Origin of the sequence: Pedobacter sp. ASV1-7 (assembly GCF_040203335.1) — a bacterium.
GTDB lineage: Bacteria > Bacteroidota > Bacteroidia > Sphingobacteriales > Sphingobacteriaceae > Pedobacter.
Genome location: NZ_JBEHBV010000008.1, coordinates 115,343 through 230,685 on the forward strand (window position 1 = coordinate 115,343; position 115,343 = coordinate 230,685).

Sequence of the window (115,343 nt, forward strand, 5' to 3'; positions counted from 1 at the left end):
AAATTGTGTTTATGAACTTTCAGCAATATCAAGATCACTTTCAAAATATCCTTTCCAATCCAAACCCACCTGTGCCTTACGACAATGCAGACTATATGGATTATGCAAAATTAAACTGGTCACGACAAGAACGCTGGTTAAAGACAGGTGTGATAGATCCTGTTTTAGCTCAAATTATTGCTAATATCAAAGCACCACAAAAGTGGATTATTATTACTGAACCATGGTGTGGGGATGCTGCTCATATTGTCCCTTTTATTCATAAAATTGCAGAGCTGAATCCCCTAATTAATGCAACATATCAGTTAAGAGATACCGAACCTTTTTTAATTAATCAATATCTTACAAATGGAGGCAAGGCTATTCCCAAACTCATTATTAGAGATGAATCTGAGAAAGATCTGTTAAACTGGGGACCAAGACCAGCTGAGTGTCAGGTTATATATGCTGAATTAACTGCAGCAAAAGCCGACTTCCAAACTGTCAAGATTGAGCTCCAAAAATGGTATAATCAGGATAAAGGGAAAAGTCTTCAACAGGAATTGAATGAGAGATTGAAGTAATTGCTTTCTCTTGTTTAGTTTTTCTTGGTACTACTTGTATTTTTTTCTGTCATTTATTTAGATTTGTTGTACAGTCATTTTAAACATAAGAATGGCGATTGTTAACAAGTACCTATAGACGTCATAGTATGAAAAGCAATAAAAAGGAATTATTACCAGAGCAACGTGAAGAGTTACTCAAAACGTTGAAAGAGCGTTTTCAAAAAAATATGAACCGTCATGAAGGGATTGATTGGGCAAATGTACAGACGAAATTAGAGGCTAACACAGAAAAACTATGGTCGCTCGATGATATGGAAGTAACTGGGGGCGAACCTGATGTTGTTGGTTATGATGAAAAATCTGACGAGTATATATTTTACGATTGTTCTGCAGAAAGTCCTAAAGGGCGCAGGAGCTATTGTTATGATCGTGCAGCATTAGATTCCAGGAAAGAACATAAACCTGCGAATAGTGCAATGGATGCAGCTGCTGCAATGGGAGTAGAGCTTTTAACGGAAGAGGAATATAGAGAACTGCAAAAACTTGGTAAGTTTGATACGAAAACCTCTAGTTGGGTAAAAACACCAGATAATATTAGAAAACTTGGAGGGGCGATCTTTTGTGACTACCGTTATGGTACAGTTTTCAAGTATCATAATGGAGCCGAATCTTATTATGCTTCAAGAGCATTTAGAGGCTCGTTAAGAGTATGATTTAATCACTTCATCCAGCAAAATAGCCTACGATAGTTTTCTCTTCAAATGCAGAATCATTTTCAGCATCTTATCACAACATGCTATTTTACCTATAAAAGGAATATTTTATAACTTTTTCGAAAAGACAGTTCAGATGGTTACTCGAATTTCGTAGTTTGGTAAATTATTTTAATTACTATACGATCCATTTTATAAAAAAATCAAAACCAATGAGATACTGCTCTTTTCTTTTTTTTCTAGTTATCCATATTGTATGCCGCGCTCAAGATAAAAGGAAAGAAGTAGTCTCTTTCAAAGATGCTTATAAACGTACCTATAATGTAACAAAACTTCATGGAGTAAAACCACGGATGGATGGTAAACTGGATGAAGATATATGGCAGAATAAAGGTGAGTGGTCTGAAAAATTTTCGCAAGTTATTCCCTTTGAACGTGTACATACAGGATCATGGACACGAATGAAGATTTTTTATGACGATGACAATATTTATGTAGGCGTATACTGCAAAGATGATCATCCTGAGAACATGAATGCTTTTATTGGGAACAGGGACGATAATAGTAATGGTGATCTCATAAGTATTGCATTTGATACTTACCATGATTACCGTGTTGCACTTGAATTTAATATCAATTTAGGAGGAAATAAAACAGATCTTACCGTTACTGATAAACTTTCAGTAAATCTTAGTTGGAACGCTGTATGGGAGGGGCGGACACATATTAACCTGCCAGATTCTTCCTGGACAGCAGAACTTCGCATTCCTTTCAGTCAGTTGAGATATAACCAGAAAAATACAGATGGAATCTGGGGCTTACATGTAAGGCGTATTATTCGTAAAAATAACGAAGTGCAGAATTGGAGCCTGATTCCTATAAAGAATAATGGTCATGTTTTTTCTTTTGGAGAGATGCATGGAATGAACGATTTGCCGAAGCCTAAAGGAATAGAGTTCTTACCTCATGTGAAGAGCAAATATATTAATGAGCCTAAAATACCTAATAGCGCTTTTCAGAAAGGTACTAGTTGGACAGGCGGTGCCGGATTAGATGTAAAAGCAGCATTAAGCGACTTTACATTGGATTTAACAGTTAACCCCGATTATGGCCAGGTGGAACTGGATCCATCTGTAATGAACTTATCCGCATATGAAATATTTTACGATGAGAAAAGGCCTTTTTTCCTTGAGGGAAAGCATATTTTAGAGTTTAATAATAATGAGGATGGCATGATGTTCTATTCCCGGCGGATAGGGGCTATGCCGTCTTATAAACCTAAGAATATAGACAATGTTGAAAATTTTGCTAGTTCTCCGGGTTTCATACCCATCATTGGGGCTTTAAAGTTGACAGGTACAAATAGAAAGGGAGTAACAATTGGCCTTTTGGAGAGTGTAACTGCTCAAACATCATCGAGGGTGAGCCGTAATGGGGTATTTGATAGAGAGGTAACCGAGCCTTTAACTAATTATACCGTAGCACGCGTTCAGAAAAATTGGGAAGGAAATACATTGTTAGGAGCTATGGTTACCTCTGTAAATCGAAGTTTAGGAAAAGACCATTTGAGGGAGTCAATGATTGATAATGCATTTACAACAGGGATAGACTTTACGCAGTATTTTGCAAATCGTTTGTACTATATAGATGCCAAAACCATGTTTAGTACCCTGCATGGTTCTCCACAGGCAGTATTAGATAAAAAGATGAATGCGACACACTATTTTCATAGAGAATCGGGTGCTGATTATCTGAATCTTGATCCTGGTAAAAATTCGTTGCAAGGTACAGGGGGATATGTAAAGGTGGGTAAGAAGGGAAATGCCCAATGGAACTTTTCGCAGACTTTAAGTTGGTCATCACCCGGATTCGACTTAAATGATGTAGGATACCTTAGGGAATCTGATTTTAAGTCGAACGAAACCGAGGTGGTACTTAGAAAAACAGATCCTTGGGGACCTTTCAGATTTGCCGGGATTAATTTGACTCAGAAAAATGTTTGGAACTTTGGAGGAAAACCAATAAATAATGGCGTTGCTCTTCGTTTCCGCAGTTTGACCATTAAACGTCGTTTTGAAATGGATGTTAAAGAAACATACAATTGGAATACCGTGGATAGTCGCAGGCTAAGGGGTGGGCCAGATATGAGATATAATTCAAATTTTCAAACAAATGTGGCCTTTAGTACTGATAGGGCTAAAAAAGTGGTTTTCAAATTGAATTATGATGGCCGACATTTTTTAGATCAGGAAACAAGCTACAATGAAATACGTCCTAGTATGATTTTCCGATTAGGGAATCATTTTCTAGTGACAGGGCAACTTAACTATGCCTGGAATAAAGACGATCTCCAATATGTAAATACTATTACCCCATCAGGTACCGGGGCAGAGAAGGCATATATTATGGGGCGAATGAAGCAAGAAACTTATGGACTGACTTTGAATTTGCAGATGAATATTACACCGGATTTTTCAATCCAGTACTATGGTTCTCCTTTCACCTCTATTGCTAAATACGACAAGTTTAAATTATCGGCAGATACGCGATCGCATAATTTTACAGAACGCTTTTCGGAATTTAAAAATAATGAGATCAGTTATAATGCTGGTAATTATACTGTTGACAGAGATGGTAATACAATGTCTTTCAAAGACCCTGATTTTAGCTTTAATGAATTCCGTTCTAATCTGGTTGCACGCTGGGAATTTCTACCAGGTTCTACAATGCACTTAGTCTGGGAGAATAGACGATCTAATCGAGATGATGTATATTATTCGGGTTGGGGAAGTAATTTAGATAGAATATTTGGCTTGTCCGCCACAAATACTTTTATGATGAAAATCAATTATTGGTTTAGCTTGTAAGGCTTTTTTCTATTTTATCATAGCCATTTTTTTGAGTTGACCAAGAAATTGTCGGCCTATTGGTATTTCGATTTTATCGATTTCAACATCATGATTGGTAAAAGCTGTAATTCTGTTAATAGAAATGATGAAAGATCTATGGATTCTGATAAACTGATGCTGAGGAAGTATTGATTCGAATGAACTAAGCGATTGTTTAACTAAAAGGGGGGTATCCAGGTGTCTGTATATTTTAACGTATGTTCTGACACTTTCAACATATAGGATGTTTTCCAGGCAGATTTTTACCATTTTTCCATTGCTCCTCAAAAACAATTGACCTCTCCGGTTTTGGTGATTCAACCTTTCGGCATCTTGCGGGTAAGTGTTAATCGCTTTATTAACGGCCATTAAAAACCTTTCCAGTGTCACTGGTTTTAGTAAGTAATCTACAGCACCCAATTTAAAGGCTTCGACAGCAAATTCCTGATGCGAAGTGATGAAGATAACTTTAGGAAGATGATTTAAAGTTCTGATAAAACTAGTACCTAAAAGCTCTGGCATCTCTATATCTAGAAAGATAAGATCAATTCTTTCAGTCTTAATATACTCCATAGCTTTAAAAGCACTATTGCATGTGGCTACAACTTCAAGCTGTTCAACCATTTTACTATACTTTTCAATAGTTTTTAAGGAAAGTTGTTCGTCATCCACAATTAGGCATTTCCATATCATATTACTTGCAATTGATATCTCATTTTCTGATGATGTATTAAAGCAGTACAGTTTAATCTGAATTGCGACAAATTAAACAACAAGGGATGATTGTTTATAACATAAATATACACGTTATTGTTTATTTTTTTAATTCATGGTTATGAATCGCATATTCTTGTATACCAACGACTTCTTTTTAATCACAAAGCAGTTTGTAAACATATCAGTGTTGTATGAAGTCAATGCTTTGTTATGTGTATACTGTTGATTTTCAGGATTAAAAACTTATTTATATTTAACTGGTAATTAATTCATCATGCAATGAAAAGGCAAATATTAATGTTATTATTCAGTGGATTGGTATCCCTGCTGGGGATGAATAACATATCTGCGCAAATTAGTCTTCGTGAAGTGACAATTAGTGGTAATTTAAGTAAGGCAGTAGTCAATGAACAGGTTACTTCATCTTTTAGTCGTTTATTTAAAGATGCTGAGGCGCCTCAATGGTTTGAAGTAAATAAAAGGTATGTGGTGAATTTTATTTACAATGATCAAAGAAATAGAGCGGTATTTACAAAAGGTGGTCAAATGGTGTATCACCTGGTATATTCAAATGAAAATGAAATGCCTAATGATATTAGGTCAATTGTGAAAAGTAAATATTACGATTACGCAATAATTTCAACAATTATGGTGAATCAGGATGGCAGGAATATCTGGGTTATCAATGTAGAGGATAAGACTAAGATCCTAGTGCTGAGAGTTGAAGGAGCTGAAATGAGTATAATTGATACTATTAAGAAAACATAGCGGAATCATTTTGGATTTAGAAGAGCCTTAAAAAAGCTGGTGTAAGAAATAAAAGTGACGTTAAAATCTTAGACTTAGGTACTGATAGTTAAATAGTATATATTAGTTTGTATGCCTGGTTTTAATGGCTTTAACAAAAAGCTTCGAAATGATTTCATAACCCTTATCTGAAGGGTGCAGCCCATCATAAGTGAGATTCATTGCATCAAGAGGGTAAGGGTGTTTATCTTTTTCCGGATCAAAAGGAACATCAATAAATGTAGGATACCTGAAATTTTTATAGGTTCCTGTTTCCGGATCTTTTAATCGCTTATAATTTACCAGGTGTTTTAATCCTAATTGCTTGTCGTTAAACAAGTCTACAATTTTAAATTTTTCATATCTGCCAATTTCATTTACGGCATCAGCAAATTGAGACAATGACTGACCATTTTTTTGTTTGTATGAACCCCAGGCATTGTTTTTCATATTGGTGAGGTATACAAAATCTACACGTTGCATTGGTGTAACCAGTATTATTTTAGCTTGAGGATTTAGTGCCCGTAGTTTATTAACAATGATGCGATAAGACCCATAAAATGTACCGTTGCCCTTGTTTTTATGATAATCGTCTATTGTACCCAAAGGTCGGCTGCTCCACCAGTCGTTGGTACCTAAAAACACAGAATAAATATCTGATTTTTGTAAATCAAGGGTCTCTATTCTTTCGGCCATTCTAGCGGCCGTCCAGCCATTGTGGCCCTGGTTAATGTATTTTATGTAGGGAAGCTTTGCTGTTACCATGCTCATATATCCTTTGCTGATTCTGTTGCCTGCTTCCTCTGGATGTTCGTTCATAAAGGTAATGGAATCACCTATGGCAGTCCATACCAGTTCTTTGCTACTAAAAGAAGTAACCAGTAAAAATAAGGGGAGAAGGAATAACAGTCTTTTCATCTTATGGCATTTTTTAATCAGCTTTATAGGTTGAAATTAGCATTTTTTAAACAATAAAAAATTTGAAGGCTTTTTATATTTCAAAAATTAGCTGTAATCTTACCGTTCAGATCATCAATCAATATTTGAGATAATATGTCTACGGCGGTCCTTGATTTTAAACAGTTGTATCTTGATTATTATGCTGCCCTTTGCTACTTCGCATTTAAGATTGTCGGAGATCAGGAGGAAGCAAAAGATCTTGTGGAAGATGTTTTCTTAAAGGTACTTCACAATAAGTCGACGTTGACGGACGTAGAAAACATACGAGCCTATCTTTATACGGCCGTCAAAAACTCCTGCTTAAGCCATCTAAAAGTATCAACAAGAGTTAAAGAACGCCAATGGCATTACAATTCCAATTTACCTATGGAAGAACAGGACTGCGTGAATGAACTGATTCAAGCGGAGGTGTTACGTGATGTAATGAAAGTGATAGATAAATTACCCGGACATGCAGGGAAGATTATTAAAATGAGCTATTTTGAGTCTCTGAAAAACGATGAGATTGCGGCACATCTTGGAATTTCTGTGCAAACAGTGAAAAATTTAAAATCTAAAGGGCTGGATACTTTAAGACATTTGCTTAGGCCTGATGTTTTTGCAATGTTCTTATTCATTTATGGTCTAAAGAATGGCCAGGGATAAAATCACATTTTTATCGGTACTTTTTTAGATTGTTGTAGTTTAGTTATTAAATCAACAAACCACAATGAAAATTAAGATAAGATCATTAAAAGCGATTGCCCTGCTGCTCATTTGTTATAGTGCTACTGCTCAACAGGTATTGCCGTTATATCCAGATAGCATCCCGAACTGTAAGGTTAGTTTGAAGGATGCCGAAAAACCAATGCTTACTGTTTATTTGCCTCATGCCGACAAAGCTACGGGTACAGCGGTGATCATTTTTCCTGGCGGAGGCTATGGCACCATTGTTGCGCATACCGAAGGTACGCCAATAGCTCAGGCTTTTATTAAGGAAGGAATCGCTGCAATAGTAGTAAAATACCGTTTGCCCGATGCAGGGAAAATGAGGGATAAAAGTATGGGGCCTTTAATGGATGCACAACAGGCGATGAAAGTGGTAAGGTCGAAGGCATCAACCTGGAATATTAATGCTGAAAAGATTGGGATTATAGGTTTCAGTGCAGGTGGGCATCTGGCAAGTAGTTTAGGCACACATTTTAAAACAAGTTACATCGCCAATAAAGAAGGGATTAACCTTCGTCCGGATTATATGGTTCTTGTTTACCCTGTAATCAGTATGAAAGCAGATCTTACACATTCTGGATCAAGGACAAATTTGCTTGGAAAAGAACCCACACCAGAAAAAGTACAGCTATTTTCTAACGAGGAACAGGTAACCAAATACACTCCGCCTACTTATTTAACTCATTCTGGCGATGATAGCGTAGTAAAGGTCGATAATAGTATCGCTTTTTATAAAGCATTGCTAAAAAATGGTGTGGATGCAGAACTGCATTTGTTTCCAAAAGGCAACCATGGTTTCGTCTTGCACCTTCCGCTAGATGAATGGATGCAGCCTATATTTCGTTTTATTAAAAGTCAGGGTTATTAATGTTTTATATAGCAATAAAAAATATTTTATATTTTATCGGTACTTTTTCAACGCCATGTAGTTTAAGTATTAAAATCAGATATACAGAACTGGAATGAAACAGGATTACGATAAGATCATTACACTAATTGGTCATTACAATTCGGGGAAAATTGATGAAGCTGACAGGAAAGAACTGGAAGCCTGGATTGCCCTTGATCAGAATAATCAATTGGTTTTTGACCGACTTACATCTGATGATCAGCTTAGGACTGAACTGGAAATTATGCATGAGTTCAATGCGGAAGATAACTTTTCTGAGTTTGAACGTACGCATATGGCACCTGTAAAAAGGCTTTGGCTTAGGATTGCTGTTGCTGCTTCTATTATTCTCGTTTGTACTGTGGGTGGGTATTACTATTTGTTGTCAGAAAAAATCAATACGCAAACTGATTTTGCAGTGAATAATGATATTGTTCCAGGTAAAAATGCGGCCACTTTAACTTTAGCAAATGGTAAAAAGATAGCATTGGCAGATGCCCATAACGGAGAACTCGCTAAAGAGGCAGGAGTAGTAATCACAAAGACCAGCGATGGCCAGCTTATTTATGAAATTAAAGACCAGGGCGATTTAGCAGGAGTTAAAAATAATACACTGTCAACCGCCCGGGGAGAAACTTATCGCGTTCGTTTACCTGATGGAAGTCTGGTGTGGATAAATGCCGCAACAACTTTAAGCTATCCAGCATCTTTTGCTAGCTTGAAAAAACGAACAGTGGAATTGGATGGAGAAGCTTACTTTGAGGTTTCTAGAGATAAGACACGTCCTTTTATTGTGAAAACAGCTAAACAGCAACTGGTTGTACTTGGTACACATTTTAATATCAATAGTTACACCGATGAAGAGCATACTGTAACGACATTGCTGGAAGGTTCGGTAAAAATAAATGACGCTACTTTACTGAAACCTGGTGAACAAGCACAGTTATCAGCCAATGGAAGTATGAATGTCCGCACTGCCAATATAGAGGAGGCATTAGGCTGGAAAAATGGCTTTTTCCTGTTTGATAAGGATGATTTACCAGCTGTAATGCGACAAATCTCGAGATGGTATAACATCAATGTGAAATATGAAGGCGAAATTCCTAAAGCCAGTTTTGATGGTAAAGTTTACAGAAATCTTAATCTCTCAAAGGCTCTTGAAGTATTGAAGTATGCCAATGTCAAATTCAGAATTGAAGGAAAAACCATTATCATCATGCCTTAAAGGCATTTGTAATCATTAAATTAAACAAAACTATAAATAACCAAATAGACCAGAATATGAAGAAAAGCTTACGAAGAAGGGCTTAGCACCCTATTGGTGACCGGTGAAAAACCGCAGAAGTGTTAGCGCACTTCTACGGAAATAGCTTGGGTCAACCCTTCCCGGAAAACCGGGATAAAATCTATATGAACCGATTTACGAATTAGCCCAAACCAATCAAAAGTATGAAATTAAATGCTTTTAACCTAGGCGTGCCTAAACTATGGCTGCCGCCCAAATTATTATTGATTATGAAGTTGACTGTTTTCATTATGATCATATCATTGGCACATGTATTTGCCAGTTCATTTGGTCAGAATGTAAATCTGGAACAAAAAAATGTATCACTTAAATCAGTGTTGAATTCAATAGAGGCACAAACCGGATATGTTTTTTTGAGTCGTGATTATGATCTGAACAAACCCAAAATAAGTGTCAAGCTTAAAAATGCAAATATTGAAGAGGCAGTTAAGACAGTATTTAAAGGACTGCCAGTTAATTACAAAATTGTAGACAATAATATTATTCTGTCTAGAAAAATACCTACGCTGTTGGATAAAGTAACTGCTTACCTGGCAACCATAGAGATTACCGGAAAAGTTGTAGATGAGCAGGGGCTACCCCTTCCTGGTGCGACTGTAAGTGTAAAGGGAAGTAGTACTACTGCAACTACTGATAAAAATGGTCGTTACAGCATTAAATTGCCAGAAGGAAATGTAGTGTTGGTTTATTCTTATATTGGATTTGTAAGTCAGGAGATTACAATCGGATCAGAGGATAAGGTACTGAATGTCACACTTAAGGAAAGTGATCAGTCATTAGACGAGCTGGTTATTCTTGGTTTCGGACAAACGCAGAAAAAGATCGCTCAAACGGGTTCTTCGGTTTCCATCGGTTTAAAAGAATTGAAACAAAGTCCCACTGCAAATATCACCAATGCATTAGCTGGAAGATTACCTGGGCTTACTGCTATACAGATTAGCGGAGAACCAGGTAATGACAAATCGCAATTGCTAATTAGGGGGCGGGCTACAATGAACGGTCAGGAACCATTGATAACCATTGATGGGGTAAAGAAAGACTACAGGGCTATCGCTTTACTTGATGTGAATGAAATTGACAACATCACCATACTTAAAGATGCATCAGCCACCGCATTATATGGTGTAAAAGGTGCAAACGGTGTAATCATTGTAACCACCCGAAGAGGTAAGGAAGGTAAACCGTCAGTTTCGGCAAGCGTTCAGCGTGCAGTGCAAACATCTATCCGACTGCCGGAGTATGTGGATTCCTATAATTACGCTGTTTTAGCCAATGAAGCTTATCTCAATGACCATCCTGGAGGAACGGTTCCTTATAATTCAGAGGCGCTGGAGGCTTATCGTATCGGATCCGATCCTTACAAATATCCTAATGTAGACTGGTTTGATGAAATGATGAAGCCTGCTATGCAGACACAAGCCAATTTTAACATTGGTGGTGGAGGACAACAGTCACGTTACTTTGTGAACGTTGGTTACACGGATCAGGGAGGTATATATAAAACGGAAAAAGATCCTAAGTATGATCCGACTTCCAGTTTTAAACGCTATAATTTCCGCTCCAATGTCGATATCGATTTTGATGATAATTTTTCAATGTCCCTAAATTTATTTGGTGCGATAGAAAACAAAAGAGATCCTAATATTTCTGTTGCTGATCTTTTTTGGACTTTAAATCAGATCCCCCCAAATGCTTTTCCTGTAAAATTTCCTACTGGTAGCTACGGAGAAAAATCGTTCATAAATCCAGCACGATTTTTAAACCAATCTGGTTTTCGTGAATCATTCAATTCATCTCTATCTGGAATGTTATCCTTAACGAGGAAATTAAATTTCATTACTCCTGGATTGACACTTAAAGGTAATTATTCTTTTGACGGTTATTTTCAAAATGATTTTAGACGGTCCAAATCAGTGATGACAGCTGATTATAAGGGAACAGGAGATTATAATGATCCTGCCAGCTATACCTATAAAGGCGTTGATGCACCACTTTCCGCACCTACTTCAGCTTTCAACCAAAAAAGAGACGTGTGGATGGATGTATCATTAAATTATACGAAACAGTATAAGGATCATGGTTTTACAGGTTTGTTGCTTGTGAATCGTGCGCAAGAAGTGATTGGTAATCAAGTTCCTTATGTATCACAGGGTATAGTGACGAGGTTAACCTACAACTATAAAACTAAATATTTTGCTGAGTTTAACGCTGGGTATAACGGAACAGATAACTTCTCTGAAGAGAGGAGATATGGGTTTTTTCCAGCAGTTTCAGCCGGCTGGGTGCTTTCTGAAGAATCCTTCTTAAAAGGAAATTCAGTTATAGATTTTTTAAAACTAAGAGGATCTTATGGGATAACAGGAAATGACCAGTTACCTGGAAGAAGATGGCTGTTTAGTTCTGAATACATCCGAAGTGCTGGTAATGGTTATTTGTATGGTGATCAGCTTGTTGGGGTAGAGGGTATTTACGAGGGAGCAATGGCAAACCCGGCAGTAACCTGGGAAACAGCACGTAAAGGAAATATTGGGTTTGAAATCAAATTACTAAAAGATCTGTTCTCTGTAACCGCAGATTTCTTTACGGAAAAACGGAATAATATTTTGATTACACGTAAATCTCTTCCAACAATGTTAGGGATGAGTGAAAATAATCTGCCTCCTGCAAATATGGGGAAAGTTAATAATAAAGGATTCGAAATAGAAATTGCTCACCGAAACAGCTTCAATAATGGAGGATACTTTTTGAGTGGCAATTTTGCCCTTGCTAAAAACAAGATCATATTTATGGATGAGGAAAATAGACAGTATGATTATCAATATCAAACAGGACATCCGTTAGGACAGATTTTTCTATTAGAAGCGGAAAGGTTTTTTAGAGATGAAATAGATATCCGCCTTAGTCCTGCGCAGTACGGTCGCTTAATACCTGGGGATGTAAAGTATAAAGATTTGAATGGAGATGGGATTATTACTGATGACGATATGGGCCCAATGGGAAGAAGTAATATCCCTGAAATTACTTTTGGTTTATCAGGAGGTATAAATTGGAAGAATTTTGACATTAGTTTTCTTTTCCAAGGTGCTGCTAACAGTAGCAGAACTCTTGTGGGCGGGATGTCATGGGAATTTTATGAAGGAGGGAAAGCCAGAACCCAACATCTGGAAAGATGGACTCCTGAAACTGCAAATACAGCGAAATGGCCTGCACTACACTATGGAGGGAATAGTAACAACCACCGTATGTCATCACTTTACCTCGAGGATAATAGTTATATCCGTTTAAAAAATTTAGAGATAGGTTATACCTTTAAAAATATCAGGTTAACAAAAAAGGCCAATTTATCTAGTTTTCGTCTTTACGGAAATGGGATGAATTTATATACCTGGACGAAAGCTCAGCCTATGTTTGATCCGGAATACTGGCAGCCAAATACCATTGGTAATGTGTACCCTGCACAGCGGATAATTAATTTTGGTGCTTCCCTTAGTTTCTAACCTTCTAACTTATTTTTACATGAAATTTAAATTAATAATGATTTGCATTTTGGGGATATTAGCATTTTCCGGATGTAAAAAATTTGATGAATACCTGGATAAAGCTGAAACTGGGGGCTTGTCGGAACAAGAAGTTTTTGGAGACTACGTTCAGACGGAAAGATATCTAGCCAATGTATACAGTCATCTGCCTAATGAATGGATGCCTGTAAACAGTTTTACCTATGCGGCTGCTTCAGATGAAGCGAAATGTCCTGTTGTTTATTTTAATGGTCCTCAGGTGTTTACCAGAGGATTGATCAGTCCGAATCACAACCCTATTGATGTGTGGGCATCACTTTATGCTGCTATTCGTAAAGTTAATCGTTTTATCGAGAGAATAGATGCTGTCCCAGCTAAGAATGCTACGCAGATTGCTGGAAAAAGTCGTATGAAAGGTGAAGCTTACTTTTTAAGAGCCTTCTTTTATGCGGAGTTGCATAAACGTTATGGCAGAGTACCTGTGATAGACCGGGTTTTGCAAGTCAATGATGACCTGAATATTCCAAGAAATTCTGAAGAAGAGCTAGTACGTTTTATTGTAGACGATTGCAATGAAGCTACTGCGAATTTACTTCCCGTAAATACTGCCGCAAATATTGGCAGAGCAACTAAGGGGGCTGCTTTAATGTTAAAATCCCGGGTTCTACTATATGCTGCCAGTTTATTGCACAATCCGAGTTCGGATGTTCAGAAATGGCAACGGGCTGCCGATGCGGCTGAAGATGTGATGAAACTTAATTTGTATCAGGTAGACGGCGATTATAAACACTTGTTTCATAAAAGAACAGCTTCGAACATCATATTCCAATCTACATTTAACAATACAGGCTGGGTTCAACAAATGTTTGTACCTAGTCAGGGTGGTTTGGGCTGGATTCAACCCTTGCAGAATTTGGTTGATGATTATGAAATGACCAATGGTTTAAAACCTAATGAAACAGGTTCGGGTTATGATGCTAGTCATCCTTATGCCAATCGCGATCCCAGACTTGCTGCTTCGATCATTCACAACGGTAGTATTTGGAGAGAGAATGCGATTGAAACTTTTGTAGATGGGGTGGATGGACTGACTTCGGCAGAAGGTGCAAAAACTCAAACAGGTTATTACTTGCGTAAGCTATTGGATGAAAATGGAAGCATGACTCCTGATAACAGACCGGGGGATCACTTTTGGGTTTTTATGCGGTATGAGGAAACATTATTGAATTTTGCTGAAGCTAAGAATGAAGCTTTGTCGAGTCCAGATAACAGTGTTTATGAAGCTGTGAATGCTGTGCGTACCCGGGCTGGCATTAATATGCCTGCATTGCCGGCAGGTCTTAACAAAGCGCAAATGAGAGAAAGAATCAGAAGAGAGAAAAGAATTGAACTTGCTTTTGAAGGCTTCCGTTTTTGGGATATCAGGAGATGGCGTATTGGTAAAAGTGTAATGCGTGAAGCAAGAGGTATGCGTGTGGTAAATCAAGGAGCAGGGAGTTTTTCCTATACACCATTTCTTGTAGAGTCGAGGATTTATGAGGATGCTTTTGACTTGTTTCCTATCCCGCAGTCGGAGCGCAATAGAAATACCGCACTTGATCAAAATGATGGTTATAACTAATGCTAAAGATATTTAAGATGAAAAGACATAAAATGATGACCGCCATTTTTTATGGCGTTGTGCTACTCCTCCAATTGGGATTAGCCTCATGTAAAGAAGAGTTTTTCCAGCAAAAACCAGAAGAACTATATATTCACAATAGTGATGCCTCCTTTGTGATTAGTAAATTTTCACCTATGGAGGGTAGTGAATCGACTGAGATTACGATTTATGGAGATAATTATAGTAGTAACTCATCCGATATCAGCGTCAAAATTAACGGTAAACCTTTAGAAGTTTTAGGTGCAAATAGAAAGCGTATGATTGTGAAAGTACCCCCCGGTTTGGGTACTGGAATTATCGAAATTACCATCTCAGGAAAGACGGTGAGGAGTACAGAACCATTTGTATATACTTTAAAAAGAACAGTGAGTACATTGGCCGGGGCTGGTGTTTCCGGTTTTGCCGATGGAGCTGCTGGTGTTGCTAAGTTCGATTTCAAGAGTAATGCCGGGATGGATATGGATTCTAAAGGAAATTTGTATGTGGCTGATATTTTTAACAATTGCATCCGCAAAATTACTCCTGACGGAACAGTAAGTACTTTTGTAGGGAAACCGGGTGTTGAAGGATATGTAAATGGAAATAAGGATGTCGCGTTGTTTAACCACCCTATGGATGTAGCAGTTGATAAAGATGATAATCTTTATGTTGCTGATGCGTGGAATTGGGCCGTACGCAAGGTTACTCCCGATGGTGTGGTAAGTTCTATCCGCGGGCAGGCATTTGCCTTCCCACAAGGACTTGCGATTAATAAGAATACAGGGGTAATTTATATTAGCAGTGCATTAGGAGCAAATTATCATGGAGGAAAAATTTATGAATTCTCTGCTTCGGGGGTGTTAAATGAGCGCGGAGTAGACGTGCCAATTTTCTCGGGAGGAATGACAGTTGACAGCAAAGGGAATCTGATTATTGCCGATAATGTGAGTTCGGTGATATATAGCGTAAATACTGCAACATGGACACGTACGCCAATTGCAGGCGTTGCAGGACAAACAGGCTCGGCTGATGGAGTAGGTGCCGATGCACGTTTTGATCATCCCTGGGGTATTGCTGTAGATTCTGGAGATAATATTTATGTTGCTGGTTGCGGACATAGGTTTGAAGGACCGGAGATTTCGGCTTCAGCATCTAATATCAGAATGATCGAAGTTGGAACAAATAAAGTTTCAACTATAGCTGGAGGTGATACGCAGGGCTTTACGAATGGTTTAGGCGGAGTGGCCAGATTTGCAGTGCCGACCGGCATAGCTATCGGTTCGGATGGTGTCATCTATGTATTAGATAAGGGAAATCACCGCATCAGAAAAATTGTATCGGAATAAGGAGTTCATTTAATTCAACTGGTTATGAATGCTGGATTTATTATCAGTAAGGGGCGCTTTGCGCTCCTTATACTGAGTTTTATTGCTTTTATTTTTACAGGTTGTCAGAAATTTATCACAGAGATACCAGGGAAAGACATTGGCCGGGCTGATCAACCTATGCTACTTAATGGTGTTGAAGAGGGGATGCCAATAGGCATTTACATTGCTCCTCCATTTGAGTTTACAACAAATCTACAATATGGAGCAATTAGTGAAGCAAATATTGATGTGATCCAAGATATTGCTGGCTGGATTTCACCAGTTGATAAGCTAACTATGCTAAATATGGCGGATAGCCATGGTTTAAAAATGGTCGTTGCCGACAATAGGGTAAATGGCACTAATGCAGATATTACGGCTATGGTGAATACTTATGTCAACCATCCTGCTTTGGTCGGTTATTATGTTAAGGATGAACCAACAGTTAGCCAGCTTCAAGACGCTGCCAACCGTTATCAAAAGTTGTTGACGCTCGACAATAACCATGATCCTCATGTGAACCTGTTCCCCAGTTACGCTACGGGTGCTTTAGGCAGTATAAACTATGAGCTGGATTATGTTGAAAACTGGATTCAAAAAGTAGTGGCTGCCAACCTGAGATATCTGGCAATGGACAACTATCCTTTTCTATTAAATGGGACGTTTAGGGATGTTCCATATTTTCATGATCTGGATGTCATCAGGCGTGTTGGTTTAAAGTATAATATCAAAACTTCTGGCTACCTCCAATCTATAGGTAACTCAACAGATCTGAGAAGACCAAATGCCAATGAATTGAGATACAGTGCTTATTCACACCTGGCTTATGGAATAAAAAAGCCGGTTTGGTTTAGCTACTGGACACCAACAGGTGGAACAGAAACTTTTACCAATGGAATTATAGATGCTGCGGGGAATAAGACCGACCTGTACGTTCCTTTTAAAGCTATAAACCTTGAAATGAAGCAGCTGGGGAAAACACTGGTTAAACTGAATGCCAATGCTGTTTACCATACCGGAACAACAATTCCGACGGGTACAGTCAGGCCTGCAGCAAATTTTATTTGGCAAGCTCAAAATGCTGCTCAGACTATGATCATCACACAATTTATAGATCCGGTTGCTGGCAAAGAATACATTATGGTGGTTAATAAATCATTTACAGCAAGTAATACCTTTAGCTTTATAACAGGAAATCAGGTTGCGAATGTTAAGGTTATTTCTAAAGTTACGGGCTTGGAAGAAGCAACGAATTTTAACCTGAGCACTCATTCTTTATCAGATACTTTTTTGCCTGGTGAAGGTAAATTGTATGCCTTAGAAAAAGTTGCTTATACAGCTACTGTAAGTACTTTTGCTGGTTCTGGAGTCTCCGGTTTTATTAACGGTCAGGGAACTGCGGCCCAGTTTAATTTCGTAACCAATGCAGGGATTGCTACCGATAACAATGGTAATGTATATGTAGCTGATATCAACAACCATTGCATCAGAAAGATTACTCCAACTGGTTTGGTAAGTACATTCGCAGGTAACCCCGGGGTTGCCGGCAATACCAATGGGGTAGGTACAGCTGCCTTATTTGATCATCCTTCAGCTATAGTTGCAGATGCGAATAACAATATTTATGTAGCCGATACGTGGAACTGGGCACTTCGTAAAATAACACCTACCGGTACAGTTACAACTATACTGGGTTGGGTTATTCCGTTTCCACAGGGCATTACAATGGATCGAAATACCGGTAAGTTTTATCTGGTAAGTGCTTTGCCAAGTGCCAGCAACAATAAACTGTATGAGGTTAGTCCTGGAGGAGTAATGACTACCAGAACACTGAGCGTGCCAGTCATATCTGGAGGGATTGCAATGGATAGTCAGGGAAATCTTGTTATTGCAGATAATGGCAGTTCAAATGTCTATAAGGTAAATACAAGTAATTGGGCAGTTACACAAATCGCTGGTCTGGCAGGCACAACCGGGCAGACGGATGGAATTGGCCAGAATGCCAGGTTTGAGCATCCCTGGGGCATTGCTGTCGATGCCAGTGACAATATTTATGTTGCAGGCTGTGGTCATTTATTTGATGCTCCAACTATTGCCCCTGCTGCTTCAAATATCAGAAGGATTGAGGCTGGAACAAACCAAGTAACCACCATTGCTGGTGGTGCCGTACAAGGTTATTTAGACGGATCTGGAACGGTTGCAAAATTTACTGTTCCTACGGGAATTGCTATTGCTCCTGGTGGTACCATGTATGTTGTGGATAAAGCAAACCACCGCATCAGAAAAATGGTATCACCTTAAAATTAGAAGTTGTATTATAAAAAAAAATCAAACATCACACAAATGAACAGATCAATTAAAACACTTTTAATGTGTATTGGAATGCTTGTACTTACAGGTATTTATAGCTGCAGCAAGGCTCAGACGGAAAATAAAGTAAAACCCGAACCGGTTAAACTGCCGGTGACTGAAATAAAAGAAGATATGATGATCGGGATTTATGTATCTCCGGGAATCGGATACATTGCTGATCATCATTTTAAGAACATCAGGGAAGCAAATGTTGACCTTATACAGGATATCTCTTTAAGCTACTCACAAGCGAATAAGCTTGCGATGCTAAACATGGCTGCGGCAAACCAATTGAAAATGTTTGTTGCAGATCAACGTGTTGACGGAACGGATGCAGAAATGGCAGCGATGGTGAATGCATATAAAAACCATGCTGCAACAGCGGGATACTACATTAAAGATGAACCAAGGGTTCCTGATTTGCAGGACGCTGCCACCAGGTATAAAAAACTGATTAACCTGGATCCTGAAAAAGTACCACACGTTAATCTCTTTCCAAGCTATGCTACTGGTGCACTGGCAAATGTGGAGTATGAAACGGAATATGTAGAGAAGTGGATAGAGTTGGTAGGTGCTGTTAATCTGAAATACCTTTCATTTGACAATTATCCTTTCATGAAAGATGGAACTTTAAGGGAAGCTCCTTATTATAAAGACCTTGAAATCATTAGAAGGATTGGGTTAAAATACAAGATCAGGACTTCAGCTTACTTGCAGTCGATAGGTAGCGACATAGGTTTGAGGAGACCAAATGCCGATGAACTTAGATATAGTGCTTTTACTAACCTTGCTTATGGTATTAAATTACCTGTATGGTTTACTTACTGGACCCCAATAGGTTCAACAGAACAATTTACCGAAGCAATAGTGGATGCGCAGGGCAACAAAACAGATCTGTATGCACCATTTACCGTGATTAACGGTGAAATGAAACAAATTGGGAAAACGCTGATGAAACTGGATGCTATAGCTGTTTACCATGCAGGTGTTAGCATTCCTTCTGGTACCAAAAGAACACCTTCAGGTTTTATATGGAAGGCAGAAAATGAAAATGACCCAATGCTGATTACTCATTTTGTTAATCCCGCAGATAGCAGGATTTATATCATGGTGGTGAACAAATCTTTAACGGAAAATAAGGTATTTACATTTCATACAGATACTGCTGTTAAGAATGTCAAAGAAATTTCTAAATCTGACGGATTAGAAAAGACTGTGGATTACAAAACTGCTGAACATAAATTAACAGATAGCTTTTTGCCTGGTGAGGGTAAACTGTATGCACTATATAAATAACCATTCTGCTTTCAACACAATCTGTTCAACTTATGAATACACTTAAGATATTATTATTCGCAGCTGTTTTTATTTTTATAAGCAGTACGACAAAAGCGCAGTTAAAATCGCAACAATTTTCAATTATTCCGGAGCCGGAATTGGTAAAGGTAATGCCTGGAAGCTTCAAGCTCAATAGTACTACCATTATCTTGTATGACGATCGGAATGCACAGCTGAAGTTTATTGGGGATCAGCTTTCCGAAAAATTAAAAGCATATACAGGCAATAACTTGCCGGTTAAAAAGTTAGCTGCTGTCGTTGGTAAAAATCAAATTCTATTTAAGCTTTCAGATAAGCTACCGGGACTTGGTGTTGAAGGCTATACGATGACCATTAATTCTGGAAGTATTGTTATTACAGCAAAGCAGCCGCAGGGATGCTTCTATGGTATGCAAACTTTATTGCAGCTGTTACCTTTAGATCCAAAAGTGGGTGCAAGTATTCCGGCTCTTCAGATTCAGGATCAGCCGCGTTTTAGCTGGAGAGGATCTATGCTGGATGTCTCAAGGCATTTTTACAGCGTGGAACAGGTTAAGCAGTACATTGATTTTTTAGCCAGCTATAAACTCAATACATTCCATTGGCATCTAACAGATAACCAGGGCTGGCGGATTGAGATTAAAAAATATCCGTTGCTGACATCAGTGGGCGCATGGCGGAAAAGATCGCTGATCGGGCATTTTGAGGAACAGCCGGAACGTTTTGATGCGGTGCCTCATGGTGGATTTTATACGCAGGAAGAGATCAAGGATATTGTTGCTTATGCCCAAAGAAAGTATGTTACAGTTGTTCCCGAAATAGATCTTCCAGGGCATTGTACTTCTGCACTTGCAGGCTATCCGGAATTGGGTTGTGGTGAAAGCCCAGGTCCTTTTGAGGTAAAAGACAAGTGGGGTGTATTCGATGACGTGTACTGTGCCGGAAAAGAAAATACATTTAAATTTCTGGAAGATGTGTTTACGGAAGTGGCTACGCTTTTCCCTGGAAGGGTGATCCATATTGGTGGCGATGAATGTCGCAAGACGAATTGGAAAAGTTGTACGTATTGCCAAGCACGTATGAAAAAGGAGGGACTGAAAGATGAGCATGAACTACAGGGATATTTCATCAATCGTATAGCTCAGGTACTTAAAGCTAAAAATAAAAGGGTAATTGGCTGGGATGAGATTCTGGAAGGGGATCACCTTATTGCGGATGCACTTGTCATGTCATGGAGAGGTACAACAGGTGGAGTTACAGCCGCTAAAAAACATCACGATGTGGTGATGACTCCGACTACTTATCTCTATCTGGATTATTACCAGGGGGCACCTTACCTGGAACCGCTTACTATTGATGGTTTTAATACATTGGAGCGTGTTTATAATTATGAGCCTATACCTTCAGCGCTAAATGCGGACGAGGTAAAATATATTAAAGGTGTGCAGGGTAACATCTGGACAGAGTTTATCCCGAATTTTAACCATCTGCAATATATGGCATTCCCACGTTTGTCGGCCTTGGCCGAGGTAGCCTGGTCTACACCGGAAAAAAAGAATTGGGAGAGGTTTAAATTCAAAATGGAAACTGAGTACAATCGCTATGAGAGCCTTGGTATCAACTATTCGAAAAGTGCCTATCAGGTGGGTTTTGAATTGGTCAGGGGTGCCAGGACACAGAAAACTCAGATGGTGTTAAAAACACAAAGTTATAATCCTGATATTTATTATACACTGGACGGAACAGAACCTAGCCATAAATCCAATAAATATGTCGGCCCGTTTAACGTGAATCCTAATGTGACAATTAAAGCTGCAACTTTTAAAAATGGTGTGCAGATGGCTAAGACCACTTACTACGAGGTGAAATAAACATCATCTTTAAAATTAAAAAGAGATTTGAGGCATGACAGGTAAGGATGCACATTAAAAATAATATGAATACTTTTAAATCATCACAGCTAGCAATAGCAGGTGTTAACCACAAATGAAACCAAATATATCAAATGACAATCTACAAATACTTAGTCGTAGCTGTTTTTTTATTATTCACAGTAAATGTATATGCGATTACTGAACCTATAAATTTAAGTTGCAACCAGAAAAATAGTCCGCTTGGTATAGAAACAACCAAGCCCGAGTTCAGTTGGAACATCAGTTCTGACCAACAATCATTTGAACAAAGTGCCTGGCAGGTGCAGGTTTTTAGTAGCCTTGATTACGCGAAGCTGGGTAAGGCGGATTTTTGGGATTCGCAAAAAATGAATGCTGCCCCTGCAATGTCAACAGCTTACAGAGGAAAGGCGCTTTCATCGGGCAAACGTTACTATTGGCGGGTTAGAGTTTGGTCTTCAAAAGGAAAAGTTTCTGAATGGAGTAAACCAGCAGCATTTTCTACGGGCATTTTACAAGCTAAAGAATGGGATAAAAGTAGGTGGATAGCTTATCAGGTGTTGGAAGACTCCATGAAAGTTATTCCCGGATTACATGGTGATGGCAGCTCATTGGGAAAAAAAGCTGTAGAACGTGCTGTTGTCCCTTATTTTAGAAAAACTTTTGAGATCACAAAGCCGATAGCCGAGGCTTATGTATTTGTTTCGGGGTTGGGGCATTATGAGTTGCAGTTGAATGGTAAGAAAGTAGGGGATGATTTTTTAGCACCGGGATGGACCAATTATTCAAAAACAAATCTTTATAGTACCTATGATGTAACTGCTTCGTTAGTTACTGGTAAAAATGCATTGGGGGCAATTGTTGGTCCGGGTTTTATGTATGTAAACCGCGAACGCTACCGAAAAATGGCAAGAGCCGAAGCCTTTCCTATGCTGAGGTTGAAACTGATGATCCGTTATAAAGATGGTAGTACTACTGAGGTGGTAACGGATGGCAGCTGGAAAACAAGTCCTTCAGCAATTGTGTACAGTAGCATCTATGGCGGTGAGGATTATGATGCCCGAAAGGAACAAACAGGTTGGGACAAAGCTGGATTTAATGACCAGCGTTGGAAAAAAGCTATTTTACTTGACGGACCTGGAGGTAAAATGAAAGCAGAGTCCAGTTATCCTCTAAAGGTAATGCAGACTTTTGAGCAGCAAACCATCAGAAAAATAACGGATAGTAGTTATTTATATGATTTTGGTCAGAATGCATCTGGAATTGTTCGTTTAAAAGTTAAAGGGAAGAAAGGAGATCGGATACGTATTATTCCAGCTGAAATTTTAGATGATCAGGGAATGGTAGATCAAAAAGCATCGGGAAGTCCTTATTATTTTGATTATACGCTTAAAGGTGACCATGAAGAAATCTGGGAACCGCTTTTTAGCTATTACGGATTTAGATATGCTTTAGTAGAAGGCGGTGTTCCAGCTGGACAACCTGCAATGTCAGGAAGACCAGTAGTAGAAAGACTTCAATTGCTGCACACCCGCAACAGTGTGCCAGAGATCGGAACATTCAGTTGTTCGAATACCTTGTTTAATCAAACCTTTAAGCTAATTGATTGGGCGATGAAGAGTAACATGAGCCATGTTAGTACTGACTGTCCACATAGAGAGAAATTGGGTTGGCTGGAGCAAACACATCTTGTCGGAGGATCGTTGAAATATAATTACGATATCCAGCTCTTCTACAATAAAATTATAGACGACATGATGGAATCGCAGCTTTCTTCAGGTTTGGTGCCCGATATTGTTCCTGAGTATGTTGTATTTGACGATGGTTTCAGGGATTCTCCGGAATGGGGAAGTGCTGCTGTGATTATACCCTGGTATTTATATCAATGGTATGGAGACAAAAAGGCAATTGAAAAGGCTTATCCTATGATGAAGCGTTATATCAGCTACCTGGAAAGTAAAGCAGATGCACATATTCTGTCGCATGGTTTGGGTGACTGGTTTGATCTTGGTCCGAAAAGTCCGGGTGAATCACAACTTACCCCAAAGGCTTTAACTGCTACCGCTACTTTTTACTACGACGCAGTTCTACTGGGGAAGGCTGCTGGAATTCTTGGAAAAACAGAAGAAGCAAGCGCTTATCAAAAACTGGCTCAGCAGATTAAAGCAGCATTCAATAAAAAGTTTTTCCAACCTGAATCAGGGATTTATTCGACAGGAAGTCAGACAGCTTACGCTATGGCGATTTACATGGGATTGGTAGATGAACCATTTAAAGAAAAGGTATTTGAGAACCTGAAAGCCTCTATAGAGGCTAGTGGATATGCCCTTACCGCGGGAGACATTGGTTATAGATACCTTATCCGGGTATTGGAAGACGGAGGCGCATCGCAATTGTTATATCAAATGAATAACAGAGATGATGTACCAGGCTATGGTTATCAGATTCGCAACGGGGCAACTGCATTAACAGAATCCTGGCCAGCCTTAAAAAATGTTTCCAATAACCACATGATGCTGGGACACCTGATGGAGTGGTTTTACAGTGGTCTGGCTGGAATAAAACAGCAGACAGGTGATGTTGGTTTTAGTAAGATTTTAATAGAACCTCAATTTGTGGAGGGGATTGATTGGGTTAAAGCAAGTTATAAAGCCATTACGGGTGATATTATAGTCGACTGGAAAAAGGAGCAAGGCAAATCGGCTTTGCGCGTTGCCATTCCTGCAAATACAGAAGCGTTGGTTGTTTTGCCAGTTATTGATGCAAATCTGCTAAGTTTAGATCAAAAGCCTTTAAGTCAGCATAAAGCTTTTAAAAAACAATATATGGAAAACGGCAAACTGAAAATTGTACTGGGTTCTGGATCTTATATGTTGAATTGGGTGAATAAATAAATAATGATGATGAAGAAAAATCTGGTTATACTGTTGGTATGGTTTGTTGCTGGTGTTCAATTTGCTTCCGCCGCTGCCTGGGGAAGTAGTCTGCAGCCTGAAAATTTACGTTGTGAGTATTTGGAAAATCCAATTGGATTAGATGAACTGAGTCCACGTTTTAACTGGACCCATAAAGCTACAAACGCGACGGCATTCGGACAAAAACAAACGGCTTATCGGATTATAGTAGCTTCTGACATACAGATTCTTCATCAAAACAGAGGGGATGAATGGGACTCTGGTTGGGTGAACTCTAACCAGATGCAGCAAATTGAGTATAAAGGTAAGGCGCTTCGGTCCGATCGTTATTACTATTGGAAAGTAGTGGTGAAAGATGAAAAGGGAGTGGCTTCAGCTTGGAGTAAAACAGCATTTTGGGCAACGGGTTTACTTCAGCAGAAGGATTGGAAAGCCAAATGGATTGGTACAAATGAGTTGTTTGACCCTTCACAAAAGGATTGTAATATCTCTGATCCCTGGTTGCGGAAAACTTTTAGCTTACAACAAAAGCCAGGAAAGGCCATGTTGTTTCTTGCTTCGGTAGGTTACCACGAACTATATGTGAATGGAAAAAAGATTGGTGACGATGTATTGTCGCCTGCCGTAACCGATCATACCAAACGTGCACGTTATGTGGCTTATGACATCGCGACTGCGCTGAAGCCCGGGAAAAATGTAATCGCCATTTGGTTGGGGACTTCCTGGTCAATTTTTGGCCCTTACATAACAACAGGTAGGCCTAACACGCCGATTGCAATTGCGCAAACCACTATTTATAATACGAAAACACCCGTTTCAGGTACAAAACCCGCACTTGTTGTACAGACTGATGAAAGCTGGAAAACCCATGCAAGTCCGAATAAGTTATTGGGAACATGGGATTTTGCAAAAATGGGAGGTGAGTTGTGGGACGCCAATAAGGAAATTGCGGATTGGAATACCATTAGTTGCGATGAAACAAAATGGAGTAAAGCAATCGTTTACCAACCCCAACTGATTTTATCAGCACATACTGTTGAACCAAATCGACTATTTGACGAAATTAAGGCCATTGGTATTGAGGCGAGACCAGATGGTTCGTACCGTGTGGATATGGGCGTTAATTTTGCAGGATGGACGGAGGTTGATCTGCGGGGGAGTAAAGGCGATAAAATAGCGTTTGAATATTCGGAAAGGGAACAGATGGACCAGACTTTTAACCTGCATAGTGCCTATATCATTGGAGCGGCCGGTAAAGGAACTTTTCGCAACCGGTTTAACTATAGTTCAGGTAGGTGGATTACCATCAGGGGATTAAAGTATAAGCCGCAACTAAGTGATATCAGGGGCTGGATGGTGAGAACGAATTTTCAGGCGGCAACTAACTTTGAATGTTCTGATACTTTGCAAAACTGGATATACGATAAGGTAAAATGGACTTTTGAAAACCTGTCTATCGGTGGTTTTGTAGTAGATTGTCCACAACGCGAAAGACTGGGATATGGAGGTGATGCACATGCAACCTGTGAGACAGGAATGTATAACTATAAGCTGGGCGCGTTTTATACCAAATGGATGCAGGATTGGCGGGATGTACAGGGAACGGAGTCTATTGTAGGTAATATGTATGATCCTAAATTTGCCCGCAAAGAAGTGATGAGCGGCAGGTTATTCAACAACGGCACTTTGCCACATACAGCGCCTACCTATTCTGGTGGGGGTGGTCCTGCATGGGGAGGTATAGTGGTGTCGTTACCCTGGTTTGTTTATCAGCATGAGGGAGATAAACGTATGCTGGAAAAGAACTTTGAGCTGATTAAAGGCTGGCTTTCCTTCCTTGATTCGCATACCAAGGATGATATCTTACAGCGTTTTGGTGGTGATTGGGATTTTCTGGGTGATTGGCTATGGCCTAATGCAACAGCGCAGGGTATGAACAACAATAAGGAGGAAACTTTATGTTTAAACAACAGTTATAGGGTATTTAATTTACGTACGGCAGCAAAAATAGCCAGAGCAATTGGAAAAGATACAGAAGCTGAAGGTTGGGAACAGCAAGCGGAACGCTGCAGGGCTGCAATTCATGCAAGGTTTTATCGTGCCAGCGATCATAGCTATGCAGATAGTTCCATGGCTAACCTTGCGGCAGCATTGCTGGCAGAGATACCTCCTGCAGATTTAAGGGCAGAGATAATGAAACGATTGGAAAAAGATATTCTGGTTTTACATAAAGGACACATCAATGTAGGAATTACCGGAGGTGCAATGTTGTTCAAGTTGCTGCGACAAGAAGGAAGAGACGATTTGATTTACTCCATGACTTCGCAAAAGGAATACCCTGGATGGGGTTATATGAAAGCGAATGGTGCGACTACGATCTGGGAAATGTGGGAAAAAGATCTTCCGGGACACTCTTTGCTGCATAGTTCATACCTTTATCCAGGGGCATGGTATGTAGAAGGGGTAGCTGGTCTACAACGTGATCCTGAAGCGCCAGGCTTTCAGAAATTTATAGTTCGTTTACCAGCATTGAAATCAAATTCGTTGTCCTGGGCTAAAGCTTCTTTTGATGCACCTGCAGGTTTAATTAAAACTCAGTGGGAACGAAAAGGTGACAATTTAAGGTTAGAAGTAACCGTTCCGCCAAATTGTTCTGCGACTATAAAAGTTGCTGAAGCAAATTTTAAAAATAACATCAAAGAAAATGATCACCTGAAAATTAAAGGTTTTAAAAATGGTTATGTTTTGCTGGAAGTGAACAGCGGCACACATATTCTAAATCTTAATGTAATTGATAAATATATGCCATAAATTCTTGGGTATCTACGTTGTAACTAAATCTAAACTGACAAAGAAATTGGTTCCTTTATTCAATTCACTTTCAACCCAGATTTTTCCATTCTGTAACTCAACGTAGGTTTTCGTTAGTTTTAATCCTAAGCCAACACCTTTTTCTTTATTTGTTCCATAAGTAGCATTACTCTTTAAAGAAAATATGAATGGAAGCTGATCTTCTGAGATGCCAATGCCATCATCCTTTATGGATAAGATGCATCTGCCTTTCAGGCTAGATGTGCTGAGTATTACTGTTCCGCCCGGTAAAGAAAATTTTATGGCGTTGTTTAGTAGATTCCTGACAATGAGCTGTAGCATATCAGGATCTGCAATTACCTTAAGGTCTTTCTCTACAAGGAAAATTAGATTGATTTCTTTCTCCTGTGCTATGCTTTTATGCAAGCTGACAGTATGTTTCAGAGTTTCATAAATAGAGATTGAACTGAGATTTACCTTAACTTCGTCCATTTGATCTTTGGCCCATGATAATATATTCTGGAGCATTTCAGAGGTTTGCCTGGTAGAGGATAGCAGTTGCTTTTCGATTTCAATTTTCTCTTCATTACTGATATCAATTTCATTCAGCAGAGATAGATGGCTCTCTATAGATGAAAGTGGTGAATTAAGATCATGGGCAACAATTGAAAATAATCTATTTTTGGTTTGGTTGCTGTTTTCTAAAGCAACAAGATGTTTTTTTGCCAGTTCTTTCTCCCGATTGTAATTCTTTTTTATATAAATGGTAATGATGCATATTAGAATGACTACTTCAAAAAATGTTTGTGCGGTATCTATAAGCTTATGTTGCTTATCAACATAAATTGTTTTTACCATTTCAGGATGTAAATATTCTATAGTTAAAAGTATGGCGAGGAAAATGATATTTAATGGTATCCATATCCAGAATTGTTTCTTTGGGGTGACTACACTGAGGATAAAAATGATGATGATAAATGTAAATAGGTTGACTCCATTGGATCCATCTGCTGCAAAATAAGTTCCTCCACACAATAGGTTAAACGTGATGGCAAATATTCCAATGGCGATGTTTAATTTATCCTTATATCGCGACAAATAATAACCAAAGATCAAAACGGCAATTAAAGGGAACATTAGATAACCATATAAATCTAAGCCAAGTGCAAAATTTATGATGGCATTTATGGATGCAACAATAGTTGCAAAAATACTTACAGAGTTAAAAATGCGTGATTCCATGGAATAACGCAATTCATCTCCAATTAATGCAGACCAATATTTTATTATCTGGTTTGGGAACTTCAATTTAAATCGAGCTGAATTCAAATATAGAAATAATTTGACTTTGGGGAATGTATGCAAGCAAAATGGATGTAGAAGTATTGTAATCTTTGCGAATAGAAAAAAGAGAAAGTCAAGAATTAAAACCGATAAAAAGAAAGCGGGAATGATCTCCGACCATTCCCGCTTCATCTAAATTAACGCTCTCACATATTAAGACGTTAATTGAGTAGAGATATTGTGTTACCTCAATAAAAAAATAAAATTTTTATTGTCTACTTGTTTCAAGGTGCCATTTTGGCTCCTTGAAATTTACATTATGGAGTGCCGCCAGATTGCTACAGTTTTATAATTATAACTTATTGATTTAAAGTTTTTGTTATGATTTGTTGGTGTCGCTCACTAAAATTCTTCGAAACTGTCTCTTTCCCTGATTTCCTCTCCTGTTAAAATAACCTGAAGTGTGTCTTTATCAATTGCGAAGTTCACATTTATAAAATTATCTAATTCTGTTTCCGTTAATTCACATCCGCTAAATTCTGTGGCATTGTAGTTTATTTTGAATGTGCCTTGAAGTTCAGCCCCAAAAATAAGATCGGTTATTTTAAATATGGATACTTTATATCTGCCCGGCAGGTAATTGTCGATAAGGTAACTAATTTCAGTTTTGTGGTTACTTAAATCCTTTTTCAGTATTTCTGACGCATTAGAGGGTTGATCAACAATAGCTTGAATAATGTTATTTGATATAGAGAATTTTTCTAATGGAATCTTCATAAGCACTAAGTTAATAAACTAAGATAATAATCACGTTTTTGCTATTTCAGTAACCTTTTATCTTCAATAAAAAAGTATTTGATAAGAGCCACAATAGTTTGGTTTAACAAACAATACATTTTACTTCTGATTGTATTTTCAAATCAAAAGCCCCCCTAAATCACGGATCAATCCCAAAAGTTGTGGGGCAGAAATTATCGTTATTAGAAAACATCGGTTGATGATATTTGACATTGAAATGTAACAGATATCGCACAGAAACTGCCTTAGAACTGCTTTAACACTGGTTTGTTACTGCAAAAGCAGTAGCCGACCAGTAGCAGACCAGTATCTGACCAGTAACAGAGCAGTAGCAGGTATCCACTAAACTAGTATTATCCCTTGCAAATAAAAAACTAATTAATTTTCATAATGATTAAATATCAATTGATAAAAACTATGCTTGCTCTTCCGTTCTGGAAGAGCAATTTTTTTAGTTGATCAATTCTCATTTAATGATCAAATCTGACCAATCTCGTTATTGGACATTCAGCAAGTATTCTTGCAGATTTTGCAATAGTAGTATAAGCATTTCCTCTGTTTAATCTATTTATACCCTTTATTAGGGAAGTTTTTACCACATCTATTTTCTGTAGAGTTAGATATTTGTACGGTTGCAATCTGTTTCCTAAGCAGATGTAACGGCCAAAATTTAACCATAATATGAATCTTAAATGTTAAGCTAAATGCGTATGAAGTGTATTTACCAAAAAAGGAAATGGCTTTTTTTTATGATATTATTCTCATTAATTTTCGAGAATAGTATTGCTCAAATTAAAGTATCCGGGAAGGTTGTTGATGAGTCTGGAATAAAGCTGCCAGGTGTTACCATTAAAGTAAAGGGAGCCAGGTTAGGGGCTATTTCTGATGTTAACGGTAATTTCAATTTAACAGTGAGTTCCAAAACTGAAATTTTGGTGTTCAGTTATATTGGCTTTATTTCGAGAGAACTATCTGCAGGTAGTGCAGAAATTAGTAATGTTAAATTGAAAGTAGAACCTACACAATCATTGGATCAGGTAGTAGTGGTCGGTTATGGCCTTTCTAAGGTAGGAGATCTTACTGGCTCTGTAAGTAATATTAAAGGGAATGTATTAGTACAGACTGGAGCAAATAGTGTCACTGAAGCTTTACAAGGGAGGATAGCAGGGGTAAAAGTAAATAATCAATCAGGAGAACCTGGTGGTAGTGTTAATATACAGATCAGAGGTGCAAACTCTATTAATGCTTCCAGCTCGCCATTGTTTGTAATAGATGGTTTACAAATTGATGTTAATCAAGGTGAGGTTGCAACTTCATCTGTTGGGGGGTATACAGCTTACAATCCCCTGGCAACTTTGAATCCAAATGATATAGAGTCTGTGGATGTATTAAAAGATGCGTCCGCTACGGCAATTTATGGATCCAGAGGGGCAAATGGTGTTGTAATCATTACTACGAAATCGGGAAAAGGTAAAAAGTCGCTTGTTAGTCTGGAATATCAGATGGGATTATCTGAGGCTACAAAAAGATTAAAGATGTTGGGTCCACAGGATTATATCGGATTTAGACATGAATGGGACCGTAGCTCTTTAACATGGGGTGTTGATCTGGATGCTGATGGAAAGGCAGATGAGCCTATTAATGCCAATAATTTTGGACAGTATAACTGGCAAGATTTATTTCTGAGAACAGGACAAACCAATAAATATAATGCCACAGTACAAGGTGGAAATAATAGCACTGATTTTACAATTGGTTTGGGGTATTTGAATCAGGAAGGTATCATTGTTGAAAATGACTATAAACGGTACTCTGCACAGGCAAAAGTAAATCATGTGCTGTCTAAAAAGCTTGATGTAGGAATGAACGTTAACTATGGGCGAACCATTACAGATGGTGCAGTATCTAGTGGTGGCGGAGCAGGAAGTTATAGCGGTTTAATTCAAAGCATATATAATGAAAAGCCTGTTGGGGTATTCGTTGATCAGGAAAATGAAGGTAAGGGGACTTATACACCTTTAACGACCATGTTTTATAATTCTTATAAGAATGTAAACTTAGATCGGCTAATGGGTAATGCATTTTTGAATTTAGAAGTCTTACCCGGGCTTAAACTGAGAGTTTCAGGGTCAGGTAACGCCTCTTTTTCACAGTTGAAAGAGTTTTATGGAAAAGAGACCCGCTGGGGAAGTGTTAACAATGGTAGAGCAGAAATAGCTAATGTCAGGACTACATCTTATACTCAATCTAATACCTTAACATACAATAAAAGAAATGGAAACCGATTTTTTATAGCACTTCTTGGACAAGAATTCAATGCTTATAATTCAGATATGGCCGGAATAAGGGCTTATTCCTTTGAAGATGAATCAACTGGTGTTTTTGATATGAGTAAGGCTGATGTTATAGATAAACCTACTTCAAGTGTTTCAAATACCAAAAGACTTTCTTTTTTTGGAAGGGTAAACTATAATGTTGATTACAAATATTACCTCACAGCTTCCCTTAGGGCGGATGGCTCTTCAAATTTTGGAAAAGGAAATAAGTTTGCTTATTTCCCATCGGCAGCATTTGCATGGCGGATTAAAAATGAAAAATTCATGTCTAAATTTAAGCAGGTGAGTAATTTAAAGCTTAGAGTGAGTTATGGTATTACAGGTAACGACAGAATTCCAGCTTATTCAGCACTCGCCAAGTTAGGTAAGAATAATTATGCAGGAAATGGTGTGCCTATTTTTGGTTTGGCCCCTACATCAGCTCCAAATGCGAAACTCAAATGGGAGTCTACAGAGCAAATTGACCTTGGACTTGATTTAGGACTGTTTAATGAAAGAATTAGTTTAACAGCAGATGTTTATAAAAAGACTACCAGAGATTTGTTGTTAAATACCCCTGTGGCTTCTCAGACTGGTTTTAGTACACAATATCAGAATATTGGTAAAATCGGGAATAAAGGAATTGAGATTAGTATCAGTTCAGTAAATATTCAAAAGAATAATTTTAGCTGGAAGAGTAGTCTGAATTTTGATTTGAACAGAAATAAAGTCTTGTCTTTGGGAAAAGCAGATTTTTTACCCGTTGCAATAGGAAATGGATTTTTAACTGATGTAGGCAGGGTAATTGTTGGAAATCCTATAGGTACCGGCTTTGGTTATGTAGCAGATGGCAATTATCAGTTCTCTGATTTTATAATTACAAATTCTGCCGGACAGGTGATTGATCCTTCAACAATCACTAAAATGAATTATGATAATTATACTTATAAATTAAACCCCGGAGTAGTTAGTGTAGCCGCAGTTAGTGTTAAACCTGGTGATCGTAAATATAAAGATCTCGATTATAATGGGGTAGTAAATGCAGATGACAGAAAGGTTATTTCAAATAGTAATCCGGATTTCAATATTGGATTTTCTAATCAATTTACTTATAAGCAGTTTGATTTAAGCTTATTTTTTGAGGGAGTTTTTGGAAATGAAATCATGAATGCTTTTATCAATAATTCAGAAGCCGGTCTGAAAGGTGCTGCGCCTGCTTACAATATTACCAAGGCTTATTTTGATAATAGGTGGACGCCTGAAAATCCTTCCAACACTTACTCAAGATTAAAAAACAATACAAATGATTTCGTATCAAGTTATTATGTTGAAGACGGTTCTTTCATCCGTTTTAAGAATCTTTCATTGGGCTATACTGTGAATCCTGAATTAAGTAAAAAGCTCCATGTCAAAAGTATTCGTGTAAGTTTTACGGTAGACAATCTTTATTTGTGGTCAAAATATAGTGGTTTAGATCCCGATATAAGATCCGCTTCATCACTTATGCCTGGATATGATCGATTATCTTATCCGAGGGCAAGAACTTATTTTTTTGGATTTAACGTAGGATTCTAACCGATAAAATTATGAAAACATTAAACTTCGCGTCTTTTTTAACCTTTAACAAACAAAAACATGCTGATAAGAAATAAGATATTATTAGGGGGGCTTTTTGTATTTACATTGTCTATTACCTCTTGTGAAAATTCGAAATTTTTGAATGAACCACCATTGTCGTTCACAAGTCCTGAAAATTTTTATAAAAATGAAAAAGATCTGAAAATTGCTCTGGTTGGCTGTTATGATGCCATTAATACTTCCTCAGTTCCTGGCGCATCTGTTGGAGATGGAACCTATTCAAGAGGATTGCTTTTTATTCTTGGAGCCGGCAACGATGAGCTACTTCCAAATACCTCGAGTGAATTAGCTGATTTTGGCAGATTGTCATATCTGTCTTCAAATAGTTGTTTATCTCAATTGTGGGCAGCTTATTATGCGGGTATTTCCAGATGCAATCTATTAATAGAAAAGGCTGAAGCCGTAAATATGGATCAACTTCAGAAAAAGCAGATTATTGGTGAAGCAAGGTTTTTAAGAGCATTCTATTACAATCATCTCGCTACTGTTTTTGGAGGAGTACCTTTGAGCACTAACTCAGAACCTAACAGCACAGCTCCAAGAAAGGAATTGAAAGAAGTTTACGAACTGATAATTGATGATTTAAATTATGCTTATACAAATTTGGATCAGAACAGTATTTATAATGGGGGTGCCAATAAATGGACCGCAGGTGGTTACCTGGGAACTATTTATAATTATCTGGCAAGTTGCAAAAGATACCATGTTGGTCAGACTTTGAATTTTCAACTTAATGACTTTTCCTGGGTAGATGAACTGACTATGAGTAAGAATGCAGAAGACGTACTTAAAGATGTAGTGGAAAATAGTGGCTACGCTTTAGTCGAAAATGCAAAGTACAGCCATTTGTTTAGAGAGTCTACTAAAACCGAACAATATAAAGAATGTTTGTTCCTGGCTGAAGCAAGCAATACGATTACTGATGAATATCCTGAAATTTCGAACTTTCCCATTCCTGCAGGTGATAGAAATATTTATGGGGGAGGGTATGGAAGGTTAAGACCAACCAGAGAGCTGTATTTGTCTTATCATGCTGGTGATATCAGGAGAGATCATAATATTACAGGTTCGTATACTACTGCTTCTACTAAAGAATCTGTTGGAGGAAAAAATTATTATGTTCCCGTTGCCCCTGTAACAGGTAGTAAAATTAACTGGTGTACAGGAAAATTCAGATGTATTGATCCAAAAGAAAAGGCTATACTACCTTCTGCAACTCAATTAAATTATCCATTGTTAAGATTTGCAGATATCCTGCTTCACTATGCAGAGGCATTGTATTTTAATGGGAACGAAACAAAAGCACGTAGTTATTTAAATGAAATCAGAAATAGGGTACTGAAAACCGGAACAAATGTAACAACGCTGAATACAGCTTATTATAAAGCCGATTTTATTGAGGAGCTGTTAGATGAACGAAAGAGAGAGTTGTGTTTTGAAACAAAAAGGAGAATAGACCTGATAAGGTTTAATAAATTAAAAGAAGCTATATTCTCCATCAATCTCAAGGCCGGGAACCACAATGAATTTGCAGCAGATATGCAGAATAATTATGAGTACTTTAAAATATGGATGCCTTTACCTGAAACACAATTGGCACTGAATAGAAGTCTTATACAAAATCCAGGTTACTGATAGTTTAGAGGAGCTGGATAGGTCATTTAACTATCCAACTCCTTTTCATTTAACATTGTACGGTATTGAGAGGGAGATTTTGAGAAATATTTTTTAAACTCCTTTCCAAAATATTTAGTGTCATTAAAGCCGGCATAAAAAGCAATTTCAGCTATAGAAAGATGTCTCTTTTTTAATAAGCCAGCTGCTTTTTTTAGCTTAATTGATTTTATGAAATCTCCTACTGAAAGTCCTGTAAGTGCATGAATTTTACGATATAGTACGTTTTTACTCATACCAATTTCCTGGGATAGTGTCATGACACCAAAATCAGGTAGCTCAATATTTTTTTCTATAATATTAATAAGTTTCATAATAAATTTTTCATCACCTGAAGTTATTTCTACTTCATTAGGTTCTAAACTTATTTTTTTACTAAAACGTTGTCTGATAGACTCTCTTGCAACCATCAGGTTGTTCATGTTTAGTAATAACCATTTTGTATTAAATGGTTTTGTGATATAAACATTTGCTCCGGTTTCCAGTCCCTCAAATTTGTTTGCATCTTCACTTCTGGCTGTAAGTAAAATTACCGGGATATGTGCTGTAGATTCATCATTTTTTACCTGTTTGCAAAATTCAAGTCCATCCATAATAGGCATCATTGCATCACTTATAATCAGATCTGGGATCATTTCTTTAGCTATTTCAAGTGCCACCTGGCCATTTTCAGCCTCGATAACATTGTATAGATGTTCAATTTCACTCTTTATAAATGATCTCATGCTGTTGTTATCTTCTACCAACAAGACTGATAATCTGGAATTCAGATTTTGAGTGAATAGTGAATTCGAAATATCATCGTTTTTACTTACCAGTGATAAAGAAAGTGACTTTTTATTTTCGCTGTATGCTGCGATACGTTTTTTATCTGTTGCTAATGGATCTAGAGGCAATTTCACAGTGAAGGTAGTGATAGATTTCAGATCAGTAGATTTTTTGGTACTTTCAGCCACAATGCTGCCTTGATGTAAATCAACAATAGCTTTGGCCAAAGCAAGCCCTACTCCAGAACTGTTTTTTTGATATCCTTGTGCTTCTATCTGATAAAATTTTGTAAACAAATCCTTTAAATTATTTTCGGGGATCCCTTTTCCATCATTTTCCACTTTCATAATTAGATGATAAGGATCCTGATCTAATTTGAGCTTAATATTGCCATTGTCAGGCGTAAATTTAAATGCATTTGACAAGAGGTTGAATACTACTTTTTCAAGCTGATTTTTATCGAAAAAGTATTCTGAATTAACATTATTAATTTCCAGTTGGTAATTAATATTGCGCATACTTGCTTCATTGCTAAAAAACTCAAAAGTATTTTGGATAAACTCATGAAAAGGCTGCCAATCAAGATGCAATTTTAATTCGCCAGCTTCTGATTTACGATAATCCATCAATTCGTTAACAAGTTTCAAGATGAGGTCTGCATGCTTTTTGGCGAGCAATAAATGCTGATTGAGTTTTGAATTTCCAGTAACTTCTTGAGAAGCGCTATTTAAAGGTCCTATGATTAAGGTTAAAGGAGTTCGTAATTCATGTGAAATATTTGTGAAGAAGTCCAATTGCATTTGCTGATGCTTTTGTTGACGAGTATTTTCTAATTGCTCATAATAAAGATCACGCTTTAGCTTAGACTTTGTAATTAAAGACTTTGATATAAAATAGCATGAAGTTCCAACCAAAGCGATATAGAGTACGTAAGCCCAGCCTGTTTTCCAGAAAGGAGGTAGAATATTGACACGGATTTTGGAGGGCTGCTGATTCCATATGCCGTCACTATTTGCACTTTTTACTAGAATGTCGTAAGTCCCGGGAGAAAGATTCGTATAAGTAATAGCAGGTATTGAAGTTTGTATCCAATCACCTTTTTCTCCTTCTATTTTATAAGCGTATTTGTTTTTGAATGATTTAATTAGATTTAATGATGAAAACTGTAATGTGAAGGTGTTTTGGTTATGCTTTAAGTTAATTTCATCCAAAGTTGAAATATTCATTCTCAAAATTTTATCTTCTGCATTTGTTTTGACAGTTTCATTGAAAAGTTTAAGTCCAGTAAACACAATGGGATAGGTTGAATCATTTTTTTGAATATGATCAGGAATAAAGCTAATAAGCCCGTTAAAGCTCCCAAAGTAGATTTCACCTGTCTTAGATTTCAGGAAAGAGTTAGAATTAAACAGAGTTCCTGGCAGGCCGTCTTTTTTATTATAATTTCTAAAAATCTTATGATCTACATCAAAGCAGGAGAGACCATTATCAGTGCTGATCCATAATAATTTATTATTATCTTCAACAATGGCCATGATATTATTGCTTGGCAGGCCATGTTGCATGGTGTAATTAATAAACCTGTTGTTATCAGGATCAAAGAGATTCAATCCTCCATAGTTGGTACCAACCCATATATTACCATTTGAAGATTCTGTGATACAAGTAATCAGATTTGAACTTAATCCAGAACTATCCTTTGTATAAGATCTAAACCTATCCGATCCCTTCTTCAATAGGTTTACACCACTATGTGTTCCAACCCATAGATTATTCCTAGTGTCTTTAAAAATTACTTTTACCCATTTGTTCCTTAATAAATTAACTTTATCGAAATCTGTATATGGAGAAAATGATTGTGTTTTTTGGTCAAATATATTCAATCCACCTCCCATAGTACCTATCCAGAGTCTGCCCAGGTCATCTTCCATAATGCTACTAACATTATTGTTGTTTAGGCTTCCTTTTACTTCCGATGTTTTCTTGAAATGAATAAAACTTTTACCATCCGGACTTAAAAGGTTCAGTCCACCATCAACTACACCCACCCAAAGTTGTCCTTTTTTGTCTTTATAAATTGCATTAACAAGATCAGAACTTAAGCTGTTAGGTCTGTTTGGATCGTGTTTGAAGTGTGTAATTTTTCCGGTGATTTTATTTAAATGATTTAAACCCTCAGCCTCTGTCCCTATCCATAATGATTCATCATTTTCAAGTATGGTACTGATCACATTGCTGCTTAGACTGTTTTTAGTAGCCTGATGCTGGTAATTTTTAAATGAAGTGGTTTTTGAATAGGCAACATTAACCCCTCCATAATAGGTGCCTAGCCATATGGATTTTTGACGGTCAATGCAAATGTCATAAATAGAATTGTGGCTAATACTCGCAGGGTTTTCAGGATTATTAATATGTAACTTTATTTCTTTTGATTGAGGGTTGAGAAAATAAAGCCCTTTTAAAGTTGCTATCCAAAGATTTTGATGTTCATCTTTGATGATTTTCCTAACAGGACTTATAATTTGAGGAAGTTTATCAGATTTATTATTTATGATATTATAGCGGATTATTCCGTCATTCTTTGTTCCTATCCAAAGATTTTTTTGATGGTCTTCCATTATAGAAGTAATGTCATCTGATACTTTATTCTTTAATAATGAAATGTTCTTTACCAGATAACCATTATTTTGATAGATGAGTTTTATTAACCCAAGTTGAGTGCCTAACCAGATATTTTTGAGGCTATCCTGATATATTGCAGTAATATTCCCGGATGGTAGACCGTTTATTTTTCCGGAAAGCTGTTTGAAAGTTATGGCATCATCTTTTATTAATTTGTTTAAACCTTTGTTTGTACCCACCCATAAGGACTGGTCTACACCTTGATATATACAATTGATGATATGTCCATCCAGAATAGATTTCCCATTGTTGTTTTTATCTATATCCAGGAAGGAATCGCTAGAATAAATATATTTTCTAAGACCTCTTTTACTTCCAATCCATAAATTCCCATTTTTATCAGCTTGTAAGGCAACTATATAATCTTTTTCTGTATTTCCAGTTTTATAAGTTTCAAAAAAATGGCCATTAAATTTATTCAGGCCATTTTTAGTGCCAAACCACATAAATCCATGTTTATCCTGTGCAACAGAGAATACTGAGCTTTGTGATAAACCATTTTCTACTGTGAGATGATTAAAATAGAGTTGTTGTTGTGCACATGCATAAAATGAGAAACTAATTAATAGGATATTTATAGTAAAATGTAAAAGAGGTTTTAGCATTTTTAAAAATACAGGTTTTATAAAAAATACTGCTTATTTAAGAAAACTGTTTTCTAAACCCGCTTTTACTTTTCTTTGTTATAAGAAAATGAAATTGAAGCTTCAGTTTCCCAAACATCGCCAGGATTTGTTGTGGTAGCTTTAATTTCACTGTAATACTTATGGTAATTCTGGTTATCCCAAATAAAAGTATTCAGAATTGGTGTAAATGGAAGTTTGATGATTTTGGCATCACATGCAACGGAAATCCCTTTTACCTCATTTTTCATCCAGATTTTCTGTTTATTTGTGGTTAGCTTATTACCTCCATTTTCATTAAAAATCACTTTCTGGTCATTTTCATTTTTACCCTCTGCAGTGATGTCTTTGTTTATAGAAAATATCCCAAAAAAGCATTTGTTTATGGGAGTTGCCGCTACCCATGTTATTTTATTATAAGTAACAAATCCATTTTTTTCAAATGAAGTCTTTTTTTCGTGAAAAGAATCAACAGGATTACCAGAGATGGCTGTAAACCCGGGCTTTGAACTGTCAGCAGCGCCTGTCCCCGTTTGGTGCATAGTTGAAAACTGATGGTAATAGAAACTGTTACATGGTGTAAGTTTTATGTTTGTGCCCATATTTATGGCCACATTATTTGCATAAAATGTGACTTTACTTTTTTGGTCTACATCAATCCTTTCATCTCCATGATACCCCCCAGTAAAATCTCCAACTCTTGGTCTGGACGATCTCCAGACAAATTCATTTTCACCACCGTTTAAAAGCTGGTGAATAGGATGCATTTTTTGTCCGTCAAATTTTACAATGTTCCCTTCCGTTATTCTCCATTGGTTTTCGTTTTTAATTTCAGATCGAAGGTGGGAGATCTTAAACTTTGTATATAAACTATCATCAGACAATTTTTGATAAACATTCAAATGCTCATATGTTCCCGGAAAATATTCATAAAGGAATTCAGGAAGCTTATTTGACATACTTGTTTTATGGCTTATTTCAGAATTTGAGGCATAACTTAAAACATTGTATAAGCTTAATGCTATTAGTAAAAAGTGTTTTTTTATCATTATATTATTTTGGTTGTTATTTAAAAATAGGAGTTGTTTTAGTTTTAATGTATTGGATTATTGCGTTTTCCAATCTTTAATGACAATGTTTTTTGTAGTTGCTTTGTCGATGTATAATCCTTCATTTATAATTTTGGAAGGTTGTTTAATCTTATTATTTTGAATTAATACATCACCGGATTCTTCTATAAATACAGCTCCTTTTCCACGAAAAGCTGGTACAGGATTGCGTGCTACATTTTCAAAATAATTATTTTCAATTCGTACACCTTCGGCAGACCATATCCCCAATGCAGGCATATCCGAATTTTTAATGGTATTACCTATAATGTTAATTTTTTTAGAAACATGGTAATTAACAGGACTGAAATTCCCATTTTGGGGATCAATTCCAGAACCTACAAATAAATTTGCTGGTTGTCGGCTGGCAGTATTACACTCATCCATATAATTATCTTTTATTAAAGCATTACTCGGTAGGGGGCCAATGACCCATCTTCCCCATCTTAATACCAGAGTTAATATAATAGGAGGGTAGCCTGTGCGGTAAAATTTATTATTTTCAATTACACCATTAGGAAGACCAGCATAAATCCCATGACATCCATTGTACTTAAATGTATTGTTTGAAATTACATATTCGATATTATTGAGATTTTTATTAAATATATAATGGTCTTTGATCAGAGTATCAGGTATTTCCTTATCAAAAATAAGTTCGCAATCATGAGGTGCTGAAGTTTGACGTACATTCATGATCCATTTCTTTCCTAATAGTTTTGCAGTAAACCCGGTTGGAGCAAAATTCGGTTTATGAAATTCCATTTCATCGCCAATGTTTATCACATCTTTTAAGAAATAATATTGTAAAAACTTAGCAGTTATTTTTTTTGTGTTATGAACATCTTTCTCAAGATATGGGGGGATAAATCCGCTGCTGATATGCAGGCCATCATCATAGCTATAAAATACATTGTTGTTCTTGTAAATAATTTTTCCGTATGAATTATGTAGTTCGCCAGCTGAATGGGAGGTGTAAAACTTATTTGAGTTTTCCCTCGGTTTAATATTACAATTTTCAACACTGAAATTGCGAGTCGAATAGCAAGCAATAGCTGTTTCCGGAGTTGTATGGATCGTTATATTTTGTAATGTTACAGAATTACTTGCTTCTGTTATTATTCCACCAGCAAAATAATTATTCATGAAACGTATATGCGTATATTTTCCAACATCACTTTGCTTTAGTCGCTCAGGATATTTCATAGTTAGAAAGAGATGGTTATTATCAATTTTATCAGTCTTCTCAATATAGGAACCTGTTAAGGCAAATCCTTTTAATGAACGTGAGGCGGTTTCTATATCCCATTCTCGTCCCATGTGGATTAATGGGAGCTTTTTTACGCCACCATATTGTAGTTCATAGAGAATTCCATTGTTTTTTATTTCTTTTATTTTTGCAATTGCAGAAATAGGAGCACCTTCCCAGTCCCAATCTATGATTAAGTTCTTAAGTGTGAAGTTTTTTGAATTTTCAATTCTGAAAAAGTATCCTGAAAGTTTTGTATTTGTATCATGAAAAATAAACTCAGCTCCATTACCATCAATGACAATATTTGTTGCATTTTTAAATTCTGCTTGATTTCGGCTTTCTCGGAGAATATGATAGATCCCTTTAGGAAGTAAAATAGTTATATCCTTTTTATTGGTCACATAGTTGCTTAAGTTTTCAAAAGCCTTGCCATTTTCCTCTGCTGTTTTTTTTTCTGAAAGCCCAAAAATAGATCCATCAACTAATTTTTGCTTTTCTTGTGCTGTAGCAGGGAATTGAAAAAATAAAAAAATAGAAAGAAATAAGGTTATTATTTGGTGTGTTTTCATTAATGTTTTGCTAATCTAGTATTTAACTTCTTTGATTTCTACTTCTCCTGATGTTATTTGTATTCTTATATCGCTGGCTGTATTTGATTTAAAGCTATAATTTGCCATATCGTTCGCTCTTAAAAATTGCCCGGAATACACATTTATGAATTGTCCACCTCCACTTGATAACTGAATTTCAAATTTTGTATTAGGCTTTAATTGTCCCCATTCAATTGTTAAGTTGTTAATTTCTTTATTGTTAGGTATACTGAAGTTTAAATAATCACCAGGCTTTCCTTTCCAGGAAGTGTTCCGGTTTCCATCGGCAACATTTTTGGCCGTTGGAGATACCGGGCTTGAAGAGATATGCTCATTTAATTTTGATGAATTGTTTTTCAGTGATGATGTCTGGTCATTTCTGATTACAGTAAAAATATCTTCCAGATGAATGTTTTCTGAAGAAGAGCCAATCATTATTTTGAAATCACCAGGTTCAATAACCCATTTATTGTCTTTATTTAATAGCTTGAAGTCGTCATTACGAAGCTGAATATTGATGCTTTTTGTTTCTCCAGGCTTAAGGTGAATTCTTTCAAAACCTACAAGGTTCTTTTCGTATGTGGTAACAGAGCTAATCAAGTCTCTTAGATACAATTGTACAACTTCATCACCTGCTCTTGATCCCGTGTTGCTTAAATCGAAACTGACACTTATATTTTGCTTATCTGTAATCTGTTTTGCAGACAATTTTAAATTGGAGTATTTAAAGGTTGTATAGCTTAAACCATGTCCAAATGAATAAAGGGCACCATTTACACGGGTCATATTACCTTTTAATCCCATTGATTTACCGCCATCTACCTGGGAAGCAGGTTTATAAGGGAAGTTGAATGGTATTTGTCCAACACTTTTTGGAAAAGTTACGGTCAGTTTACCACCGGGGTTGTAATCTCCAAAAATAACATCAGATAGTGCAGTACCACCCATAGAACCTGGATACCAGGCTTCAACAATAGCAGGAATGTTTTTGTCAGCCCAGTTGACAGATAAGGGGCGACCATTGATTAAAACAAGAACAACAGGTTTTCCTGTTTCATAAACAGCTTGTAGCAAATCCAATTGACGGCCCGGTAGATCTAAACTTGAGCGGGATTTATTTTCACCACAAGTACGTTCTCCTCCACCTAATGCGATAATAACAACATCTGATTTTTTTGCATTTTCAACAGCCAACTCTATTTCTTTCAATTCATTTTCGTTAAGCTTGGTTGGTATGATTTCAGATTCCGGCCAATTGTCATCTACTAGCTCACAGCCTTTAGTGTATTCAACTTCTACCTTGTTCGCAGTTTTTGTTTTTATCCCTTCAAGTAGCGAAACAACATCAACACCCAGGGGGCCATAATGCATTAGTGCAAAGCCTTTTTCATTGGCATTCGGCCCAATAACTGCTATTCTTTTTATATTATTCAGATTAAGAGGTAATGTGTTTTTTTCATTTTTTAACAAAACAATAGATTCCTGAGATGCTTGAAGAGCAATTGCTTTATTTTGTTCAGATTCTATTTCCTGATCGGCCTTTTTCAATTCCATCTGGTAAGGGTTATCAAATATTCCTGTTAAGAATTTTACGCGCAAAATGTCTCTTACCCGATCATTAATTGTTTCTTCACTTATACTAGCTTCTTCTACCAATTCCCTTAACGGTAAAACAAAAGAGTCTGGTGATCGAAAAGTACAACGGACATTTAATCCTGCTTCTACACTTTGTCTTACAGCTTCTTTTAAATCATGTGCTGTATTATGTTTGCTGTATAAATACTCAACTGCTTCACTATCGGAAACTACATATCCTTTAAATCCCATTTCTTTTCGCAATCGTTCTGTAAGCCAGTAATAACTTCCTTGAATTGGAAAACCATCATAATCATTATAGGAACTCATCACTCCTAGTAGGCCAGCTTCTTTAATTACACGTTTAAAAGGGTAGACATGTACCATTTCGACCTCTCGGGGAGACATCTGAGGATCAACACGGGATAAGCCTTCTCTGGCTCCTTTATTATTGCTATAGGCAACAAAATGCTTAGCTGTAGCAGCCACTTGGTAATTGTTTTGTAGTCCCTTAACCATTTGTATACCAAGTTCTGCAACAAGAAACGGACTTTCTCCATATATTTCTTCGTAACGACCCCAGCGCTGGTCTCTACCAACATCTAGTATTGGTGCATATACATTGGTATAACCCAATAATCTAGCTTCTTTTCCTGTGATCAGACCTATTTTACGTATTAGATCTCTATTCCAGGTATGCCCAAGTCCTAACTGAGTGGGGAAATTAGTAGCTTTAAAACTTTCAATTCCTCTTATCCCTTCATTTGTGAAATCAACAGGGATACCCAGTCGAGTTTCTTCAATAAAAAAACGTTGCACTTCATTTAGCGCCCAGGAATGGCGTGAAGCAGGCCAGACATAGGGATTATTTGAAGGAGGAGCTCCCCATTGTTGAAATCCGTTTAAATGTTCATCTATAGCTCCAACACCATCTTTCCATATTTTTGATTTCCATTCTGCTGTAGGTAATTCGTCTCTTAATACTCTTTTATATCCATAAAGTGTCACCATTTGACAAGTTTTTTCATTCATGGTCATCTTACTTAAAAGATCTTCAATTCGATCTTCAATGTTTGCTTTAGAATCTTCATAAATGTCTTTAACTCCATTTTTATTTAAATCAATCCAACCGTTCTTATATAAAGACTTTTTGCCGGGATTGTATTTGTCTGGAGTTTTGGGAAGGGTAATTTGAGCTATGGCAGAATTTCTAAATGAAAGAATGATGCTAAGCGAAAAAAATAGAATAAAATGGGGGATTCTCTTGATTGACATTTGATCTCTGTAGTATAAGTTTAATGAATTGTATTTATAAGGCTAAGTTGCTTACATTAATCAATAGGCTATGGAGAATATATTCCTTTATCTTGGGTAATTTTGTCTCTATTCTAATAATTGCGGACTAATTGTTAAGGGAATTAAGAATGCTGGACCTGATTTTATTGTAAAAATGACTCCATGTTCAGGTAATGACCAGTTGAAAAAGAATGGTTTAAACATATTATTTAGCAGAGTTAATAATTATTTAAACGTTAATCTTATTTTACTTGAGCATTAACAGGGCTTTTTTAGGGTAAATGGCCCTAGAAAGGCCCTAGTAACACCCTAGTAAGGCTTAAGTAATGCTATGGTAATATAAGCATCAGATTCTGCGTAAAAGGAAACTCTAATTATGTTTTAAGAAAGCGGGAATGATCTCCGATTGGGTATTTCGCGAAAAGTGGCCATTCGTGCAAAAATTATAACCCCTTAAAATGCAAAAAGCCTGCTATCATTACGATTTGCAGGCTTTTGTGCTTTTTGATACCTTTTGAGCGGAGAGCGAGGGATTCGAACCCCCGGACCTATGACAGTCAACAGTTTTCAAGACTGCCGCATTCGACCACTCTGCCAGCTCTCCGCTGCAAAAGTACAAATCCCATTCGATTCTGCAAATTTAGATTTACTTATTTTTAGATATTTTTAAGCTTAATATTTGCTTGTTGATGAAACGCTTTTAAAATCAGTTAATTAAGATTTATTTTGTGCTTGATTTTTTTATAAAAAACCAAAATAAAGACCAAGAAGTACATTGAAAAGCTCTATTTTTAAGGGTTTTTACTTACCTTGTATATTCTGAAAAATTAAAATTTCGTCAGATTTGTCAACTCTAACGTGTAAGAATTGCAAAAAGGATAAAAATGCGACGTGTAATTTTGATTTCATATCCATCTCGGATAGGAATGTTAAAGAGCTTAATTTTTTTGGATCTTATTCGGTCTTAAAAGAGGCCGGTATCAGGCTTAAAGGCAAAGCTAAATCTAATAGGGACCACCTTGCTCTCTCGCTCTGCTTTGTTCGGGAAAATCCGATTGAAAATAATACAATATAGAAGCTATATTAAAGCAAAACAAAAGGCTCCTGTTCAGCTTATTCAAAACCTCAAAAAAATCATAAAAAACAATCAGGAAGAATAATAGAAAAAAGACCTACTTCTTGAACATGTTAAAGTTCGGTTTAATAATCTTTACACTTCGTTTCGACAAATCTACACTCGCATTCAGCTCAAAGCCGATCAGCAAGATCAAAGAGTTTAAATAAAGCCAGATCATCAGAACAATCAATACACTGATAGAACCATAAACTTTATTATAAGAACTAAAGTTGTTGATGTAGAAAGAAAAACCAAGAATGGTTAAGAAAGCGAGGACAGTAGCCAGGCAGGAGCCCGCACTAAAAAAATGCCATTTTTTTGCATGAGCAGGCCCATAACGATATAAAATGGAAATTGTGACAAAATACAACACTCCAAGTAACGACCAACGAGTCAGCTGAATCATATATTTAAAGAAGTTACCCTCAATATCAAGGTGTTTATTTATATAAGTGATAGCAAACTCGCCAACAAACATTGCAGTAATACAAACAATCACCGAAAAAGCGATAAGTACAGTCAGTACTATGGCAATAAATCTCTGTTTAATCCAGCTACGGGTTTCAATAATAAGAGATGATTTATTAAAAGCCATCATCAGACTATGAACGCCATTAGTAGCAAAAAATAACGACAGCAAAAATCCAAAAGATAACAAACCTCCGTTTTGTTTATTCACAATTTCATTCAGGGTTGCCTCAAAGGCTTTATAAGCATCTCCAGGTAGAATAAGGAGGATAAACTCCATAAGCCGCTTCTGAAAGCCAATACGCGTTGGAATGAAGGGGATAAGCGTAAATAAAAAGATAATGGCTGGAAACAGAGCCAGCATAAAATTATAAGCCAGGGAAGAAGCTTTGTTGACCAAAGAATCTTTACCGATCTCTTTAAAAAAGAAAGATGCAACAGTATAAAGTGGGAGCGGACTAAAGCCAGGAAGTACACATACCTTGGTCCAGTCTATAAATAAAGCATAAAGTTTGATTTTTAACAGTTGCCTATGTACCCACTCCATCTACCAAATTTAATTAAAAAATCCCCTTAGTTTCTCCATGAAATTTTCCGGCGGAGAACACGGTCTGTTTTTCGCCATATCAACAAAAACAAGTGTCGTAGTTCCAATATTAATCAGCTCTTCAGCCTCATTAAATAATTCGTACTTAAAATGAATTCTTACACCTGGTAAATCATGAATTGTGGTTTTGATGGTGATCTCCTGATCATACAGTGCCGGTTTAATATACTTGCAGTTTAGTTCTAAAACAGGCATCATCACACCACTGCTTTCCATTGACGCATAACTCATACCTAAACTTCTCAGCATTTCTACCCTTGCAACTTCATAATATTCAGCGTAGTTACCGTAATAAACATAACCCATTTGGTCCGTCTCACCGTATCTGACCCTCACTTTGGTTGTATGTGTATACATTCTATTTAAAAATATTGCGTTTATTTAAAGCATCTCTGTATTTCTTCGCATTACGTTCATGTTCCTGAACGGTAACAGCAAAGTTGTGGTAACCAGAAAAATCTTCCTTAGCACACATATAAATGTAATCGTTCTTTTCTCTGTTCAACACCGCATCAACAGCATTAATACTTGGCATCATAATCGGCCCTGGAGGAAGGCCGGCGTACTTATATGTATTGTATCTTGAATCTACTCGTAACAAGGAGTTGGTAACTCTTTTAACTGTAAAATCATTATTAGCGAAAATGACAGTAGGATCAGCCTGTAACAAAATACCTTTATTTAATCTGTTGAGATACAGACCTGCAATTATAGGCATTTCTTTATCATATAAAGCCTCGGCATCAACAATGGAAGCTAATATTGAAACCTGAATAGGGCTTAGGTTTAATGCTGCAGCCTTCTGTTTACGGTCATCATTCCAGAACTTTTCATATTCTTTATGCATGCGGTCAAAGAAGTCAAGAGCCGTTACATTCCAGTACATTTCATATGTATTTGGAATAAACATTACATAGCTGTTGTCTTTATTAAAACCATACTTTTCTATCAATGCTGCAGAATCAAGTACATTGATAAATGAAATGGAATCTGGTTCCAGATTGTTCGATAAATAAGCAGCGAAGTTTTCCTTTTTACGAAGATTCTGAAACTTGAGTTTCACTGGATCCTGATTGCCGGATTTCAGCATATTGATCAGGCTGCGGTTATTCATCCCTTTAGTCAGTTTATAACGTCCGGGTTTTAATGAACGTGCAAGGTCCATTTTAGCTGCCGCCTGACTAAAAGTACCGATCTGAGTTAAAACATCCTTACGACGAATTTCTTCAAATAAGTCATCCAGATTATGACCTGTTCTTACAAAAAGGTATTTCTCTTTTCCCGTTATGTTGGGAGCGAAATAAACGTTATAAAATTTTATTCCGAAATAGCCTCCAATAGCTAAAACGGCTAATAGACCAAGCAGTATGATTTTAGTGCTGGCCTTAATGCTTTTCTTTTCGTTAGTCATATATAGAATTAAAAATATTATTTGTTGGAAAGGGTGATGTTTACTGGAGTGCCAATCTTAACCTTGATTAACGAATCAGTAGCAAAAGGATCTTGTCTTATAACAACTGCGGTAGTTGAGTCAGTAATATTTCCTTCATAGCTGATGATACCTAAGTTTAACCTTGCCCCACTTCTAAGCGCAAATAGAGCCTCGTCTTTGGTTAAGCCAATTAAAGATGGAATTTCAACCTCTTCATTTCCTTTACCATCGCCCAGTACCAGATCTATTCTTGAACCTTTAGGTAAGCTCTCGCCAGCTTTAATTGGTTGGCCTCCAAATGAAGCTTGTAGTACCACATCTCGACTCATATCAGGTTTATAGGTAGTGTCTCCAATTTTCAGGCCAAAGCTTTCAATCAGTGCTTGCGCTTCTGTCAGCGATTTCAATTCTACATCAGGAAACTTTGCATTAGGTGCTAATGCAGTATTTATAGTCAGATAAATTGTCCGGTTATCCTTAACAAAAGTATTTGCTACCGGATCCTGATCGATAACCATACCTGGAGGAGAGTCCATGATGTAAACTGAATCTACCTGATAACGTAAGCCTAATGCTTCAAGTTTTTCTACTGCTTGTGCAAAAGCAAGTCCTTTTAGTTCGGGTACATTTAAACCTTGTCCATGTTTGGTATAATATCTTAAACTAAAGAAAGCAACCATCAGTAGCACTACAACGGTAAGCACGGCAGCAATAATGTTGTTTCTGAATGAGGAAGTCTTTAAATAAGATATGAATTTGCCCATATTAATTGTTTTCTTTTAAGGTGTAGGGGCCAAATTTAGGCTAAAAAAATATTTTAATGGAATTAAAATAACATCTCCACCAACTAATTTATATTTGTGCGTACAACCTGGAGTACCTGTCGACTCCTTTAATACGCTTAATAATGAAACCTGCACAGCTTACCACTTATAAAACACAATTAAAAAGCTTTGCAAGCTTCATTACCATTGAATAATAAATTTATAATTCCAATGAAAAAAATAATAGCATTACTAACCGGTGGAACTACCGGAGAGTGGGTAGTTTCGGTTAAAAGCGCAGCTACTATCGCTCAGAATTTAGATCCGGATAAGTTTGAAGTATACAAAATCATGCTTACTCAGCAAGGCTGGTTCTATGAACCGGAAGGTTCAGTGAAAATTGAGGTAGACAGAAACGACTTCTCTATAACCGTTAAAGGAAAGAAAATCACTTTTGATGGCGTATTTATTGCTATTCATGGTGCTCCGGGAGAGGATGGAAAGTTACAAGGATATTTCGATATGCTGGATCTTCCTTATACTACTTGTGACGCACTAACATCAGCAGTAACTATGAATAAAGGTTATACCAAAGCAATTGTTAATGGTATTCCTCAATTGAATATTGCAAAGTCTGCACAGATTTTTAAAAATACTGAATATAGTATTGATCAGCTGAAAAAGGATTTGAATACACCTTATTTTGTTAAACCTAATAATGGTGGTAGCAGTATCGGGATGAGCAAAGTTAGCCATCCAAGTGATCTGCAAAACGCTATTGAAAAAGCTTTTAAGGAGGATGATCAGGTTTTAATAGAAGAGTTTATATCTGGAAGAGAATTTACTGTGGGGGTAGTTAAGCTGGATGGAAAGATTGTTGTGCTGCCTGCTACTGAAGTTGAAACTGCTAAAGAGTTTTTTGATTTTGAAGCTAAGTATACGCCAGGGGTGGCTACAGAGACTACTCCAGCGCCAATAAGACCGGAAACCCGTGCCAGGGTAGAGGAGATTGCGAAAGCTGTTTATCTGAAGTTGAATTGTAGTGGGGTTGTGAGGATAGATTTTATCCTGACGGAAGATGAAGGTGATTTTTATTTCATCGAGATCAATACGATACCCGGGCAAACTGCAACGAGTTTTATACCTCAGCAGGTTGCAGCAGCTGGAATGAAATTGAATGATTTTTATACCAAACTAATCCGCGAAACAATCGGCTAAGAATGATGCCTTACCTATAAAAAAAGCGTGGCACTTATAATTGCACCACGCTTTTTTATTTTCTTGCAAATCGTCAACCAGACGAAAAGCTAGTTGTTCTTAGAATCTAAAACCAATACTTAATCCGGCTCTGATACTTGCCCAGGGACCATCAAAGTCAACTTTAGCACCTTCACTATCAACAGTATATTTCGTTTTAACCAATGGAAGTTCATCCAGATCAGCTAATGCATCTCTTAATGCTTGTTGCTCATCATTATCTAAAGGGTTTTTGCTCTTACCAGAAATATTACCTGAAGAAGTACCATAGCTACCACCTAAAATCCACCAATCCAGGTAAACTAGTTTACTCAGCTTCCATTGTGCACCGATCATTAACCCTCCTGTTAATGTAGTCACATCACCACTAAGGAAAATTTGCTCTTCTTTTGTGAAAAAGTTACCAGGGTTACCAGGATCTTCAAATTCAACTTCGAAATTAAATGGAACCTCTGCATTGTATTTAGCATATCTTACAAATGGAGCTACATAAAAGCCTCTGAATACACCTTTACCCATATAGTACCTGAACTCAGGTGTAATCGCAATGTTTCCTGTTTTAAAATCTTTAATACTGTTCCATGTTTCCGGATCATCAATTGCCTTTTCTAATTGTGAGGAGAAAGGGATGTTTGACTTAGGTGCAAAACGTACACCAAGTGCTACCGACATTTTTTTGCCAATGGCACGCTCATATTGAAACGAGTAATTCTTTAAGGCAACTGCCGGTACATTCCATTTAACGAGATTTTTGCCATCTTCTTCTGTGGTGCTTTCCTGAGCTTTTACTGTACCTAATGTACAGATAGTAAAGCTAATTAGTAGAAGTAATGAATTTTTAGTAAAGTTTGTTTGCATGTTCTAGTCTTTAAAATTTAATTTTTTCTCGCCAAAGTTATATGATAGGGAGCATTTTAAAAATACCTAATAGTAAGTATTTTCGAATTGCTATGCTTAACTTCGAGGGGGCCAAAATACCTGACTTATGATCATAAAATATCTGTTAAATAATCACTATCGGCCTGTTCTTTATAAAAAAGGGACTGTAATTTATGAACCTGGTTCACATCCTAAAGCGGTGTACTTTATCAAAAGCGGAGAGGTAAGAATGGCGACTGTGAATGATGATGGTAAGGAGTTTATACAGGGAATTTTTAAAGCAAATCAGTATTTTGGGGAACCGGCATTAATGATTGATAAGCCTTATCTGGCTTATACCATTGTGAGTCGGGATGCGGAAATTATAACGGTCGACAAAGCTCAATTCTTTAAATTACTGGATGAGGAGCGTTCTTTTAGTTTTGAAATGATCAAAACCTTAAGTGATCGCTTATTTTACAAATCGATGATGTTGGAAGAATTGGCCAATGAACAGGCCGAACACCGCGTTGTTACGCTTATCAATTATCTACTCAAAAATATTGAAAAGGACGCTGTATTGGATGTTACAAGGCAGCATTTGGCCGATATGAGTGGATTAAGAGTCGAGACTGTAATCAGGATTGTAAAGAAACTGGCAACAGAAAAAGCTTTAAAACTAAGGAAAGGAAAGATCGTTAAGGTTTAAATATGATCTATGTCATAAATGGTATGTTTTAGGTTCAGTATCTTTGTGTCAGATAACAATATGAGGTAATAGATAATAAGAAGAGAGATGAAACCGATATCAAAATTAGACGCAGTTATACAATGCAAATGTCCACGATGCAGAGAAGGTGATATTTTTTCACGGAAAATGTATTCTTTAAAAGGACAGGGTGCAAATGAGTTCTGCCCGGTTTGCAACCTGCGCTTTGAGCGGGAGCCAGGGTATTATTATGTGGCTATGTTTGTTAGTTATGCAATGAACGTTGCTGAGATGATTACTATTGCTGTGGCAGCCTATATATTTGGTCTTGCATTGGTTTATGAGAACTTATGGATTTATGCAGGAATTATATTATTAGGTGTGCTTTTACTGGCGCCTTTTAATTACCGTTATTCGAGAGTGATCCTTATGCATTGGTTAACGCCAGGTTTAGGGTATGACCCTAAACCTTAATCGTTTTCCATTTGCCTTTTTTAAACAGGATATATCCTGCTAATGCAATGCCAGTTTCAGCAACTGGTATTGCAATGAATACACCTGTAGGACCCATTGCAAAATATTTGGCCAGTACATAGGCCAGGGGAATCTGGAACAGCCAGAATCCGAATAAATTAACCCATGTTGGCGTCCACGTATCGCCAGCACCATTAAAGGTACTGATCAGCACCATTCCGATTCCATAACAGATATAACCAATACTCATAATTTGTAAAGCATTGACTGCCACATCCTGAATGAGTTTGTCGTTGGTGAAAAAAGAAATAAAGTATCTCCCACTGGCAAATGTGAACAGCATAACTATAATCATATAGATCACGATATATTTGGCAGTTTTCATGACCGATTGCTCTGCACGTGATAATTGCTTGGCACCCAGGTTTTGGCCGACAAGCGTTGCCGCTGCATTACTCATACCCCAGGCAGGTAGCATAAAAAACATCATTAATCGCAATGCAGTTTGGTAACCGGCTGAACCATGGTCGCCACCGGTAGTCGCTACCAGTTGTGCCAGGAATATCCAGCTGCAGGAAGCAATAACAAATTGAAAAATAGCTGGGGTAGCAATTTTTAATAAGGTTTTAATTTGTTCCCAATGTGGTTTTAAATAAACGAGTCGGATTTTTAAAACACTTTTACCATTAAATAAATGATACAACTGGTAACATACACCGACGCTTCTACCAATAGTAGTAGCCATTGCTGCACCTGTTAAGCCAAAAGCGGGGACAGGGCCAAAGCCATTAATCAGTACTGGGCATAGAATGATGTTCGCAATATTAGCAATCCATAAGCTTTTCATGGCAATAGCAGCGTTACCGGCACCTCTGAAAATTCCATTGATCAGAAATAATAATACAATGATCACACTGCCTCCCATCATGATGCGCATAAATGGGGTGCCTTGTATAGCTGTATCCATTGATGCACCCATCAATAGCAATATGTCTGTAGCATAGATTAATCCCAGAATGCTGATCAGGATGTTGACACATACGGCAACAAAAATAGCTTGCATACCTGCTTTTCCTGCTGCTTCAGGATTTTTTTCGCCTACCCGTCGAGCTACAACTGCTGTTGCCGCCATACTCATACCTATTGCAAGGGAGTATATTACGGTAAGTACAGATTCTGTAAGGCCTACTGTTTGTATGGCGTGACTGCTATTATGAAGATGGCCAACGAAGTAGAGGTCGACCAATGCAAACACCGATTCCATTGCCATTTCCAACATCATTGGTATCGCTAATAAGAGTACGGCACGACGCATACTACCTTGTGTGAAATCAAGGTCTTCACCTTTAAAGGCTTGTTTTAAAAGTGATAAAATTTGAGATAGCTTGCCCATGGAAGCTGTTTGTTGTTCTGGCATAAAAAAAGAAAAAGTAATGTATAAAACCTATCTCCAGCATGAAATGCTGGTATTGATGTGGGGCGGGAAACTGGAGTCCTCGGTTATTAGAACCTCAAACGGACTGCAATGATCTTCATCGTTTTGCGGTTTTGTTAGAAAGCAAATATAGCAATATTTTTTAAATGCTGTAAGCTTTGATCATTTCCTCATTCACTTTGCATCCTCTACCTGTATTGGTATCAATCATTACATAGTCAAACCAACCATCAGAAGCTATTTTCTTTGTGCGTTTGTTTTCTATTTCAAATTGTACTCTACAGCCTTTTTCGTTAATTGTAAGTATGCCTGTACGGATCAGAATTACATCGCCTAATACCAGTGGACGTTTAAAATCAACCAGCGCAGTTCGTACCACCCAGCCAAAACCACTTTCTAAAAAAGATTCCATTGGCATTTTATAGAACTCTGCCATCTGATCATAACGGGCTGCAAGTACGTAATCAAAATATTTGCTGTTGTGCACATGGTTAAACATGTCTATATCATCCGGACGTACTTTTAATTCACTCTCGAATATGCTATATTGATTTTTTTCCATGGTAATATATTGATTCGTCAAAAGTAGGATTTTTATTTTCTTGTTAATCATTAAAACATACCTTATCTTTGCACCCAATTAATTAATTTATAATAACTTTAGTATCATTCAAGAATGTATTTAAGTAAAGAAGTAAAAGCCGATATTTTCAAAAAACACGGCGAAGTAGAAACAAACACGGGTTCTGCAGAAGGTCAGGTAGCGTTATTTACATACCGTATTGCGCACTTAACAGAGCATTTAAAGAAAAATCGTAAAGATTTCTCAACTCAGTTAGCACTACAGAAATTAGTAGGTAAACGTCGTGGTATTTTGGCGTACCTATACAAAAAAGATATTGAGCGCTATCGTGCTATCATCAAGAACTTAGGTTTAAGAGATATCATTAAGCCATTGGGGTCGAAAGACAACAAATAGTCTGCTTTATCAAAAAAAGCCATTCTTTTAGGATGGCTTTTTTACTTCGTATGGTAAAATTGTTTGAGTTTTATCCTAAATTTGAAAAACTAAAAAAAGTATATATAAACAAGGTGTATCGAAAGAGGAAAATGCACCACAACAATTATTAAATGAATGTAATAAAAAAATCGTTCGATCTGGGCGATGGAAGAACAATCGAAATTGAAACAGGTAAATTAGCGAAACAGGCAGATGGGGCAGTAGTTGTAAGAATGGGGGATACCATGCTTTTAGCGACTGTAGTATCAACAGTTGGGGCAAAAGCAGGTGTTGATTTTTTACCTTTATCGGTAGATTATCAGGAGAAATATGCTGCTGCTGGACGTATTCCAGGTGGCTTTCTTCGCCGTGAGGCCAGGTTATCAGACTATGAGGTTTTAATCTCTCGTTTGGTTGACCGTGCATTACGCCCGATGTTCCCGGAAGATTATCACTCTGATACACAGGTGATGATTTCGTTAATATCTTCTGATAAAAATATAATGCCTGACTGTTTAGCTGGTTTAGCAGCTTCTGCTGCTATCGCGGTTTCAGATATTCCTTTTAACGGACCGATCTCTGAAGTACGTGTGGCTAAAATTGATGGTAACTTAGTGATCAACCCTTACGTATCTGATTTAGAACGTGCTACAATGGAATTCCTTGTTGCTGGTACTGAAAATGATATCGTAATGGTGGAAGGTGAGTGTGATGAGATTTCTGAAGCTGAAATGGTGGAAGCAATCGAGTTTGCTCATAAAGCGATCGTAATTCAGGTTCAGGCTCAAAAAGAACTGACTGAATTAGTTGGTAAAACAGTAAAACGTACTTATTTGCATGAAGACAGCAACCCTGAATTAAGAGAACAGGTATTTGCTGCTACTTATGATAAAGTATATGCTGTTGCTAAAAGCAATACCAGCAAAGGTGAGCGTGGTGATGCATTTGGTGCAATCTTAATGGATTTTATCGCTACTTTAGGCGAGGAAATTGATGATGTAACTGGCTTCCTGGCTAAGAAATATTTCCATGACGTACAATATGATGCAATCCGTAATCTGATACTGGACGAAGGAATTCGTTTGGATGGTCGTGATTCACGTACCGTACGTCCGATCTGGAGTGAAGTTGGTTACTTGCCTGCTGCTCACGGTTCAGCAGTATTTACACGTGGTGAAACTCAATCATTAACTACTGTTACTTTAGGTTCTAAAGATGATGAGCAAATGATTGATGGTGCTTTCATCAATGGATATAACAAATTCCTTTTACATTATAACTTCCCTGGTTTCTCAACTGGTGAAGTTCGTCCGAATAGAGGTGCTGGTCGCCGCGAAATCGGTCATGGTAACCTGGCAATGCGTTCATTGAAAAAAGTGTTACCCGGACTAGAGGAAAATCCATATACAATTCGTATCGTTTCTGATATTTTAGAATCTAACGGTTCTTCATCAATGGCTACTGTTTGTGCTGGTACTTTAGCACTTATGGATGCTGGTATTAAAATCAAAGCTCCTGTATCTGGTATTGCAATGGGATTAATTACTGATGAGAAAACTGGTAAATATGCCATCCTTTCTGATATTCTAGGTGATGAAGATCACTTAGGTGACATGGACTTTAAAGTTACTGGTACTGAAAAAGGTATTGTAGCTTGTCAGATGGACTTAAAAATCAATGGCTTGAAATGGGAAGTGTTGACAAACGCTTTAAACCAGGCTAAAGAGGCTCGTTTACACATCTTAAATGAGATGAAGAAAACGATTTCTGCTCCTCGTGAGGATTATAAAGACCATGCTCCACGTATCGTTTCTTTAAGTATTGATAAAGAATTTATTGGTGCAGTAATTGGCCCAGGTGGTAAAATTATTCAGGAAATGCAACGTGAAACCGGCGCATCAATCTCTATCGAAGAAGTTGGTAACAAAGGTATTGTGGAAATCTTTGCTGATAATAAAGCTGCAATAGATGCTGCTGTTGCACGTATCAATGCAATCGCTGCTAAACCAGAAATCGGTGCAACTTATGATGGTAAAGTAAAATCAATCATGCCATTTGGTGCATTTGTTGAGATCATGCCAGGTAAAGATGGTTTATTGCATATCTCTGAGATTGCATGGGAGCGTTTGGAAACTATGGATGGTGTGCTTAAAGAAGGTGATAAAATCCAGGTTAAACTTTTGGATGTTGATAAACAAGGTAAAATGAAGCTTTCAAGAAAAGCCTTATTGCCTCGTCCACCAAGACCAGAAGCTGCTAATACAGAAGTAAAACCAGCTTAATTTATAGCTGAATTAAATATGAAGAACCCCGCAATTAGCGGGGTTTTTTATTACATGGCATATTTTTTTATCTTTACATTTCCCGTAACTGATAATATCTAAAACCTTCAATAATATGCCACACCTTATCGCACCATCCGTACTTGCAGCAGACTTCGCAAACTTACAGCGTGATATTGAAATGATCAATTCAAGTCAGGCCGACTGGTTTCATGTGGATGTGATGGATGGCGTATTTGTGCCTAATATTTCATTTGGTTTTCCGGTTATTGAAGCAATCAAAAAATATGCAAAGAAACCTTTAGATGTGCATTTGATGATTGTTAATCCTGATCAGTATATCGAACGCTTTGCTGAGGCAGGTGCAGCTGTAATTACTGTACATTATGAAGCCTGTCCACATTTACACAGGACAATACAGGCAATTCATGCAGCGGGTTGTAAAGCAGGTGTAGCTTTAAATCCACATACACCAGTAACTTTGCTAAAGGACATATTGGCTGATCTGGATATGGTGCTGATTATGTCTGTAAACCCGGGCTTTGGCGGGCAAAAATTCATCTCGAATTCTTTAGATAAGATTGCTGAACTGAGAGCTATGGCTGCTTTGGTAAATCCTGGATTACTGATAGAAGTAGATGGAGGTATAGGTATTCACAATGCAGGTTTATTGTTAAAAGCAGGAGCTGATGTACTTGTTGCTGGAAGTGCAGTATTTGCTGCAGCATCACCAACTGAAATGATAGCAGCATTGAAACAGGTGGAGGGTAGATTGGTGCAGCATAGTTAATATTTTGATCTTAATATAAAACATAATTAATGCTCAGGATTTGCTGGTTGCTGATTTTTATTTTACAGGGATTGACGCAATTGTTTGCGCAGCCACTGATTAAAATATCTGGTCTGGTTACCGATGAATCAAAGCGACCATTGCAACAGGTAACAGTTAATGTATTAGGACAAAGCAAATCTACTGTCACTGATTTGAATGGTGCATATCACATTTATTCAAGTAAGAAGGTTTTTACACTTAAATATTCACTTTTAGGTTACAATCCTGTATTGGTAAACGTAAGTCAAAATAAAGCAGGAAGGATTACACAGAATATTGTATTGTCAGTGAACCCCAATGAGTTGGAGCAAGTAACCATTACAAATAAGCAGAATCAGTTAAGCAACAGTATTACTATTAATCTTATTGATGCAGCAAACCTGCCATCAGTTTCCGGAAATTTTGAAGCTATTTTAAAAACATTGCCTGGAGTATCTCCCAATAATGAAATGAGTAGTCAATATAGTGTGCGCGGAGGTAGCTTTGACGAGAATCTGGTGTATGTAAATGATGTTGAGATTAACAGACCTGTTATGATCCGAAATGCACAGCAGGAAGGTTTAAGTTTTATAAATCCTGATTTACTCAGTTCAGCAAAGTTCTCTGCAGGTGGTTTTGAAGCCCGATATGGCGATAAACTTTCGTCTGTACTGGATGTGAAATATGACCGTCCGGACAGTAGTAATGCTACGTTAAATGTAGGATTGCTGGGACTGTCGTTTAGCTCGAAAATAATTAGTAAGAACAGCTATCTCCTTGTGGGGTTAAGGTATAAGGATAATGCAGGGATATTAAACAGTCAGGATACAAAAGGCGTTTACAATCCTAATTATACAGATGTACAGTTGATTTACAATCATAATTTATCAAATAAATTCAGCTTTAATTTATTAGGAAATTTTAATAGTGGAACATTTAAACTGATTCCTGAAAATCGTGTCACCGAGTTTGGTACAATGAATACATCTGTGCGTATGAATGTAGATTATGTTGGTGAGGAGAAGGATAATTATCAGACCGCTGGAGGGGCTGTGACTTTTAAATTTATTCCCAAACCCAACTATGTAATTAAATGGATAAATAGCTATTTCAGAATAGATGAAAAAGAGCATATTGATCTGCAGGCCTGGTATGAGTTTGGCGAAGACAGAGGGGAAGGTACTTATTTAAATAATGCGATGAACTCCCTTAGCTCGCAGTTTTTCAGTTCAAAACTTAAAGCCGACCAGACTTTTAAAAATCATACGTTTTCATGGGGATTAAGGTTTGATTATAAAAATTACAATGATAATTTAAACGAATTTAATATAACTGCGTCAACCCTTCCTGCTAGTGGTGGTATTTATCAGAATAACCAGATTGCAGTGAAAAACACATTGGGTATCAAGTATTACAGTGCGTATGTACAGGATAGCTATCAGCTATCGACCAATACTGATCTGCAATTAGGGGTTAGGGGTAATTTTAATGATTTCAGTAATCAGTTTTTGTTAAGTCCAAGGCTATTGCTGGCTTACCGTCCACCTGGTAATAATAAAATATTGCGGTTTACTGCAGGGGTGTATCAGCAGGCACCAGATTATAGAAGCATAAGGAATTTTAATGGTCTCCTTAATTTTAACCAAAGGGCTCAACGTGCTTATAACACATCAGCGGGATTAGATTATGCATTTGATGGATTAGGGACACGCTTGAAGTTTAGTTCAGAGTTTTATTTTAAATATATGGACAGACTGGTACCTTATATGATGGATAATGTACGACTGAAATACCTTGGAAATCAGGAAGCGAGAGGCTATACTTTTGGTGCTGATTTTAGCGTGGGAGGTGAGTTTGTAAAGGATTTGCTTTCGTACTTCAGAGTGTCAGTAATGAAATCGGCTCAGGACATTAAAAATGATGGCTATGGCTATATGAAAAGACCTGCAGATCAGCGGATCAATTTCTCAGCTTATTTTCAGGATCGTTTTTTAAATAGCCCAACTTATAAAGTGCATTTGAGTTTACTTTATGGAACCAAATTACCTGTTGGATCACCCCTTAAACAACAGTACAGTGATAATTTTCATATTCCAGCTTATAAGCGTGCAGATATCGGATTCTCTAAAGACTTCTTAGATGATTTTAGTGTAAAAAAATCAAATTTCTTAGAGAAATATTTTAGTTCGTTTACAGGATGTGTTGAAGTATTTAATTTGTTGAATATTAATAATACGGTTTCTTATTTGTGGTTGAAGGATGTTGATGGCGTACAATATGCTGTTCCAAACTATTTAACGGGTAGGCGACTCAACCTGAAATTAGTGATGAAGTTTCAGAAAACCAAACGATAAACGGCATAAAAATGTTACATTTACCATCAATAAAACTACTATAAAAAATGAGACATAATTTCGGCGCAGGACCCTGTATTTTACCGCAGGAAGTATTCAAGCAAGCATCAAGGGCTGTTTTAGATTTCAAAGACGGCCTGTCTATCCTAGAGATCTCTCACCGAACATCAGAATTTGAAGCTGTTGTTAAAGAGACTGAAAATCTGGTTAAAGAATTATTAAACGTTCCTTCAGGTTATTCGGTTGTATTATTGCAAGGTGGTGCAAGCTTACAGTTTGCTATGGTTCCTATGAATCTATTGCCTGAGGGCGGTACTGCTGCTTATCTGGAAACAGGTGTGTGGGCAAATAAAGCCATCAAAGAAGTGAAAAACTTTGGTAAAGCGAATATTGTAGCTTCGTCAAAAGACGCAAATTATACTTTTGTTCCAAAGGATTATAATATTCCTGAAGACAGTGCTTATTTCCATTGCACTTCTAACAATACTATTTACGGAACTGAAATGTTTACCTTACCAGAAACAAAAGTTCCTGTAGTATGTGATATGTCGTCCGACATTATGAGTCGTGTAATTGATGTATCTCAGTATGACTTGATCTATGCCGGTGCACAAAAAAATATTGGCCCTGCTGGTTTAACTATTGCAATTGTAAAAGATGAAATTTTGGGTAAATCAGGTAGAAATATTCCTTCTATGCTGGATTATAAAGTTCATATTGATGGTGGTTCAATGTATAACACTCCACCGGTATTTTCTATCTATGTAGCTATGCTAAACCTAAGATGGTTAAAATCTAAAGGAGGTGTTGCTGAAATTGAAAAAGAAAACATTGCAAAAGCAAAAGCTTTATATGCAGAGATTGACAGAAATCCTCTCTTTAAAGGTACTTGCGCTGTTGAAGATCGTTCAAGAATGAATGTTTGTTTCGTAATGGAAAACCCTGAGCTTGAAAAACCTTTCCTTAAATTTGCTGAAGAAAATGGTATTGAAGGTATAAAAGGTCATAGAAGTGTAGGCGGTTTCAGAGCATCAATGTATAATGCTTTGCCAATCACTAGCGTTCACGCCCTAATTGAATTAATGCAGATTTTTGCAGAGAACCACAAATAAAATAAATAAATGATTAAGATTCTTGCTAACGATGGGATTGATCCTATCGGTAAAAAATTATTAGAAGAAGCCGGTTTTGTGGTGGATACCGAAACTGTTCCTCAGGATCAATTGGTAGAAGCCTTGAAAAATTATGATGGCATTACAGTTAGAAGTGCAACCAAACTACGTAAAGAACTGATCGATCAGGTGCCTAACCTGAAACTGATTGGAAGAGGTGGTGTTGGTATGGATAACATCGATGTAGAATATGCACGTAGTAAAGGTATTGCAGTAGTAAATACACCTGCAGCATCTTCATTATCAGTTGCTGAATTGGTATTTGCACATTTATTTACTGGTATCCGTTTTTTACAGGATTCTAATAGAAAAATGCCAGTTGAAGGTGCTACAAAATTCAATGCTTTGAAGAAAGCTTATGCTGGTGGTGTAGAACTTCAAGGCAAAACTATGGGTATCATCGGTTTCGGTCGTATTGGTCGTGAAACTGCTAAAGTTGCCCTTAGATTAGGAATGAATGTATTGGCTTATGATCTTTATCCTGCTGAAGGCACTTTACCTTTAACTTTCCAGGGTGGTGCTTCTGTAGAAATTCCTTTCAAAACTGTATCATTGGATGAAGTAATTGCAAATAGTGATTTCATTAGCTTGCATACTCCTTTTGCTGATAAACCTATTTTAGGTGCAGAAGAGTTTGCTAAAATGAAACAAGGTGTTGGTGTAGTAAACTGCTCAAGAGGTGGAACAATTGATGAGGCAGCTTTAATTGCTGCTTTAGATAGTGGTAAACTCGCTTTTGCTGGTTTAGATGTGTTCGATAATGAACCTACTCCTGACACGGCAATTTTACAACAGGCTAAAATATCTCTAACGCCTCATATCGGTGCTGCAACAAATGAAGCTCAGGAACGCATTGGCGTTGAGCTCGCTTCATTAATTATTGAGCACTTTAGTAAATAAGTAAAATTATATAAAGGGTACCCAATTAAATCGGGGTACCCTTTTTTTGTTTCTAACCAAATATGTCTTGTATAAAACCCTTCTGCGCATTTATGCCCGCAGGACCTTTGCTATCGGCAGTGGTCACGCGTCCGCTTGAAAATTACAGTACGGGAGAAGCACGTTTAATCGCTTCTGAAAATGCATGTAGTTTTTTACACCTGATTGATCCTGAATTGGATAATCCATACTTAAGAGGGACAAAACAAGAGCTGGTATTCAAAAAGATCAGTGAGAATTTAGAGAGTTTTATTGAACATAAATATCTGCAGCAATATGCTGAACCAGCTATTTACATTTATCAAGTTAAGCATGATGGTTTTTTGCAAACCGGAATCTGGACATTAACGCATATTGATGATTATTTAGAGGGTAGGATAAAAAAGCATGAAGCTACAGTTGAACGGCGAGAAATATTGCTGGCTGATTATCTGCAACAAACCGGTCTGGACGCCAATCCAGTGCTCATTACTTATCAGCCTGATGTAATTGTTGATAACATTACAAATCAATATTTGAAACAAACACCTACACTGGATTTTAGTTTTACTGATGGTACAGCGCATAAAATATGGGCTATAACTGATAAACAGGATATTGATGCGATAGTAAAGGCATTTGCTGATATGCCTGATGTATATATAGCTGATGGACATCACCGTGCTGCTTCAATGGCAAAAATGGGACAGCAAAAGAAAATGCTGAATAGTAAAAAACATCTGGGAACAGAACTGTACAATTATTTTAGTACGGTATATATGAATACTAATGAGGTTAAAGTTCTTGAGTTTAACAGATTGGTTAGAGACATGGGAGGATTAAGTGATGAAAGGTTTTTATCAGGTTTAACTCATTCTTTTATAGTAGAAAAAAGTGAAAAATCAATAAAACCTGATGCCCTTCATAAAATAGGAATGTATTTTAAAGGACAATGGTATACACTTATACCAAAGCCAGAAATATATGACGCAAATAACCCTGTTGATGTACTTGATGTAAGTATTTTGCAGAACTTTATTCTTGAACCTTTATTGAAAATCAAAGATCCAAGAACCGATGCCCGGCTTACTTTTGAAGGTGGTAGGACAGCATTAGCGGATTTGCAGAGTAAAGTTGATAATGGATTGTTTGCAATAGCTTTTGTATTGTACCCTACATCCGTTTCGCAGGTCATAGCCGTAGCCGATGCAGGTGGTGTGATGCCCCCAAAATCGACCTGGGTTGAGCCTAAATTTTTAGTAGGTCTGCTAACCAGTTATTTCAACTAAAGAGAATTGGTTAGCGTCCAATATTTATAACCGAGAATGGCCTTCTGTATATTGGTTAATTTCATTGGATCAACCTTATATAGTTTTGGCAATAATAGCTTATTGAGCTTAACAAGTATTTTAAAAAACTGTTTTTTCATTATCCTTCGTTAAAGATATCCGTTTTATTTTCCTTGTAAAGTACCAGATCAGCCCTGCTATTGTTAAAACAAGAAAAGCAATAATTAAGTTTGAAAGATTGCGGCCTACATCATGCGACAGTGCTTCTTTATGAAGCTTTTCATTTTGATCTTGCAATGTTTTGATTGCTACTTTATAATTCTGAATCCTATCACTTGTTTGGTTAGCATCATTTTTAACCGCTGTTACCTCAAGATCTTTATATTCCATCAGCGTCTTTAATTCCTTAAAGATGTTGTTATCATTCAAGACGATCTGTCGTAGAATTTCATTAGAGTTTCTGATGTCTTTTTTAGTTTGAAATCCGAATATCCCTGTGCGGGCATTCAGACTTTTATCATATTGACCAAATTTAGCACTGCGTTCTGCCAGTAAAGCATTAACTCTTAAACGTTGTGTTTGATATGCACTGGTATCGCCTTGCAAAGACTGGCTCTGCTCTCCTAAGGCCATAACATCAAAACTGATGCAGACAAATAAGATTATAAATAAGTTTTTAACCATTTTTTTTGCGGTTTGCTATGTATCAAGCAAACTCCATGCCTCAGCCTTGACTTTAAAGTTTGGCTTTACAACAGCCCAGGTTGTTTTGAAAAGATCTGATTGCCTATAAGCATTTAAGTGTTGCTCATCTTTCCAATGGCTAATCGTAAAGAATATTTCAGGATCATTCTGGTCCTGGAGCAATTGTACAGTCGAGCACCCATCAAATGATTCTATTTTCGGTTGTACCGATTTAAAAACTGTTCTGAACTCGCTAATAAATGCCGCATTAAAGTGCATTTTAACAATTCTGATTAACATAGTTATTTTTAAGAATGAAATTCGACCCTAACAATATCATTAAGGTGTAAGCCCAATAAGCCACTCGCTTTGCCCTTGTTTATGGCAATTTCTAAGTGATTACTAATGCCAAACAAGCAGAGTTTTTCTCCTTCTGGTACTTCGTTGTAATGCCAGCTGAGCTGACTGATTGTTTCGCTTTTTCTGAAATATAAAGTGAAATCTCTGTTTCGTTGAATTTTAGTGAACAATTCTTTAGTAATGTTGGTAATGACATTACTGAATGTGTCTATATAAATCACACTTCCACGGATGATGTCGCGCTCAATAACCGGGCTTAACAGCATCCTTTCTTCCACACTTTCTGTAGGAACACCAATGTCTTTTAATTTTGCACCCTTTGCTAATTGCGTTGCTGCTTTCACAAAAATATCAACCAACGGAAAATGTAGATATTTCAAATCCTGCATGATATTCAACTCTACAACTTCATCAGGTTTTTCATCAAAAAGCAAAGAAAAAATTCCATTGTCGGCCCCTACAAAATAATGATCTTTATATTTTAAAGCAATGTATTTTGTATGCTGACTATAAACAGAGTCAATACCAATAAGGTGGACTGTCTCTTTTGGAAAGTAAGGATAAACGTTTTTTAAAACGAAGGCGGCATGAGAAATATTGAACGAAGGCACTTCGTGTGTTACATCAACAATTGTAGCTGAAGGCAAGATACTCAGTATACTACCCTTAAGGGCAGCCTGATAAAAATCTTTTGAACCTAAATCTGTTGTTAAAGTAATAATGGCCATTAAAAATTGAATATTTATTCTTAACCTTGCGTAAGCGGCAAATCGCGTACAAATATATCAAAATATACACTCCTATCTAAAAAACAAATATTTTGAACGAACTGAAATTAATATTAGAATCGGTAAATCCGGCCCAGTTTTGGGGTACTAATAATGAGCATTATGAGTTAATGAAGAATGCTTTCCCAAAATTGAAAATCGTAGCAAGAGGTAATGAAGTTAAGGTACTTGGTGATGATCAGGAACTTAAGGGTTTTGAACTGAAATATAATCAGCTGATTGACCATCTGGAAAAATATAGTTCGTTAACGCCAAATGATGTGGAATCAATTTTAGCATCAAAAAAATCAGCAGCAATTGTTGAAAATGGAGTGGAAAAAACTACAATTAGTTCTGGTGGAGGAGGAGGTGAAGTTATAGTTTTTGGGACAAATGGCTTGATGGTTAAAGCCAGGACTGCTAATCAACGAAGAATGGTTGATAGTATCGGAAAGAACGATGTTCTTTTTGCTATCGGACCTGCGGGAACAGGGAAAACTTATACAGCAGTAGCGCTAGCAGTAAGAGCATTAAAGAATAAAGAGATTAAACGGATTATACTTACACGCCCAGCTGTTGAAGCGGGTGAGAACTTAGGTTTCCTTCCGGGAGATTTAAAAGAAAAAGTTGATCCCTATTTACGTCCTTTATATGATGCATTGGATGATATGATTCCTGCGGAAAAGCTGAAAACTTATATAGAAAACAGAACTATCGAAATTGCACCTTTGGCATTTATGCGTGGAAGGACATTGGATAATTGCTTTGTTATTTTGGATGAAGCTCAGAACTCAACTGACTTGCAATTGAAAATGTTCCTGACTCGTATGGGACCATCTGCGAAATTTATTGTCACTGGTGATGTTACCCAGATAGATTTGCCTAAAAAACAGATGTCTGGTTTACATAATGCTTTGAGAATTTTAGACGATATCCAGGGAATAGAAATCATATACTTGACAGGTGAAGATGTCGTTAGGCATAAATTGGTGAAAAAGATATTAAAAGCTTACGGAGATATTCAGTAATAGCTATTGGTACTTAGATGTTAGTATTTAGAATTCAGATGTTAATATTTAGCATTTAGATATTAGCATTTAGATGTTAGAATTTAGATATTTTTGGACTACTAACTACTCATTACTAACCACTAAAAAACAAAATGACAGCAATTAAAGGAACAAATTTTAGTTTTCCAAAACAAACCAGTTTTTATAAAGGGAAAGTGCGCGACGTGTACACTATTGATAATCAGTATATGGTTATGGTGGTTACAGACAGAATTTCTGCGTTTGATGTGGTTTTACCTGAAGCAATACCCTTTAAGGGACAGGTGTTAAACCAGATTGCATCTAAGTTTTTAAATGCAACAAAAGATATTGTGCCGAACTGGGTGATTAGTGTGCCAGATGAAATGGTAACAGTAGGCCGTATTTGCGAGCCATTCAAAGTTGAAATGGTTGTAAGAGGTTATATGGCAGGTCACCTTTGGAGAGAGTACAGTGCTGGCAGACGTACAGTTTGTGGTGTTACTTTACCTGAAGGATTAAATGAAAATGATAAGCTTCCGAACCCTATTATTACGCCGACTACTAAAGCAGCAGTGGGACATGATGAGGACATATCAAGAGAGGATATTTTGGCAAAAGGAATTGTTTCTTTAGCAGATTATACTTTGCTTGAAAAATATACTTATGCTCTGTATGAACGTGGTACGCAAATGGCAGCCGAAAGGGGTTTAATCCTTGCAGATACAAAATATGAGTTTGGTAAAGTTGGTGATGAGGTCTATTTGATTGATGAGATTCATACGCCTGATTCATCACGTTACTTCTATATGGACGGTTATGCAGAACGTCAGGAAAAGAAAGAGCCGCAGAAGCAATTATCGAAAGAGTTTGTTCGCAAATGGTTAATTGAGAATAATTTCCAGGGGAAAGATGGTCAGGTGATTCCTGAAATGACAGCTGAAATCGTTAACTCTATTTCTGAGCGATATATTGAGCTTTATGAGCAGATTATTGGCGAGAAGTTTGTGAAAAATGAACAGGCAGATGTAAATGCACGTATCGAAAAAAATGTAATTGCTTTTTTGAATAGCCTTTAATATTCAAAACAGATTTTACATATACAGATAAAATTAATTACTTTCGTATTAGACTAAACAATCAATATCATGAAATTTTCAGTAGATAAGCATGAAAAGTATGTAGTTTTAAAACTTAACGAATCGAAGTTAACAAACGACAATACACCGAAGTTGAAATCTGAGTTCATTTTATTGAACACTGATGGATATTGCAATATCGTATTAGACCTTTCAGCAGTAAAGCAATGCAATGATTCACAGGATCTGAGTAGTTTGCTTTTTGGTGATAGACTTTGTAAACAACATAATGGATTATTTATTGTGACTGGTGTTAACCCGGATGTAGCGAAGATTCTGGAAATGTCTAATCTTGACCAGTCGTTAACTATCGTTTCAAAAGTTGACGAAGCTACTGATCTGATCTTTATGGAAGAAATAGAAAAAGAATTGCTAGGGAGTGTAGATAAAGATTAATGAAATTTGAGGTTACTATTTTAGGCAGTAGTTCTGCAACCCCTGTATACAATAGGAATCCTACAGCTCAGTTATTAAACTGCAACGAGAAGTTCTATTTAATTGATTGCGGTGAAGGAACCCAGCAACAGTTGATCAGATACGGATTCAAAGCAAATAAAATTGATTATATTTTTATTAGCCATTTGCATGGTGACCATTATTTTGGTCTGATTGGATTGCTTTCCAGCTTGCATTTAAATGGACGAATGAAACCTATGCATATATTTGCACCGGCTGCATTATTAGAAATACTGACTTTACAATTCAGGCATTCTGAAACAGAAATCAGATATCCTATAGAATTTGTAGCTACACAAGCTGAAAAGCCTGAACAGATTTTTGAAAATGCTGACCTGACGGTTGAATCTTTTGTTTTAAATCACAGGATTCCCTGTACGGGATTTTCTTTTGTACAAAAGAAAAGATTACGTAAGCTGATTATCGAGAAGCTGGAAGCTGAGCAAATTCCTATTGAATATTATACTTTGCTAAAAAGAGGGGTAGATCTTGATTTACCTGATGGTAATGTATTGCTAAATGCAGATTATACCATAGATTCAGATAGACCGAAAAAATACAGCTATTGTTCGGATACTTTAATGGATGAATGCTATTTGGATAACATCAAAGACTGTGATACTTTGTATCATGAAGCAACCTTTTTGCATGAGATGTTGGATAGAGCTAATCAAACGCATCATACAACTGCACTGCAGGCTGCTCAGATCGCTAAGTCGACTGGAGCAGCCAAATTGCTGATTGGACATTTTTCGTCCAGATACAAGAGCTTACAGCCTTTACTTGATGAAGCAAGGACAGAGTTCCAGAACACAGAACTGGCCATAGAGGGAATTACCTATAGGATATAACTAATTCTAGTTATCCTTTTTGCCACCGCCAAATACCGAGAAATGAACATAACGTTTAGGATTCTGTTTTAAATCAATAATCAGATTATCCAGGTTTTTTGAAGCATTATTCAGGTTGTCGTACATTTTTGTATCGTTAACCAATAACCCTAAAGAACCTTGCCCGTTATTTACTTTTGATACAATTCCCTGTAAGTCAGCAACTGCTTTATTAGCATTATCTATAGTCTGTTTAAAGTTAGCAGCAGCAACCTGATCTGTGATGGTACCAATATTATCTAAGATAGCGTTGATCTTCTCATTGTTTTTCTTCAGGTTATTAGAAATGGATTCTACATTTGCTAATATCGCAGCTACTCTTGAGCCTTCAGATCCAACAAGATGATCTACTTTTTTAGATGTAGCTTCTAAAGAAGAGAGGGTAGACGCAATGCTGTTAAAGCTTTTGTCAACATTTTTCTGAAAGTTTGGGTTTAGGATAGAGTTAACACTTGTTAAAATAGAATCCATTTTAGCAATAATAACCTCTGCCTTTTTTTGAACAGGCTGTACAGTTTCTAGCAAACCTTTCGCTACATTGGCGTTTAAGGTGTCGCCATCCTGAGCGTAATCAGTTCCTCCACCTAAAGCCATTACAATTGCTTTACTTCCTAAAAGATCTGTTTGTTCAAGTTTTGCAATGCTATTTTTAGGGATTTCATACTTTCCCTTAATCTTTAATGTAGCTAGAATGCTGCCATCAGGTTGTAATTCCAGTTTGTCTACACGTCCAATTTGGAAACCATTAATCAAAACAGGTTTTGATACCGCCAATCCATCTACATGAGAATATTTGGCATAAAGAACAGTTTCGTTCGAGAAGATGGCATTGCCCTTTAGGAAATTGTAGCCTATAATCAGTATGGCGATAGAAAAGGCTGCCATTATGCCTACTTTGGTTTCGTTTGCGATCTTCATTAGGTATGATATTTTAATTTATCTCAGTTTCTTTTTTATATGTTTTTACAGCTTTGAAAATCGAGTTTACGATTTCATCCTGACCGCTTGCCGAATTCATGTAATCTTCTTCAGTTGGGTTCGAAATAAAACCTATTTCAGTTAATACTGCAGGCATTCCACATCTTTGTAAAATCAAAAGGCCTTGCTCTTTTACACCTCTGTTTACCCTTTTGCTATCTTCTGTATAGTTGTTCTGAATCAAGCGCGCTAATTTCAAACTTTTGTCTCTAAAAGTATTTTTGAACAAAGATAATATAATAAATGTCTCCGGATCGTTAGGATCATAGCCATCATAATTTTCTTTATAGTTCTTTTCCAGTTTAATATCCGCATTCTCACGAATCGCAGCATCCTGTTCATTTAAACGATGAGAACCTGCTACAAATGTTTCTGTACCACTGGTTGATGTATTTTTTACATAACCATATTTAGGCACTTTTTTACCACTTCTTGTTTTGGTGTAACCAGTTACCACTCTTCTGTCAGGCATAGAGTTACAGTGTATAGAAATAAAGATATCAGCTTTGTTGTCGTTAGCCAATGCCGCCCGTTTGTGAAATTCCACATCAATATCGGTTTTTCTGGTGTATAAGATCTTAACATCTGGCATTTCTTCTTCAAATTTCTTGCCTAATTTTAAGGCTACTTTTAAAGCAACATTCTTTTCTACGGAATAACTTCCTGCAGCACCAGGTTTAGGTCCCCCGTGTCCAGCATCAATAACGATGGTTTTAACTTTATATCCCTGCGAAAAAGCAACTTGTGAACTTGTAAATAATGAAAGCGCAAATAGGAATACAACTTTTTTTAATCTCATCTCTCTATATTCTTTTAATCTTAATCTTTATAATCTTATTATTTAGTTTTTAACCTTTGTTCCTTTTACTCTGATTCTTAACTCCTGTACTATCCTTCAATACCTTTTCTGTAGTTCTGAATAGCTTTCAATAAGCAGGCTGTGATTTCATGCTGACCGGCTTCAGAGTTCATATAGTTTTCTTCTTCAGGGTTACTGATAAAACCGATCTCTGTTAAAATAGCAGGCATCCCTGCACGGGCCAATACAGCAAGACTTTTTTCCTGTACCCCGCGGTCAACACGGCCAACACTGATGTATTGATCCTGAACCAATTTAGCCAATTTTAAGCTTTGGGTCCGGAAGGTATTTTTCATCAAAGATAGGATAATAAAATTTTCGGGGTTGTTTGGATCAAAACCTTCATAGTTTTCTTTGTAATTATCCTCCAGAAATATGGCTGCATTTTCTCTTTTAATAACCTCATCTTGTTCATTCATGCGCCCCATACCTGAAACAAAAGTTTCTACACCTTTGGTGGATGTACTTTTTCGATATACAGTTTCAGTTATAGGGATTCTTTTACCTTTGCTGTTCTTTTTATATCCAGTAACAACAGTGGATCGGTGTACTGGCATATCATTGCAATGAATAGATATAAAAAGATCTGCTTTAGCATTGTTTGCAATAGCAATTCGTTCGTAAAGAGGGATAAATTCGTCAGTACTACGAGTGTAAATGACTTTAACATCTTTCATTTGCTCCTTAATGGCCTCGCCAAGATGTAGCGCTGTTTTTAAAGCCACATCTTTTTCTGTCGAGAATAATCCCCTTGTCGATCCATCTTTACCTCCATGTCCAGCATCGATAACAATCGTTTTTATTTTATATTCTTGCGTAAAAGCTTGATTAACAGATGAAATATTGATGATTATAGAAATAAATAAAATCAAAATAACATTTGCTCTAAGCAATGGTATATTTTTCATTAATTTTGAACGTTTTGGATTAAACATTAATGCAAAAATAACATTCACACACGAATTTGAAACTTTTACGCTATATCATTTTTTTTAAAACGATTGTTTTATTAACATCTGTTAGTAACCCTGCTCTTGCTTTTGCCTCTTTTTCAGCTTTTCAAGTTGTTCAGCAAACCGATACAACTAAAAAAGATACGCTGAAACGGAACGTTTCTCTTGATCAGGATACACTGAAGAAAGGTGTTGTTCCAGGTGCCCCTAAAGGAGATCTGAAAAGCAATCCGAATGATACAACAGCTTCAGAAAAAATTCAATATACAGCCAGAGATTCAGTCTCTTTCAGTAAAGATAGTAGTATAGTTTATTTATATGGTAAAGCAAGAGTAATCTATCAGGGGCTTGAACTAGATGCTGATTACATCACTTTCAATAATAAAACAAGCCTGATTTATGCCAGAGGAACAACGGATGCCAAGGGGAAATATATAGGCCGACCGATCTTTAAAATGGAAGGCCAGAGTACTTCAATGGCCGATTCATTAAGGTTTAATACTGTAACCAAAGCAGGTAATATCTGGGGTGTGTATACAGAACAGGAGGGTGGTTTTTTTACCGGAGGTAAGGCAAAGAAGCAGCCTGATGATGAGATACATAGTAAGGGACAAACATATAGTACCTGTAATTTGCCGCATCCCCATTTCGGAATCCATTTTACTAAGGCCATTGTTACGGAAAACCAGATTATAGCAGGGCCACTTTATTTAAAGATTGAAGATATTCCATTGCCATTGGGACTGCCGTTTGCCTTCTTTCCCAAGCCGAATAAGAAGAGTTCCGGTATTATTTTGCCAACCCCGGGTGAGGACTACTCAAGGGGGTTCTTTTTACAGGATGGTGGGTATTATTTGGGCTTGAGTGATTATTGGGACGCGAAATTAACCGGGTCCATTTATTCATATGGATCATATAGCGGACGGGTTGCATCAAACTATACTAAAAGATATAAGTTTAATGGCAATATTAACCTGGATTATGCATTTAGTAAATTTGGTACAGAGGGTACTTCAGATTATAATTCAAGTAGGGATTTTAGAATAAACTGGAGTCACTCACAAAATCCAAATGCTAAGCCTGGAACAACTTTTTCGGCAAGTGTAGATGCAGGTACAACTAGTTATGATAAAGCAACAGCAGCAGGTGGTACATATGATCCAAATCAGATTGCCAGAAATACTTTAGGATCCAGTATTTCCTACAGCCGTGTTTTTGGTAAAGGGATTAATATGACGGCTGCTTTACGTCACTCACAAGAAACGCAGACAAAAAGCGTGAGTTTAACTTTGCCTGACATTACCTTATCAGTACCTACATTTAATCCCTTTGCTTCTAAAGATAGAGTAGGCGAACAAAGATGGTATGAAAAAATATCAGTTGGTTATAGCATGCAAGCTACTAATAGCATAACTTCTCCTGATTCATTGTTGTTTAAAAAGGAAACATTAAGCAAGTTTAGAAGTGGGGTACAGCATAATATTCCCATTAATATGTCTTTCAATATATTGAAATACTTTAATTTTAATACCGGTGTAAATTACCTGGAAAGGTGGCATTATCAGACTATCAGAAAGACTTATGCTAAGGTGCCTAATGCCCCCGACGCAGTTTTTATAGATACCATTCCTGGTTTCAACAGATCCGGACAGTATACGGTTAGTGGTGGTTTGTCGACTAAGATCTATTCAACTGCACAGTTTAAAAATTTTGGCAAATTTAAGGCACTACGTCATGTAATGACGCCAAGTGTAAACTTTGGTTACACTCCTGATTTTTCAGACGTAAGCAAAGGAAATTTTAAAAATGCATTCTATCAGAATGGTGATATGGTATATACCACAAATTTCAAAGGTGAAACCGTACCGCTTAAATATTCTATTCATGAAGGTTCTGCTTATGGTGGCCCTGGTGAAGGTAGGAATGCATCAATTGGGTTCTCTATAGATAATACTGTAGAGGCTAAATTTTTGAATCCAAAAGATACTACTGGTACAGGGGAAAAGAAAATTCCAATTATTCAAGGTTTGGGCATCAGCGGAAATTATAATCTGTTGGCAGAGAGCTTTAAATTATCAACCCTAAGCTTAAGTGGTCGTTCACAATTTACAGACAAGTTAGGAATTAATTATTATGGTACTTTGAATCCATATTTGTATGCAGATTCGGTGAATGCAATGACAGGTCAGAGACAACGTTATCTGATTGACAAATATACCTGGACAAAGGGTAAACTGCCACGTTTAACAAATTTTGGTTTCTCATTTAATTATAGTCTGAACCCTGAGGCTTTAAAGAGAAAGAATGATGCTCAGGATAAATTAAAAGAGCAACAGAACACAGGAGCAATAACTGCTGAGCAGGCAGAAGCACTCGCTAAAGTAAGTCGTGATCCGAATGCATTTGTTGATTTTAATATCCCATGGAATTTCGCTTTCTCATACACATTCAACTACAATACAGATGCTGTTGGTCAAAACGGAACTGTTACCAATACACTGAATTTTAATGGTGATGCCAATATTACCCCTAAATGGAAAGTAACTTTTAGTTCAGGTTGGGATTTTCAACGTAAAACTATTTCACAAACCAACTTCTCAATATATCGTGATTTACATTGCTGGGATATGAGCTTTACCTGGGTTCCTTTTGGTTTTTACCAGAGTTATTCAGTTGATATTAAAGTTAAAGCTTCTGTTCTTCAGGATTTAAAACTGAGCAAGAGAAAAGGATATTATACCAGATTCTAAAATCTATTTTATGTTAGCAGAAATTATAACAATTGGTGATGAAATACTAATTGGCCAAATTGTGGACACCAATTCGGCCTGGATGGCCAGGGAATTAAATCTGATTGGTATAACGGTGAAGCAGGTGAGTTCTGTTTCTGATAATGCAGATCATATTATGGAAGCTTTACAGCTTGCTGAAAAAAGAGCTGATATTATTTTAATAACTGGTGGACTAGGGCCAACGAAAGACGATATTACTAAAATTACCATGGCAAAGTATTTTAACATGGGGTTTAGACGTGATCAGGAAACTTTAGATCATGTAACTGATATTTTTGTAAGGTTTAATAAACCTATGATTGAAATGAACCGTAAGCAGGCAGATGTGCCTGATGGTTGTAGGGTTATTAAAAATAAAAATGGTACAGCGCCATGTATGTGGTTTGAAGAGCGTGGGAAAATATTTGTATCAATGCCTGGGGTGCCATTCGAAATGATGTATCTGATGACAGAGGAAATCATTCCTCGTCTAAAAAATGCATTTAAACTTCCATTTATTACACACAAAACTATACTTACAGCTAATATTGGTGAATCATTTTTAGCAGTGGAAATTGAAGATATTGAAGATAGTTTACCTGAACACATCAAGCTGGCTTATTTGCCTAAACTCGGACAAATCAGACTCCGGTTAAGTGCTACAGGAACAGATGAAGTTGCACTGAAAGCCGAAGTAGAGGCTTATGCTCAACAAATTATTTCAAGAGTAAAAAAATATGTAGTAATAGATGAGGATGTGGCATTGGAGAAAGCAATGCTGGATATTATGGAGGCCAATGAACTTACTTTATCTACTGCTGAAAGTTGTACTGGTGGTTATATTGCACATTTAATTACACAACACCCAGGATGTTCATCTGTATATGCAGGTGGGGCAGTAACTTATTCTAATGCACTTAAAATGTCGGTCTTGGGTGTACAGGCTGAAACATTGGATATCTACGGGGCTGTAAGTGAGCAAACGGTTAAGGAAATGGCTTATGGTGCCAGGGTTCATTTTAAAACAGACTATGCTGTAGCGGTAAGTGGAGTGGCCGGGCCGGATGGAGGATCGGATGAGAAACCAGTTGGAACTGTATGGATTGCTGTTGCCAATCAACATCATGTAATTGCACGTTTATTCAATTTTAGCAATCGTCGCATACAAAATATTGAACGTTCTGCTATAGCAGCATTAGCCATGGTTTTGAATGAACTTAAGCAGGATGTGGTTTAAGTCTTCAAAATACTTTACTTTTGCACACGATACAAATCATAAAATAAAAAATGGCTCAATACGAATTATTGCTACCGAAAATGGGGGAGAGTGTTGCAGAAGCAACTATCATAAAGTGGGTTAAGCAACTGGGTGAAAGAATTGAACTTGATGATATCGTTTTAGAAATTGCTACTGATAAGGTAGATTCTGAAGTTCCTTCGCCAATAGCTGGGAAGTTGATAAAGCAATTATTTAAAGAAGATGATATTGTACAGGTAGGTGCGGTCATAGCAATTATTGAAACAGATGGCGGTGGTGATCAGGTTGCTGCTGAAATTATTGAAACCCCTGTAGTTGTAGAAGAAAGGAATACTGATGTTTTATTAACAGATATACCAGGTATTTCTCAGCTTGAATCTGAAGATAATACATCTGAGCGCTTCTATTCTCCACTGGTAAAAAATATTGCTGCTCAGGAAGGTATTCAATTCAGTGAATTGGATGGTATTGCGGGGACAGGATCTGAAGGGCGTTTAACAAAGGATGATTTGTTAAACTATATTCAAAATAAAAAAGGAGGAGCAGCTCTATCGTCTGTTACAAATGACGTAAAGCCAGCTGAACAAGCTTCATCAGTAGTTCAGCAAGCTGCAACACCTCAAATTGTAAAAGCGCCTGGAAAACAAGCATCAACAAGTGTTGGTGGGGTAGATGAAATTATAGAGATGGATAGGATGCGTAAGCTTATTGCCGATCATATGATCATGAGTAAGCAAACTTCTCCACATGTTACCTCTTTTGTGGAAGCTGATGTTACGAATATGGTAATGTGGCGCGAAAAAGTAAAAAGGAACTTTGAAAAACGTGAAAATGAAAAGATCACTTTTACACCAATCTTTGTAGAAGCAGTTAGCAAGGCTATTAAAGATTTCCCAATGATCAATGTATCTGTAAATGGAACACAAATCATTAAGAAAAGGGATATTAATATTGGTATGGCAGCGGCACTTCCTAGTGGAAATCTGATTGTTCCTGTTATTAAAAATGCAGATCAATTGAATCTTGTGGGTTTAACAAAATCTGTAAATGATCTGGCTTCACGTGCACGTAATTCAAAATTAAAACCAGATGAAACTCAAAATGGTACTTTCACTTTAACTAATGTTGGTTCTTTTGGTAATATTATGGGGACACCTATTATTAATCAGCCTCAGGTGGCTATACTTGCTGTTGGAGCAATTAAAAAGAAACCTGCAGTACTGGAGACTGAATTTGGGGATGTAATTGCCATAAGACATATGATGTACCTTTCTTTATCTTATGATCACAGAGTGGTGGATGGAGCCCTTGGTGGTTCTTTTGTACGCAGGGTAGCGGACTATCTGGAAAATTGGGATGTAAACAGAGAAATATAAAATAAATTGAAATAGAAAAAGGCCTCTTATTATGAGGCCTTTTTCATGATCAAAACAAAATAAATTTTAGTTTAATAAGACACCTTCTTGTGCTAGTGCCTCAATCTGCTGTTCAGTATAAGTGTATTTCCCGGTATGGGCAATAAATACATCTTTCTGCTCAAGTAAAGCCCAATTTGCAATTAGGTTTTTCAATTTCACGTTTCCAATTACATATTTATAATCATCACGTGAGAATCTTTCTACAATGTTCTCAATTTGTAGCTTCTCTACTGTGTATTCATGCGTATAACGTAGATAGACTTCAAGATTTACATCATCAGTATGTAGCAATCCATTGTGCTGATTGTACTTTCTGTATTCATAGCGGTAATCATATCTCAAAGCGGCAATGTCCGACAATACAGCTGCTCCTGTAGGGTGACCTCCAGCTCCCTTTCCAAAGAAGAATTGTTTATCAGCAAAAGCTGCCTGTACAGTTACACCATTATATTCATTCTCTACGTTGTAAAGAAAATCGTCTGACTTAATAAACTTTGGCAATACATACGTTATCACTTGTTTGGTGTTGATTTTACGTGCAGTAGGAACCAGTTTTATTTTGAAGTTCTTCTCTCTTGCATATTTGATGTCATTTTCAGAAAGGTGTTGAATACCAACGTTTAGAATGTTATCAGGATTGATAAACAGACCGTAAGCATGTGCGGTAGCAATGGCTAGTTTAAACTTAGGATCATAGCCCCCAACGTCCAGAATAGGGTTCGATTCAGCAAAACCAAGATCCTGAGCTTGTTTCAATGCTACTCCATATTCCAGATTTTCATTGAATATTTTAGAAAGAATATAATTTGAAGAACCGTTGAAGATACCACTGATACCATGAAGTAATTCATTATCATAATACTCTTCAAGGTTACGGATAATTGGGATACTACCACATACAGCACCTTCATAAAGTAAAGATGCATCATGTTTATTTTGCAATTCCACTAGTTCAGCAAGGTGAGTAGCGATCATTTTCTTATTTGCTGATACTACATTTTTACCACTAATTAATGCTCTTTTAACAATGTTATAAGCTGCATCTGCATCATCTATCAATTCGACAATAGTATTGATTTCACTATTATTTAGGAGTTCATCATGATCTGTAGTAAAAAGATGTGCATCTAACGTACGCTTCTTTTCAGGATTTTTAATTGCGATCTTAATGATTTCAAGATTTAAGTCTTGACCACGAATAATATCGAGTAATCCCTGTCCAACTACCCCAAAACCAAATAAACCAATTTTAAGTTTCTTGCTCATCTAATTATTATGCTGTTTTATGTAATTTAATTATTTTCTTGTTGATACTTTCTTTAAGGAAAGTGCCAATTACGTTTGTTAATGTGCCTGTTTCAATAAGAAAACCATCATGCCCATATGCAGATTTTAATTTGTAAAATTCTGCATCTGCAATGTGTTTGGATAAAAATTCCTGTTCTGATAAAGGAAAAAGAATATCATTTTCAATTCCAATGACTAATGTATTGGCTTTTACTCTTGCCAATGCTTTAGTAACACTTTGTCGGCCACGACCAACATTATGACTGTCCATTGCTTTACTTAAATACCAATAGCTGTAAGCATTGAAGCGTTTGCAAAGCTTTTCTCCCTGGTAGTTTTGGTAAGATGAAGCTCTGAAATTATCAGTTTTATGGTCTACACTTTCCAGTTGCGTTGATCCATAAGCATCATATGTCCTGTAAGATAGTAAAGCGATACTTCTTGCTACTTTTAGTCCTTTTAAACCGCCATTATGTTGCTGAGCATAAAAACTACGGTCGGCCGCAATAGCCAGACGCTGACTTTCATTGAAAGCTATACCCCATGGTGAATGTGCAGCATTTGTAGCCATAAGAATTAGGTTTTCAATCATGTTTTGATCTGAAATAGCCCATTCTAAAGCCTGCTGACCACCTAAAGAACCACCAATAAGAACTTTGATTTGTTCTACATTAAGGTGTGCTGCTAGCACTTGATGTGCAGCTACCAGATCTCTGATGGTAAACTCAGGAAAAGAAAGGTAATAACTTAATCCTGTTGCCGGATTTACGCTTAATGGATTGGTACTTCCATAATGGGAGCCCAATACATTAGCACAAATGATAAAATGGTCATCAGGATTAAATAAAGCATTATTACCAAATAGTCCTTTCCACCAATCCAGTACATCGGAATTGGCTGTAAGTGCGTGACAAACCCAAATTACATTATCCTTTTTAGCATTTAGCTTACCATACGTCTGATAGGCAATTTCAAGATTGTAAATCTTTTTGCCGTTTTCAAGCGTAAAAGGCTTGGTGTAATTGTATATGGATAAGGTACTCATTAATAACACGTAGAAAAATTGTAATTATTTATTTTTTATGGCAGCAAATGCTTGTTCAAAATCAGCTTTGATATCATCAATATGTTCAATACCAACAGATACCCTTAATTGATTAGGAGTAACACCTGCGCTGATTTGCTCTGCATCACTTAATTGCTGGTGTGTAGTTGCTGCTGGCTGTATAATCAGCGTTTTAGCATCTCCAACATTCGCAAGGTGACTTACCAGTTTAAGGCTGTCCACCAATGCAGTAGCTTGTTCTTTAGCACCATGTAATTCGAATGATAATACGGCACCAAATCCATTTTGCAGATACTTTTTAGCGTTTGTATGGTATGGGCTGCTTTCCAAACCAGGGTAGCTTACACTTTTCACAGCTTCATGACCTTCAAGCCATTTTGCTAAAGCAAGTGTATTGTCAACATGACGTTGCATACGTAATGACAATGTCTCTAAACCTTGAAGTAATTGGAAAGAGTTGAAAGGAGATATAGCCGGTCCAAAATCCCTTAAGCCTTCAACACGTGCACGGATGGCAAACTGAATGTTTCCGAAAGGACCTGCAGAACCGAATACATCATTAAACACTAAACCATGGTAACCATCAGAAGGCTCACTGAATTGTGCAAATTTACCATTTCCCCAGTTATAATTTCCACCATCAACGATCACACCACCAATACTTGTACCGTGTCCGCCAATCCATTTTGTAGCAGATTGAACGACAACGTGTGCACCATGCTCTAAAGGTTTAAATAAATATCCGGCAGCACCGAAAGTATTGTCTACAATTAAAGGTAGATCATGTTTGTTGGCAATTGCAGATATTCTTTCGAAATCGATGATGCTATAAGCTGGGTTACCAATAGTTTCCAGGTAAATTGCTTTTGTTTTTTCATCAATTTTAGCCTCGAAATCTTCGGGATCATCTCCATTGGCAAATTTAACCTCAATACCAAGGCGTTTGAAAGCAACTTTAAATTGATTATAAGAGCCGCCATATAAGTGAGAAGAAGAAACGAAGTTATCACCTGCCTCTAAAATGTTATTTAATGCAATAAATTGTGCAGCCATACCAGATCCAACTGCTACTGCGGCTACACCGCCTTCAAGAGCAGCGATACGTTTTTCAAAAACATCCGTAGTAGGGTTCATGATGCGTGTGTATATATTTCCAAATTCCTTAAGAGCAAAAAGGTTTGCACCATGTTCAGAATTTTTAAAACCGTAAGAAGAAGTTTGATAAATAGGAACTGCTCTAGAACCTGTTGTTGGATCTATTTCCTGACCTGCATGTACTTGTAGTGTTTCGAATTTATGAGAAGTCGACATATTAATTTATTTTTTTTATATGGTTTGATTGATTGTATTAGTAAGGATATACTTCAGGTAAAATATGAATGTATATTGTATTGCGTACCCATGTGGGCCTTCCGGATGAATTAAAGAAATGCAAAAGGAAGATTTAAAGATTATTGCATGCAGCTGCACATACACATGGTATGGGGCGTACAAGAATAATAATTGATATTAGAAATAATAGTTTTCATACGTTTAAATTTATCTTTCCAAACAAGCACCATGCTGATTGGTCAGGAATTGGCACCTTCTCCATTTTGGGAGGGTTGCCAGTGGGTCAAAGAGCCTGTCTCTCGCCACTTCTTTATAAATCAAACCTTAATTAAGAAGGTTGACTTGATTAGCTTTCACTAAAGAATTAATTCAAATATAGGGCTAAATACAAATATAATCAAAATTAAATTCTGAATATTTTTTAAATATCTGTTTGTTAAGTGTTTAAGATTGTTGTTTAAGCTTTGTTTATTTATTTTGATAGGCTAAAGCTTGGTTTAAATCAGCTATTAAGTCATCGATATGTTCAAGTCCAGCGGATATCCGAATTAAATTCGGTGGGGTGGTGGTAGTTGGTCCTTCTATTGAGGCGCGATGTTCGATTAAACTTTCTACACCCCCTAAGCTTGTGGCTTGTGCAAATAATTTTACCTGGTTAACAACTCTTCTTGCTTCATCACTTCCACCTTTTACAAGGATAGACAGCATACCTCCAAAGCCTCTCATTTGTTTTTTTGCAATATCGTGTCCGGAATGGCTTGATAATCCGGGATAATATACAGTTTCTATTGCCGGGTGATTTTGCAGATAATGGGCGAGAGCCATACCATTTTCACAATGTCCGCGCATCCTGTAAGCCAGAGTTTTGATACTACGCACTAACAAATAGCAGTCGAAAGGGGAAGGAACAGCTCCTCCAACTTCCTGTATATTCCTGATTTTCTCCCAAAGTTCATTTTTCTCTGCAGTGATTAGTATGCCACCAAGTACATCGCTATGTCCTCCTATATATTTTGTTGAAGAGTGCATTACAATATCTGCACCTAATGAGATTGGGTTTTGCAACGATGGTGAAGCAAAAGTGCTATCGCAAGCCAAAATCAATCCTTTTTCTTTACAAATTGCCGATATTGCTGAAATATCTGTGATTTTGAGTAGCGGATTTGACGGCGTTTCAGTCCAGATCATTACCGTGTTTTCCTTTATATGACGATTGATTTCTTCAAAATCATTGAGGTCTACAAAGTCAATACTTAAAGTGTCTGCAAAAATGGTTAGCAACTGTTTTTTAAATCCCCAATACATGTCATCCGGTGCAATGATGTGGCTGCCAGGTTTTAGTGCCTGGAAAACAGTCATACCTGCAGTGTTGCCAGATGAAAGTGCACAAGCATCTGCTCCTTTTTCTAATTCTGCAACGATCTTCTCCAGAGCCGATCTGTTTGGATTGCTAAGTCTGCTGTACATGTGTCCACCAGAATAGCCACCTTCTTCATTTCTTAAAAATGTTGTCGATAAGTTTATTGGTGGGGTAACATCTTTTGTGCTGATGTCGTATAAATTTCCTGCATGGATAGCTAATGTTTCTGCTCTCATTACTATGGGGTTAAATGATTGTTTTAAAGCTGGACAGCAATAACTGTAAAGGTAAAAATTATTATCTTGAAGTTTTGGCAGGATTTATGTATTTGATATGTAAAAATACATAATATGAAAAGAATATTCTTGATAGCAGCCCTTTTTTGCGGTGTATTAATGGTGCTGCAAAGCTGTTCACCAAAAGGTGCAGCCACGACTCAACCTGTTAAAAGAAGTAATGTAACCGGTAACTGGATTTTAAACGACATTACTTTTGAGGGTATTCCAGAAATGAATGTTAAATCCTTATTCGGTGAGTCTTCTTATAAGTGCTTTATTGGAAGTGCATGGAGATTGACCAATAGTGGTAATGGCAGCTACACATTAGGAAGTGAATGTGGAGGTAAAATGCAGACTATTTACTGGTCGGCAAGCCCAAAAGAGGACACTTTCCAGTTTAAAAAGATCTATCAAGGTGATAAAGCTAAAAATGTAACTGAAGGTTATAGAATGCTGCTTTCTTCTGCGACTAAAGAAACGTTGACAATTAAAACTCCGGTAGAGTATGGTAATGGTACTGCTTATATCGTGTTGAACTTTCAGGCTACAAAGTAAAAAATAGCCAAAGGTGATTTTTTAGTCAAAAAAGACACTCTGTAGTGCAGAATTTAACAAATAAGCCTGTTCTTCATATTGAAGAACAGGCTTATTTGTTTTAGCATCCTTCGGTAAAGTTTAAGGTCACCTTAATGACTCATATTAACCTCATACTACTCTCATACTGTTGTCATACTAGTATAGTACTACCTGTCCAGTATCAGATCAGTAGAAAAACAGTGGAATGGTTGTATCAAGAGACAATTTGAACTTAGGGTTGCTGTTCTTCAATTAGTTCTTTGATGCGGATAAGACGATCGTAGAAGCATTCGAAAGGACGTACATTACCGTGTAACTTAAGTAGTGTGAGATGGGTTTGGATTAAATGAGGTACATCATTTGCTTTTACGCCAGGTCCAAGTTCTAAGGATTGGGGTAAATCTATTCCTGAAAAATAGTCTTCTAGTTCTTCAATAGTCATGGTGCAAAGATAGGATTTATTGTCTTTTACACAGGGCTGACAGGTTAAATGGCTTTAAAAAACCGCTTTATAATGATTTTATACTAAATTTGTACATTATACATTACAGATGGATATTACTTCAAAACTAACTTTGATTTTAGAAGATGCTGATCTGTCAGCTGAACTAAAAGCGATAGCCTCGAAAGTTCAAAATCAGGAAAGAATTACATTTGATGAAGGGGTTTACCTTTATGAATATGCTGAGCTCGGTTATCTGGGTGTTTTAGCAAATTACATCAGAGAAAAGAAGCATGGTGATCATACCTACTTCAATAGAAACTTTCATATAGAGCCTACTAATGTTTGTGTGTACGATTGTAAGTTTTGTTCTTACTCACGTCTGATTAAACAACGTGAGGAGGGATGGGAAATGAGTGTAGAGGGAATGATGGATGTATTAAAAAAATACGATAATGAACCCGTTACTGAAGTTCACATTACTGGTGGTGTAGTGCCGAAACAAAATCTGGAATTTTATAGCGATTTTTTTAGACAGGCGAAAGCACATCGTCCTGATCTTCATATTAAGGCTTTAACGCCAGTTGAGTACTACTATATTTTCAAAAAGGCGAAGTTAAGTCATTATGATGGTATGAAATATTTACAAGCAGCCGGTTTGGATTCCATGCCAGGTGGTGGTGCTGAGATATTTCATCCGGAAATTAGGGAAAAGATTGCGCATGATAAATGCAATGCTGAACAATGGCTGGATATTCATGAACAAGCACATAAATTAGGAATGAAAACCAATGCAACCATGTTGTACGGTCATATTGAAGAATTCTGGCATAGGGTAGACCACATGGAACGTCTACGTCAGCAACAAGATAAAACCGGAGGTTTCCAGGCCTTTATTCCACTTAAATTCAGAAATCAAAACAATCAGATGAGTCATGTTCCTGAAGTTTCGGTTATTGAAGATCTGAAGAATTATGCAATTGCCCGTATCTATATGGATAATTTTGATCACATTAAAGCCTATTGGGCTATGATCAGCAGACAAACTGCCCAGTTATCCTTAAATTTTGGAGTAGATGACATCGATGGAACACTGGATGATACTACCAAAATCTACTCTATGGCTGGTGCAGAAGAACAGCATCCTGCTATGAATACTCAGGAACTGGTAAATTTAATTAAGCAGGTAAACCGCAAACCTATTGAAAGGGATACATTGTATAATGTGGTTACAGATTATACAGATTTCGTTTTTGATGATGAGGTAAAGCCTCAGTACTATAAATTGCCGGTAATAAATTAGAATGGATAAGGAACTATATATCATCAGACATGGTGAGACAGATTTAAATAAACAGGGCATTGTACAGGGACGCGGAATAAACAGTGATCTGAATGATACTGGTCGGGCACAAGCAGCTGCCTTTTATGAAATGTACAAAGACATTCCTTTTAATAAAGTATACACTTCCAAATTAAAACGTACACATCAGACTGTTAAAGGGTTTATTGATGCTGGTTTACCCTGGGAACAACTTTCCGGATTGGATGAGCTGGCATGGGGAGTATGGGAAGGACAGCCAAATGACGAACAGGCTATTACTGCGTTTAAAGGCCTGATGGAGAAATGGGAATCGGGTGATTTCGATGCGCATTTTGATGGAGGTGAAAGTCCGAATCAAGTGTTGGCAAGGGAAAAAGAGGCTTTGGAGGTGATTAAAAATGCTGCGAATGAGAAAACTGTTTTGATTTGTATGCATGGTCGCGCTATGCGTCTGTTTTTATGCCTGTTGACTAAGCTTCCATTATCGGAAATGACCAACTTTCCTCATTTAAATACTACTCTTTATAAAGTTACGTTAACCGGTGATGATTTTGTAATCACCGAATTTAACAATACCAATCATTTAAAATAAGCAGCATTGTTGAATAAGATTAAAATTTCTGCCGTTTCCTATACCAATACCAAGCCCTTTATTTATGGAGTTGAACATTCAGCACTGCTGGATCAGATAGACCTGAGTTTAGATATACCTACTGATTGTGCCGCTAAATTGATTGATGGACAGGTGGATATAGGCTTGATTCCTGTTGCTGCAATACCATTAGTTCCTAATGCTAATATTGTTGCCGATTATTGCATCGGCTCAGTCGGAGCAGTGAATTCAGTATTTATTTTCAGCAAAATACCTGTTTCAGAAATTAAATCGGTAAAGCTGGATAGTCATTCACGGACATCAAATAATCTGGCTAAAGTATTGCTAAAATTTCATTTTAAGCAAGAAGTAACTTTTACGACAGATTCTGATGTAGAAACAGATGCGATTGTACTTATTGGAGATCGTACTTTTGGTAAAAAGGAAAGCTTTGCATATGCTTATGATATGGGCGAAGAATGGATGAATTTTACTGGTTTACCATTTGTATATGCAGCATGGGTGGCCAATAAAACAATACCACAATCGTTTATCAATGATTTTAATGAAGCACTGTCTTTCGGTTTGTCTAAACGTAAAGCATTACTGGAAGAATTGCCAAAACAATCAAATTTTGATCTGGATGATTATCTGATGCATAAATTGGATTTCGAGTTGACGGATAAAAAGCGTGAGGCGCTGACGCTATTTTTATCTTATATTACGAAACTGTAAAACCTATTCACATTTTTTAAATTTTCAACAAATCGTAATGACTACTACTCAAATAGTATCTTTACGATTTTGTAAAACATAATCATTTTGGCTAAAGATAATACTAAGGAAACCCCGTTAATGCAGCAATACAATGCAATTAAAGCAAAGTATCCAGGTGCATTATTGCTATTTAGAGTTGGCGATTTTTATGAAACATTTGGTGAAGATGCAATAAAAGCGTCCCAGATTTTAGGAATTGTTTTAACTAGAAGAGGCACCGGGCCAAATGGAGCTTTGGAATTGGCTGGTTTCCCACACCATTCATTGGATAATTATCTTTCTAAGTTGGTGAGAGCCGGACAAAGGGTAGCAATATGTGATCAGCTGGAAGATCCCAAGACAACAAAAACTATTGTAAAAAGGGGAGTGACGGAACTTGTTACACCAGGAGTGGCTTATAACGACAATATACTTAGTCAGAAATCTAACAATTATCTGGCTTCTATATATTTTGATAAGAATTTGTTGGGTGTTTCTTTTGTAGATATATCTACTGGGGAATTTCATGTCGCTCAGGGCAATGTCGAGTACATTGACAAGCTGTTACAAGGCTTTAAACCTAATGAAGTTGTTTTTCAAAAGAGCAAAAGGAAAGAGTTTATGGAGTTGTTCGGTGACAGGTTTTATACTTTTCATCTTGACGACTGGGCTTTTACCAGCGATTATGCAAATGAGATTTTAACCAAGCATTTTGAGGTTAATTCTTTGAAGGGTTTTGGGGTTGATAAGTTACAGATTGGAATTGTTGCTGCAGGAGTAGCTTTGCATTATCTGAATGAAACTGAACACCGTAATTTAAAACATATTACTTCTATTTCTCGTTTAGAGGAAGATAAATACATGTGGCTGGATCGTTTTACCATCCGTAACCTGGAGTTAGTAAGTTCTGGCAATGAAAATGCGGTAACGCTTTTTCAGGTTCTGGATGAAACTTCAACACCTATGGGGGCTCGTTTGTTACACAAATGGATCATTATGCCACTTAAAGAGTTAAAGCCTATTCAGGAACGTTTAGGAATGGTCGATTTCCTGGTTAAGAATGATACCCTGTTGCAGGATTTCTTATCACATATTAAACAAATTGGTGATCTGGAAAGGCTGATCTCTAAGGTTGGACTGCAAAAAGTAGGGCCCAGAGAACTATGTCAGCTTAAAAAATCATTATACCATATTGAGGCCGTTAAAAATCTGGCTGGGCAATCAAAGAATCCATTTCTTATGGCGCTTGCAGATCAATTAGAGCCTTGCCTGAGTATCAGAGAGAAACTGGAAAGAGAACTGCATCAGGATCCACCGGCTTTATTGATTAAAGGAAATGTAATTGCTGATGGGGTAAATGAGGAACTTGACCGTTTGCGTAAAATATCTTTTGGTGGTAAGGATTACTTGGTAGAGATTCAGAAAAGAGAAGCAGCAAGTACAGGTATTCCTTCACTAAAAGTAGCCTTTAATAATGTTTTTGGTTATTACCTGGAAGTTACTCATACACATAAAGATAAAGTTCCTGCAGATTGGATTAGGAAACAAACACTGGTAAGTGCTGAACGCTATATCACGCCAGAGTTAAAAGAATACGAAGAACAGATTTTAGGTGCTGAAGAGAAAATTCAGCAGATTGAAGTTAAATTATATGCCGAATTGATTTATCAGGTTAGTACTTATATTAAATCTATTCAGCTTAATGCATTCTTAGTAGCGCAACTGGATGTATTGCTTTGTTTTGCACAATTAGCTGTTAAGAACCATTATGTAAAGCCGGAGATCAATAAGGGTAAGGCTTTGGATATTAAGGGGGGAAGACATCCGGTGATTGAAAAGCGCTTACCGGTAGGAGAGGAATACATTACAAATGATGTATTTTTAGATAATGAGAGTCAGCAGATTATCATTATAACTGGTCCCAATATGTCAGGTAAGTCAGCCATACTAAGACAAACGGGCTTGATTGTATTGATGGGACAAATGGGATGTTTTGTACCGGCTAAGGCTGCAACCATTGGCCTTGTCGATAAGATCTTTACACGTGTAGGTGCATCGGATAATTTGTCATCCGGAGAAAGTACATTCATGGTCGAAATGAATGAGACTGCAAGTATTCTGAATAATATATCTGATAATAGTTTAATTTTATTAGATGAAATTGGAAGGGGTACGAGTACTTACGATGGGATTTCTATCGCCTGGGCTATTGCAGAATTTTTGCATACACATCCGACGGCTAAACCAAAAACACTCTTTGCAACGCATTATCATGAGTTAAATGAGCTAGCCAATACTATGAGCCGCATTAAGAACTTTAATGTATCTATAAAAGAGGTAGGTAACAGGATTATATTTTTACGTAAGCTGATTCCTGGTGGTAGTGAACACAGTTTTGGTATCCATGTGGCTAAAATGGCAGGTATGCCACCTAAATTGATAAGTAGGGCTAACGAGATTTTAAAGAAATTAGAAATAGACCGTACGGAGGGTCAGAGCATAAAAGATAGTATTAAAAAGGTGCAGAACCAGGCTTATCAATTACACATGTTTGCAGTTGATGATCCTATTTTGGTTCAGATCAGAGATATGTTGAATAATCTTGATGTGAATGTGCTGACCCCGGTTGAGGCTTTATTGAAGCTGGACGAGATACAGCGATTAATTAAACAATAGCATGAGTGTATTTAAAGGAATAAAAGGAAGAATTTTAATAGTGACGCTGATGTCTGTCCTGTTTTTTTCTGCTTGTAGTTCAAGAAAATATACAGCGAGACCAGGTGCTGAAACGGCTGCTAAAGCCGCAGATGCGATGTCGCATTTGAAAAATAAGCAATTGTATAAATTCATTACCGATTGGACAGGAGTTCAGTATCGTTATGGAGGCCTGGATAAAAGAGGAATTGATTGTTCTGGTTTTGCTTTTTTGCTTCAAAAAGATATTTATGGTAACAATCTCCCAAGAAGATCAAGAGATCAGGCTGATGTTGTTAAGAAAAAGAGTATAGGTAATCTTAAAGAAGGTGATTTGATCTTTTTCTCATTTGGCGGGGGAGAGATTGATCATGTTGGGGTATACTTAAATAATAACTTTTTTGTACACGCATCTACCACACGTGGAGTTATCGTGGATGATTTAAGTATTCCTGCTTATCAGAGAGCTTTTGTAAAAGCAGGCACATTATAAAAATTAATATCATGGCAGAAGAAAAAGAAGACTTCACATTCTGGGCTAAATATAAAAAGTTTGCAACTACAGAGGTGCTGATGTACCTGATTATGGCTATCGGTATCGGAGTTGGAATTTTAGTGCTGAGCTAAACCAGTTTTAAATACAGCTTTTATCCTGTCGTTCGAACTTATTTTATTTATGAAATTTGAGAAGTCAGTATATTTATCTGCTGAATAAGTCCCATTGTTTAAAGTCATTTTTCTGCTATAAACCAATCTTTTATCTTCTTTTCTTACACTTACCTTGTAAGAACCAAAGCTATTTTTTAGCTCTATGTCTTCTGGAAGATATTCAATACTCCAATGGTCAGGGATGGTGTAGATAATTTCATCAAGGTCTGTATAACCTCTATTGATAAAAACAGGCAGGGTTCTGTTTTTTATCTCCGGAATGGTTCGGTTTTTATTAAAAGCATTTAGTACAAGGTAAACGTTATTGTTATTGGTTTTTGCAGCGTATTTTTGAATGCTGAGTTTTAGTGTTTCTTTGCTGCTGGGATTAATACTTTTATCATAACTGAGATTAAAAGAATCAAAATTAATATTATCTACATCATAGAACTTTTTAAGAAGTTTTAGTTGTTCTGGTAGTGGCTGATTTTCGAACTGAGCATAATTATCATATTGAGAACCGCGGAAAGTAGTCTTTATAGAGCCATTCACATTGCCATTTACATCAATAACAAGAGTCGCTTTACGATTCTGTAAGTTCATTTGAGTAGATAGGGTTGGGGTCTTTAGTATTTTTCCACCTTCTTCCCGACAAGCCAGTACGGTACGGTCGTCGGTAAAGCTACCCAAAAAGCCGAAAGGACTATTCTGACTAGTACATTCGAGCCAGGTCGTATCGCCTTCTAAAGGAAGACAAAGTATGATATGATTCCCTTGTGCCATACTTGCAAAGTCGGCTTCCATGTCCTTTTTGAAATCACCTGCATTAACGACACAATACCAGGATGGAATATTCAGTGTTTTGAGCAGACTTTGCGTATAATTAACCAGTGCCTTACAATCTCCGTAAGAAAGTTGGTGCACTTCGTTGGCCTGCATAGGTTGCTGACCTCCAATACCTATCTGTACACTAATATAACGCGTCCTTTTCTGTACATATTCATAAACCTTGCGTGCTTTATCCTTGTCGTTCGTTAAGTCTTTCACCAGTTCCTTAATTTCAGCAACAGCTATAGGGTTTAATGCTTGTCTGTCTTTGATCAGGTCATTGAAAACCCATTTGCCCAGTTCTTCCCAGTTCTGATATTTTCCTTTATGGCCATAATAGCTAAATTCTTCAGGAGCTATTTTAACACAAGTAAGATAGTTCTCCCTATCGGGTGTAAAAGGTTCATATTTAAAAGGAAGTAAGTTTTTAACAGTCCAGGTTTGACTTTTAATCTTTTCCTGGTCCAGGACTTCTGGCTCTCCTGAATAATTGTGTGTTTTTATTCTTATTTTATCTGTTGGTTTGCAGATAAATGTATAGGTGCTTTGTTCAACAGCAACATCAGGAATACGATTTGCATACCAATCAGGTATAATGAGATTTTGTTTAGATCTGACTTCAAACTCATATGATATAGTATAAGGATAATCGGATACAGAAGGTGAAAAATGTTTTATACGGTCATCTTCAAATAAAGAGAAGTTACTAACAGCGCTATGGTCGGTAAAATTGTTCAGTGCAAATTTTCCAGTTGATTTTCCATCAGCATTGTATATGATTCCTTTAACATATTTAATGCTTGTATTTTTATTATACCCCAGCACAATTTCAGCATTACTATCACCTCCTTTATTCAATACCGTAATAACACTTTTGACTGTCTGGACAACATTATCAGGACTTCGCATATCTACCGTAGTTTCCATTTTTCTGATTACGGCATTTGCACGATTCTTTAATGTTGGAGAAATCCTATCAACAGCATATTCAGTTTGGGAATAACTGCTGAAAGAGCAAAGTATAAGTATACCTAAAGCAATTTGTTTCAACATCATTTTGTTCATCGTTTAAGAATGATATCTGTTTTTTGCAATTGTATAATTCTGCTATAAAACTCCTTTAGAGATAGGTAGTCCTGAGATTCATAAATTGGTTTGTTGAATTGTAAAAGCTGACTAAAACTGAGTATACCTTCATTTAATGCTGTAGTACATAAATACCGACCTCCGTTATTGACTAAACCAATATTCAGATCCTTAGGTTTGTCAGTTAAGATATAATTATTAGGCAGTTTTATAGACATACTGATTCGAAGTTCACTTTCTGAACCCAGGTCAACCGGATAAGTGCGTTCATTCAGATTAAAAGGATTTTTTGAGATTTTTTCAATAAAAAAAGGATTAAAGAATAAAGGATTATTGTTCATGTCCTCAAAAACAGGCATTTCAATATCGTAGGTTTCAACTAATGGATTTTCAAGACTATCCACATTATTTATTTCATGTTTAATGATACTAATACCGGGCATACTCTCATCTAGTTTTTCTACATATTCATTTACGGAACTTGATTTTAATATTTTTTCACGTTTATTCAATGCTGCATATCCAAAAGAGTATGAAGTCAAAGTTCCTTTTAATTTCCCATCTCTTCCTAACTCTGCACTTAAATTGTAACGTGTTGTTCGTTTCTGACTTGCTTTAAGGTCTAACCAGTAGGAAGGTTTTTTCAAAGGAATTACACGGCCCTGTCCATTGATGCAATGTAAAGGCAGCAAGCCAAAAGGCAGCAAAGGCTCTGAAGCATCTAGTAAAAAAGATTTACCATCAATATTTACTTTGGCAATTACATAATTGAAATCACTGATGACAGGAAATAAGTTGTTCACTAAACCATTCGCACGGGTTGAAAGAATAACAGCTTCAGCATCCAGATCTGCAGCACTTAGTGCTGCAATCAATGCAAAATTAATATCAGCAGTATTTCCTGATTTTATATCTAATGCTTTTTTAATGGTGTTTTCACTGTAGATACCTATAAAACCACTGCTTTTAATGTTATTTCTTATATAGTAATAAATATTCTTTGCTTTACTGAGCTGGTCAGTTGCATTTCCTGTTATAATAGTAACAATATCTTTAAAAATATCTTTTCTTTTTAATTGTCCCCCAAAATCTCTTTCAGATATCAGTTCATAATCTATATTTTTCCATTCTTTAGTTATACTTGTTTTAACACCCCTGATGCTTATATAGTCTGATAATTCAAAGTTAATAGCTGATCTGAAATTACTTGCTGCAGTCATATAGTCTTCTTCAATCAAAGCAGGTATATCTTTCATGATATAAGTCATTTTTGAGCAGTCCATAGGTCTTCCTGCTATCCTTAAACATTCTCTATTGATTTCAGCATCTTGAGAAGTTAGTTTTTGCGTTCCTCGTAGTGTTACATTATAATTGTAGTTGGCGGGGATATTTGCAATGAATTCACTGTGTAGCTTAGGGATTTCCGACTGAAACTCCCAGGTTTTGAAATTGAAGATCCTGGGGGATTGGACGCGGTAACTGTATTCAATTATACTTCCTTCAGATAAGCCAGGCATTGTGAACTTAGTCAGGGTAACATATTTATTCTTCTTTTCCTCAAAGATTTTCTTCCTATCCAATTCTGTGGTCACTATTCTGCCATCAATATAATTGATCGTACTTGCTTTTAGATCATAAATCCGGTCTTCTTTGTCACCATACTTGCGCTGCGGAATGACAATGTTTGCATGTTCGAAGCCATTTTTGTTTAATATTTTAATTCTTACATGATAATGAAAGTCAATATATAAGTAACCATTATTATCATCAATACCAACTGAAGCTGTACCAAATTCACGTAAAACTACAGCACTGGCATTAGTATCAATTGTAGTTTGCTTAAGGTTTAGTTCATCCTGTTTAACTTTAAGGTACTCGAAGTCCTGACCGAATAATAGGGTTGAAAAAGAAAGGGAAAGTAGTAAAAGAAGGTATTTCATTTTCGAGCGTTATAGTTTATAAAATGCTGCAAGATAAGTTAGATTTTTGAAAATAAAAACCGATATGATAACTAATTAGACATAAATAAAGGTGTTATCAAATAAGTTAAGGTTTAATGGATGATTTTTACGACTTTTGAAGTGCTACCAATAAAGTTAAAAATGAAATTAAATTTAAAACGTCCTCTAGCTTTTTTCGATCTGGAAACTACTGGTGTAAATGTAGGTTCTGATCGTATTGTTGAAATCGCTATTTTGAAAGCAATGCCTGATGGATCTGAAGAGATCAAATCAATGCGTATTAACCCGGAAATGCCTATCCCTTTACATTCGTCATTGATTCATGGGATTTATGATGAAGATATAGCTAATGCACCTACTTTTAAAACTGTAGCTGCAGAACTGTTAGAGTTTATTGGTGATGCCGACCTTGCGGGTTATAATTCTAACAGATTTGATATTCCTGTATTATTAGAAGAGTTCTTGAGATCAGGAATTGATTTTGATATGTCTGATAGGAAATTTGTAGATGTTCAGAACATTTTCCATCAGATGGAACAACGTACATTGCGTGCTGCTTATAAGTTTTATTGTGGAAAAGATATCGTTAATGCACATTCTGCAGAAGCTGATATCACTGCAACTTACCATGTGTTATTGGCGCAGATTGAACGTTATAAAGATGTTGATTTTGAAGATAAACAAGGGAAAATATCACAGCCTGTTCAAAATGATGTAGAAGCACTTCATGTATTTACCAACATGAATAAGCCAGTAGATTTTGCAGGTAGAATGGTTTATAATGAAAATGAAGAAGAAATATTCAATTTTGGAAAACATAAGGGCAAAACAGTAGAGCAGGTTTTTGATATAGAACCTAGTTACTATGCCTGGATGAAACAAGGTGATTTTCCATTGTATACCAAGAAAAAGTTGGACGAGATCTGGGCAAGATGGAGTAAAAAGAAAGAATCTTTGAAGCAGGAGAGACAGTTGCAGACTGACGCTAACAGATCTAAACAAATACAGCAGAATAAATCACAACAGGGTTCTGCAAATCCACAGGCACGTCCTCAGGTTAAAAAAGATAAGCCAGCTGTAGCTGTAACAGATGATATGTTAGAGCAATTGAAAATGAAGTTCGGTAAGTAAAATATAAGAATATATGATGGGGCGGGTTGTGTAATTATGCAGCCCGTTTTTTATGACTAAAGCAGTTCATTTTTTAGAAAATCTATATTTCTGGTTAGCCCTTTAAATTTAGTACGTTTGACTGCAGAGTTTTTAAAGATGGTTTTAAAAACATCTTCTGTTATATCCAACCATTCTTCCTTTTTCATTGTCAACAATTGCTTGTTGGCCTCAAATTTAGGCTCTGAATGTGGTGTTGAAAATCGGTTCCAGGGACATACATCCTGGCAAACGTCACAGCCAAACATCCAGTTGTCCATCTTATCTTTGAAACTCTGATCAATTTCTTCTCTTAGCTCAATGGTGAGATAGGAAATACATTTATTGGCATCAATAACGAAAGGAGATAAAATGGCTTCTGTAGGACAGGCATCAATACATTTGGTGCAGGTTCCACAATGATTAGTCTGGAAGGGTTGATCATATTGCAGTTCAAGATCAATAATCAGTTCTGCTAAAAAGAAGAATGAGCCACTTTTTTTATTAATAAGATTACTATTTTTACCTATCCATCCAATACCAGCTCGTTTTGCCCATGCACGATCTAATACGGGAGCAGAGTCAACAAAGGCACGACCTGCTACTTCTCCGATTTCTTCTCTAATGAAGTTTAATAATTGGAATAATTTTTCTTTAATAACCTCATGATAATCAGAGCCGTATGCGTATTTAGATATTTTAGGCGCATTTGAATCTGTTTGCTTTTGCTCTGGGAAATAATTGAGGCTTAATGAAATGACTGACTTTGAGTCATCCACAAGCAGTCTGGGATCTAGTCGTTTATCAAAATGATTCTCCATATAAGCCATCTGCCCATGATGCTTGTCCTGCAACCATTTTTCCAGTTTTGGTGCTTCATCTTCAAGGAATTCTGCTTTGGCAATGCCACAATGCATAAAGCCAAGCCGTAAGGCTTCATCTTTAATTAATTTACTATATCTGTAAGCATTGTTTAACATTGTTTACAAAGATAAGGCTTTGAATTGGAAACTTTTTAGTCGCTCGATTGTTGTTAGTTTAACTAAATAAAGTTGAAGTTATGGAAAATATAGAATCACAACATACAGAAGATCCAAACAAGCCACATAAACCTATAGAGCATGACTATCCAAAGCATCAGGATGATCCTGGACCCTCGCGTGAATCTATTGAGGAGAAAGATATAAATGGGGCTGCGGTAGTTCTGCGATGGCTAATACCTATTTTGGTGATTGCGCTGGTTGTATATTGGTTTGTTTATATGAAGTAAGACTGTTATTTTAACAGTCTTACTTCATATAAATCTTTTCTTCTGTCTTTTAATATGCGGACTGTACCAAAGTGGTGTATTTCGTCCAACAAATGTAGGTCAACATCTACTACCAGCATCATTTCAGTATTTGGTGTAGTCTCAGCTTTTACCGCATCGGTAGGAAAGGCAAAGTCTGATGGTGTGAATACTGCAGACTGAGCAAACTGTATGTCCATATTGTTTACTTTGGGCAAATTGCCTACACAACCTGCAATGGCTACATAACATTCGTTTTCAATAGCTCGCGCTTGTGCACATCTTCTTACTCTTGTATATCCATTTTGAGTATCGGTTAAGAACGGTACAAATAGAATTTGCATACCCTGATCTGCATATATACGGCTAAGCTCCGGAAATTCTACATCATAGCAAATCAAAATGCCAACCTTACCACAATCGGTATCGAATACCTGAATTTTATCACCACCTACCATGCCATAATATTTCTGTTCATTGGGGGTGATGTGTATTTTTCTATATTCATCTGTTTTGCCACTTCTATGGCATAGGTAAGTGGCATTGTATAATTTATTGTTTTCAACAATAGGCATGGTGCCGGATATAATATTCACATTATAAGATAGCGCATATTGCTGTATTCGTTCTACGATTTCAGCAGTACGTTCAGCAAGCTTACGCATAGCCTCCATTTCTGGAAGGTGGTTGTAAGGATGTAAAAGTGGCGTATTGAAAAACTCCGGGAACATGATGAAATCTGATCCATAGCCACTCACTGCGTCTACGAAGAACTCTACTTGTTCGTAAAAAGCTTCAATATCCGGGAATAAACGCATTTGCCATTGTACGAGTCCAATCCGTATTGTTTTAGCAGAACGAGCAGAAGCATCGATACCTTGGTAATAAATGTTGTTCCACTCAATCAGTGTAGCAAATTCTTTGGATTCATGGTCTCCAGGTAGATAGTTTTTTAGAACTTTTCTTACGTGGAAGTCGTTAGACAATTGAAAGGTTAGAGTAGGGTCAAAGATTTCTTTTGCCTTTACTTTATCAATATATTGTCTTGGTGTAAGTTTATCTGCATATTCATGGTATCCGGGAATACGGCCGCCTGCAATGATACTTTTTAAATTTAAGCTCTCGCAAAGCTCTTTTCTTGCTTCATATAAGCGTCTGCCTAAACGTAATCCGCGATACTCAGGGTGCACAAATATCTCTATGCCATACAATACATCACCTTCAGGATCATGAGTCGAGAATGAGTAATCACCCGTAATGTTTTTATAGGTATGCCTATCGCCATATTCATCATAATCAACGATAATTGAGAGTGAACAGGCTACAACTTTATCATCTACTGCAATACATAGCTGGCCTTCGGGGAAAAGTTTAAGCAAGCGTTCAATGCTATTTTTACTCCATATTTGTCCAAGAGTTTCGTAAGCTTGTTGCATAGATTCCCTCAGGTCATTATAATCTGACAGTGTTAGTTTTCTTGTTTCTACGTTCATATGAGTATATAACTAACCAATTCCAATAAATGTTTGTTTTTAGAACAATCTACCCGATTGCCCTGGAAAGTTTCTCTGCAGGTGTTTATATGCAGCTTCTGTTGCTTCCCTGCCTCTTGATGTTCGCATCAGAAATCCTTCCTGGATTAAAAAAGGCTCATAAACTTCCTCTATGGTACCTTCATCTTCTCCAACTGCTGTCGCAATGGTTTTTAAGCCTACCGGTCCACCTTTAAACTTATCGATAATGGTAGTCAGAATTTTATTGTCCATTTCATCCAGACCATGTTCATCCACATTTAATGCTTTTAAAGCATAGCGGGCTATGTCAGTATCTATTTTGCCTGTACCTTTAATTTGTGCAAAATCTCTGGTTCGTCTTAAGAGGGCATTAGCAATACGTGGTGTGCCACGACTGCGGCGTGCAATTTCATAAGCACCTTCATCTGTGATTGGAGTTTTTAATATCTCGGATGATCTTAATATGATAGTTGTCAGTAGTTTGGCATCGTAATAAGCCAAACGTGAATTGATGCCAAATCTGGCTCTTAAAGGAGCTGTCAACAAACCTGATCGGGTAGTTGCGCCAACTAATGTAAAAGGATTTAAACTGATTTGTACAGAGCGGGCATTGGGCCCACTCTCTAGCATAATGTCTATTTTGAAGTCTTCCATTGCTGAATACAAGTATTCTTCAACTAAAGGACTTAAACGGTGTATCTCATCAATAAAAAGGATATCCCCTTCGTCCAGGCCAGTTAATAAGCCAGCAAGATCACCAGGTTTATCCAATACAGGTCCAGAAGTGACTTTAATTCCAACACCCATTTCATTTGCAATGATGAGGGAAAGAGTCGTTTTACCTAGTCCCGGAGGACCGTGTAATAAAACATGATCCAGGGGTTCGCCGCGTAACTTTGCTGCTTTTACAAAGATCTTTAGGTTTTCCATCACCTTTTCCTGTCCGGTAAAATCATCAAAAGCTTGGGGGCGCAATACTTTCTCGATGTCGCGTTCTATGGGTGACAGGCTTTCGGATGAGGGATCAAGATTCTCGTTCATTGTTCAAAAATACGCTTAAATATTAGAATTATAGAATGGCTAACTAAATTTGGAAGCTACAACAGCTTCCTTTACGCCATTTGCATAGTTGTAAAAACCTTCTCCAGATTTAATACCTTTATTGCCAGCAGTAACCATATTTACGAGTAGCGGGCATGGTGCATATTTGGGGTTTCCGAAACCATCTTGTAGTACACGTAAAATAGCCAGACAAACATCCAGGCCAATAAAATCTGCAAGTTGTAATGGTCCCATTGGATGTGCCATGCCCAGTTTCATAACTGTATCAATTTCTTCAACACCTGCTACATTTTCATAAAGTGCATAAATAGCTTCGTTAATCATGGGCATTAAGATTCTGTTAGCTACAAAGCCAGGATAATCATTTACTTCGACAGGAACTTTAGCTAGTTTTTTAGAGAGATCCATAATCAGAGCTGTAGTTTCATTGCTGGTTTCATACCCCCTTATCACCTCTACTAGTTTCATAATTGGAACAGGGTTCATGAAATGCATGCCAATTACTTTGTCGCCACGGTTGGTAACAGATGCTATTTTAGTGATAGATATAGATGAAGTATTACTCGCTAAAATAGCTTCTGGTTTAGCAAAGGTGTCCAGATCTTTGAAAATTTTCAATTTAAGTTCCAGGTTTTCTGTTGCAGCTTCTACAATCAGTTTACTTTGAGCGACACCCGATTTTATATCTGTAAAAGTACTAATGTTTCTTAATGTAATGTTTTTCTCTGATTCAGTAAGTGTTCCTTTTGCTACCTGACGATCCAGGTTTTTACTAATGGTGTTTATGGCTTTTTCTAAAGCTTCATTATTAATGTCGATCAGATTAACCTGATAGCCAAATTGTGCAAAAGTATGTGCAATGCCATTGCCCATCGTTCCAGACCCGATTACTGCGATGTTCTTCATTTAGTTTCTTTTATGAGGTTAGTAACTTTTTATGGAGCTAATCTATTTATAATCCACGAACCATCCACTAAATCATATGAAATTCTGTCGTGCAGCCTGCTTGGGCGACCTTGCCAGAATTCGATATGCATAGGTTCAATGAGATAACCTCCCCAGTATTCCGGATGTGGAATCTCTTTATTCTCGTATTCTTTTGTAAGATTGGATACTTTTTTTTCTAATGATTCACGACTTTCAAGTATGCTGCTTTGTGGTGATGCCATAGCGCCAATTTGACTTCCAGTAGGTCTGGAATGGAAATATTTGGCAGAAGTTTCTTTATCAACTTTACTCACTATCCCCTCAATTCTCACTTGTCGTTCTAATTCAGGCCAGAAAAATACGAGTGCAGCTTGTGGGTTTTCAATTAAATCCCGCCCTTTTTTGCTTTCGTAATTGGTATAAAAGACAAAACCATGTTTGTCAAATTCTTTTAGTAGTACAATACGCGCTGAAGGTTTTCCGAAACGGTCAGCTGTAGCGAGAGTCATTACATTGGGTTCGTAAAGTTGTGCATCTATTGCTGCAGAAAACCATTTCCCAAATTGCAGGATAGGGTTGCTTTCCACATCTTTTTCTGAAAGCTGCGCAGAACGGTATTCCTGTCTTAAATCGTGTAAATTATTTTTATTAAGCTCCATGTACAAAAATAGGTTTTAGTTTATTCAAATTTATCCCTAAATTTCCAAAATGATAAGCCGGTTACAACCTACTACAGGAAGATTATTGATCTCAGAACCATTTCTAATGGATCCTAATTTTAAGCGTTCAGTGATTCTGATTACTGAACATCAGGAAGATGGAACTGTAGGGTTTATCCTGAATCATTGCAGTGCTTTGATACTGAGTGATGTGATTCCAGAAATGGGAGATGCAAGTTATCCGATTTATTTGGGAGGGCCTGTTGAAACAGATACAATACACTTTATCCATAGATGTCCTGATCTGATTACTGATGGTCAGGAAATAGCAAAGGGAATATATTGGGGTGGTAATTTTGAAGCATTAAAAGTATTGATCAGTACTAAAAGTATTGGTGAGGCTGATATTAAATTTTTTCTAGGCTATTCAGGTTGGGCTGAGGAACAGCTTAAAATGGAAATGAAGGAGAATACATGGATTGTATCTGATCAGTTTCATGCCGATGTGGTTTTCTCCAATAATGAAGAAAACCTATGGCGTGAGGTAATTATTAACCTGGGGCCCAAATATGCCCATGTGAGTAATTTTCCCCAGGATCCTAATTTGAATTAATTACATTTCTGCAGCGCTCTCTTCAACTTTTTTTCTCAAGTCGTCTTTATAAGCTTGCATTTTTTCTGCTAATGATTCATCAGCAGTAGAAAGTATTTGAACAGCCAGTAACCCTGCATTTTTAGCTGCATTTAAAGCAACTGTTGCTACAGGAATACCATTTGGCATTTGTAGTATAGAAAGAATAGAATCCCATCCATCAATAGAGTTTGAAGATTTAACAGGTACCCCAATTACAGGTACTACGGTAATCGAGGCTACCATTCCAGGTAAATGAGCCGCACCACCTGCACCCGCAATAATTACTTTTATTCCTCTTGAAGCAGCATTTTTGGCATAATCGAACATTCTTTCCGGAGTACGGTGTGCTGATACTACGGTCATTTCAAATTCTACCCCAAATTCTTTAAAAATATCAGCAGCATCTTGCATAATGTGAAGATCTGATTTGCTGCCCATGATAATACCGGCTTTTATGCTCATTTTATGAAATAACTTTTAATGTGTTTTTAATGAAATTGGCTTTTTGTATGGCCGCATCCCTATTTTGATCAACAATAGTGATGTGTCCCATTTTACGGAAAGGCTTGGTATATTTTTTACCATATAGATGTATATAAACGCCGTCTATACCCAATATTTTTTCTAGTCCCTGATATTTTGCAACACCATTATGATTCTTTTCGCCCAGAAGGTTAATCATTACCGCATTGCTGATGCAACGGGTATCGCCCAATGGTAAATTGAAAATAGAGCGTAAATGTTGCGCAAATTGTGAGACGTAATTACCTTCAATAGTTTGGTGCCCGCTGTTATGTGGGCGAGGAGCTAACTCATTTACGAGAAGATCTCCATTTTTAGTTACAAACATTTCTACTGCCAGCAGACCGGTAACGTTAAGAGAGGAAGCAATATTCTTCGCAATTACTTCAGCTTTGTGTTGTAGGGCTTCAGGATAGGTAGAAGGACCAATTAAAAACTCAACCAGATTGGCTTCTGCATTGAATTCCATTTCTACCATTGGGAATGTTTTTATGTCGCCCTTTGAATTTCTGGCCACAATAACGGCAACTTCCTTTTCGAAATCTACAAGTTCTTCAATCAGACAAGGTGCATCAAAAGCATTATCAATATCAGCAACATTGTTGATCCTCATTACTCCTTTACCATCATAACCATCTTTACGTTGTTTAAGAATGTAAGGGAAAGAAAAGTTGCTGTTTCTGATATCTTCTTTTGTATTTACGAGTTGAAAAGGTGCTGTAGGAATGTTGTTCTCTTTGAAAAATTGTTTCTGTACACCTTTATCCTGTATCAAGCGGATTACTCTGGATTGTGGGAATACATGTTTCCCTTCTTTCTCTAGTTGTTCAAGAGCTTCTATGTTAACCTTTTCGATTTCGATAGTAATGATGTCAGCTTTCTTTCCAAAGTTATAAACGGTGTCGAAATCGGTAATAGAGCCGCATTCAAAGTAGTTTGCTATATGTTTACAGGGTGCATCAGTATCCGGATCTAAAACCAGGGTTGTGAGGTTATAGTTGATGGCTTCCTGAATGAGCATTCTGCCCAATTGACCGCCGCCGAGTATCCCTAATTTTAAATCACTTATTTGTTTTGCCATATCTAAATGAAAAAGTTATGCTTATTTTGCACAAAAATAAACAATATAAACGGATTGATGGATGCAGATGCTATAATTATTGGAGCCGGAGCTTGTGGTTTGATGTGTGCGGTACAAGCTGGGTACCTTGGTAAGCGTGTTGTTCTGCTGGAAAAGAATGAACAGGCGGGTGCTAAGATCTTGATTTCCGGAGGTGGACGTTGTAATTATACAAATTTGTACGCGACGGATGAACAGTTTATTTCCGCGAATAAACATTTCATGAAATCTGCATTTACACAGTGGACAGTAGCTGATACGATTAGTTTTTTTGAAACTTATGGGATTGAGGGGAAAGAGAAAACACTGGGTCAGCTTTTTCCTGATGGCAAAAATGCCAGGGATGTTGTTGCAGTATTTACATCTATTTGTGAGGATTTTGGACAAGAGCTGATTTGTGGGGCTGAAGTTTCGGATATCGGACAATTGGCAGATGGTTTTCAGGTGAAATATAGTAAAGCTGGTAAGAACCGGATACTAACTGCACCGAAGCTAGTAATAGCTACGGGAGGTTTACCTATTCCCAAAATGGGGGCAACTGATTTTGCATTGCGTTTTGCGCGTAAACATGGTTTGAAGATCATTGAAACAATGCCTGCATTAGTGCCGCTTACAATTACGGGAAAAGATGAGGAGTGGTATGCTCAGCTGTCTGGAAATAGTGTGTTTTGCAGGGTTAGTAATGAAAAGATTTCATTCGAAGAGAATATTCTTTTTACACATTGGGGATTAAGCGGACCGGCAATATTGCAGATTTCATCTTATTGGAAAAGAGGTGAGGTATTTAATATTGATTTATTGCCTGATCAAAATATCATCGACTTGATTGAAATTGAGCGTAAGCAAAATGGCAAGTTGTTATTGTCGACCTTGTTCAATCGTTTTTATGCAAAGAAATTTACAGAAGCATTAGGCAAGTTTTTACCGGTAGAGAAGCAGGTGGCGGTGCTTACCAAAGTTGAACTTGAAAATATTGAACAGATTATTCATCATTTTAAAGTGAAACCGGCAGGGGATAAGGGGTATGATAAGGCTGAAGTTATGCGTGGTGGTATCGATACTAATGAATTGTCATCAAAAACTTTGGAATGTAAAAAGGTTCCAGGTATTTATTTTGGAGGTGAGTGTGTAGATGTGACAGGGTGGCTTGGGGGGTACAATTTCCAATGGGCCTGGGCTAGTGGTTTTGTAATAGCCCAGGGATTGTAACATATTATTCACAATTTGGAATCGTATAGGTCCAGGTTTCAGAAATGCCCGTCGGGAAAGTATATACCATACCTTTGCCAGTTTCGAACCACAATTTACCTCTTAGTTTTTCTCTGCTACCAATTTCATTCATCGATAAACTATCGTAAATCCGGCCATTGATCATCACATATCTGATCTTTTCAGAATTTCTGATATCATCCAAAGGATTCGCATCCATAACGATGAGGTCTGCAAGTTTTCCGACTTCCAGTGAGCCGATTTCTTTGCTCATACCCAGGTAAGCGGCTCCATTTACTGTTGCACAGCGAATAGCTTGTAAGGGAGTCATTCCCCCTTGTGCTAGCATCCATAATTCCCAATGTGCACCTAAACCTTGTATTTGTCCATGTGCACCTAAATTAACTTTAGTGCCTCTGTCGGCAATGAGTTTTGCAGATTTAGCAACTTCAATATGACCATAATCACCATATTCTGATGTTGTTCTTCTTCTTGCTCTTGGATCAATAATTGATCTTGGTGTGAAAGCCATCAGACGTTCATTCTCCCAAACATTTGTTCTGTCGTACCAGTAGTTTTCTCCCCACTGACTGCCGTAACTTACGATTAGAGTTGGTGTATAGGCTACTTCTGTTTTGTTCCAGAATGAGATAATATCCTTATAAATTGGTGCAACAGGAATACTATGTTCAATACCCGTATGTCCGTCGGCAATCATATTCATATTAGTGAAAAATGTAGAACCTCCTTCGGGAACAACCATCATTTTTAGCTGTCTGGCAGCTTCAAGAATTTGCTGACGTTGATCACGACGAGGCTGATTGTATGATTTTACGGAAAATGCACCAACAGCTTTTAACCTGCGAAGGTTCGACAATGCATCATCAAGACTATTGATGACTACTTTGAAATCACCATCGGCACCATAAAGAATAGAGCCTGTTGAATATAAGCGAGGACCTACCAAACGGCCGGCTTTGATCATTTCCGCCTGACTAAATACCATTTCTGTATTACTTGATGGGTCATGAGAGGTGGTTACACCAAATGCCAGGTTTGCAAGGTAAGACCAATCCTGCTGGGGGCTGATTCCGTCTGGACTGGTGCGTAAATGAGCATGTACATCAATCATTCCAGGCATAATTGTTTTGCCTGTTACATCTATAATTCTGGTGTTTGCAGGGATAGAAAGATTCTTGCCTATAGATACAATTTTATTGTTTTCGATTAGGATAGAACCATTTTCTATCACCTCATCGCCTTTCATAGTAATGATTCTTGCCCCTGTTAAAGCGATTAATCCGGTAGGGACATCAGCTTTAAGTTTTAAATTTAATGACAAGCCAATGCTATCTGGTTCAGTTGCAGGTACCCTAAGTCCTTCCGAGAAATTAAAAATAGTGTTAATGTCCCTGCTGAAATACTGCTCGCCCAATGTCCAGAACATTTTATTGCTATCGCGGCTCCAATGTATATATGTCCCTGCGTCTTTAGTAATTCGGGTTAGTGGGATAGCTTTATTAGATGAAGATAATTCTAGAGGAGACCCCGTTGTTACCATTGGAGTAACATACACGTTGAATAGTTCTGTAAAGGCCATCCATTTACCATCTGGACTTGGTGCAAATTGTGTTGCATAAGTAGAGGTATAATGTGTTCGTTCATTTCCTCCATTCAGATCGATACTTTTAAAAACCTTTTTTCCTGCTTCTGAAGATTGGAAATAGATTCTGCTGTCGTCAGCATTAAATTTTGGTTTGATACCACTTTCTGAGATCAGAGTTTTTGTGCCACCAGCAGCTGACATGGTGAAAATTCCTGTTCCACGGCCATAAGCATAGCCTAATACATCGTTACCTATGCCCTTTCTAAATACAATCTTATCACCTTTATTAGAGAATGAAGGGGAATAGTAAAAGCCTTTTTCGTCAGTAAGTGCTGTGATTTTCCCGGATTTTATATCTGCCTTTTTAATAGCCCCTTTAAATTCATCACTCCATGTGGCAAAAATGACTGTTTTGCCATCTGCGCTTATTTCTGGTTCAAATTCAAAATCCAGACCTTTGGTAATTCGTTCTGGAATCCCGTTTGGCAAATCTTTTTTGTATAAAAAACCTGCAGCATTAAATACCACAAACTTCCCATCTGCAGAGGTAGTTAGCTGACGGATCATTTTTACAGTAAAGTCATCATTAAATACCTGTTGTGGGAAATGTAAGGCTTGTTGTACAGTTTGTGAGCTGGTTACGTGGAAAGGGATATTGTTCGTAAATAAAGAGTTGAGATCGATTTTTTTGATCTTTCCTCGAGCATAAAAAATGATGCTTTTGCCATCTGGAGTCCAGGCATAGTTTGGATAAACACCAAAAATTGCCCATGTTTCCTGTTGGTCGTGGGATAGATCTTCATAGATTGGCCATTCTTCAGCAGTTTGCAGGTTCTGTAAAACTAATACTGATTTTAATCTGATGCGTTTTACATAAGCCATTAACTTACCGTCCGGCGATATTTGAGGTCTTGCTGCACCACCTGGCTGGGCAATCAGATTAGTCGTCTTTCCGGTGACAAGATTCAGTTGCCTGATGGCATAAATCATCCCATTTGGATCTTTACTATATTCAAAATTGGGGCCGGGCGACATATCTTCACTGTAATAAAGATATTTACCATTTGGAGAAACATTGGGTTCTCCCGCATCTTGCTGATCGTTTTTTCTTTTAGTTAATTGTACTCCTTCACCACCATAAATGCTATACATCCACATTTCGCCAGCACCAAGAGAACGTGTGCCTGTAAAATGCTTACGTGCAATCAGGTATTCACTATTGGGCATCCAGGTTGCATTGTTTAACAAGCGAAAAGCTTCTTTGGTTACCTGACGTTTAAATGAACCATCACGGTTCATGATCCATATGTTATCAGCACCGCTTTTATCACTTGTATAGGAAATGTACTTACCATTCGGACTGAAACGAGGTTGGACTTCCCACGCTGGTCCACCACTTAATAATACTGCAGATCCACCAGTTATTGGCATGATATATAAATCACCAAGTAAGTCGAATATTATATCTTTACCATCAGGACTCACATCAAGGTTCATCCATGTACCTTCATTTGTGTTTAAAGTAAAGGTTTGGGTGCTTCCTCTATATTTTTCAATATCCCAGTTTTCTCTCTGTGGGTTGGTTTGATCTTGTGTTAACGGTTGTCCTTGACTGCGTGTTTGAGAACGTGTTTGAACGGGCGTTTGAGAGAACGACGATTGAAATATTAATGCCAGAATTAATAGTATAAATGATCTTCTCATATCACCTGATGTAATTTAAGCCGCAATTTACTAATATCAGTTCATTTTTATAGTTTTGATGATTAGAGTTTGTGGAAAAGAGCGAAAGATTAAAGATAAAAGAACCAGAATTAAGGATAAGGACGCTCCATATATGAATGAAATAGAAGTATTAAAGCGATATTGGGGATATGACGGTTTCAGGCCTTTACAGGATGATATTATCAGATCTGTTTTAGATGGAAATGATACATTGGCATTATTGCCAACAGGTGGTGGAAAATCTATTTGTTTTCAGGTTCCCGCAATGGTAAAAGAAGGGATTTGTATTGTTATTTCTCCTTTAGTTGCTTTAATGAAGGATCAGGTAGAGGCATTGAAAGCGAAAGGAATTGAGGCTGTGGCTATTTATGCAGGGATGGGTAAGCGTGAAATAGATATTCTGCTTGATAATTGTATTTACGGAAATATAAAGTTTTTATACCTCTCTCCAGAGCGATTGATGTCGGAATTGGTGCGTATCCGCATTTCTTATATGAAGGTAAATCTGATTGCTGTTGATGAAGCACATTGTATTTCCCAGTGGGGTTATGATTTCAGACCCCCTTATCTAAAGATCAATGAGATCAGAGAGATTCATCCCGATGTGCCAGTATTGGCATTAACAGCCACTGCAACACGCTTTGTCAGAAATGATATTGTAGAGAAGCTGCACTTTAAAGAACCTAATATTTTTGTCCAGAGTTTTGCCCGGAAAAATCTGAGTTATGTGGTATTAGATGATGAAGATAAATACCGCCGACTTATCAAAATTCTTACTAATGTTAAGGGCAGTGGCTTAGTATATGTCAGGAACAGAAGAGAAACAGCTGAAGTAGCTGCTTTTTTAAACAGAAATGGTATTGCTGCTGATTATTACCATGCTGGTATAGAAAAAGAAGAACGTTTTAGAAAACAGGAAGCCTGGAAGCTGAATCGGATAAGAGTAATGGTTGCTACCAATGCTTTTGGGATGGGAATTGATAAACCTGATGTACGTTTTGTAGTGCATCTGGATTTACCAGATAGCCTTGAAGCTTATTATCAGGAGGCTGGAAGAGCAGGGAGAGATTTACAAAAAGCATATACAGTTTTACTGGCTAATAAGTCTGACGAAGTATCCTTAAAAGCGAAGTATGCGGATAGTTTTCCTTCGGTTGAAGAAATTAAAAAAGTTTACCACTACCTCGGGAATTATTATCAACTGGCTTATGGTGCTGGAGAAGGTTTAACTTTCGGATTTGACCTGGCTGATTTTTGTAAGCGTTTTAATGTTGGAGTGTTGAAGACAATGGCTGTATTGAAGTTTTTAGAACATGATGGATACCTGACTTTATCAGAAAATATATTTTTACCATCCAGGGTTTTATTCCTGGTGGGAAGCGAGGATGTGTATCGTTTTCAGATAGAGAACGCTGGTTATGATCCGCTTATAAAAGCTATATTAAGGTCGTATGGTGGCAGTTTTGAGCAGTATGTGAAAATAAGTGAATCAGAAATAGCAGGAAAAATAAGAGCCTCTTATGCAGATGTGATTCGTATGATTAACAATTTGAATGAGCAGGGGTTATTGTCGTACTTGCCACAATCAGATCAGCCGCAGTTACAATATTTACGTGCTAGGTTAGATTTTAGTCACATGGATATTGATGTGAAGTATATTGAACAACGTAAGGAATTACAGACTGAACAGATTAAAGCTGTGCTTGCTTATGCAGGTAAAAAGGAGTGTAGAAGTATTCAATTGTTAACTTATTTTGACGAGCCAGGGTCTGAGAAATGTGGAATTTGTGATGTATGTCTGGCTGAGAAGAAAGCAAGTGATGCTGATCTGCTGGAGGATAAGATTGATTTTGAGATTGTAACTCTTCTGCAAACAGCAACATATGTTTTAGATGAGCTGGTAAATGCTATCGCTACAGGTACAGATAGTGAGCGTTTAGAACGAATACGTGCATTATTAGACGCAGGAAAAATTAAAACAGATGGTAAAAATTATTACCTTTAATCTCATGAAGAACATATCCCTTATTGCCTTGTTTTTTCCTTTTTTGTTAGCAGGTTGTGATAGCAAATGCATTGAAGATTCCGGAATCCCGGTTAGCAGAGCGTTAAAAGTAAAGAGTTTTGATAAAATCAAAGTGGAAGGGGCAATTAAACTAATCCTAACACAGGATAGCAGTTATGTTGTACAGGTTGACGCTGATTCTAATATCATTAGCTATGTTAAAGCAGATGTTTCGGGTTCTGAGCTTAAAATAAAACTAGACGCGGATAGATATTGTGGTACGGATTCGATAGTAGTTCATGCCGGGATTGGAGAGCTAAAAGATCTTTCTCTGGCTGGTGCAGTTAAAGTTGTTGGCGATGGCCGTATCTATACTAATGATGTTGATTTTTCTTTTTCAGGTATGACTGACGTAACAATGGATCTAAATGCAGGTAAATTGACTACAAAAGTGGATGGTGTTGGTAAATTAGTATTAACAGGACAAGCAGGAGTGCATGATTTGAAGATTAAGGGAACTGCTAAAGTTGATGCTTTTGATTTTATTGTGGGTATTTACAATATTGATACAGATGGAACTGGGAAAGCTAATATTAATGTGCTAAACGAGTTAAAAGTGAAAACCTCAGGTTCAAGTGAAATCTATTACAAAGGGAATCCTAAAAAGGTGGACGAGAAAAAGTCTGGCGCAACTAAACTGGAAAAAGTAATTTAGTCCTGAATGTTGTTTTTTAGCTACTTTAGCCGCCTTATTTAATACATGGAAAAAAACGATAAAAAGGTTATCCGATCCTGGGCTTTCTTTGATTGGGCCAATTCAGCTTATAATTTAGTTATCACTTCGACCATCTTTCCGGCTTACTATACGATTATTACAAGGACAGAAGAGTTTGGCGACCAGGTTACTTTTTTTGGCAGGACATTTACCAATACAGCATTATCTAATTATACACTTTCTGTTGCCTACTTATTGATGGTGATTTTATTGCCGATCCTGTCTTCGATGGCAGATTACAGGGGTAATAAGAAATTATTCATGAAGTTTTTCACCTATATGGGCGGCTTAGCTTGTATTGGTTTATACTTCTTTGAATTGAAAACTCTGGAGTTTGGTATTATCTGTTTTGCTTTGGCAGCGATGGGCTATGTTGGAGGAGTGATGTTTAATAACTCATATCTTCCGGAAATTGCTACTCCAGAACATCAGGATAGGGTTAGCGCTAAAGGGTTCGCTTACGGTTATGTTGGAAGTGTATTGCTGCAATTGATTTGTTTTTTATTTGTAATGAAACCGGATTGGTTTGGTATTACTGATGCTTCTTTTCCACCTAGGTTGTCGTTCTTGTTAGTGGGTTTATGGTGGATCTGTTTTGCACAGATTCCTTTCAGGAAGTTACCTGCTGGAAGTCCTAATTTTAAAAGAATTAATAAACGTGTAATAAATAGTGGATTTGCGGAACTGGGTAAAGTATGGACACAATTAAAGCATATGCCTTTTTTAAAGGTATATTTAATTGCTTTCTTTTTTTACTCGATGGGAGTGCAGACCATTATGTTAGCTGCGGCAGGTTTCGGCGAAAAAACATTGCAGCTGGGAACAGAAAATCTGATTATAGTCATCCTTATCATTCAATTGGTAGCTATATTGGGCGCGATTATTATGTCGAAATTTGCTAAAAAAATCGGGAACATCAATGTGTTGATTGTTGTTGTTGTGATTTGGATTGTTACCTGTGGTTGTGCTTATTTTGTCACAACCGCAACTCAATATTATGGCCTGGCAGCAATTGTAGGCTTAATTATGGGAGGTATTCAATCCTTATCCCGTTCTACTTATTCTAAGAGCTTGCCTACTGATACGCCAGATAACGCCTCTTTTTTTAGTTTTTATGATATTACAGAGAAGATGGCGATTGTGATTGGACTTTTTAGTTTTGCATTTATTGAAGAGATGACAGGTAGTATGCGCAATTCAATTATTGCTTTAGCATCGTTTTTTATCATAGGTTTGGTATTTTTGCTGATGTTAAAGGGAGTTGAACGCAAATTAATTGGGAAGACGATCGACTAAACATAATATAAAACGTTTTATATACTGATGAAGATAGAATTATTTGTGCCGTGTTTTGTAGATCAATTGTATCCGGAAACAGCATTTAATACCATTAAGTTATTAGAAAAGTGCGGTTGCGAGGTGTTTTATAATTCAGCTCAGACTTGTTGTGGACAACCGGCATATAATGCGGGATATTGGGAACAGGCTAAGGAAACTGGTACTAAGTTTTTAAATGACTTTTCGGAAACGGATTATATTGTAGCGCCATCAGCTTCCTGTGTGGGAATGGTGAAAAGTGGTTTCAATGATTTGTTTACCAATACGATAGTGCATAATAAATGCAGGAATATACAGAGTAATATATTTGAACTTTCCGATTTTCTTATCAATGTATTGAAACGTGATTATTTTGGTGCTGAATTAGAAGGGAAAGCCGTTTACCATGATTCATGTAGCGGATTGCGTGAATGTAAGATCAAAGAGGAACCCAGACAATTATTGTCGAAGGTTCATGGTCTGGAAATGGTAGAGATGAAGGATACTGATATGTGCTGCGGATTTGGTGGTACTTTTGCTGTTAAATTCGATGCAATTTCTTCTGCTATGGCAGAGCAAAAAGTAAATAATGCATTGGAGCAAGGCGCTGAATATATGATTTCAACAGATCTATCTTGTTTGATGCATATACAAGGTTATATCGATAAAAATAATATTCCTTTAAAAACCATGCATTTAGCTGATGTTTTAGCAACTGGCTGGCTAGAAAGTACAGAATATTAATTAACTTTGTAATCGAAATAAGATCACATTGTAAGTGATTGATATTAAATATTTTATTAATTTTTAAATCATAGTTGTAGATGATTAATATTACACTGCCTGACGGCTCCAGTCGTCAGTATGAAAAGGGCACAACTGCTCATCAAATCGCATTATCAATTTCAGAGGGGCTGGCCCGTAATGTTTTGGCTGCCGAGGTAAACGGCGAAGTTTGGGATTCATCAAGACCTATTGAGGCTGATGCTACTGTAAAATTGTTGACCTGGAATGATCAGGCTGGTAAAGCTACATTCTGGCATTCTTCCGCCCATATTATGGCTGAGGCTTTAGAGATTTTGTATCCAGGAACGAAGTTTGGTATTGGTCCGGCTATTGAAACAGGCTTTTACTATGATGTTGATTTTGGCGACAGAGAGTTCTCTTCAGACGATTTTAAAGCTATTGAAGCTAAGATCATCGAATTGGCAAAACAGAAAGAAGTTTTTGAACGTAAAGCAGTTTCTAAGGCAGATGCAATCGCCTATTTTGAAGAAAAGGGTGATGAGTATAAGTTAGACCTTTTAGAAGGTTTAGAGGATGGTAAGATTACTTTCTATACACAAGGTGAATTTACAGATCTTTGTCGCGGGCCACATATCCCTAATACGGGTTTTGTAAAAGCCGTAAAACTGATGAATGTTGCCGGTGCTTATTGGCGCGGTGATGAAACCAGGAAGCAATTAACACGTATTTATGGTGTTACTTTTCCGAAAGCAAGTGAGTTGACTGAATATCTTCATATGATTGAAGAGGCTAAGAAAAGAGATCATCGTAAATTAGGTAAGGAATTGGAACTATTTGCTTTTTCCGAAAAAGTGGGCATGGGTTTACCGTTATGGTTACCAAAAGGTACTGCTTTACGTGAACGTCTGGTTCAGTTTTTAACTAAAGCACAAAGTAAGGCGGGTTATGAGCAAGTAGTTACACCACATATCGGCCATAAAAATTTATATATCACATCCGGTCATTATGAAAAATATGGTAAGGATGCTTTTCAACCTATTAGAACACCTCAAGAGGGAGAGGAGTTCTTTTTAAAACCGATGAACTGCCCACACCATTGTGAGATTTACAAGGTTAAACCACGTTCATACAAGGATCTTCCTTTGCGTTTTGCAGAGTTTGGTACTGTATACCGTTATGAGCAGAGTGGTGAATTACATGGTTTGACACGTGTTCGTGGGTTTACACAGGATGATGCGCACTTATTCTGTAGGCCTGATCAGGTAAAAGAGGAGTTTAAGAAGGTAATTGATCTGGTATTATATGTATTCAAATCATTAGGCTTTGATGATTATATAGCTCAGGTTTCTTTAAGAGACCCGGAAAACAAAACTAAGTACATCGGTAGTGATGAAAACTGGCGCCTGGCAGAGTCTGCTATTATTGAAGCTGCTGATGAAAAGGGATTACCTACAGTTGTGGAATATGGTGAAGCAGCTTTTTATGGTCCTAAGCTAGATTTCATGGTTAAAGATGCTTTAGGTAGAAAATGGCAGTTAGGAACTATTCAAGTAGATTATAATTTACCTGAGCGCTTTGAGTTAGAATACACAGGTAGTGATAACTTGAAGCACAGACCAGTAATGATTCACCGCGCTCCATTTGGTTCATTGGAACGTTTTATTGCTGTTTTGATAGAACATTGTGCAGGTAATTTTCCATTGTGGCTGTCACCTGAACAATTTATTGTTCTTCCGATCTCTGAAAAATATGAAGAATATGCAAAAAAAGTTTCAGAAGAACTAAATAATTCCGATATTCGCGGGCTGATTGACTTTCGCGATGAAAAGATTGGAAGGAAAATCAGGGATGCAGAGGTTAAGAAGATCCCTTATATGTTGATTATCGGCGAAAAGGAAATGGCAGAAGGTAAGGCATCGGTAAGGAAACATGGTGAGGGAGATTTAGGTGAAATGACACTGCAAGAGTTTAGTGAATTATTAATTAAAGAAATTACAGTTTAAATAAGATACAAATTTGGCATTAGGCAGACCAGGATTTAATAGGGGACCACGTCCTCCTTTTAAGAAAAAAGAAGCAGAACATAATATTAATCAGCATATCAGAGCACAAGAGGTGCGATTAGCTGGCGATAATGTTGAACCGGGGATCTATCCTTTGGCAAAAGCTTTGGCCCTAGCTGATGAGTTGGAATTGGATCTGGTAGAGATTTCTCCAAATGCAGTACCGCCCGTTTGTAGGATTATTGATTACAGCAAGTTTGTTTACGAGCAAAAGAAAAAGCAAAAAGAGATTAAAGCAAATGCTAAGCAAACTGTTATCAAGGAAATCCGTTTCGGACCTAACACTAATGATCACGATTTTCAGTTCAAGCTAAAACATGCAATTAGCTTTTTGGAAAATGGTGAGAAAGTTAGAGCTTATGTTCACTTTAAAGGTAGAGCAATCGTTTATAAAGAGCAGGGAGAAATCCTTTTGCTTAAGTTTGCTCAGGCTCTTGAAGACATAGGTAAAGTTGAACTGTTACCAAAATTAGAAGGTAAGCGTATGTTTTTAACGCTTGCTCCAAAAGTTGCTAAGAAATAAATAAATTACATAAATAAACACAGGTTATGCCAAAAATGAAAACCAATTCCAGTGCTAAAAAGCGTTTCACGCTTACTGGAACAGGTAAAATCGCAAGGAAGAATGCCTACAAAAGCCACATCTTAACAAAGATGTCGACTAAACGTAAGCGTAACTTAGGACACACTTCAATGGTGTCAGACGCTGACATGGGCAACGTTAAACGTATGCTTGCAATCGGTAAATAATTAATTTTTAACCAGGTACCCGGTAGTAAGTTTGCTGTAATACGCAACACCGTTTATCAAAAAACAACAACAACATGCCACGTTCGGTAAACGCAGTAGCTTCGAGAAGAAGAAGGAAAAAGGTCTTAAATTTAGCCAAAGGTTATTGGGGATCAAGAAGCAAGGTATTCACCATTGCTAAAAATACGGTAGAAAAAGGTTTGCAATATGCTTACCGTGACCGTAAAGTTAAGAAAAGAGAATTCCGCGGATTGTGGATTCAGCGTATCAATGCTGGAGCACGTCAGCACGGTATATCTTACTCTCAGTTAATTGGTAAATTAGCTAGCAAAAACATCGGTTTAAACCGTAAAGTTTTAGCAGATTTAGCTATGAATCATCCAGAAGCTTTTAAAGCTGTAATTGATACAGTAAAATAGATATAACTGATCATATAAAAAAGGGGAAGTCATTTGACTTCCCCTTTTTTTATGTTATTAAACTGAGCTTATTTTATTTTGAAATTTCCTTTACAAGGTAATGTACGCACCCGCTTTATTAATAGTCTCGTTATTAAGAATGCTCATTTTAGGAATTCTGCCTAATACCTTTACTTTACTATAG

The 115,343-nt window shown here is 37.0% G+C and carries 90 protein-coding genes, 1 tRNA gene and 1 riboswitch (1 of these 92 cut by a window edge); of the genes, 53 read left to right on the forward strand and 38 right to left on the reverse strand.

Features of this window, described 5'->3' with window-relative positions; all coding sequences use genetic code 11:
* Positions 1-11: 11 nt before the first annotated feature.
* The 3 genes from ABDJ41_RS17855 (at position 12) to ABDJ41_RS17865 (ending at position 4,125) form a co-directional block, all read left to right on the forward strand.
* Entirely contained in the window at positions 12-563 is a 552-nt protein-coding gene (locus ABDJ41_RS17855; RefSeq protein ID WP_349787446.1) for a thioredoxin family protein, read from the forward strand.
* A 128-nt stretch (positions 564-691) separates the two neighbouring features.
* Positions 692-1,258 (forward strand): DUF4256 domain-containing protein, encoded by a 567-nt coding sequence (locus ABDJ41_RS17860; RefSeq protein WP_349787447.1) that lies wholly within the window; start codon positions 692-694, stop codon positions 1,256-1,258.
* A 212-nt stretch (positions 1,259-1,470) separates the two neighbouring features.
* Positions 1,471-4,125 (forward strand): DUF5916 domain-containing protein, encoded by a 2,655-nt coding sequence (locus ABDJ41_RS17865; protein ID WP_349787448.1) that lies wholly within the window; start codon positions 1,471-1,473, stop codon positions 4,123-4,125.
* A gap of 9 nt (positions 4,126-4,134) precedes the next feature.
* Here ABDJ41_RS17865 and ABDJ41_RS17870 read toward each other — a convergent pair whose 3' ends face one another.
* Positions 4,135-4,839 carry a LytR/AlgR family response regulator transcription factor gene (locus tag ABDJ41_RS17870; RefSeq protein WP_349787449.1) on the reverse strand — a complete coding sequence of 235 codons (705 nt, stop codon included), beginning with the start codon at positions 4,837-4,839 and terminating at the stop codon, positions 4,135-4,137.
* Between the two features lie 303 nt (positions 4,840-5,142).
* Between ABDJ41_RS17870 and ABDJ41_RS17875 the strand changes: the two genes are divergently transcribed.
* On the forward strand, positions 5,143-5,631 hold the full coding sequence (locus ABDJ41_RS17875) for a hypothetical protein (RefSeq protein ID WP_349787450.1): 489 nt from the start codon (positions 5,143-5,145) through the stop codon (positions 5,629-5,631).
* 102 nt (positions 5,632-5,733) lie between these two features.
* Here the strand turns inward: ABDJ41_RS17875 and ABDJ41_RS17880 are convergent, their stop codons facing one another.
* On the reverse strand, positions 5,734-6,567 hold the full coding sequence (locus ABDJ41_RS17880) for an SGNH/GDSL hydrolase family protein (RefSeq protein ID WP_349787451.1): 834 nt from the start codon (positions 6,565-6,567) through the stop codon (positions 5,734-5,736).
* A gap of 135 nt (positions 6,568-6,702) precedes the next feature.
* Here ABDJ41_RS17880 and ABDJ41_RS17885 point away from each other — a divergent pair, with 135 nt between their 5' ends.
* From ABDJ41_RS17885 to ABDJ41_RS17935, 11 genes are all read left to right on the forward strand, one after another.
* A complete protein-coding gene (locus ABDJ41_RS17885) occupies positions 6,703-7,254 on the forward strand; it encodes an RNA polymerase sigma-70 factor (RefSeq protein WP_349787452.1) in 552 nt (183 codons plus the stop codon).
* Between the two features lie 64 nt (positions 7,255-7,318).
* A complete protein-coding gene (locus ABDJ41_RS17890; RefSeq protein WP_349787453.1) occupies positions 7,319-8,185 on the forward strand; it encodes an alpha/beta hydrolase in 867 nt (288 codons plus the stop codon).
* Between the two features lie 94 nt (positions 8,186-8,279).
* The gene (locus tag ABDJ41_RS17895; RefSeq protein ID WP_349787454.1) at positions 8,280-9,431 is read left to right on the forward strand and encodes a FecR family protein; all 1,152 of its coding nucleotides are present in this window, start codon (positions 8,280-8,282) and stop codon (positions 9,429-9,431) included.
* A 224-nt stretch (positions 9,432-9,655) separates the two neighbouring features.
* Positions 9,656-13,009, forward strand: a complete 3,354-nt coding sequence (locus ABDJ41_RS17900) for a TonB-dependent receptor (RefSeq protein WP_349787455.1) — start codon at positions 9,656-9,658, stop codon at positions 13,007-13,009.
* A gap of 19 nt (positions 13,010-13,028) precedes the next feature.
* Positions 13,029-14,651 carry a RagB/SusD family nutrient uptake outer membrane protein gene (locus ABDJ41_RS17905; RefSeq protein ID WP_349787456.1) on the forward strand — a complete coding sequence of 541 codons (1,623 nt, stop codon included), beginning with the start codon at positions 13,029-13,031 and terminating at the stop codon, positions 14,649-14,651.
* A gap of 17 nt (positions 14,652-14,668) precedes the next feature.
* A complete protein-coding gene (locus ABDJ41_RS17910) occupies positions 14,669-16,018 on the forward strand; it encodes an IPT/TIG domain-containing protein (protein ID WP_349787457.1) in 1,350 nt (449 codons plus the stop codon).
* Between the two features lie 24 nt (positions 16,019-16,042).
* Positions 16,043-18,340 (forward strand): hypothetical protein, encoded by a 2,298-nt coding sequence (locus ABDJ41_RS17915; RefSeq protein WP_349787458.1) that lies wholly within the window; start codon positions 16,043-16,045, stop codon positions 18,338-18,340.
* A 42-nt stretch (positions 18,341-18,382) separates the two neighbouring features.
* Complete coding sequence (locus ABDJ41_RS17920) at positions 18,383-19,687, forward strand: hypothetical protein (RefSeq protein WP_349787459.1); 1,305 nt, start codon at positions 18,383-18,385, stop codon at positions 19,685-19,687.
* Positions 19,688-19,719: 32 nt separating this feature from the next.
* Complete coding sequence (locus tag ABDJ41_RS17925; RefSeq protein ID WP_349787460.1) at positions 19,720-21,579, forward strand: beta-N-acetylhexosaminidase; 1,860 nt, start codon at positions 19,720-19,722, stop codon at positions 21,577-21,579.
* A 134-nt stretch (positions 21,580-21,713) separates the two neighbouring features.
* Positions 21,714-24,494, forward strand: a complete 2,781-nt coding sequence (locus ABDJ41_RS17930; RefSeq protein WP_349787461.1) for an alpha-L-rhamnosidase — start codon at positions 21,714-21,716, stop codon at positions 24,492-24,494.
* Between the two features lie 3 nt (positions 24,495-24,497).
* A complete protein-coding gene (locus tag ABDJ41_RS17935) occupies positions 24,498-27,326 on the forward strand; it encodes a family 78 glycoside hydrolase catalytic domain (RefSeq protein WP_349787462.1) in 2,829 nt (942 codons plus the stop codon).
* A gap of 12 nt (positions 27,327-27,338) precedes the next feature.
* On the opposite strand, the gene ABDJ41_RS17940 is transcribed toward ABDJ41_RS17935, so the two are convergent.
* Positions 27,339-28,568 (reverse strand): sensor histidine kinase, encoded by a 1,230-nt coding sequence (locus tag ABDJ41_RS17940; RefSeq protein WP_349787463.1) that lies wholly within the window; start codon positions 28,566-28,568, stop codon positions 27,339-27,341.
* A gap of 444 nt (positions 28,569-29,012) precedes the next feature.
* The gene (locus ABDJ41_RS17945) at positions 29,013-29,387 is read right to left on the reverse strand and encodes a hypothetical protein (RefSeq protein WP_349787464.1); all 375 of its coding nucleotides are present in this window, start codon (positions 29,385-29,387) and stop codon (positions 29,013-29,015) included.
* A 731-nt stretch (positions 29,388-30,118) separates the two neighbouring features.
* Here ABDJ41_RS17945 and ABDJ41_RS17950 point away from each other — a divergent pair.
* Both ABDJ41_RS17950 and ABDJ41_RS17955 read left to right on the forward strand, forming a co-directional pair.
* The gene (locus tag ABDJ41_RS17950; RefSeq protein ID WP_349787465.1) at positions 30,119-33,298 is read left to right on the forward strand and encodes a SusC/RagA family TonB-linked outer membrane protein; all 3,180 of its coding nucleotides are present in this window, start codon (positions 30,119-30,121) and stop codon (positions 33,296-33,298) included.
* Between the two features lie 60 nt (positions 33,299-33,358).
* Complete coding sequence (locus ABDJ41_RS17955) at positions 33,359-34,996, forward strand: RagB/SusD family nutrient uptake outer membrane protein (protein WP_349787466.1); 1,638 nt, start codon at positions 33,359-33,361, stop codon at positions 34,994-34,996.
* Positions 34,997-35,022: 26 nt separating this feature from the next.
* On the opposite strand, the gene ABDJ41_RS17960 is transcribed toward ABDJ41_RS17955, so the two are convergent.
* The 9 genes from ABDJ41_RS17960 to ABDJ41_RS18000 all read right to left on the reverse strand — a co-directional run bounded on the left by ABDJ41_RS17960 (position 35,023) and on the right by ABDJ41_RS18000 (position 49,318).
* Positions 35,023-39,090, reverse strand: a complete 4,068-nt coding sequence (locus ABDJ41_RS17960) for a hybrid sensor histidine kinase/response regulator transcription factor (RefSeq protein ID WP_349787467.1) — start codon at positions 39,088-39,090, stop codon at positions 35,023-35,025.
* A gap of 65 nt (positions 39,091-39,155) precedes the next feature.
* On the reverse strand, positions 39,156-40,067 hold the full coding sequence (locus ABDJ41_RS17965) for a hypothetical protein (protein WP_349787468.1): 912 nt from the start codon (positions 40,065-40,067) through the stop codon (positions 39,156-39,158).
* A 147-nt stretch (positions 40,068-40,214) separates the two neighbouring features.
* Complete coding sequence (locus ABDJ41_RS17970) at positions 40,215-42,038, reverse strand: right-handed parallel beta-helix repeat-containing protein (RefSeq protein WP_349787469.1); 1,824 nt, start codon at positions 42,036-42,038, stop codon at positions 40,215-40,217.
* A gap of 15 nt (positions 42,039-42,053) precedes the next feature.
* Positions 42,054-44,909 (reverse strand): beta-glucosidase, encoded by a 2,856-nt coding sequence (locus tag ABDJ41_RS17975; protein WP_349787470.1) that lies wholly within the window; start codon positions 44,907-44,909, stop codon positions 42,054-42,056.
* Between the two features lie 540 nt (positions 44,910-45,449).
* A tRNA-Ser gene (locus ABDJ41_RS17980) sits at positions 45,450-45,534 on the reverse strand.
* Positions 45,535-46,102: 568 nt separating this feature from the next.
* On the reverse strand, positions 46,103-47,062 hold the full coding sequence (locus ABDJ41_RS17985) for a YihY/virulence factor BrkB family protein (protein WP_349787471.1): 960 nt from the start codon (positions 47,060-47,062) through the stop codon (positions 46,103-46,105).
* Between the two features lie 9 nt (positions 47,063-47,071).
* Complete coding sequence (locus ABDJ41_RS17990) at positions 47,072-47,479, reverse strand: acyl-CoA thioesterase (RefSeq protein ID WP_349787472.1); 408 nt, start codon at positions 47,477-47,479, stop codon at positions 47,072-47,074.
* Between the two features lies 1 nt (position 47,480).
* Positions 47,481-48,533, reverse strand: coding sequence for an endolytic transglycosylase MltG (gene mltG / locus ABDJ41_RS17995; RefSeq protein ID WP_349787473.1), 1,053 nt, complete (start codon positions 48,531-48,533; stop codon positions 47,481-47,483).
* Between the two features lie 17 nt (positions 48,534-48,550).
* The gene (locus tag ABDJ41_RS18000) at positions 48,551-49,318 is read right to left on the reverse strand and encodes a PASTA domain-containing protein (RefSeq protein ID WP_349787474.1); all 768 of its coding nucleotides are present in this window, start codon (positions 49,316-49,318) and stop codon (positions 48,551-48,553) included.
* Between the two features lie 231 nt (positions 49,319-49,549).
* On the opposite strand from ABDJ41_RS18000, the gene ABDJ41_RS18005 reads away from it, so the two are divergent.
* Positions 49,550-50,536 carry a D-alanine--D-alanine ligase gene (locus ABDJ41_RS18005; RefSeq protein WP_349787475.1) on the forward strand — a complete coding sequence of 329 codons (987 nt, stop codon included), beginning with the start codon at positions 49,550-49,552 and terminating at the stop codon, positions 50,534-50,536.
* 99 nt (positions 50,537-50,635) lie between these two features.
* Here ABDJ41_RS18005 and ABDJ41_RS18010 read toward each other — a convergent pair whose 3' ends face one another.
* On the reverse strand, positions 50,636-51,433 hold the full coding sequence (locus tag ABDJ41_RS18010; RefSeq protein ID WP_349787476.1) for a DUF3575 domain-containing protein: 798 nt from the start codon (positions 51,431-51,433) through the stop codon (positions 50,636-50,638).
* Positions 51,434-51,560: 127 nt separating this feature from the next.
* Between ABDJ41_RS18010 and ABDJ41_RS18015 the strand changes: the two genes are divergently transcribed.
* Together ABDJ41_RS18015 and ABDJ41_RS18020 are read left to right on the forward strand one after the other, a co-directional pair.
* On the forward strand, positions 51,561-52,142 hold the full coding sequence (locus ABDJ41_RS18015) for a Crp/Fnr family transcriptional regulator (RefSeq protein ID WP_349787477.1): 582 nt from the start codon (positions 51,561-51,563) through the stop codon (positions 52,140-52,142).
* 87 nt (positions 52,143-52,229) lie between these two features.
* Positions 52,230-52,616, forward strand: coding sequence for a DUF983 domain-containing protein (locus ABDJ41_RS18020; RefSeq protein WP_349787478.1), 387 nt, complete (start codon positions 52,230-52,232; stop codon positions 52,614-52,616).
* Here ABDJ41_RS18020 and ABDJ41_RS18025 read toward each other — a convergent pair.
* Together ABDJ41_RS18025 and ABDJ41_RS18030 are read right to left on the reverse strand one after the other, a co-directional pair.
* Positions 52,606-54,033, reverse strand: coding sequence for an MATE family efflux transporter (locus ABDJ41_RS18025; RefSeq protein WP_349787479.1), 1,428 nt, complete (start codon positions 54,031-54,033; stop codon positions 52,606-52,608). The genes ABDJ41_RS18020 and ABDJ41_RS18025 overlap by 11 nt on opposite strands.
* Before the next feature lie 160 nt (positions 54,034-54,193).
* Entirely contained in the window at positions 54,194-54,613 is a 420-nt protein-coding gene (locus tag ABDJ41_RS18030) for an acyl-CoA thioesterase (protein ID WP_349787480.1), read from the reverse strand.
* Positions 54,614-54,727: 114 nt separating this feature from the next.
* Between ABDJ41_RS18030 and rpsO the strand changes: the two genes are divergently transcribed.
* The 7 genes from rpsO to ABDJ41_RS18065 all read left to right on the forward strand — a co-directional run bounded on the left by rpsO (position 54,728) and on the right by ABDJ41_RS18065 (position 63,877).
* The gene (gene rpsO / locus ABDJ41_RS18035; RefSeq protein ID WP_349787481.1) at positions 54,728-55,030 is read left to right on the forward strand and encodes a 30S ribosomal protein S15; all 303 of its coding nucleotides are present in this window, start codon (positions 54,728-54,730) and stop codon (positions 55,028-55,030) included.
* A 152-nt stretch (positions 55,031-55,182) separates the two neighbouring features.
* Positions 55,183-57,333 (forward strand): polyribonucleotide nucleotidyltransferase, encoded by a 2,151-nt coding sequence (gene pnp, locus ABDJ41_RS18040; protein ID WP_349787482.1) that lies wholly within the window; start codon positions 55,183-55,185, stop codon positions 57,331-57,333.
* 115 nt (positions 57,334-57,448) lie between these two features.
* On the forward strand, positions 57,449-58,123 hold the full coding sequence (gene rpe, locus ABDJ41_RS18045) for a ribulose-phosphate 3-epimerase (protein ID WP_349787483.1): 675 nt from the start codon (positions 57,449-57,451) through the stop codon (positions 58,121-58,123).
* A gap of 29 nt (positions 58,124-58,152) precedes the next feature.
* A complete protein-coding gene (locus ABDJ41_RS18050) occupies positions 58,153-60,498 on the forward strand; it encodes a TonB-dependent receptor (protein WP_349787484.1) in 2,346 nt (781 codons plus the stop codon).
* A 47-nt stretch (positions 60,499-60,545) separates the two neighbouring features.
* Entirely contained in the window at positions 60,546-61,610 is a 1,065-nt protein-coding gene (gene serC / locus ABDJ41_RS18055; RefSeq protein WP_349787485.1) for a 3-phosphoserine/phosphohydroxythreonine transaminase, read from the forward strand.
* 9 nt (positions 61,611-61,619) lie between these two features.
* Positions 61,620-62,570 (forward strand): D-2-hydroxyacid dehydrogenase, encoded by a 951-nt coding sequence (locus ABDJ41_RS18060; protein ID WP_349787486.1) that lies wholly within the window; start codon positions 61,620-61,622, stop codon positions 62,568-62,570.
* 62 nt (positions 62,571-62,632) lie between these two features.
* Entirely contained in the window at positions 62,633-63,877 is a 1,245-nt protein-coding gene (locus tag ABDJ41_RS18065) for a DUF1015 domain-containing protein (RefSeq protein WP_349787488.1), read from the forward strand.
* A 120-nt stretch (positions 63,878-63,997) separates the two neighbouring features.
* Here ABDJ41_RS18065 and ABDJ41_RS18070 read toward each other — a convergent pair whose 3' ends face one another.
* Genes ABDJ41_RS18070 through ABDJ41_RS18080 form a run of 3 tightly spaced genes read right to left on the reverse strand, consistent with a single transcriptional unit; the run spans position 63,998 to position 65,649 of the window.
* Positions 63,998-64,561: a hypothetical protein gene (locus ABDJ41_RS18070; RefSeq protein WP_349787489.1), complete on the reverse strand. Its 564-nt coding sequence runs from the start codon at positions 64,559-64,561 to the stop codon at positions 63,998-64,000.
* A gap of 15 nt (positions 64,562-64,576) precedes the next feature.
* Positions 64,577-64,861 (reverse strand): putative quinol monooxygenase, encoded by a 285-nt coding sequence (locus ABDJ41_RS18075; protein WP_349787490.1) that lies wholly within the window; start codon positions 64,859-64,861, stop codon positions 64,577-64,579.
* An 8-nt stretch (positions 64,862-64,869) separates the two neighbouring features.
* Positions 64,870-65,649 (reverse strand): SAM hydrolase/SAM-dependent halogenase family protein, encoded by a 780-nt coding sequence (locus ABDJ41_RS18080; protein ID WP_349787491.1) that lies wholly within the window; start codon positions 65,647-65,649, stop codon positions 64,870-64,872.
* A 92-nt stretch (positions 65,650-65,741) separates the two neighbouring features.
* Between ABDJ41_RS18080 and ABDJ41_RS18085 the strand changes: the two genes are divergently transcribed.
* From ABDJ41_RS18085 to ABDJ41_RS18100, 4 genes are all read left to right on the forward strand, one after another.
* Positions 65,742-66,716 (forward strand): PhoH family protein, encoded by a 975-nt coding sequence (locus tag ABDJ41_RS18085; protein ID WP_349787492.1) that lies wholly within the window; start codon positions 65,742-65,744, stop codon positions 66,714-66,716.
* Positions 66,717-66,850: 134 nt separating this feature from the next.
* Positions 66,851-67,795: a phosphoribosylaminoimidazolesuccinocarboxamide synthase gene (locus ABDJ41_RS18090; protein ID WP_349787493.1), complete on the forward strand. Its 945-nt coding sequence runs from the start codon at positions 66,851-66,853 to the stop codon at positions 67,793-67,795.
* 69 nt (positions 67,796-67,864) lie between these two features.
* Positions 67,865-68,251, forward strand: a complete 387-nt coding sequence (locus tag ABDJ41_RS18095; protein ID WP_349787494.1) for an STAS domain-containing protein — start codon at positions 67,865-67,867, stop codon at positions 68,249-68,251.
* Positions 68,251-69,162 carry a ribonuclease Z gene (locus ABDJ41_RS18100; RefSeq protein WP_349787495.1) on the forward strand — a complete coding sequence of 304 codons (912 nt, stop codon included), beginning with the start codon at positions 68,251-68,253 and terminating at the stop codon, positions 69,160-69,162. Before ABDJ41_RS18095 ends, ABDJ41_RS18100 begins: the two co-directional genes overlap by 1 nt.
* A gap of 6 nt (positions 69,163-69,168) precedes the next feature.
* Here the strand turns inward: ABDJ41_RS18100 and ABDJ41_RS18105 are convergent, their stop codons facing one another.
* From ABDJ41_RS18105 to ABDJ41_RS18115, 3 genes are all read right to left on the reverse strand, one after another.
* Positions 69,169-70,119, reverse strand: coding sequence for an MlaD family protein (locus tag ABDJ41_RS18105; protein ID WP_349787496.1), 951 nt, complete (start codon positions 70,117-70,119; stop codon positions 69,169-69,171).
* Between the two features lie 13 nt (positions 70,120-70,132).
* Positions 70,133-70,978 (reverse strand): N-acetylmuramoyl-L-alanine amidase family protein, encoded by an 846-nt coding sequence (locus tag ABDJ41_RS18110; protein ID WP_349787497.1) that lies wholly within the window; start codon positions 70,976-70,978, stop codon positions 70,133-70,135.
* Positions 70,979-71,067: 89 nt separating this feature from the next.
* Positions 71,068-71,946 (reverse strand): N-acetylmuramoyl-L-alanine amidase family protein, encoded by an 879-nt coding sequence (locus ABDJ41_RS18115; RefSeq protein ID WP_502930344.1) that lies wholly within the window; start codon positions 71,944-71,946, stop codon positions 71,068-71,070.
* Between the two features lie 56 nt (positions 71,947-72,002).
* Here ABDJ41_RS18115 and ABDJ41_RS18120 point away from each other — a divergent pair, with 56 nt between their 5' ends.
* From ABDJ41_RS18120 to ABDJ41_RS18130, 3 genes are read left to right on the forward strand one after another with little or no spacing between them, the layout of a single operon-like run.
* Entirely contained in the window at positions 72,003-74,741 is a 2,739-nt protein-coding gene (locus ABDJ41_RS18120; RefSeq protein ID WP_349787499.1) for a putative LPS assembly protein LptD, read from the forward strand.
* Positions 74,742-74,751: 10 nt separating this feature from the next.
* Entirely contained in the window at positions 74,752-75,999 is a 1,248-nt protein-coding gene (locus tag ABDJ41_RS18125; RefSeq protein WP_349787500.1) for a competence/damage-inducible protein A, read from the forward strand.
* Positions 76,000-76,049: 50 nt separating this feature from the next.
* Positions 76,050-77,396, forward strand: a complete 1,347-nt coding sequence (locus ABDJ41_RS18130; RefSeq protein WP_349787501.1) for a dihydrolipoamide acetyltransferase family protein — start codon at positions 76,050-76,052, stop codon at positions 77,394-77,396.
* A gap of 66 nt (positions 77,397-77,462) precedes the next feature.
* Here the strand turns inward: ABDJ41_RS18130 and ABDJ41_RS18135 are convergent, their stop codons facing one another.
* From ABDJ41_RS18135 to ABDJ41_RS18150, 4 genes are all read right to left on the reverse strand, one after another.
* Positions 77,463-78,704, reverse strand: coding sequence for a homoserine dehydrogenase (locus tag ABDJ41_RS18135; protein WP_349787502.1), 1,242 nt, complete (start codon positions 78,702-78,704; stop codon positions 77,463-77,465).
* A 7-nt stretch (positions 78,705-78,711) separates the two neighbouring features.
* On the reverse strand, positions 78,712-79,770 hold the full coding sequence (locus ABDJ41_RS18140; RefSeq protein ID WP_349787503.1) for a homoserine O-acetyltransferase family protein: 1,059 nt from the start codon (positions 79,768-79,770) through the stop codon (positions 78,712-78,714).
* Positions 79,771-79,794: 24 nt separating this feature from the next.
* Positions 79,795-81,102: an O-acetylhomoserine aminocarboxypropyltransferase/cysteine synthase family protein gene (locus ABDJ41_RS18145; protein ID WP_349787504.1), complete on the reverse strand. Its 1,308-nt coding sequence runs from the start codon at positions 81,100-81,102 to the stop codon at positions 79,795-79,797.
* 225 nt (positions 81,103-81,327) lie between these two features.
* Positions 81,328-81,442, reverse strand: a riboswitch (SAM riboswitch).
* Positions 81,443-81,591: 149 nt separating this feature from the next.
* The gene (locus ABDJ41_RS18150; protein ID WP_349787505.1) at positions 81,592-82,719 is read right to left on the reverse strand and encodes a trans-sulfuration enzyme family protein; all 1,128 of its coding nucleotides are present in this window, start codon (positions 82,717-82,719) and stop codon (positions 81,592-81,594) included.
* 114 nt (positions 82,720-82,833) lie between these two features.
* Between ABDJ41_RS18150 and ABDJ41_RS18155 the strand changes: the two genes are divergently transcribed.
* The gene (locus tag ABDJ41_RS18155) at positions 82,834-83,316 is read left to right on the forward strand and encodes a hypothetical protein (protein ID WP_349787506.1); all 483 of its coding nucleotides are present in this window, start codon (positions 82,834-82,836) and stop codon (positions 83,314-83,316) included.
* Positions 83,317-83,569: 253 nt separating this feature from the next.
* Here ABDJ41_RS18155 and ABDJ41_RS18160 read toward each other — a convergent pair whose 3' ends face one another.
* Positions 83,570-83,779: a DUF6965 family protein gene (locus ABDJ41_RS18160; protein WP_349787507.1), complete on the reverse strand. Its 210-nt coding sequence runs from the start codon at positions 83,777-83,779 to the stop codon at positions 83,570-83,572.
* 109 nt (positions 83,780-83,888) lie between these two features.
* Here ABDJ41_RS18160 and mqnE point away from each other — a divergent pair, with 109 nt between their 5' ends.
* From mqnE to ABDJ41_RS18190, 6 genes are all read left to right on the forward strand, one after another.
* Positions 83,889-85,082, forward strand: a complete 1,194-nt coding sequence (gene mqnE / locus ABDJ41_RS18165; protein WP_349787508.1) for an aminofutalosine synthase MqnE — start codon at positions 83,889-83,891, stop codon at positions 85,080-85,082.
* Between the two features lies 1 nt (position 85,083).
* Positions 85,084-85,695 (forward strand): histidine phosphatase family protein, encoded by a 612-nt coding sequence (locus ABDJ41_RS18170; RefSeq protein ID WP_349787509.1) that lies wholly within the window; start codon positions 85,084-85,086, stop codon positions 85,693-85,695.
* 9 nt (positions 85,696-85,704) lie between these two features.
* Positions 85,705-86,430 (forward strand): menaquinone biosynthetic enzyme MqnA/MqnD family protein, encoded by a 726-nt coding sequence (locus tag ABDJ41_RS18175; RefSeq protein ID WP_349787510.1) that lies wholly within the window; start codon positions 85,705-85,707, stop codon positions 86,428-86,430.
* Positions 86,431-86,517: 87 nt separating this feature from the next.
* Positions 86,518-89,127, forward strand: a complete 2,610-nt coding sequence (gene mutS, locus ABDJ41_RS18180; protein ID WP_349787511.1) for a DNA mismatch repair protein MutS — start codon at positions 86,518-86,520, stop codon at positions 89,125-89,127.
* Between the two features lies 1 nt (position 89,128).
* Complete coding sequence (locus ABDJ41_RS18185) at positions 89,129-89,638, forward strand: C40 family peptidase (protein ID WP_349787512.1); 510 nt, start codon at positions 89,129-89,131, stop codon at positions 89,636-89,638.
* An 11-nt stretch (positions 89,639-89,649) separates the two neighbouring features.
* Positions 89,650-89,772: a hypothetical protein gene (locus ABDJ41_RS18190; RefSeq protein WP_349787513.1), complete on the forward strand. Its 123-nt coding sequence runs from the start codon at positions 89,650-89,652 to the stop codon at positions 89,770-89,772.
* Here ABDJ41_RS18190 and ABDJ41_RS18195 read toward each other — a convergent pair.
* Together ABDJ41_RS18195 and ABDJ41_RS18200 are read right to left on the reverse strand one after the other, a co-directional pair.
* Positions 89,758-91,677 (reverse strand): DUF3858 domain-containing protein, encoded by a 1,920-nt coding sequence (locus ABDJ41_RS18195; RefSeq protein ID WP_349787514.1) that lies wholly within the window; start codon positions 91,675-91,677, stop codon positions 89,758-89,760. The genes ABDJ41_RS18190 and ABDJ41_RS18195 overlap by 15 nt on opposite strands.
* 5 nt (positions 91,678-91,682) lie before the next feature.
* Entirely contained in the window at positions 91,683-93,647 is a 1,965-nt protein-coding gene (locus ABDJ41_RS18200) for a DUF3858 domain-containing protein (protein ID WP_349787515.1), read from the reverse strand.
* A 162-nt stretch (positions 93,648-93,809) separates the two neighbouring features.
* On the opposite strand from ABDJ41_RS18200, the gene ABDJ41_RS18205 reads away from it, so the two are divergent.
* Complete coding sequence (locus ABDJ41_RS18205; protein ID WP_349787516.1) at positions 93,810-94,799, forward strand: exonuclease domain-containing protein; 990 nt, start codon at positions 93,810-93,812, stop codon at positions 94,797-94,799.
* 56 nt (positions 94,800-94,855) lie between these two features.
* On the opposite strand, the gene queG is transcribed toward ABDJ41_RS18205, so the two are convergent.
* Positions 94,856-95,797: a tRNA epoxyqueuosine(34) reductase QueG gene (gene queG, locus ABDJ41_RS18210; RefSeq protein WP_349787517.1), complete on the reverse strand. Its 942-nt coding sequence runs from the start codon at positions 95,795-95,797 to the stop codon at positions 94,856-94,858.
* Positions 95,798-95,877: 80 nt separating this feature from the next.
* Here queG and ABDJ41_RS18215 point away from each other — a divergent pair, with 80 nt between their 5' ends.
* Positions 95,878-96,087, forward strand: a complete 210-nt coding sequence (locus tag ABDJ41_RS18215) for a hypothetical protein (RefSeq protein WP_349787518.1) — start codon at positions 95,878-95,880, stop codon at positions 96,085-96,087.
* A gap of 5 nt (positions 96,088-96,092) precedes the next feature.
* Here the strand turns inward: ABDJ41_RS18215 and ABDJ41_RS18220 are convergent, their stop codons facing one another.
* The 4 genes from ABDJ41_RS18220 to pdxH are packed head-to-tail and all read right to left on the reverse strand — an operon-like array spanning position 96,093 to position 100,267.
* Positions 96,093-97,598, reverse strand: a complete 1,506-nt coding sequence (locus ABDJ41_RS18220; protein ID WP_349787519.1) for a GNAT family N-acetyltransferase — start codon at positions 97,596-97,598, stop codon at positions 96,093-96,095.
* 39 nt (positions 97,599-97,637) lie between these two features.
* Positions 97,638-98,660, reverse strand: a complete 1,023-nt coding sequence (ruvB, locus tag ABDJ41_RS18225) for a Holliday junction branch migration DNA helicase RuvB (RefSeq protein WP_349787520.1) — start codon at positions 98,658-98,660, stop codon at positions 97,638-97,640.
* A gap of 39 nt (positions 98,661-98,699) precedes the next feature.
* Positions 98,700-99,587 carry a 3-hydroxybutyryl-CoA dehydrogenase gene (locus tag ABDJ41_RS18230; protein ID WP_349787521.1) on the reverse strand — a complete coding sequence of 296 codons (888 nt, stop codon included), beginning with the start codon at positions 99,585-99,587 and terminating at the stop codon, positions 98,700-98,702.
* A gap of 29 nt (positions 99,588-99,616) precedes the next feature.
* Positions 99,617-100,267 (reverse strand): pyridoxamine 5'-phosphate oxidase, encoded by a 651-nt coding sequence (gene pdxH / locus ABDJ41_RS18235; RefSeq protein WP_349787522.1) that lies wholly within the window; start codon positions 100,265-100,267, stop codon positions 99,617-99,619.
* A 49-nt stretch (positions 100,268-100,316) separates the two neighbouring features.
* Between pdxH and ABDJ41_RS18240 the strand changes: the two genes are divergently transcribed.
* Positions 100,317-100,880: a YqgE/AlgH family protein gene (locus ABDJ41_RS18240; protein ID WP_349787523.1), complete on the forward strand. Its 564-nt coding sequence runs from the start codon at positions 100,317-100,319 to the stop codon at positions 100,878-100,880.
* Here the strand turns inward: ABDJ41_RS18240 and purE are convergent, their stop codons facing one another.
* Both purE and ABDJ41_RS18250 read right to left on the reverse strand, forming a co-directional pair.
* A complete protein-coding gene (gene purE / locus ABDJ41_RS18245) occupies positions 100,881-101,363 on the reverse strand; it encodes a 5-(carboxyamino)imidazole ribonucleotide mutase (protein WP_349787524.1) in 483 nt (160 codons plus the stop codon).
* 1 nt (position 101,364) lies between these two features.
* Complete coding sequence (locus ABDJ41_RS18250; RefSeq protein ID WP_349787525.1) at positions 101,365-102,504, reverse strand: 5-(carboxyamino)imidazole ribonucleotide synthase; 1,140 nt, start codon at positions 102,502-102,504, stop codon at positions 101,365-101,367.
* A gap of 57 nt (positions 102,505-102,561) precedes the next feature.
* On the opposite strand from ABDJ41_RS18250, the gene ABDJ41_RS18255 reads away from it, so the two are divergent.
* Entirely contained in the window at positions 102,562-103,752 is a 1,191-nt protein-coding gene (locus tag ABDJ41_RS18255) for a BaiN/RdsA family NAD(P)/FAD-dependent oxidoreductase (RefSeq protein ID WP_349787571.1), read from the forward strand.
* 4 nt (positions 103,753-103,756) lie between these two features.
* Here the strand turns inward: ABDJ41_RS18255 and ABDJ41_RS18260 are convergent, their stop codons facing one another.
* Complete coding sequence (locus ABDJ41_RS18260) at positions 103,757-107,062, reverse strand: amidohydrolase family protein (RefSeq protein ID WP_349787526.1); 3,306 nt, start codon at positions 107,060-107,062, stop codon at positions 103,757-103,759.
* 133 nt (positions 107,063-107,195) lie between these two features.
* On the opposite strand from ABDJ41_RS18260, the gene ABDJ41_RS18265 reads away from it, so the two are divergent.
* The 8 genes from ABDJ41_RS18265 (at position 107,196) to rplT (ending at position 115,159) form a co-directional block, all read left to right on the forward strand.
* Entirely contained in the window at positions 107,196-109,088 is a 1,893-nt protein-coding gene (locus ABDJ41_RS18265; protein ID WP_349787572.1) for a RecQ family ATP-dependent DNA helicase, read from the forward strand.
* Positions 109,089-109,092: 4 nt separating this feature from the next.
* A complete protein-coding gene (locus tag ABDJ41_RS18270; protein ID WP_349787527.1) occupies positions 109,093-109,803 on the forward strand; it encodes a head GIN domain-containing protein in 711 nt (236 codons plus the stop codon).
* A gap of 45 nt (positions 109,804-109,848) precedes the next feature.
* Positions 109,849-111,159, forward strand: coding sequence for an MFS transporter (locus tag ABDJ41_RS18275; protein WP_349787528.1), 1,311 nt, complete (start codon positions 109,849-109,851; stop codon positions 111,157-111,159).
* A gap of 27 nt (positions 111,160-111,186) precedes the next feature.
* Entirely contained in the window at positions 111,187-111,924 is a 738-nt protein-coding gene (locus tag ABDJ41_RS18280) for a (Fe-S)-binding protein (RefSeq protein WP_349787529.1), read from the forward strand.
* A gap of 80 nt (positions 111,925-112,004) precedes the next feature.
* On the forward strand, positions 112,005-113,930 hold the full coding sequence (gene thrS, locus ABDJ41_RS18285) for a threonine--tRNA ligase (protein WP_349787530.1): 1,926 nt from the start codon (positions 112,005-112,007) through the stop codon (positions 113,928-113,930).
* Between the two features lie 13 nt (positions 113,931-113,943).
* The gene (infC, locus tag ABDJ41_RS18290) at positions 113,944-114,513 is read left to right on the forward strand and encodes a translation initiation factor IF-3 (protein WP_316815014.1); all 570 of its coding nucleotides are present in this window, start codon (positions 113,944-113,946) and stop codon (positions 114,511-114,513) included.
* Positions 114,514-114,539: 26 nt separating this feature from the next.
* The gene (rpmI, locus tag ABDJ41_RS18295) at positions 114,540-114,740 is read left to right on the forward strand and encodes a 50S ribosomal protein L35 (RefSeq protein ID WP_349787531.1); all 201 of its coding nucleotides are present in this window, start codon (positions 114,540-114,542) and stop codon (positions 114,738-114,740) included.
* Positions 114,741-114,814: 74 nt separating this feature from the next.
* A complete protein-coding gene (gene rplT, locus ABDJ41_RS18300; RefSeq protein ID WP_349787532.1) occupies positions 114,815-115,159 on the forward strand; it encodes a 50S ribosomal protein L20 in 345 nt (114 codons plus the stop codon).
* A 90-nt stretch (positions 115,160-115,249) separates the two neighbouring features.
* Here the strand turns inward: rplT and bioD are convergent, their stop codons facing one another.
* A protein-coding gene (gene bioD / locus ABDJ41_RS18305) for a dethiobiotin synthase (protein ID WP_349787533.1) crosses the window boundary here: on the reverse strand, positions 115,250-115,343 show its 3' portion. The gene runs 515 nt beyond the window's last position; the window shows 94 of its 609 coding nt (coding positions 516-609); its start codon lies off the right edge, out of view — the gene reads right to left on this strand; its stop codon occupies positions 115,250-115,252.

What these genes read in the sequence shown, in the direction of transcription:
- ABDJ41_RS17855 (WP_349787446.1), top strand. Translation starts at nt 12, where the DNA reads ATGAACTTTCAGCAATATCAAGATCACTTTCAAAATATCCTTTCCAAT.
- ABDJ41_RS17860 (WP_349787447.1), top strand. Translation starts at nt 692, where the DNA reads ATGAAAAGCAATAAAAAGGAATTATTACCAGAGCAACGTGAAGAGTTA.
- ABDJ41_RS17865 (WP_349787448.1), top strand. Translation starts at nt 1,471, where the DNA reads ATGAGATACTGCTCTTTTCTTTTTTTTCTAGTTATCCATATTGTATGC.
- ABDJ41_RS17870 (WP_349787449.1), bottom strand. Translation starts at nt 4,839, where the DNA reads ATGATATGGAAATGCCTAATTGTGGATGACGAACAACTTTCCTTAAAA.
- ABDJ41_RS17875 (WP_349787450.1), top strand. Translation starts at nt 5,143, where the DNA reads ATGAAAAGGCAAATATTAATGTTATTATTCAGTGGATTGGTATCCCTG.
- ABDJ41_RS17880 (WP_349787451.1), bottom strand. Translation starts at nt 6,567, where the DNA reads ATGAAAAGACTGTTATTCCTTCTCCCCTTATTTTTACTGGTTACTTCT.
- ABDJ41_RS17885 (WP_349787452.1), top strand. Translation starts at nt 6,703, where the DNA reads ATGTCTACGGCGGTCCTTGATTTTAAACAGTTGTATCTTGATTATTAT.
- ABDJ41_RS17890 (WP_349787453.1), top strand. Translation starts at nt 7,319, where the DNA reads ATGAAAATTAAGATAAGATCATTAAAAGCGATTGCCCTGCTGCTCATT.
- ABDJ41_RS17895 (WP_349787454.1), top strand. Translation starts at nt 8,280, where the DNA reads ATGAAACAGGATTACGATAAGATCATTACACTAATTGGTCATTACAAT.
- ABDJ41_RS17900 (WP_349787455.1), top strand. Translation starts at nt 9,656, where the DNA reads ATGAAATTAAATGCTTTTAACCTAGGCGTGCCTAAACTATGGCTGCCG.
- ABDJ41_RS17905 (WP_349787456.1), top strand. Translation starts at nt 13,029, where the DNA reads ATGAAATTTAAATTAATAATGATTTGCATTTTGGGGATATTAGCATTT.
- ABDJ41_RS17910 (WP_349787457.1), top strand. Translation starts at nt 14,669, where the DNA reads ATGAAAAGACATAAAATGATGACCGCCATTTTTTATGGCGTTGTGCTA.
- ABDJ41_RS17915 (WP_349787458.1), top strand. Translation starts at nt 16,043, where the DNA reads ATGAATGCTGGATTTATTATCAGTAAGGGGCGCTTTGCGCTCCTTATA.
- ABDJ41_RS17920 (WP_349787459.1), top strand. Translation starts at nt 18,383, where the DNA reads ATGAACAGATCAATTAAAACACTTTTAATGTGTATTGGAATGCTTGTA.
- ABDJ41_RS17925 (WP_349787460.1), top strand. Translation starts at nt 19,720, where the DNA reads ATGAATACACTTAAGATATTATTATTCGCAGCTGTTTTTATTTTTATA.
- ABDJ41_RS17930 (WP_349787461.1), top strand. Translation starts at nt 21,714, where the DNA reads ATGACAATCTACAAATACTTAGTCGTAGCTGTTTTTTTATTATTCACA.
- ABDJ41_RS17935 (WP_349787462.1), top strand. Translation starts at nt 24,498, where the DNA reads ATGATGATGAAGAAAAATCTGGTTATACTGTTGGTATGGTTTGTTGCT.
- ABDJ41_RS17940 (WP_349787463.1), bottom strand. Translation starts at nt 28,568, where the DNA reads ATGGAATCACGCATTTTTAACTCTGTAAGTATTTTTGCAACTATTGTT.
- ABDJ41_RS17945 (WP_349787464.1), bottom strand. Translation starts at nt 29,387, where the DNA reads ATGAAGATTCCATTAGAAAAATTCTCTATATCAAATAACATTATTCAA.
- ABDJ41_RS17950 (WP_349787465.1), top strand. Translation starts at nt 30,119, where the DNA reads ATGAAGTGTATTTACCAAAAAAGGAAATGGCTTTTTTTTATGATATTA.
- ABDJ41_RS17955 (WP_349787466.1), top strand. Translation starts at nt 33,359, where the DNA reads ATGCTGATAAGAAATAAGATATTATTAGGGGGGCTTTTTGTATTTACA.
- ABDJ41_RS17960 (WP_349787467.1), bottom strand. Translation starts at nt 39,090, where the DNA reads ATGCTAAAACCTCTTTTACATTTTACTATAAATATCCTATTAATTAGT.
- ABDJ41_RS17965 (WP_349787468.1), bottom strand. Translation starts at nt 40,067, where the DNA reads ATGTCAAATAAGCTTCCTGAATTCCTTTATGAATATTTTCCGGGAACA.
- ABDJ41_RS17970 (WP_349787469.1), bottom strand. Translation starts at nt 42,038, where the DNA reads ATGAAAACACACCAAATAATAACCTTATTTCTTTCTATTTTTTTATTT.
- ABDJ41_RS17975 (WP_349787470.1), bottom strand. Translation starts at nt 44,909, where the DNA reads ATGTCAATCAAGAGAATCCCCCATTTTATTCTATTTTTTTCGCTTAGC.
- ABDJ41_RS17985 (WP_349787471.1), bottom strand. Translation starts at nt 47,062, where the DNA reads ATGGAGTGGGTACATAGGCAACTGTTAAAAATCAAACTTTATGCTTTA.
- ABDJ41_RS17990 (WP_349787472.1), bottom strand. Translation starts at nt 47,479, where the DNA reads ATGTATACACATACAACCAAAGTGAGGGTCAGATACGGTGAGACGGAC.
- mltG (WP_349787473.1), bottom strand. Translation starts at nt 48,533, where the DNA reads ATGACTAACGAAAAGAAAAGCATTAAGGCCAGCACTAAAATCATACTG.
- ABDJ41_RS18000 (WP_349787474.1), bottom strand. Translation starts at nt 49,318, where the DNA reads ATGGGCAAATTCATATCTTATTTAAAGACTTCCTCATTCAGAAACAAC.
- ABDJ41_RS18005 (WP_349787475.1), top strand. Translation starts at nt 49,550, where the DNA reads ATGAAAAAAATAATAGCATTACTAACCGGTGGAACTACCGGAGAGTGG.
- ABDJ41_RS18010 (WP_349787476.1), bottom strand. Translation starts at nt 51,433, where the DNA reads ATGCAAACAAACTTTACTAAAAATTCATTACTTCTACTAATTAGCTTT.
- ABDJ41_RS18015 (WP_349787477.1), top strand. Translation starts at nt 51,561, where the DNA reads ATGATCATAAAATATCTGTTAAATAATCACTATCGGCCTGTTCTTTAT.
- ABDJ41_RS18020 (WP_349787478.1), top strand. Translation starts at nt 52,230, where the DNA reads ATGAAACCGATATCAAAATTAGACGCAGTTATACAATGCAAATGTCCA.
- ABDJ41_RS18025 (WP_349787479.1), bottom strand. Translation starts at nt 54,033, where the DNA reads ATGCCAGAACAACAAACAGCTTCCATGGGCAAGCTATCTCAAATTTTA.
- ABDJ41_RS18030 (WP_349787480.1), bottom strand. Translation starts at nt 54,613, where the DNA reads ATGGAAAAAAATCAATATAGCATATTCGAGAGTGAATTAAAAGTACGT.
- rpsO (WP_349787481.1), top strand. Translation starts at nt 54,728, where the DNA reads ATGTATTTAAGTAAAGAAGTAAAAGCCGATATTTTCAAAAAACACGGC.
- pnp (WP_349787482.1), top strand. Translation starts at nt 55,183, where the DNA reads ATGAATGTAATAAAAAAATCGTTCGATCTGGGCGATGGAAGAACAATC.
- rpe (WP_349787483.1), top strand. Translation starts at nt 57,449, where the DNA reads ATGCCACACCTTATCGCACCATCCGTACTTGCAGCAGACTTCGCAAAC.
- ABDJ41_RS18050 (WP_349787484.1), top strand. Translation starts at nt 58,153, where the DNA reads ATGCTCAGGATTTGCTGGTTGCTGATTTTTATTTTACAGGGATTGACG.
- serC (WP_349787485.1), top strand. Translation starts at nt 60,546, where the DNA reads ATGAGACATAATTTCGGCGCAGGACCCTGTATTTTACCGCAGGAAGTA.
- ABDJ41_RS18060 (WP_349787486.1), top strand. Translation starts at nt 61,620, where the DNA reads ATGATTAAGATTCTTGCTAACGATGGGATTGATCCTATCGGTAAAAAA.
- ABDJ41_RS18065 (WP_349787488.1), top strand. Translation starts at nt 62,633, where the DNA reads ATGTCTTGTATAAAACCCTTCTGCGCATTTATGCCCGCAGGACCTTTG.
- ABDJ41_RS18070 (WP_349787489.1), bottom strand. Translation starts at nt 64,561, where the DNA reads ATGGTTAAAAACTTATTTATAATCTTATTTGTCTGCATCAGTTTTGAT.
- ABDJ41_RS18075 (WP_349787490.1), bottom strand. Translation starts at nt 64,861, where the DNA reads ATGTTAATCAGAATTGTTAAAATGCACTTTAATGCGGCATTTATTAGC.
- ABDJ41_RS18080 (WP_349787491.1), bottom strand. Translation starts at nt 65,649, where the DNA reads ATGGCCATTATTACTTTAACAACAGATTTAGGTTCAAAAGATTTTTAT.
- ABDJ41_RS18090 (WP_349787493.1), top strand. Translation starts at nt 66,851, where the DNA reads ATGACAGCAATTAAAGGAACAAATTTTAGTTTTCCAAAACAAACCAGT.
- ABDJ41_RS18095 (WP_349787494.1), top strand. Translation starts at nt 67,865, where the DNA reads ATGAAATTTTCAGTAGATAAGCATGAAAAGTATGTAGTTTTAAAACTT.
- ABDJ41_RS18100 (WP_349787495.1), top strand. Translation starts at nt 68,251, where the DNA reads ATGAAATTTGAGGTTACTATTTTAGGCAGTAGTTCTGCAACCCCTGTA.
- ABDJ41_RS18105 (WP_349787496.1), bottom strand. Translation starts at nt 70,119, where the DNA reads ATGAAGATCGCAAACGAAACCAAAGTAGGCATAATGGCAGCCTTTTCT.
- ABDJ41_RS18110 (WP_349787497.1), bottom strand. Translation starts at nt 70,978, where the DNA reads ATGAGATTAAAAAAAGTTGTATTCCTATTTGCGCTTTCATTATTTACA.
- ABDJ41_RS18115 (WP_502930344.1), bottom strand. Translation starts at nt 71,946, where the DNA reads ATGAAAAATATACCATTGCTTAGAGCAAATGTTATTTTGATTTTATTT.
- ABDJ41_RS18125 (WP_349787500.1), top strand. Translation starts at nt 74,752, where the DNA reads ATGTTAGCAGAAATTATAACAATTGGTGATGAAATACTAATTGGCCAA.
- ABDJ41_RS18130 (WP_349787501.1), top strand. Translation starts at nt 76,050, where the DNA reads ATGGCTCAATACGAATTATTGCTACCGAAAATGGGGGAGAGTGTTGCA.
- ABDJ41_RS18135 (WP_349787502.1), bottom strand. Translation starts at nt 78,704, where the DNA reads ATGAGCAAGAAACTTAAAATTGGTTTATTTGGTTTTGGGGTAGTTGGA.
- ABDJ41_RS18140 (WP_349787503.1), bottom strand. Translation starts at nt 79,770, where the DNA reads ATGAGTACCTTATCCATATACAATTACACCAAGCCTTTTACGCTTGAA.
- ABDJ41_RS18145 (WP_349787504.1), bottom strand. Translation starts at nt 81,102, where the DNA reads ATGTCGACTTCTCATAAATTCGAAACACTACAAGTACATGCAGGTCAG.
- ABDJ41_RS18150 (WP_349787505.1), bottom strand. Translation starts at nt 82,719, where the DNA reads ATGAGAGCAGAAACATTAGCTATCCATGCAGGAAATTTATACGACATC.
- ABDJ41_RS18155 (WP_349787506.1), top strand. Translation starts at nt 82,834, where the DNA reads ATGAAAAGAATATTCTTGATAGCAGCCCTTTTTTGCGGTGTATTAATG.
- ABDJ41_RS18160 (WP_349787507.1), bottom strand. Translation starts at nt 83,779, where the DNA reads ATGACTATTGAAGAACTAGAAGACTATTTTTCAGGAATAGATTTACCC.
- mqnE (WP_349787508.1), top strand. Translation starts at nt 83,889, where the DNA reads ATGGATATTACTTCAAAACTAACTTTGATTTTAGAAGATGCTGATCTG.
- ABDJ41_RS18170 (WP_349787509.1), top strand. Translation starts at nt 85,084, where the DNA reads ATGGATAAGGAACTATATATCATCAGACATGGTGAGACAGATTTAAAT.
- ABDJ41_RS18185 (WP_349787512.1), top strand. Translation starts at nt 89,129, where the DNA reads ATGAGTGTATTTAAAGGAATAAAAGGAAGAATTTTAATAGTGACGCTG.
- ABDJ41_RS18190 (WP_349787513.1), top strand. Translation starts at nt 89,650, where the DNA reads ATGGCAGAAGAAAAAGAAGACTTCACATTCTGGGCTAAATATAAAAAG.
- ABDJ41_RS18195 (WP_349787514.1), bottom strand. Translation starts at nt 91,677, where the DNA reads ATGATGTTGAAACAAATTGCTTTAGGTATACTTATACTTTGCTCTTTC.
- ABDJ41_RS18200 (WP_349787515.1), bottom strand. Translation starts at nt 93,647, where the DNA reads ATGAAATACCTTCTTTTACTACTTTCCCTTTCTTTTTCAACCCTATTA.
- ABDJ41_RS18205 (WP_349787516.1), top strand. Translation starts at nt 93,810, where the DNA reads ATGAAATTAAATTTAAAACGTCCTCTAGCTTTTTTCGATCTGGAAACT.
- queG (WP_349787517.1), bottom strand. Translation starts at nt 95,797, where the DNA reads ATGTTAAACAATGCTTACAGATATAGTAAATTAATTAAAGATGAAGCC.
- ABDJ41_RS18215 (WP_349787518.1), top strand. Translation starts at nt 95,878, where the DNA reads ATGGAAAATATAGAATCACAACATACAGAAGATCCAAACAAGCCACAT.
- ABDJ41_RS18220 (WP_349787519.1), bottom strand. Translation starts at nt 97,598, where the DNA reads ATGAACGTAGAAACAAGAAAACTAACACTGTCAGATTATAATGACCTG.
- ruvB (WP_349787520.1), bottom strand. Translation starts at nt 98,660, where the DNA reads ATGAACGAGAATCTTGATCCCTCATCCGAAAGCCTGTCACCCATAGAA.
- ABDJ41_RS18230 (WP_349787521.1), bottom strand. Translation starts at nt 99,587, where the DNA reads ATGAAGAACATCGCAGTAATCGGGTCTGGAACGATGGGCAATGGCATT.
- pdxH (WP_349787522.1), bottom strand. Translation starts at nt 100,267, where the DNA reads ATGGAGCTTAATAAAAATAATTTACACGATTTAAGACAGGAATACCGT.
- ABDJ41_RS18240 (WP_349787523.1), top strand. Translation starts at nt 100,317, where the DNA reads ATGATAAGCCGGTTACAACCTACTACAGGAAGATTATTGATCTCAGAA.
- purE (WP_349787524.1), bottom strand. Translation starts at nt 101,363, where the DNA reads ATGAGCATAAAAGCCGGTATTATCATGGGCAGCAAATCAGATCTTCAC.
- ABDJ41_RS18250 (WP_349787525.1), bottom strand. Translation starts at nt 102,504, where the DNA reads ATGGCAAAACAAATAAGTGATTTAAAATTAGGGATACTCGGCGGCGGT.
- ABDJ41_RS18255 (WP_349787571.1), top strand. Translation starts at nt 102,562, where the DNA reads ATGGATGCAGATGCTATAATTATTGGAGCCGGAGCTTGTGGTTTGATG.
- ABDJ41_RS18260 (WP_349787526.1), bottom strand. Translation starts at nt 107,062, where the DNA reads ATGAGAAGATCATTTATACTATTAATTCTGGCATTAATATTTCAATCG.
- ABDJ41_RS18265 (WP_349787572.1), top strand. Translation starts at nt 107,196, where the DNA reads ATGAATGAAATAGAAGTATTAAAGCGATATTGGGGATATGACGGTTTC.
- ABDJ41_RS18270 (WP_349787527.1), top strand. Translation starts at nt 109,093, where the DNA reads ATGAAGAACATATCCCTTATTGCCTTGTTTTTTCCTTTTTTGTTAGCA.
- ABDJ41_RS18275 (WP_349787528.1), top strand. Translation starts at nt 109,849, where the DNA reads ATGGAAAAAAACGATAAAAAGGTTATCCGATCCTGGGCTTTCTTTGAT.
- ABDJ41_RS18280 (WP_349787529.1), top strand. Translation starts at nt 111,187, where the DNA reads ATGAAGATAGAATTATTTGTGCCGTGTTTTGTAGATCAATTGTATCCG.
- thrS (WP_349787530.1), top strand. Translation starts at nt 112,005, where the DNA reads ATGATTAATATTACACTGCCTGACGGCTCCAGTCGTCAGTATGAAAAG.
- rpmI (WP_349787531.1), top strand. Translation starts at nt 114,540, where the DNA reads ATGCCAAAAATGAAAACCAATTCCAGTGCTAAAAAGCGTTTCACGCTT.
- rplT (WP_349787532.1), top strand. Translation starts at nt 114,815, where the DNA reads ATGCCACGTTCGGTAAACGCAGTAGCTTCGAGAAGAAGAAGGAAAAAG.